This is a genomic window from Plastoroseomonas arctica (genome assembly GCF_018128965.1).
GTDB lineage: Bacteria > Pseudomonadota > Alphaproteobacteria > Acetobacterales > Acetobacteraceae > Plastoroseomonas > Plastoroseomonas arctica.
Window position 1 is genome coordinate 54107 of sequence record NZ_JAAEDH010000008.1, and the last position, 110327, is coordinate 164433.

Annotated in this window: 114 protein-coding genes and 1 tRNA gene (2 of these 115 running past the window's edge); 60 read left to right on the forward strand and 55 right to left on the reverse strand. The window is 69.5% G+C overall.

Annotated elements, in window-relative coordinates; translation table 11 throughout:
* Together GXW79_RS08760 and GXW79_RS08765 are read right to left on the reverse strand one after the other, a co-directional pair.
* Positions 1-420: the 5' end (the start) of an ammonium transporter gene (locus GXW79_RS08760; RefSeq protein WP_211874001.1), read on the reverse strand. The gene continues 909 nt to the left of window position 1, outside the view; only the first 420 of its 1329 coding nucleotides appear in the window; it begins with the start codon at positions 418-420; its stop codon lies beyond the left edge, outside the window.
* A gap of 37 nt (positions 421-457) precedes the next feature.
* A complete protein-coding gene (locus GXW79_RS08765; RefSeq protein ID WP_211874002.1) occupies positions 458-796 on the reverse strand; it encodes a P-II family nitrogen regulator in 339 nt (112 codons plus the stop codon).
* A 173-nt stretch (positions 797-969) separates the two neighbouring features.
* Between GXW79_RS08765 and GXW79_RS08770 the strand changes: the two genes are divergently transcribed.
* Positions 970-2208 carry a UbiH/UbiF/VisC/COQ6 family ubiquinone biosynthesis hydroxylase gene (locus tag GXW79_RS08770; RefSeq protein ID WP_211874003.1) on the forward strand — a complete coding sequence of 413 codons (1239 nt, stop codon included), beginning with the start codon at positions 970-972 and terminating at the stop codon, positions 2206-2208.
* Here the strand turns inward: GXW79_RS08770 and GXW79_RS08775 are convergent.
* The gene (locus GXW79_RS08775; RefSeq protein WP_211874004.1) at positions 2205-2906 is read right to left on the reverse strand and encodes an ArsR/SmtB family transcription factor; all 702 of its coding nucleotides are present in this window, start codon (positions 2904-2906) and stop codon (positions 2205-2207) included. The genes GXW79_RS08770 and GXW79_RS08775 overlap by 4 nt on opposite strands.
* On the opposite strand from GXW79_RS08775, the gene GXW79_RS08780 reads away from it, so the two are divergent.
* Positions 2905-4281 carry an MFS transporter gene (locus GXW79_RS08780; protein ID WP_246503835.1) on the forward strand — a complete coding sequence of 459 codons (1377 nt, stop codon included), beginning with the start codon at positions 2905-2907 and terminating at the stop codon, positions 4279-4281. The genes GXW79_RS08775 and GXW79_RS08780 overlap by 2 nt on opposite strands.
* On the opposite strand, the gene GXW79_RS08785 is transcribed toward GXW79_RS08780, so the two are convergent.
* Positions 4242-4955 (reverse strand): PIG-L deacetylase family protein, encoded by a 714-nt coding sequence (locus GXW79_RS08785; RefSeq protein ID WP_211874006.1) that lies wholly within the window; start codon positions 4953-4955, stop codon positions 4242-4244. The two genes, GXW79_RS08780 and GXW79_RS08785, sit on opposite strands and share 40 nt — an antisense overlap.
* Positions 4956-5077: 122 nt before the next feature.
* On the opposite strand from GXW79_RS08785, the gene GXW79_RS08790 reads away from it, so the two are divergent.
* The 12 genes from GXW79_RS08790 to rsmA all read left to right on the forward strand — a co-directional run bounded on the left by GXW79_RS08790 (position 5078) and on the right by rsmA (position 18298).
* Positions 5078-6868, forward strand: coding sequence for an IlvD/Edd family dehydratase (locus tag GXW79_RS08790; RefSeq protein ID WP_211874007.1), 1791 nt, complete (start codon positions 5078-5080; stop codon positions 6866-6868).
* Between the two features lie 65 nt (positions 6869-6933).
* A complete protein-coding gene (locus GXW79_RS08795) occupies positions 6934-7680 on the forward strand; it encodes an SDR family oxidoreductase (RefSeq protein WP_211874008.1) in 747 nt (248 codons plus the stop codon).
* Positions 7681-7697: 17 nt separating this feature from the next.
* Entirely contained in the window at positions 7698-8549 is an 852-nt protein-coding gene (locus tag GXW79_RS08800; protein WP_211874009.1) for a fumarylacetoacetate hydrolase family protein, read from the forward strand.
* The gene (locus tag GXW79_RS08805) at positions 8546-8860 is read left to right on the forward strand and encodes a YdhR family protein (RefSeq protein ID WP_367614862.1); all 315 of its coding nucleotides are present in this window, start codon (positions 8546-8548) and stop codon (positions 8858-8860) included. Before GXW79_RS08800 ends, GXW79_RS08805 begins: the two co-directional genes overlap by 4 nt.
* Positions 8857-9240, forward strand: a complete 384-nt coding sequence (locus GXW79_RS08810; RefSeq protein ID WP_211874010.1) for a VOC family protein — start codon at positions 8857-8859, stop codon at positions 9238-9240. Before GXW79_RS08805 ends, GXW79_RS08810 begins: the two co-directional genes overlap by 4 nt.
* A gap of 58 nt (positions 9241-9298) precedes the next feature.
* Positions 9299-10741, forward strand: a complete 1443-nt coding sequence (locus GXW79_RS08815; RefSeq protein ID WP_211874011.1) for an FAD-binding oxidoreductase — start codon at positions 9299-9301, stop codon at positions 10739-10741.
* The gene (locus GXW79_RS08820; protein WP_211874012.1) at positions 10738-11412 is read left to right on the forward strand and encodes a hypothetical protein; all 675 of its coding nucleotides are present in this window, start codon (positions 10738-10740) and stop codon (positions 11410-11412) included. The genes GXW79_RS08815 and GXW79_RS08820 overlap by 4 nt, the downstream gene beginning before the upstream one ends.
* 13 nt (positions 11413-11425) lie before the next feature.
* Positions 11426-12571 (forward strand): LPS export ABC transporter permease LptF, encoded by a 1146-nt coding sequence (gene lptF / locus GXW79_RS08825; protein WP_211874013.1) that lies wholly within the window; start codon positions 11426-11428, stop codon positions 12569-12571.
* Positions 12568-13695 (forward strand): LPS export ABC transporter permease LptG, encoded by a 1128-nt coding sequence (gene lptG / locus GXW79_RS08830; RefSeq protein ID WP_367614851.1) that lies wholly within the window; start codon positions 12568-12570, stop codon positions 13693-13695. Before lptF ends, lptG begins: the two co-directional genes overlap by 4 nt.
* A 218-nt stretch (positions 13696-13913) precedes the next feature.
* Positions 13914-16046 carry an LPS-assembly protein LptD gene (locus GXW79_RS08835; RefSeq protein ID WP_211874014.1) on the forward strand — a complete coding sequence of 711 codons (2133 nt, stop codon included), beginning with the start codon at positions 13914-13916 and terminating at the stop codon, positions 16044-16046.
* Positions 16047-16127: 81 nt separating this feature from the next.
* On the forward strand, positions 16128-17459 hold the full coding sequence (locus GXW79_RS08840; protein WP_211874015.1) for a peptidylprolyl isomerase: 1332 nt from the start codon (positions 16128-16130) through the stop codon (positions 17457-17459).
* On the forward strand, positions 17459-18298 hold the full coding sequence (gene rsmA / locus GXW79_RS08845) for a 16S rRNA (adenine(1518)-N(6)/adenine(1519)-N(6))-dimethyltransferase RsmA (protein WP_211874016.1): 840 nt from the start codon (positions 17459-17461) through the stop codon (positions 18296-18298). The genes GXW79_RS08840 and rsmA overlap by 1 nt, the downstream gene beginning before the upstream one ends.
* Here rsmA and GXW79_RS08850 read toward each other — a convergent pair.
* From GXW79_RS08850 to GXW79_RS08860, 3 genes are all read right to left on the reverse strand, one after another.
* A complete protein-coding gene (locus tag GXW79_RS08850) occupies positions 18290-18607 on the reverse strand; it encodes a hypothetical protein (RefSeq protein ID WP_211874017.1) in 318 nt (105 codons plus the stop codon). The genes rsmA and GXW79_RS08850 overlap by 9 nt on opposite strands.
* A 121-nt stretch (positions 18608-18728) precedes the next feature.
* Positions 18729-19373 (reverse strand): guanylate kinase, encoded by a 645-nt coding sequence (gmk, locus tag GXW79_RS08855; RefSeq protein ID WP_211874018.1) that lies wholly within the window; start codon positions 19371-19373, stop codon positions 18729-18731.
* The gene (locus GXW79_RS08860) at positions 19363-20262 is read right to left on the reverse strand and encodes a YicC/YloC family endoribonuclease (RefSeq protein ID WP_211874019.1); all 900 of its coding nucleotides are present in this window, start codon (positions 20260-20262) and stop codon (positions 19363-19365) included. Before GXW79_RS08860 ends, gmk begins: the two co-directional genes overlap by 11 nt.
* Before the next feature lie 38 nt (positions 20263-20300).
* On the opposite strand from GXW79_RS08860, the gene GXW79_RS08865 reads away from it, so the two are divergent.
* Positions 20301-21086: an SDR family NAD(P)-dependent oxidoreductase gene (locus GXW79_RS08865; RefSeq protein ID WP_367614852.1), complete on the forward strand. Its 786-nt coding sequence runs from the start codon at positions 20301-20303 to the stop codon at positions 21084-21086.
* Between the two features lie 7 nt (positions 21087-21093).
* On the opposite strand, the gene mltG is transcribed toward GXW79_RS08865, so the two are convergent.
* The 5 genes from mltG to fabD form a co-directional block, all read right to left on the reverse strand.
* Positions 21094-22059, reverse strand: coding sequence for an endolytic transglycosylase MltG (mltG, locus tag GXW79_RS08870; RefSeq protein ID WP_367614853.1), 966 nt, complete (start codon positions 22057-22059; stop codon positions 21094-21096).
* A 38-nt stretch (positions 22060-22097) separates the two neighbouring features.
* A complete protein-coding gene (fabF, locus tag GXW79_RS08875; RefSeq protein WP_211874022.1) occupies positions 22098-23387 on the reverse strand; it encodes a beta-ketoacyl-ACP synthase II in 1290 nt (429 codons plus the stop codon).
* Between the two features lie 14 nt (positions 23388-23401).
* On the reverse strand, positions 23402-23653 hold the full coding sequence (locus tag GXW79_RS08880; RefSeq protein WP_211874023.1) for an acyl carrier protein: 252 nt from the start codon (positions 23651-23653) through the stop codon (positions 23402-23404).
* Between the two features lie 215 nt (positions 23654-23868).
* The gene (gene fabG / locus GXW79_RS08885; protein WP_211874024.1) at positions 23869-24606 is read right to left on the reverse strand and encodes a 3-oxoacyl-[acyl-carrier-protein] reductase; all 738 of its coding nucleotides are present in this window, start codon (positions 24604-24606) and stop codon (positions 23869-23871) included.
* A 52-nt stretch (positions 24607-24658) separates the two neighbouring features.
* A complete protein-coding gene (gene fabD, locus GXW79_RS08890) occupies positions 24659-25618 on the reverse strand; it encodes an ACP S-malonyltransferase (RefSeq protein ID WP_211874025.1) in 960 nt (319 codons plus the stop codon).
* A gap of 148 nt (positions 25619-25766) precedes the next feature.
* Here fabD and GXW79_RS08895 point away from each other — a divergent pair, with 148 nt between their 5' ends.
* From GXW79_RS08895 to GXW79_RS08970, 16 genes are all read left to right on the forward strand, one after another.
* Positions 25767-26957, forward strand: a complete 1191-nt coding sequence (locus GXW79_RS08895; RefSeq protein WP_211874026.1) for a GAF domain-containing sensor histidine kinase — start codon at positions 25767-25769, stop codon at positions 26955-26957.
* Positions 26958-27160: 203 nt separating this feature from the next.
* Positions 27161-27637 (forward strand): 30S ribosomal protein S6, encoded by a 477-nt coding sequence (gene rpsF / locus GXW79_RS08900; RefSeq protein ID WP_211874027.1) that lies wholly within the window; start codon positions 27161-27163, stop codon positions 27635-27637.
* Positions 27638-27643: 6 nt separating this feature from the next.
* Positions 27644-27922, forward strand: coding sequence for a 30S ribosomal protein S18 (rpsR, locus tag GXW79_RS08905; protein ID WP_211874028.1), 279 nt, complete (start codon positions 27644-27646; stop codon positions 27920-27922).
* A 10-nt stretch (positions 27923-27932) separates the two neighbouring features.
* Positions 27933-28847, forward strand: a complete 915-nt coding sequence (locus tag GXW79_RS08910; RefSeq protein ID WP_211874029.1) for a hypothetical protein — start codon at positions 27933-27935, stop codon at positions 28845-28847.
* Positions 28844-29410 (forward strand): 50S ribosomal protein L9, encoded by a 567-nt coding sequence (gene rplI / locus GXW79_RS08915; RefSeq protein WP_211874030.1) that lies wholly within the window; start codon positions 28844-28846, stop codon positions 29408-29410. The genes GXW79_RS08910 and rplI overlap by 4 nt, the downstream gene beginning before the upstream one ends.
* A 156-nt stretch (positions 29411-29566) precedes the next feature.
* Positions 29567-31072, forward strand: a complete 1506-nt coding sequence (locus GXW79_RS08920; protein WP_211874031.1) for a replicative DNA helicase — start codon at positions 29567-29569, stop codon at positions 31070-31072.
* Entirely contained in the window at positions 31062-32123 is a 1062-nt protein-coding gene (gene alr, locus GXW79_RS08925) for an alanine racemase (protein ID WP_211874032.1), read from the forward strand. Before GXW79_RS08920 ends, alr begins: the two co-directional genes overlap by 11 nt.
* A complete protein-coding gene (locus tag GXW79_RS08930; RefSeq protein WP_211874033.1) occupies positions 32120-32944 on the forward strand; it encodes an MlaE family ABC transporter permease in 825 nt (274 codons plus the stop codon). Before alr ends, GXW79_RS08930 begins: the two co-directional genes overlap by 4 nt.
* Complete coding sequence (locus tag GXW79_RS08935) at positions 32941-33711, forward strand: ABC transporter ATP-binding protein (protein WP_211874034.1); 771 nt, start codon at positions 32941-32943, stop codon at positions 33709-33711. Before GXW79_RS08930 ends, GXW79_RS08935 begins: the two co-directional genes overlap by 4 nt.
* 54 nt (positions 33712-33765) lie before the next feature.
* Positions 33766-34647 (forward strand): TauD/TfdA dioxygenase family protein, encoded by an 882-nt coding sequence (locus GXW79_RS08940; RefSeq protein WP_211874035.1) that lies wholly within the window; start codon positions 33766-33768, stop codon positions 34645-34647.
* Positions 34648-34981: 334 nt separating this feature from the next.
* Complete coding sequence (gene radA / locus GXW79_RS08945) at positions 34982-36388, forward strand: DNA repair protein RadA (protein WP_211874036.1); 1407 nt, start codon at positions 34982-34984, stop codon at positions 36386-36388.
* 33 nt (positions 36389-36421) lie between these two features.
* Positions 36422-36982 (forward strand): CvpA family protein, encoded by a 561-nt coding sequence (locus GXW79_RS08950; RefSeq protein WP_211874037.1) that lies wholly within the window; start codon positions 36422-36424, stop codon positions 36980-36982.
* 13 nt (positions 36983-36995) lie between these two features.
* Complete coding sequence (gene purF, locus GXW79_RS08955; RefSeq protein ID WP_211874038.1) at positions 36996-38474, forward strand: amidophosphoribosyltransferase; 1479 nt, start codon at positions 36996-36998, stop codon at positions 38472-38474.
* Complete coding sequence (locus GXW79_RS08960) at positions 38471-39181, forward strand: SDR family NAD(P)-dependent oxidoreductase (protein WP_211874039.1); 711 nt, start codon at positions 38471-38473, stop codon at positions 39179-39181. Before purF ends, GXW79_RS08960 begins: the two co-directional genes overlap by 4 nt.
* 101 nt (positions 39182-39282) lie before the next feature.
* Positions 39283-39885: a Bug family tripartite tricarboxylate transporter substrate binding protein gene (locus tag GXW79_RS08965; RefSeq protein ID WP_211874040.1), complete on the forward strand. Its 603-nt coding sequence runs from the start codon at positions 39283-39285 to the stop codon at positions 39883-39885.
* Positions 39886-39954: 69 nt separating this feature from the next.
* Positions 39955-40031 (forward strand) — tRNA-Arg (locus GXW79_RS08970).
* 73 nt (positions 40032-40104) lie between these two features.
* Here GXW79_RS08970 and GXW79_RS08975 read toward each other — a convergent pair.
* The 3 genes from GXW79_RS08975 to GXW79_RS08985 all read right to left on the reverse strand — a co-directional run bounded on the left by GXW79_RS08975 (position 40105) and on the right by GXW79_RS08985 (position 45454).
* A complete protein-coding gene (locus GXW79_RS08975) occupies positions 40105-43014 on the reverse strand; it encodes a PAS domain-containing protein (RefSeq protein WP_211874041.1) in 2910 nt (969 codons plus the stop codon).
* A 447-nt stretch (positions 43015-43461) separates the two neighbouring features.
* Positions 43462-43965 carry a hypothetical protein gene (locus tag GXW79_RS08980; RefSeq protein ID WP_211874042.1) on the reverse strand — a complete coding sequence of 168 codons (504 nt, stop codon included), beginning with the start codon at positions 43963-43965 and terminating at the stop codon, positions 43462-43464.
* Between the two features lie 151 nt (positions 43966-44116).
* A complete protein-coding gene (locus GXW79_RS08985) occupies positions 44117-45454 on the reverse strand; it encodes an LLM class flavin-dependent oxidoreductase (RefSeq protein WP_211874043.1) in 1338 nt (445 codons plus the stop codon).
* Between the two features lie 646 nt (positions 45455-46100).
* Here GXW79_RS08985 and GXW79_RS08990 point away from each other — a divergent pair.
* Positions 46101-47453 carry a Gfo/Idh/MocA family protein gene (locus GXW79_RS08990; protein ID WP_246503838.1) on the forward strand — a complete coding sequence of 451 codons (1353 nt, stop codon included), beginning with the start codon at positions 46101-46103 and terminating at the stop codon, positions 47451-47453.
* Between the two features lie 116 nt (positions 47454-47569).
* Here GXW79_RS08990 and GXW79_RS08995 read toward each other — a convergent pair whose 3' ends face one another.
* The 4 genes from GXW79_RS08995 to GXW79_RS09010 all read right to left on the reverse strand — a co-directional run bounded on the left by GXW79_RS08995 (position 47570) and on the right by GXW79_RS09010 (position 51189).
* The gene (locus GXW79_RS08995; RefSeq protein WP_211874044.1) at positions 47570-48472 is read right to left on the reverse strand and encodes a hydroxymethylglutaryl-CoA lyase; all 903 of its coding nucleotides are present in this window, start codon (positions 48470-48472) and stop codon (positions 47570-47572) included.
* 17 nt (positions 48473-48489) lie between these two features.
* Positions 48490-49662, reverse strand: coding sequence for a CaiB/BaiF CoA transferase family protein (locus tag GXW79_RS09000; protein WP_211874045.1), 1173 nt, complete (start codon positions 49660-49662; stop codon positions 48490-48492).
* Between the two features lie 222 nt (positions 49663-49884).
* Entirely contained in the window at positions 49885-50481 is a 597-nt protein-coding gene (locus GXW79_RS09005) for a DUF938 domain-containing protein (RefSeq protein ID WP_211874046.1), read from the reverse strand.
* A 6-nt stretch (positions 50482-50487) separates the two neighbouring features.
* On the reverse strand, positions 50488-51189 hold the full coding sequence (locus tag GXW79_RS09010) for a hypothetical protein (protein ID WP_211874047.1): 702 nt from the start codon (positions 51187-51189) through the stop codon (positions 50488-50490).
* 116 nt (positions 51190-51305) lie between these two features.
* Between GXW79_RS09010 and thrC the strand changes: the two genes are divergently transcribed.
* Positions 51306-52700, forward strand: a complete 1395-nt coding sequence (thrC, locus tag GXW79_RS09015) for a threonine synthase (RefSeq protein ID WP_211874048.1) — start codon at positions 51306-51308, stop codon at positions 52698-52700.
* A 10-nt stretch (positions 52701-52710) separates the two neighbouring features.
* Positions 52711-53976 (forward strand): M16 family metallopeptidase, encoded by a 1266-nt coding sequence (locus GXW79_RS09020; protein ID WP_211874049.1) that lies wholly within the window; start codon positions 52711-52713, stop codon positions 53974-53976.
* 137 nt (positions 53977-54113) lie between these two features.
* Here the strand turns inward: GXW79_RS09020 and GXW79_RS09025 are convergent, their stop codons facing one another.
* From GXW79_RS09025 to GXW79_RS09040, 4 genes are read right to left on the reverse strand one after another with little or no spacing between them, the layout of a single operon-like run.
* Positions 54114-54575, reverse strand: a complete 462-nt coding sequence (locus GXW79_RS09025) for an SRPBCC domain-containing protein (protein WP_211874050.1) — start codon at positions 54573-54575, stop codon at positions 54114-54116.
* Complete coding sequence (locus GXW79_RS09030; protein ID WP_211874051.1) at positions 54572-55063, reverse strand: VOC family protein; 492 nt, start codon at positions 55061-55063, stop codon at positions 54572-54574. Before GXW79_RS09030 ends, GXW79_RS09025 begins: the two co-directional genes overlap by 4 nt.
* 4 nt (positions 55064-55067) lie before the next feature.
* A complete protein-coding gene (locus tag GXW79_RS09035; RefSeq protein WP_211874052.1) occupies positions 55068-55844 on the reverse strand; it encodes a VOC family protein in 777 nt (258 codons plus the stop codon).
* 13 nt (positions 55845-55857) lie between these two features.
* On the reverse strand, positions 55858-56481 hold the full coding sequence (locus GXW79_RS09040; RefSeq protein WP_211874053.1) for a TetR/AcrR family transcriptional regulator: 624 nt from the start codon (positions 56479-56481) through the stop codon (positions 55858-55860).
* 159 nt (positions 56482-56640) lie between these two features.
* On the opposite strand from GXW79_RS09040, the gene GXW79_RS09045 reads away from it, so the two are divergent.
* From GXW79_RS09045 to GXW79_RS09085, 9 genes are all read left to right on the forward strand, one after another.
* A complete protein-coding gene (locus tag GXW79_RS09045; RefSeq protein WP_211874054.1) occupies positions 56641-57966 on the forward strand; it encodes a TldD/PmbA family protein in 1326 nt (441 codons plus the stop codon).
* Positions 57963-58325 carry a hypothetical protein gene (locus GXW79_RS09050; RefSeq protein ID WP_211874055.1) on the forward strand — a complete coding sequence of 121 codons (363 nt, stop codon included), beginning with the start codon at positions 57963-57965 and terminating at the stop codon, positions 58323-58325. Before GXW79_RS09045 ends, GXW79_RS09050 begins: the two co-directional genes overlap by 4 nt.
* Positions 58326-58373: 48 nt before the next feature.
* Positions 58374-59339, forward strand: a complete 966-nt coding sequence (locus tag GXW79_RS09055) for a TIM44-like domain-containing protein (RefSeq protein ID WP_211874056.1) — start codon at positions 58374-58376, stop codon at positions 59337-59339.
* Between the two features lie 140 nt (positions 59340-59479).
* Entirely contained in the window at positions 59480-59662 is a 183-nt protein-coding gene (locus GXW79_RS09060; protein WP_211874057.1) for a hypothetical protein, read from the forward strand.
* Between the two features lie 109 nt (positions 59663-59771).
* On the forward strand, positions 59772-60533 hold the full coding sequence (locus GXW79_RS09065) for a (Fe-S)-binding protein (protein WP_211874058.1): 762 nt from the start codon (positions 59772-59774) through the stop codon (positions 60531-60533).
* Entirely contained in the window at positions 60530-61234 is a 705-nt protein-coding gene (locus GXW79_RS09070; RefSeq protein ID WP_211874059.1) for a 2OG-Fe dioxygenase family protein, read from the forward strand. Before GXW79_RS09065 ends, GXW79_RS09070 begins: the two co-directional genes overlap by 4 nt.
* A 67-nt stretch (positions 61235-61301) precedes the next feature.
* Entirely contained in the window at positions 61302-62120 is an 819-nt protein-coding gene (locus GXW79_RS09075; RefSeq protein ID WP_246503839.1) for a gamma-glutamyl-gamma-aminobutyrate hydrolase family protein, read from the forward strand.
* Positions 62121-62418: 298 nt separating this feature from the next.
* Positions 62419-63105 carry a fumarylacetoacetate hydrolase family protein gene (locus GXW79_RS09080; RefSeq protein ID WP_246503840.1) on the forward strand — a complete coding sequence of 229 codons (687 nt, stop codon included), beginning with the start codon at positions 62419-62421 and terminating at the stop codon, positions 63103-63105.
* Positions 63106-63110: 5 nt separating this feature from the next.
* Complete coding sequence (locus tag GXW79_RS09085; protein ID WP_211874116.1) at positions 63111-63911, forward strand: exodeoxyribonuclease III; 801 nt, start codon at positions 63111-63113, stop codon at positions 63909-63911.
* Positions 63912-63920: 9 nt separating this feature from the next.
* On the opposite strand, the gene GXW79_RS09090 is transcribed toward GXW79_RS09085, so the two are convergent.
* Positions 63921-64835 carry an LCCL domain-containing protein gene (locus GXW79_RS09090; RefSeq protein ID WP_211874060.1) on the reverse strand — a complete coding sequence of 305 codons (915 nt, stop codon included), beginning with the start codon at positions 64833-64835 and terminating at the stop codon, positions 63921-63923.
* Between the two features lie 127 nt (positions 64836-64962).
* Here GXW79_RS09090 and tsaB point away from each other — a divergent pair, with 127 nt between their 5' ends.
* Together tsaB and GXW79_RS09100 are read left to right on the forward strand one after the other, a co-directional pair.
* Positions 64963-65622 carry a tRNA (adenosine(37)-N6)-threonylcarbamoyltransferase complex dimerization subunit type 1 TsaB gene (tsaB, locus tag GXW79_RS09095; protein WP_211874061.1) on the forward strand — a complete coding sequence of 220 codons (660 nt, stop codon included), beginning with the start codon at positions 64963-64965 and terminating at the stop codon, positions 65620-65622.
* Positions 65619-66080: a GNAT family N-acetyltransferase gene (locus GXW79_RS09100; RefSeq protein ID WP_367614855.1), complete on the forward strand. Its 462-nt coding sequence runs from the start codon at positions 65619-65621 to the stop codon at positions 66078-66080. The genes tsaB and GXW79_RS09100 overlap by 4 nt, the downstream gene beginning before the upstream one ends.
* On the opposite strand, the gene GXW79_RS09105 is transcribed toward GXW79_RS09100, so the two are convergent.
* The gene (locus GXW79_RS09105; RefSeq protein WP_367614857.1) at positions 66061-66318 is read right to left on the reverse strand and encodes a sulfurtransferase TusA family protein; all 258 of its coding nucleotides are present in this window, start codon (positions 66316-66318) and stop codon (positions 66061-66063) included. The two genes, GXW79_RS09100 and GXW79_RS09105, sit on opposite strands and share 20 nt — an antisense overlap.
* Before the next feature lie 92 nt (positions 66319-66410).
* Between GXW79_RS09105 and GXW79_RS09110 the strand changes: the two genes are divergently transcribed.
* The 3 genes from GXW79_RS09110 to GXW79_RS09120 all read left to right on the forward strand — a co-directional run bounded on the left by GXW79_RS09110 (position 66411) and on the right by GXW79_RS09120 (position 68275).
* Positions 66411-66860, forward strand: coding sequence for a MucR family transcriptional regulator (locus tag GXW79_RS09110; RefSeq protein ID WP_211874062.1), 450 nt, complete (start codon positions 66411-66413; stop codon positions 66858-66860).
* A gap of 99 nt (positions 66861-66959) precedes the next feature.
* Positions 66960-67475, forward strand: a complete 516-nt coding sequence (locus GXW79_RS09115; protein WP_211874063.1) for a Fur family transcriptional regulator — start codon at positions 66960-66962, stop codon at positions 67473-67475.
* On the forward strand, positions 67475-68275 hold the full coding sequence (locus GXW79_RS09120) for a GNAT family N-acetyltransferase (RefSeq protein ID WP_211874064.1): 801 nt from the start codon (positions 67475-67477) through the stop codon (positions 68273-68275). The genes GXW79_RS09115 and GXW79_RS09120 overlap by 1 nt, the downstream gene beginning before the upstream one ends.
* Before the next feature lie 18 nt (positions 68276-68293).
* Here the strand turns inward: GXW79_RS09120 and GXW79_RS09125 are convergent, their stop codons facing one another.
* Genes GXW79_RS09125 through GXW79_RS09150 form a run of 6 tightly spaced genes read right to left on the reverse strand, consistent with a single transcriptional unit; the run spans position 68294 to position 74073 of the window.
* Positions 68294-69145, reverse strand: coding sequence for a ParB/RepB/Spo0J family partition protein (locus GXW79_RS09125; RefSeq protein WP_211874065.1), 852 nt, complete (start codon positions 69143-69145; stop codon positions 68294-68296).
* On the reverse strand, positions 69142-69936 hold the full coding sequence (locus tag GXW79_RS09130) for a ParA family protein (RefSeq protein WP_246503861.1): 795 nt from the start codon (positions 69934-69936) through the stop codon (positions 69142-69144). Before GXW79_RS09130 ends, GXW79_RS09125 begins: the two co-directional genes overlap by 4 nt.
* On the reverse strand, positions 69917-70498 hold the full coding sequence (gene rsmG / locus GXW79_RS09135; protein WP_367614858.1) for a 16S rRNA (guanine(527)-N(7))-methyltransferase RsmG: 582 nt from the start codon (positions 70496-70498) through the stop codon (positions 69917-69919). Before rsmG ends, GXW79_RS09130 begins: the two co-directional genes overlap by 20 nt.
* Before the next feature lie 28 nt (positions 70499-70526).
* Positions 70527-72392, reverse strand: a complete 1866-nt coding sequence (mnmG, locus tag GXW79_RS09140) for a tRNA uridine-5-carboxymethylaminomethyl(34) synthesis enzyme MnmG (RefSeq protein WP_211874067.1) — start codon at positions 72390-72392, stop codon at positions 70527-70529.
* A 19-nt stretch (positions 72393-72411) separates the two neighbouring features.
* Positions 72412-73707: a tRNA uridine-5-carboxymethylaminomethyl(34) synthesis GTPase MnmE gene (mnmE, locus tag GXW79_RS09145; protein WP_211874068.1), complete on the reverse strand. Its 1296-nt coding sequence runs from the start codon at positions 73705-73707 to the stop codon at positions 72412-72414.
* A 30-nt stretch (positions 73708-73737) separates the two neighbouring features.
* Positions 73738-74073, reverse strand: a complete 336-nt coding sequence (locus GXW79_RS09150) for a (2Fe-2S) ferredoxin domain-containing protein (RefSeq protein ID WP_211874069.1) — start codon at positions 74071-74073, stop codon at positions 73738-73740.
* A 104-nt stretch (positions 74074-74177) separates the two neighbouring features.
* Between GXW79_RS09150 and GXW79_RS09155 the strand changes: the two genes are divergently transcribed.
* Both GXW79_RS09155 and GXW79_RS09160 read left to right on the forward strand, forming a co-directional pair.
* Positions 74178-74648, forward strand: coding sequence for a methylated-DNA--[protein]-cysteine S-methyltransferase (locus GXW79_RS09155; RefSeq protein WP_211874070.1), 471 nt, complete (start codon positions 74178-74180; stop codon positions 74646-74648).
* On the forward strand, positions 74645-75619 hold the full coding sequence (locus GXW79_RS09160; RefSeq protein ID WP_211874071.1) for a quinone oxidoreductase family protein: 975 nt from the start codon (positions 74645-74647) through the stop codon (positions 75617-75619). The genes GXW79_RS09155 and GXW79_RS09160 overlap by 4 nt, the downstream gene beginning before the upstream one ends.
* Before the next feature lie 3 nt (positions 75620-75622).
* Here GXW79_RS09160 and GXW79_RS09165 read toward each other — a convergent pair whose 3' ends face one another.
* A complete protein-coding gene (locus GXW79_RS09165) occupies positions 75623-75913 on the reverse strand; it encodes a 4a-hydroxytetrahydrobiopterin dehydratase (RefSeq protein ID WP_211874072.1) in 291 nt (96 codons plus the stop codon).
* A gap of 47 nt (positions 75914-75960) precedes the next feature.
* Between GXW79_RS09165 and GXW79_RS09170 the strand changes: the two genes are divergently transcribed.
* Positions 75961-76353, forward strand: a complete 393-nt coding sequence (locus tag GXW79_RS09170; protein WP_211874073.1) for a metallopeptidase family protein — start codon at positions 75961-75963, stop codon at positions 76351-76353.
* Here the strand turns inward: GXW79_RS09170 and GXW79_RS09175 are convergent, their stop codons facing one another.
* Both GXW79_RS09175 and GXW79_RS09180 read right to left on the reverse strand, forming a co-directional pair.
* A complete protein-coding gene (locus GXW79_RS09175; RefSeq protein WP_246503842.1) occupies positions 76354-76809 on the reverse strand; it encodes a copper chaperone PCu(A)C in 456 nt (151 codons plus the stop codon).
* Positions 76810-76943: 134 nt separating this feature from the next.
* Positions 76944-77498: a histidine phosphatase family protein gene (locus GXW79_RS09180; RefSeq protein WP_211874075.1), complete on the reverse strand. Its 555-nt coding sequence runs from the start codon at positions 77496-77498 to the stop codon at positions 76944-76946.
* 156 nt (positions 77499-77654) lie between these two features.
* Between GXW79_RS09180 and GXW79_RS09185 the strand changes: the two genes are divergently transcribed.
* Both GXW79_RS09185 and mltA read left to right on the forward strand, forming a co-directional pair.
* Complete coding sequence (locus GXW79_RS09185; RefSeq protein ID WP_211874076.1) at positions 77655-78329, forward strand: Tim44/TimA family putative adaptor protein; 675 nt, start codon at positions 77655-77657, stop codon at positions 78327-78329.
* A gap of 9 nt (positions 78330-78338) precedes the next feature.
* Positions 78339-79535 carry a murein transglycosylase A gene (gene mltA, locus GXW79_RS09190; RefSeq protein ID WP_211874077.1) on the forward strand — a complete coding sequence of 399 codons (1197 nt, stop codon included), beginning with the start codon at positions 78339-78341 and terminating at the stop codon, positions 79533-79535.
* 18 nt (positions 79536-79553) lie between these two features.
* Here the strand turns inward: mltA and GXW79_RS09195 are convergent, their stop codons facing one another.
* The 7 genes from GXW79_RS09195 to GXW79_RS09225 form a co-directional block, all read right to left on the reverse strand.
* The gene (locus GXW79_RS09195; protein ID WP_211874078.1) at positions 79554-80750 is read right to left on the reverse strand and encodes a YbfB/YjiJ family MFS transporter; all 1197 of its coding nucleotides are present in this window, start codon (positions 80748-80750) and stop codon (positions 79554-79556) included.
* Positions 80747-82201: a sensor histidine kinase gene (locus GXW79_RS09200; protein WP_246503843.1), complete on the reverse strand. Its 1455-nt coding sequence runs from the start codon at positions 82199-82201 to the stop codon at positions 80747-80749. The genes GXW79_RS09195 and GXW79_RS09200 overlap by 4 nt, the downstream gene beginning before the upstream one ends.
* 13 nt (positions 82202-82214) lie before the next feature.
* Positions 82215-82895 carry a winged helix-turn-helix domain-containing protein gene (locus GXW79_RS09205; protein WP_211874079.1) on the reverse strand — a complete coding sequence of 227 codons (681 nt, stop codon included), beginning with the start codon at positions 82893-82895 and terminating at the stop codon, positions 82215-82217.
* Positions 82896-82976: 81 nt separating this feature from the next.
* On the reverse strand, positions 82977-84023 hold the full coding sequence (locus tag GXW79_RS09210) for a S1C family serine protease (RefSeq protein ID WP_211874080.1): 1047 nt from the start codon (positions 84021-84023) through the stop codon (positions 82977-82979).
* Positions 84024-84078: 55 nt separating this feature from the next.
* Positions 84079-86508: an ATP-dependent helicase HrpB gene (gene hrpB / locus GXW79_RS09215; protein ID WP_246503844.1), complete on the reverse strand. Its 2430-nt coding sequence runs from the start codon at positions 86506-86508 to the stop codon at positions 84079-84081.
* Between the two features lie 76 nt (positions 86509-86584).
* Positions 86585-87964, reverse strand: coding sequence for an amidase (locus GXW79_RS09220; RefSeq protein ID WP_211874082.1), 1380 nt, complete (start codon positions 87962-87964; stop codon positions 86585-86587).
* Positions 87961-88140, reverse strand: coding sequence for a hypothetical protein (locus tag GXW79_RS09225; protein ID WP_211874083.1), 180 nt, complete (start codon positions 88138-88140; stop codon positions 87961-87963). Before GXW79_RS09225 ends, GXW79_RS09220 begins: the two co-directional genes overlap by 4 nt.
* Positions 88141-88286: 146 nt before the next feature.
* Here GXW79_RS09225 and GXW79_RS09230 point away from each other — a divergent pair, with 146 nt between their 5' ends.
* The 5 genes from GXW79_RS09230 (at position 88287) to GXW79_RS09250 (ending at position 91348) form a co-directional block, all read left to right on the forward strand.
* Positions 88287-88700 (forward strand): hypothetical protein, encoded by a 414-nt coding sequence (locus tag GXW79_RS09230; protein ID WP_211874084.1) that lies wholly within the window; start codon positions 88287-88289, stop codon positions 88698-88700.
* Positions 88697-89827: an OpgC domain-containing protein gene (gene opgC / locus GXW79_RS09235; RefSeq protein WP_211874085.1), complete on the forward strand. Its 1131-nt coding sequence runs from the start codon at positions 88697-88699 to the stop codon at positions 89825-89827. The genes GXW79_RS09230 and opgC overlap by 4 nt, the downstream gene beginning before the upstream one ends.
* A 45-nt stretch (positions 89828-89872) precedes the next feature.
* On the forward strand, positions 89873-90442 hold the full coding sequence (locus tag GXW79_RS09240; RefSeq protein ID WP_246503845.1) for an RNA polymerase sigma factor: 570 nt from the start codon (positions 89873-89875) through the stop codon (positions 90440-90442).
* Positions 90442-91089 (forward strand): NrsF family protein, encoded by a 648-nt coding sequence (locus GXW79_RS09245; RefSeq protein WP_211874087.1) that lies wholly within the window; start codon positions 90442-90444, stop codon positions 91087-91089. The genes GXW79_RS09240 and GXW79_RS09245 overlap by 1 nt, the downstream gene beginning before the upstream one ends.
* A 70-nt stretch (positions 91090-91159) precedes the next feature.
* The gene (locus GXW79_RS09250; protein ID WP_211874088.1) at positions 91160-91348 is read left to right on the forward strand and encodes a hypothetical protein; all 189 of its coding nucleotides are present in this window, start codon (positions 91160-91162) and stop codon (positions 91346-91348) included.
* A 25-nt stretch (positions 91349-91373) separates the two neighbouring features.
* Here GXW79_RS09250 and GXW79_RS09255 read toward each other — a convergent pair whose 3' ends face one another.
* The 8 genes from GXW79_RS09255 to GXW79_RS09290 all read right to left on the reverse strand — a co-directional run bounded on the left by GXW79_RS09255 (position 91374) and on the right by GXW79_RS09290 (position 100679).
* Positions 91374-92345, reverse strand: coding sequence for a Bug family tripartite tricarboxylate transporter substrate binding protein (locus GXW79_RS09255; RefSeq protein ID WP_211874089.1), 972 nt, complete (start codon positions 92343-92345; stop codon positions 91374-91376).
* A 20-nt stretch (positions 92346-92365) separates the two neighbouring features.
* Positions 92366-92962 carry a 3-isopropylmalate dehydratase small subunit gene (leuD, locus tag GXW79_RS09260; protein WP_211874090.1) on the reverse strand — a complete coding sequence of 199 codons (597 nt, stop codon included), beginning with the start codon at positions 92960-92962 and terminating at the stop codon, positions 92366-92368.
* Positions 92963-92965: 3 nt separating this feature from the next.
* Positions 92966-94387, reverse strand: a complete 1422-nt coding sequence (gene leuC, locus GXW79_RS09265) for a 3-isopropylmalate dehydratase large subunit (protein WP_211874091.1) — start codon at positions 94385-94387, stop codon at positions 92966-92968.
* A 160-nt stretch (positions 94388-94547) separates the two neighbouring features.
* Complete coding sequence (locus tag GXW79_RS09270) at positions 94548-95882, reverse strand: cytochrome P450 (RefSeq protein WP_211874092.1); 1335 nt, start codon at positions 95880-95882, stop codon at positions 94548-94550.
* Positions 95879-97498: a Dyp-type peroxidase gene (locus tag GXW79_RS09275; RefSeq protein WP_211874093.1), complete on the reverse strand. Its 1620-nt coding sequence runs from the start codon at positions 97496-97498 to the stop codon at positions 95879-95881. The genes GXW79_RS09270 and GXW79_RS09275 overlap by 4 nt, the downstream gene beginning before the upstream one ends.
* Positions 97495-98457: a hypothetical protein gene (locus GXW79_RS09280; protein ID WP_211874094.1), complete on the reverse strand. Its 963-nt coding sequence runs from the start codon at positions 98455-98457 to the stop codon at positions 97495-97497. The genes GXW79_RS09275 and GXW79_RS09280 overlap by 4 nt, the downstream gene beginning before the upstream one ends.
* Positions 98458-98472: 15 nt before the next feature.
* Positions 98473-99120, reverse strand: coding sequence for a hypothetical protein (locus GXW79_RS09285; protein ID WP_211874095.1), 648 nt, complete (start codon positions 99118-99120; stop codon positions 98473-98475).
* A gap of 221 nt (positions 99121-99341) precedes the next feature.
* Positions 99342-100679: an Nramp family divalent metal transporter gene (locus GXW79_RS09290; protein ID WP_211874096.1), complete on the reverse strand. Its 1338-nt coding sequence runs from the start codon at positions 100677-100679 to the stop codon at positions 99342-99344.
* A gap of 82 nt (positions 100680-100761) precedes the next feature.
* Between GXW79_RS09290 and mntR the strand changes: the two genes are divergently transcribed.
* Complete coding sequence (mntR, locus tag GXW79_RS09295; protein WP_211874097.1) at positions 100762-101214, forward strand: manganese-binding transcriptional regulator MntR; 453 nt, start codon at positions 100762-100764, stop codon at positions 101212-101214.
* 83 nt (positions 101215-101297) lie between these two features.
* On the opposite strand, the gene serA is transcribed toward mntR, so the two are convergent.
* The 4 genes from serA to glmM form a co-directional block, all read right to left on the reverse strand.
* Positions 101298-102884: a phosphoglycerate dehydrogenase gene (gene serA / locus GXW79_RS09300; protein ID WP_211874098.1), complete on the reverse strand. Its 1587-nt coding sequence runs from the start codon at positions 102882-102884 to the stop codon at positions 101298-101300.
* Positions 102885-102887: 3 nt separating this feature from the next.
* A complete protein-coding gene (locus tag GXW79_RS09305) occupies positions 102888-104045 on the reverse strand; it encodes a phosphoserine transaminase (RefSeq protein ID WP_211874099.1) in 1158 nt (385 codons plus the stop codon).
* A 71-nt stretch (positions 104046-104116) separates the two neighbouring features.
* Positions 104117-104914, reverse strand: a complete 798-nt coding sequence (thiD, locus tag GXW79_RS09310; protein ID WP_211874100.1) for a bifunctional hydroxymethylpyrimidine kinase/phosphomethylpyrimidine kinase — start codon at positions 104912-104914, stop codon at positions 104117-104119.
* 286 nt (positions 104915-105200) lie between these two features.
* Positions 105201-106559, reverse strand: a complete 1359-nt coding sequence (gene glmM, locus GXW79_RS09315) for a phosphoglucosamine mutase (protein ID WP_211874101.1) — start codon at positions 106557-106559, stop codon at positions 105201-105203.
* Between the two features lie 93 nt (positions 106560-106652).
* On the opposite strand from glmM, the gene GXW79_RS09320 reads away from it, so the two are divergent.
* Positions 106653-107522, forward strand: coding sequence for an MBL fold metallo-hydrolase (locus tag GXW79_RS09320; RefSeq protein WP_211874102.1), 870 nt, complete (start codon positions 106653-106655; stop codon positions 107520-107522).
* On the opposite strand, the gene folP is transcribed toward GXW79_RS09320, so the two are convergent.
* Together folP and ftsH are read right to left on the reverse strand one after the other, a co-directional pair.
* Positions 107523-108584, reverse strand: coding sequence for a dihydropteroate synthase (gene folP / locus GXW79_RS09325; RefSeq protein ID WP_211874103.1), 1062 nt, complete (start codon positions 108582-108584; stop codon positions 107523-107525).
* 85 nt (positions 108585-108669) lie between these two features.
* Positions 108670-110327 carry the 3' portion of an ATP-dependent zinc metalloprotease FtsH gene (gene ftsH, locus GXW79_RS09330; RefSeq protein WP_211874104.1) on the reverse strand. The gene runs 265 nt beyond the window's last position, so the window shows 1658 of its 1923 coding nt (coding positions 266-1923); the start codon falls outside the window, past its right edge; the stop codon is at positions 108670-108672.

Genomic DNA, 110327 nt, shown 5'->3' on the forward strand with positions numbered 1-110327 from the left:
CATCTGGAACATGACGAACACGGTCTCGGGGATGGTGGTCGCGACGGCGGCGTCGCCCGATCCCAGCGTAAAGGGCTTGTCCCAATTCTCGGCGATGCCGGCGAGCAGCACCTTCGAAAGGTCGCCGATGTAGGCGTTGCCCTCGCCGAAGGCGAGCGAATAGCCGATCACGGCCCAGAGCACGGTCACCAGCGCGGTGATCGCGAAGGACTGCATCATCGTCGCCAGCAGGTTCTTCTTGCGCACCATGCCCGCGTAGAACAGCGCCACGCCCGGCACGGTCATCATCAGGACCAGTGCCGTGGAGGTCAGCATCCAGGCGGTGTCGCCCGTATCGATCTTGGGCGGCTCGGCCTGGGCAAAGGCTGGCCCCGAGGCCAGCACCGCCATGGCGAGCGCACCGCGCGCAAGCATCCTCATGCTCTCATTTCCCCTGTTTTTCATGTCACGAGACGCCTCAGATGGCCGAGGCGTCGGTTTCCCCTGTCCGGATGCGCAGCGCGCGCTCCACATCCATCACGAAAATCTTGCCGTCGCCGATCTTGCCGGTCCGCGCGGTGACGGCGATCGCCTCCACAACGGCATCGACGAGCTCATCAGCGACCACGACTTCGATCTTCACCTTGGGCAGGAAGCTCACCTGGTATTCCGCCCCGCGGTAGATCTCGGTCTGACCCTTCTGCCGACCGAAGCCCTTCACCTCGGTCACGGTGAGGCCCTGGACGCCGAGCGGGGTGAGTGCCTCGCGCACCTCGTCCAGCTTGAAGGGCTTGATGATGGCAGTGACCATCTTCATGGCGCGGTCTTTCCTTTCTTGGCCTTGGAGCCTTGGCTATCCAAGAGCCGTGCCATGCTGCGAGACAGGCTGCGCGGGCGCCCCTCAGCCCGATCCGCCCGGAATACGATCAAACCAACTGCCTGTTTTTTGGGCGAACGCCTACCCCTGCCGCGATAATCGGGCGCTCCCATATGAGCTTGGCCCAGGAGACGCCCGCGATGCCGACCAACGACCACATCTTCGACGTCGCCATCATCGGCGCGGGCCCGGTCGGCGCAACGCTCGCCGCACTGCTCGCCGCCGAGGGCATCGCTGCAGCGATCGTTGACAGCGCGCCGCTGCCGCCCATGGAGCTCCCCGCCTTCGATGGCCGCTGCTACGCCATTGCGCTCGCCTCCCAGCGCATCCTGGTGCGCGCCGGCATCTGGGACCGCTTGCCCGAGCCGCCCTGCCCGATCCGGGATATCCGCATCGCCGATGGCCGGCCGGGCGAGCGCCCCTCGCCACTGTCGCTGCACTTCGCCGGCGAAGAGGTCGGCGAGGACGCCTTCGGCTGGATGGTCGAGGCGCGAGCGTTGCGGGTGGCGCTGAATGCGCGCCTGCCCTCGCTGCCGAGCCTCTCGGTGCATGCGCCGGCGACCGCGAGCGTTGCGCGCGACGAAGCCGGTGCCACGGTGTCACTGTCCGATGGCAGCCGCTTCCGCGCCCGGCTGGTGATCGCGGCCGAGGGCCGCGCCTCGCCGCTGCGCCGCCAGGCCGGCATCCGTGTCTCGACGCTGGATTACGGCTGCACCGGCATGGTCGGCGCCATCGCGCATGAGCGGCCGCACAACAACACCGCACTGGAGAAGTTCCTGCCCAACGGGCCCTTTGCGCAGCTGCCGATCAACGGCACCGCCGAGCACCCGCACGCCAGCGCCATCGTCTGGTCCGATCGCACGGCGATCGCGCAGAGGGCCCTGGCGATGGACGATGCGGGCTATGGGCGTGAGATCGCGCGGCGCATGGGCGACCATCTGGGCGCGATTCGGCCGATCGGGCGGCGCTGGTCCTATCCGCTGAGTGCGCTGCACGCCCATCGCTACACGGCGACGCGGCTCGCGCTGGTGGGCGATGCCGCGCACGGCATCCATCCCATCGCGGGGCAGGGGCTGAACCTCGGCTTCCGCGACGTGGGCGCGCTGGCGGCGTTGATCGCCGAGGCGCACAAGGTCGGGCGCGACCCGGGCAGCCCCGAGCTGCTCGCCCGCTACCAGGCGGCGCGGCGTCCGGATGCGCTGATGATGCTCGGCGCCACGCATGCGCTGGAGCGGCTGTTCGGCAACGACCTGGCCCCGGTGCGGATCGCCCGTCGGCTGGGCATCGCGGCGGTGGGACGCATCCCGCCGCTCAAGCGCTTCTTCATCCGTCGCGCGATGGGGACTGCCTAGTCGCCTGGGGCCAGTCCGAAGGCCTCGGCGAAGCCCGCCTCCCCGGCGCGCGTGACCCGCAGCGCGCGTGATCCGTCGATGCGCGTGACCCAGCCCAACTCGAAGCACCGGGCGCAAAGCGCCGCGCCGACCACGCCCGCGAGGTGCGGCCGCCGCTCGCTCCAATCGAGGCACGGGCGGCAGAACAGCCGGCCTTTCCTCGCATGGTCCGGGTGGGCCTGCACGCCGAGCGTTCCAAGCATGGCCTCGCCGCTCGCGGTGATCGCGCCCCCATCGGCGGAAAGCTCGAGCTCCCCACGCTCCAGCATCCGGTCCGCGATGCCGACGGCGAGGCGGCCGGCCAGATGGTCGTAGCAGGTGCGCGCCGCCCGCAGCGCCGCATCGGCTGGCCCCACGCGCACGGGCTTCGCCTGGCGCAGACCGATCCCGGCGACCGCCATGATCCCCTCGAGCATCCGTGCGACCGCCGGCGATGCCAGACGGTGGTAGCGATGCCGGCCCTGCCGCTCCACCGCCAGCAGGCCGGCTTCGACCATGCGGCCGAGATGCGCGCTCGCGGTCTGCGGCATCACGCCCGCCGCCCTGGCGAGTTCGGTGGCGGTCAGCGCCCGACCATCCATCAGCGCCGAGAGCATCGCCGCGCGGGCGGGTTCGCCGACCATGGCAGCGGTTTCAGCCATCGCAGCGGTGGTGACCATGGCGGAACCTCCTTCGTACCCACGCAAGCCTAGACCAAACCGCAGCCCGAGACTTCGATGCGGGCCGCAGCATCGTCCGCCTCCTTGCCGCAGAGTGCCGCGCATCATGGAGACACGAGACATGGCCGATCTTCCCTTTCGCGGCTGGCGCGTCGCCTGGGCCGCCTTCATCGTCGCGGCATTCGGCTGGGGCGTGGGCTTCTATGGACCGCCGGTCTTCCTGTTTGCCGTGCAGGAGAGCCGGGGCTGGTCCATCGCGCTCGTCTCCGCCGCCGTCACCAGCCATTTCCTGCTGGGCGCGGTGGTGGTCGCGAACCTGCCGAAAATCCATGCGCGGTTCGGCCTGGTGCTGATCACTCGGTTAGGCGGGTGCCTTGCGGGTCTCGGCGTGCTCGGCTGGGCGCTTGCCGCAGAACCTTGGCAGCTGTTTGCCGCGACGTTGGTGAGCGGCGCCGGCTGGGCGATGACCGGCGGGGCCGCCATCAACGCCATGGTCTCCCCCTGGTTCCAGCGGCTGCGGCCGGCCGCGCTCGGCACCGCCTATAATGGCGCGAGCATCGGCGGCGTGGTGTTCTCGCCCCTTTGGGTCGCGCTGATCGGGCTGCTGGGATTTTCCGGCGCCGCCGCGCTGATCGGCGTGGCCATGGCGATGGCGCTGTGGTGGATCGCAGGCCGGTATTTCGCCAAGGGCCCGGCCGCCTTCGGCCAGGTCCCCGATGGCGAGGCGGGCCCGCCCCCCGGCGCCCGCATCGAGCCCATCCATGCCGCGCTGCCTGGCCGCGCGCTGTGGGGCAACCGGCGCTTCGCCACCCTGGCCCTCGCGACCTCGCTGGGGCTGTTCGCGCAGATCGGGCTGATCGCGCATCTGGTCTCGCTGCTCGCGGGGCCGGTGGGCGCACAGAATGCCGGCTTCGGCGCGGGGCTCGCGACGGTCTGCGCCGTGATCGGGCGCACCGGGCTGGGGTGGCTGCTGTCGAAGGGTGGGGACCGGCGCGTCGCGGCGGCGGCGAACAGCCTGGTGCAGGTCGCAGGCTCGCTCGCCTTTCTCGCCTCGGGCGGGACGGATGTGCCGCTGCTGCTGCTCGGCATCGTGCTGTTCGGGCTGGGACTCGGCAATGCCACCTCGCTCGCGCCGATGATCGCGCAGCGCGACTTCTCGGCCGCCGATACGGGGCGCGTCGTGGCGCTGGTGACGGCGTGCAGCCAGGCCGCCTATGCCTTTGCCCCCGCCGCGTTCGGTCTGCTGCGCGGCGTCGAGCCCGGCTGGTTCTTCGGCGCGGCGGCGCTGATCCAGGTCGCCGCCGCGGTGGTCATCCTCGCCGGGCGGCGGGCTTCCTATGCGAGCGCGTCTCTCACGTCCGGGAAGACGCGCTGATAGGCCTCGCCCCACACGATCGGCTTGTCGGAATTGCGCGCGGCCTGGGCGCCGCGCTGCTGGCCGACGCGGGTGTAGTAGTCCCAAAGGTGCCCCTGCCCGGCCATGCATTCGATGGCGGCGCGCTTTCGGTCCCAGACGCTGCCGATATCGAGATAGACCTCCGGCACCCAGGAGCATTGCTCCGGCTGGTGCGGCTCGAACAGGAACACCTGCGGCGCACCCAGCACGGGTTCACCGGGATTGTGGCCGTGCGCCTGGGCGGTGACGCGGGCGTGCAGGGCGAAATCGGTGACCGCGGGGTGGTCGTGATTATAAGGATCGGCCTTGGAATGGGTCAGGATGAAGCCGGGGCGCACGCGGCGGTACACGTCGACCAGGCGGAACAGCGCCTGCTTGTCGAGGCCGATCGGGTAGTCGCCGAGGTCCCAGAACTGGATATCCGCCACGCCCAGCGCCGCCGCGGCGCGTTCCGCCTCACCCTGTCGTTCCGTCTTCACGCGCTCCAGCGTCATGCCTGGCTGGCGCCACAGTTTTGCGCTCTCGCCGCGCTCGCCGTAGCTGAGGCAGACCACCGTCACCGCCCAGCCCGCCGCCGCGTGCAGCGCGATCGCACCGCCGGCGCGCCAGACGAAATCCGCCGAATGGGCGCTCACCACCACTGCCGTCTTCATGCCTGCCGCTCCTCGCTCAGGGGCGCATCTTCCAATGAGGGCCCGCCGCCGTCGAGTGCGGGCGGCACTGGTTGACACGGGCGCCCCCAGGTCGGAGCCTCGCGGAAAATCGGGAGGTCGCGATGGCCGGCTCAGATCAAACCAAGAAGCACTTTCGCCTGCGCAGCCAGCGGTGGTTCGACGACCCCGAAGACCCTGGCATGACCGCGCTCTACATCGAGCGCATGCTGAACTACGGCCTGACGCGCGGCGAGCTGCAATCGGGCAAGCCCGTGATCGGCATCGCGCAGACGGGCTCCGACATCGCGCCGTGCAACCGGCACCACATCGAGCTCGCCGCTCGCACCAAGGCGGGCATCCGCGACGCCGGCGGCATTCCGCTGGAATTTCCAATCCACCCGATCCAGGAAACTGGCAAGCGGCCGACCGCGGCGCTGGACCGCAACCTCGCCTATCTTTCGCTGGTGGAGGTTCTGCACGGCTATCCGCTGGATGGCGTGGTGCTCACGACGGGGTGCGACAAGACCACGCCCGCCTGCCTGATGGGGGCGGCAACGGTGAACATCCCCGCCATCGTGCTCAGCGGCGGGCCGATGCTGGATGGGCACCACAAGGGGCAGTTGACGGGGTCCGGAACCATCGTCTGGGCGGCGCGCAAGCAGTTGGCGCAGGGATTGTTGGACTACAATGGATTCATGGAGCTGGTGGCCAGCAGCGCGCCGAGCGTGGGCCACTGCAACACCATGGGCACAGCGCTGTCGATGAACTCGCTGGCCGAGGCGCTGGGCATGTCCCTGCCCGGCTGCGCCTCAATCCCGGCGCCCTACCGCGAGCGCGGGCAGATGGCCTATGAGACGGGGCGGCGCATCGTCGCGATGGTCGCGGAGAACCTGCGTCCCTCGGACATCATGACGCGCGCGGCGTTCGAAAATACGATCGTCTGCGCTTCGGCCATCGGGGCATCGACCAATTGCCCGCCGCACATCATCGCCATCGCGCGGCACATGGGCGTGGAGCTCGCGATCGAGGATTGGCAGACCATCGGCCACGACATCCCGCTGCTGGTCGATTGCCAGCCCGCCGGGCGCTTCCTCGGCGAGGCCTTCCATCGCGCCGGTGGCGTTCCCGCGGTGATGGCGGAGCTGCTGCGCGCCGGGAAGCTCGACACAAGCGCCATCACCGTGACCGGGAAGAACATCGCGCAGGATCTCGACACGGCGGTGGAAGGCGACCGCGAGGTCATCCGCGCCTACGCCGCGCCGATGAAGGAGCGCGCGGGCTTCGTCATCCTATCCGGTAATCTCTTCGACAATGCGGTGATGAAAGTCTCGGTCATCGACGACGCCTTTCGCCGCCGGTTCCTCACCAACCCGCCCGACGTCTTCGAAGGCAAGGTCGTCGTATTCGAAGGCCCCGAGGATTATCACGACCGCATCGAGGACCCCACCCTCGGCATCGACGCGCAGACCGTGCTGGTGATCCGCAATTGCGGCCCCGTCGGCTACCCCGGCAGCGCGGAGGTGGTGAACATGCAGCCGCCCGCGGCCCTCCTTGCCCAAGGCATCGACGCGCTGCCGACCATGGGCGATGGACGCCAGAGCGGCACCTCCGGCAGCCCCTCCATCCTCAACATCTCGCCCGAGGCGGCCGTCGGCGGTGGCCTGGCGCTGCTGAAATCGGGCGACCCGATCCGCATCGACCTCAACACCCGCAAGGTCGACGTCCTCATCCCCGATGCAGAACTCGCCGCGCGGCGCGCCGCTTGGACGCCACCAAAACTGCTGCACAAGACGCCGTGGGAGGAGATCTACCGCTCCATGGTGGGCCAACTCGGCACCGGCGGCTGCCTGGAACCGGCGACGATGTATCTCGACATCCTCACCACGCGCGGCGAGAGCCGACACAACCATTGATGCGGATCGCAGCTTGAGGGTGGCTGCCCCCATGCTTTGTTCCATTCAACGCTAGGATGCTTGCCATGACCGGACGCCTTGCGGGTAAAACCTGCTTCGTCACTGCCGCCGCCCAGGGCATCGGCCGCGCCACCGCGCTGGCCTTCGCCCAGGAAGGGGCGCGGGTGATCGCGACCGACAAGAACGCGCCGCTGCTCGCGACGCTGGCTGCCGAAAACCTCACGACCCATCCGCTCGATGTGCTGGACGATGCTGCGCTCGCGGCCGCCGTCGCGGCCGCGAACCCGGACGTGCTGTTCAACTGCGCCGGCTTCGTCCACCAGAACACCGCCGAGACCTGCACCGACGCGGATTGGGATTTTGCATACGCGCTGAACGTGCGCAGCCAGTGGAAGGCGATGCAGGCGGTGTTGCCGATCATGCTCGCCAAGGGCGGCGGCTCCATCGTGAACATGGCGAGTGCCGCGAGCAGCATCAAAGGCGTGCCCAACCGCTTCGTCTATGGCGCGACGAAAGCCGCCATCATCGGCATGACCAAATCCGTCGCCGCCGACTACGTCACGCGCGGCATCCGCTGCAACTGCATCTGCCCGGGTACGGTCGATACGCCTAGTCTCGGCGATCGCATCGCTGCCAACGCCGCCGCCGCCGGCGGGCTGGAGGCAGCGCGCGCCGCCTTCGTCGCGCGCCAGGCCATGGGGCGGCTGGCGACCGCCGAGGAGATGGCGGCACTCGCCGTCTATCTCGCCAGCGAGGAAAGCAGTTTCGTCACCGCCCAGGCCGTCGTCATCGACGGCGGCTGGACCAACTGAACAAGGGATCCTGAGAGATGAAACTCCTCCGCTACGGCCCCAAGGGCCAGGAAAAGCCGGGCCTGCTGGATGCCTCCGGCGCCATCCGCAGCCTCACCGGCATCCTCCCCGACCTGGCCGGTGACGCGCTGTCGCCCGGCGTGCTGGCGAAGATCGCAGCCCTGGACCCGATGAGCCTGCCCAAGGTGGAGGGCAATCCGCGCCTCGGCCAATGCGTGACGGGGCTGACCAACTTTGTCTGCATCGGCCTGAACTACGCCGACCACGCGGCGGAGACGGGGGCCGCCATCCCGAAGGAGCCGATCGTGTTCCTGAAGTCGCTCGGGGCCGTGTGCGGGCCCAATGACGACGTCATCATCCCACGCAACAGCGTCAAGACCGACTACGAGTGCGAACTCGCCGTCATTATCGGCACCACCGCGCGCCATGTCAGCGAGGATGACGCACTCGACTACGTCGCCGGCTACGCCATCGCCAATGATGTGAGCGAGCGCGAATGGCAGGCCGAACGCGGCGGCGCCTGGGACAAGGGCAAAGGTTTCGACACCTTCGGCCCGCTCGGCCCCTGGCTCGTGACGAAGGACGAGATCGAGGACCCGCAGAACCTCGCGATGTACACCGACATCGACGGCAAGCGCATGCAGAACGGCTCCACCAAGACGATGATCTTCGGCGTGAAGACGCTGATCGCCTATGTCAGCCAGTGCATCACGCTGCACCCCGGCGACGTGATCAGCACCGGTACGCCGCCTGGCGTGGGCCTGGGCGTGAAGCCGACGCCCGTCTTCCTGCGCGCCGGCCAGACCATGAAGCTCGGCATCGCGGGTCTCGGCGAGCAGACCCAGAAGCTTGTTCCTTGGGCCATGTGATCCTCGCGATGGATTTCGCCACCGCGCCGCCCTGGGGACCGGGGCGGGTGTCGGCGTTGCGCGTCCTGGCGGAGTCCATCGCGCGCGATACGCCCGGACTGCTTTGGAAGATCTGGACCGAGGATGAGGCGGCCGGGCGCGCCGGTGGCCTCTACGCCTTCGGCTCTCGCCCCGAGGCGGATTCCTATCGCGCGATGCACACCGAACGCGCCGCCGCGCGCGGCGCGACCGATATCCGCGCCCATGTCTGGGACGTGAACGCCGAACTCTCCGCCATCACCCGCGCACCCCTGCCAGGAGAATCACCATGAGCTTCGCCTTCGACCACCTTCACCTGCGCAGCCCGGACCCGGTCAAGGCCGCGCAATTCTACATCGACATGCTCGGGGCCGAATTGACCGGCCAGGTGGAGACACCCAACGGCATTCGCATGCTGCTCAAGCTCGGCGGCATGACGACCTTCATCGAGCAGGTGAAGCCAGGCACCCATGCCGCGCCCGAGGCACCCTATGTCGGCGTCGAGCATGTCGGGCTGGTGGTGCCGGACCTGCACGCGGTGGTCGCCGAGCTGAAGGCGAAGGGCTGCCATTTCTCCACCGAGCCGCGCTCGCCGCGGCCCGGGACGACCATCGCTTTCGTCGACGCGCCGGACGGGGTGAAGGTCGAGCTGTTGGAGCGCAAGGCGGCCTGAGAACCGCGCGCGTGGGGGGCGTCTTGACCCCCCGCCCGCATGGCGCCAAGCCTTCCGCATGACGCCCGACACCATGCTGCCGCCCCCGCTTCTCGATGCGCTGCAGGCGCTGCTCGGCCCGCGCGGCCTGCTCACCGAACATGCGGATATCGCCCCCTGGCTCGCTGATTGGCGGGGGCTTTACCAGGGCGCTTCGCCGGCCATACTGCGGCCAGGCTCCACCGAGGAACTCGCCCAGGCGGTGCGCCTCTGCGCAGCGGCGGGCGTGCCGATGGTGCCGATGGGCGGCAATACGTCGATGGTCGGCGGCGCGACGCCCGATGAGAGCGGCCGCCAGGTCATCGTCTCGCTCGCGCGGCTCAACCGCATCCGCGCGCTCGACCCGCTCGACATGACGCTGGTGGCCGAGGCCGGCGTGGTGCTGAAGACCGCCCAGGACGCCGCCGCGGAGGCTGGCTGCCTGTTCCCGCTCAGCCTCGGGGCGGAGGGGACGGCCACCATCGGCGGCGTGCTCTCCACCAATGCCGGCGGCAACACCACCGTCCGCTACGGCAACGCCCGCGAGCTGATGCTGGGCCTCGAGGTGGTGCTGCCGGATGGCGGCGTGATTCACGGCCTGCGCCGGTTGCGTAAGGACAACACCGGCTATGCGCTGCGCCACCTGTTCGTGGGCGCGGAGGGCACGCTGGGCTTCATCACCGCCGCCGCCCTGCGCATGTATCCCCGCGCGCGGGAGCAGGAGGTGGCCTTCTGCGCCGTCGGGTCGGAAGACGCCGCATTGTCCCTGTTCCGCCGCTTCCGCGATCGCGACGAGGGCGCCGTGCGCGCCTTCGAATACATGTCCGGCACCGGCGTCGATCTCGCGGTTCGCCACATCGAGGGCATCGCCTGGCCTCTGGGCGCACGCGCCGACCACTGCGTGCTGCTCGACCTCGCCTCCTCCCGCCCCCAGGGCGGTCTGCGCGCACTCGCCGAATCGGTGCTCGAGGAAGCGCTCGACGCCGGCGAGGTGCTCGACGCGGTCATCGCCGAGAGCGATGCCCAGCGCGCCGCCCTCTGGCGCATTCGCGATGAGCACCCCGAGGCGCAGAAGCGCGAGGGCGCCTCGGTGAAGAACGATGTCTCGGTGCCCGTCAGCCGCGTGCCGGAGTTGATCCGCCGATCGTCCGTTGCCCTCACCGCGCTCATCCCCGGCAGCCGGCCGGTGCCCTTCGGCCACATGGGCGACGGCAATATCCACATGAACCTCGAACAGCCCGAGGCCATGGACCCAGCCGTCTTTCTCGCCCGCGCCCACGACATCATGGATTGCGTGAACGCGATCGTGCGCGACCTCGAAGGCAGCTTCTCCGCCGAGCACGGCATCGGCCGCCTCAAGACCGACATGATGGAGGATTGGCGCGGCGGCGCGGAGCTCGGCGCCATGCGCGCGATCAAATCTGCGCTCGACCCGCTCGGCCTGATGAATCCCGGAAAGGTGCTGCCAGGCCCAGCTTCATGAGGGGGCTCCTCGCCGCCGCGCTGGTGATCCTGACGACTTTATCCGCGCGCGCCGCGCCCGTGGTCGAGCTGCGCGTCGTCTTCGGGCCAGGCTGCACCGGCGTCGGCGTCGCGATCCATCTGGGCGGCGGCCTCTTCGTCACGGCCGGCCACCTGCTGGACCCCGGGCTCGCGCGGCGCGAGGGCTGCCCCGGCGCCGCGCTGGAGCCCGAGCGCCCGCCCACCCTCATCATCGATGGGCTGCCGACGCCGGCGGCGATCCTCCGCCGAGTGCCGGGCGTCGCCACCGGGGACGCCGCGCCGGGCTGGGCCTATCCGGGTTGGGCCGACCTCGCGCTGCTGCGGGTCGCCGTGCCGCCCTCGCTGCCGGCCGCGCGGCCGTGCCCGGGCGATGCCGCCGCCGGCGACCGGCTGCGCGTCGAGAGCCTGATGCGACGCGCCGAAACCCGCCTCGCGGGCCAGGAGCGTACCGGCATGCTGGGACCGGCGCGCATCGACGGCACCCTGTTGGTCCTCGACATCGTGCTCAACCCCGGCGAATCGGGTGGCGCGGTGTTGGGGCCCGCGGAATGTCTCGCCGGCATCGTCAGCGCACGGCAGGACCTGCCGGGCAGTCGTTACAGCTTCGCGGTACCGGCCGGCACCCTCCGTGCCTTTCTCGTCCGGCAGTGATAAAGGCGAGGGCGTGAGCAGGACCGATACCTACATCTTCCGCCAGCTGCTGCTGGCGCTCGTGGCCGTGACGGTGGGCCTCGCCGCGCTCGTGTGGCTCACCCAATCGCTGCGCTTCATCGAGCTGGTGCTGGACCGCGGCCTGTCGCTCATCGTCTTCCTCGAGCTCACCGGCCTGATGCTGCCGAATTTCTTCGCCGTGATCCTGCCGATCACGACGTTCGTGGTGACGCTGTTCGTCTATGTGCGCCTCGCCTCCGACCGCGAGCTCGTCGTGATGCGTGCCGCGGGGTTGTCGCAATGGTCGCTGGCTCGACCGGCGGTGGTGCTGGCGACCTTGACGGCGGCCCTCGTCCTGTGGCTGCAGCTCTACCTCGTCCCGGTCAGCCACACCGCCTTCCGCGCCTGGCAGTTCGAGATCCGCAACCAGATGGCCGGCCTGCTGCTCCAGGAGGGCGTGTTCAGCCAGGTCGGCAGCGACATGACCGTCTACGCGCGCGAGCGGGAGCGCGACGGCACGTTGCGTGGCATCCTCGTCCAGGATGGGCGCGAGGCCGGTGCGCCGGTCACCATCCTCGCCGAGAGCGGCCGCATCATCCAGACGCCAAGCGGGCCGCGCGTCACGCTGGTCAACGGCCAGCGCCAGCAGATCGAGCGCCTGGGCAATCCGCCGGTCGCCCGCCTGTCGGTGCTGAGCTTCGCCGAGAACAGCGTCGACCTCGCCCGCGCGACCCGCAGCGACGAGGTGCGCTCGCGCGACAGCCGCGAGCGCAGCATCGGCGAGCTGCTCGACCCCGATCCCGAGGAGCGCCTCCGCGACCGCGAAATCCGGCGGTTCAAGGCCGAGGCGCATCAGCGGCTCTCGGCACCGCTGACGGTGCTGTCCTTCGCCCTGGTGGCGCTCGCCGTGGCGCTGACCGGGGAGTTCCGTCGCCACGGCGGCGGCTTCCGGCTCGCGGTCGGCGTCGGCATCGCGGTGGCGCTGCTGGCGACGGGCCTGACCACCGGGACCCTGGCTGCGCGCGACAATGACTGGGTGCCGCTGATCTGGGTGCATGCGGGGGTTCCGGGCCTGCTCGCGGCCTTCTGGATCAGCGACCAGGTCCAGGCGATGACGCGGCGCCGCAGCGTGGTGCCGTCCATGACGACCGCGTCGTGATCGCCGCCACCCTCTCGCTCTACGTCGCGCGTCGCTTCGCGGTGATGGTGGTCTCCATGCTGGCCGCGCTCGCCGGCCTGATCGCGCTGTTCGACCTGATCGAGCTGATGCGCCGCGCCGCCACGCGCCAGGATGTAGGCTTCGGCCTCGTCGCGCAGATTGCCGGGCTGCGCGTGCCCTTCGTCGCGCTGCAGATCCTGCCCTTCGCGATCCTGATCGGCGGCATCATCGCCTTCTGGCGCCTGACGCGGTCCTCCGAGCTCATCGTTGCGCGCGCGGCCGGAATCTCCGCCTGGGGCTTTCTCGCCGGCCCGGTGCTCGTCGCGCTGGCCATGGGCGTGATCGCCACCGCCGCGCTGTCGCCGCTCTCCTCGATCCTGCTGGCCCGCGCCGAGCGGCTCGACGCGGCCTATCTGCGCAACACGGCAGGTATCACTGCGATCGCCGGCGGCCGGCTCTGGCTGCGCCAGGCGGATCGTGGGGCGGGCGAGGGCGGCGTCGCAATCATCTCCGGCCTGCCGGCGCCGCGTCGCGCCGGGGCGCTGGTCACCGCCGGCGGGTTCGAGCTGAACACGGTCAGCATCTGGCGCATCTCCGCCGCCGACCAGCCGCTCGAGCGGATCGAGGCGCCGCGCGCACGGCTGATGCCGGGCCATTGGGCGCTCGATGCCGCGATCGTGTTCCCGGCCGATCGGGCGGCGCTGCCCGCGCGCGCGATGGAGCTGCCGACCGAGCTCACCGCCTCGCGCATCGAGGACAGCTTTGCCAGTCCCGATACGCTGGGCTTCTGGAGCCTGCCGGCCTTCATCGGCCTGCTCGAGGAGGCCGGCTTCTCCGCCGTGCGCCACCGGTTGCGGCTGCAGAGCCTGCTGGCGCTGCCGCTGCTGGCCGCAGCCATGGCGCTGCTGGCCGCGGGCTTCTCCATGCGCCACACGCGGCGCGGCGGCGTGGGCGGAATGATCGCGAGCGGCGTCAGCGCCGGCTTCGCGCTGTTCGTGCTGGACCGGATCACCGGCGAATTCGGCCAGGCCGGCACCTTGCCGGTCACGCTGGCCGCCTGGGCGCCGGCCGCGGCCGGGCTGCTGCTCGCACTGGCCTTGCTCGTCCACCTTGAAGATGGTTGATCGCGGTCATGGCTGAGACGCCGGGGAGAGCCAGGGCAATGCGGCGGGATCGGGTGACGATGGCGGCGGCGCTCCTCGGGGCGTCATTCCTGGCAGCGGCGCAAGGCTGGGCACAGGGCCTGGTGCCTGAGATTCGTGGGCCCGAAGAGCTGCAACCGACAGCACCCGGCGCCCCACCCGCCACGCCGGGGACGCCTCCGCCGCCACGTTCGGCCACCATGCCCGGCCTGTCGCGCAGCGGCGCCGGCACGCCCTCCAATGCGCCCGTCACCTTCACCGCCGACGAGGTCGAATACGACCGCGACCGCGCGCTGGTCACCGCCCGCGGCCGCGTCGAGGCCTTTCAGGGCGAACGCATCCTCCGCGCCGATGAATTCACCTATGACCGCAACAGCGGCGTCGCGACCGCGCGCGGCAACGTCCAGCTGCTCGAAGCCGATGGCCAGGTGGTCTTCGCCGAGAGCGCGGTGCTCTCCAACCGCATGCGCGACGGCGTGATCGACGGCCTGCGCGCCCTGCTCGCGCAGAACGGGCGCATGGCCGCGACCGGCGCGCGGCGCACCAATGGCGAGATCATCGACCTCGCCCGCGTCAGCTACTCCTCCTGCAACACCTGCGAGCGGGACCCGCTGGAGCCACCGCTGTGGCAGCTGCGCGCCCGCGTCGCCACCTGGGATCAGCCGGCGCGGCAGATCCGCTACCGCGACGCTCGGCTGGAATTCGCCGGCGTGCCGCTGCTCTATTCGCCGTATTTCCAGCACCCCGACGGGTCCGCGCCAAGGCAATCGGGCTTCCTCAGCCCGACCTTCGGCGTCACCCGCTACCTCGGGGCCTTCGCCGAGATCCCCTACTACTGGGCGATCAACGACAGCGAGGATGTGAAGATCGCGCCGATCATCTCCTCGCGCCAGGCGCCCAACCTGGGCGCCGAATACCGCCGCCGGTTCAATACTGGGCAGATCGCGGTCAATGCCTCGGTGGGCTACCAGGTGCGTGAGGAAAGCGGCTCCGGCACGGGCTTCGCGGGCCACATTTTCGCGCGCGGCCGGTTCTCGATCGACGAGACCTATCGCACCGGCTTCGACCTGAACCGCGCCACTTCGGAAACCTATCTCCGCACTTGGCGCTACGAGCCGCGCCGCGTGCTCACCAGCTCCGCCTTCGTCGAAGGCTTCTGGGGCCAGGAAGGCTACGCGCGCATCGACGGCCGCGCCTACCAGGGGTTGCGCAGCACCGACGACGTCTCCTCCATCCCCTTCGTCCTGCCCAACATCTATGCCGACTACACGGCGCGCGACGGCATCGGTGGCACCTGGACGATCGACACCTCCGACTTCGCCGTCTTCCGCGGCACCGGCACCGATACCCGCCGCGGCGCGACCCGGCTGCGCTATGCGCTGCCCTATACCGAGACCACGACCGGTTCACTGTTCACCCTGCGCGCGCAGGGTGATCTCGCCATCTACTCCTTTGACAAGCTGGACGAGGCGCCGAACCTGGTCACCACCGGCAGCGCGAGTGGCAACTCCACCCAGCAGAACATCCGGGTCGGCCTCGACTGGCGGCTGCCCCTGGTCCGCGATGCCGGCATCTACGGCTCCCAGCTGATCGAGCCGCGGGTTCAGTTCGTGACCGGCCCCGTGACCGGGCTGCAGGCGCGCGTGCCGAATGAGGACAGCATCGACTACGAATTCACCGACGCGACGCTGTTCGAGCTGAATCGCTTCGGCGGCCGCGACCGCCAGGAAGGCGGCAGCCGGGTCGACGCCGCGCTGCGCGCCGCCTGGTTCTTCCCCAATGGCGGGCAGATCGAGGCGCTCGCCGGCCGTTCCTATCGCCTCAACACCGATGGCGGCCCGTTCTATGCCGGCTCCGGTCTCGAGAACCGCGAGAGCGACTGGGTCGGCCGGCTGCGCCTGTCGCCGGTGCCCTGGCTTACCGTGCTCGGCCGCGCGCGAGCGGACGGCGAAACCGGCGAGCGCCGGCTTGTCGATACCTCGGCCACGGTGAGCTATGGCACCGGGTCGTTCACCGCCGGCTACCTCTACTCGACCGCGGTCCCCTACATCACGCCGGTGCGGGAGCGTGAGGAGGTTGCCCTCACCGTCTCCCAGCGCTTCGGGGCGAATTACCGGGCCTCGGTCGGCGGCCGCTACGACCTCGGCATCCATCGCGCCGTGCTGGCCACTGCCTCCGCCGCCTATGAGGATGAGTGTTTCGTCCTCGAAGGCCGGTTTGTGCGCCGCTTCGCCGAGGACCCCGCGACGCGGAACCTCTATCCAGGCAACACGCTGTTCCTGATCCGCCTGACGCTGAAGACGGTGGGCGATTTCGGGTTCCGGGCGATCTGAGGCAGGTCCGGCGCCCGGCCATGCTGCATGGCACGGCTGTGGGCTGGTCGCGGGGCAGCCGGAGGCGCTAAGAACGCCCGCATGGTCCATATCCTCCGCCCGATTGCATTCCTCCTTGCCCTGATGGCACCGCTCGCGGGCTCGATGGCGCAGCCCGGCGGCGCGCAGCCCGGCGGCGGGACGCCCTCCCCCGGCAACACCAACCGCATCCTCGCCGTGGTCAATGGCGACATCATCACCCGCTCCGACGTGCAGAGCCGCCGGCGCCTCTTCGCGCTCAGCGCCGGGCTGCGCACCGACGAGTCCGCGACCGCAGGCCTCGACGCGCAGATCCTCCGCCTGCTGATCGATGAGCGGCTGCGCCTGCAGGAGGTGAACCGCCGCCGCATCGCGACCTCCGACCAGGAGATCGCCGAGGCGCTCTCCGGCATCGAGGAGCGCAACGGAATGACGCGCGGCAAGCTGCTGGAAGACCTCCGCCGCGCCGGGGTCGAGCCGCGGGTGATGTATGACCAGCTGCGCGTCCAGATCGGCTGGGGCCGGCTGCTGCGCGCACTGCTCGGCCCGCAAGGCGAGCCCTCGCCCTCCGAGGTGAACGAGGCGCTGACGGCCGCACGCGCCCGCATCGGCGAGGCCGAGTTCCAGGTCTCGGAAATCTTCATCCCCGTCGACAACCCGGCCCAGATCGCCGAGGCGCAGGCCTTCGTCGACGACGTGATCGGCCGGCTGCGTCGCGGCCTGGCCTTCCCCGTCGCGGCCACGCAGTTCAGCCAGGCGCAGACCGCGCTGCAGGGCGGCGACCTTGGCTGGGTGAAGGCCGACCAGTTGGACCCCGCGGTCGCCCGCATCGTCACCCAGATGCCGCCCGGCGCGGTGAGCAACGCGATCCGCGTGCCCGGTGGATGGCAGATCGTGGCCCTGCGCCAGAAGCGTGAGAGCGGGCGCGACAACGCGACGCTGCTGAGCGTGCGGCAGGTCTACATGCCCTTCACCTCGCCCTTGAACCCACAGGCACCCACGGCGCAGCAGATCGAAGTCGTCGAGCGTGCCCGCGCACTGCAGGCCAGTGCACGCAGCTGCGACGCGATGGAGGCCGCGTCGCGCGGCAGCCCGCGCCCGGCGGACCCCGGCCCGATCCGCCTCGAGCAGGTCAATCCGCCGCAGTTCCGTGAATTGCTCGCCGGGCTCGCGCCCGGTCGCGCATCGGAACCGATCATCGCGCCGGAGGGCATCATCGTGCTGATGGTCTGCGGCCGGGAGACGCGCAACCTCGCCGAGATCACGCCCGAGCAGGTCCGCACCCAGCTCGTGCGCGACCGCGCCGAGCTGCTCTCGCGCCAGGTGCAGCGCGACCTGCGCCGGCGCGCGCAGATCGAGATGCGGGCGACGACGTCGGCGCAGCAACGCGGCTAGTGGCGGCGCCGAGCGGAACACTGCCCTCGATCGCCGAGACGATTGCCCGGCATGGGCTGGACGCAAGAAAATCGCTCGGCCAGCACTTCCTGCTCGACCCGGCAATCTGTGCGCGCATCGCGGCGCAGCCAGGCGACCTCACCGGCCGGCACGTGCTGGAAATCGGCCCCGGCCCGGGCGGGCTGACGCGCGCCCTGCTCGACACCAAGGCAGCGAGCGTCACCGCGGTGGAGATCGACCGCCGCGCGATCGCGGCGCTGGCGGAATTGCAGGCCGCCTATCCAGATCGCCTTCGCGTCATCGAGGCCGACGCTTTGAAGCTCGACACCGCGACCTTGCTGCCGGCCCCGCGCGTCGTGGTGGCGAACCTGCCCTACAATATCGGCTCGCCGCTGCTGGTGCGCTGGATGCAGGAGGCCGCCTGCTTCAAGGCGCTGGTGCTGATGTTCCAGCAGGAGGTTGCGGAGAGGATCACCGCCGCACCCGATAGCGAGGGATACGGAAGGCTCTCCGTGCTCGCGCAATGGCGCTGCCGATGCGCGATGCTGCTGCGCCTGCCGCCTGGTGCCTTCACGCCGCCGCCCAAGGTGCACAGCGCCGTGGTCGGCCTGACGCCGCACCCCGATCCGCCGTCGCCGGCGTTGTTCGCGTCGCTGGAGCGTGTCACCGCTGCCGCCTTCGGGCAGCGGCGCAAGATGCTGCGCGGATCGTTGAAGAGCCTCGGCGAGGCCGATCGCCTGCTGGACGAGGCCGGCATCGCCGGCGACCGCCGCGCCGAGACGCTCAGCGTCGCCGAGTTCGATCGCCTGGCGCAAGGGCTGCTCGCCCGTTCACTGTGACTCCGGCGCCGCCGCAATCGCCGTCGTGTGCCCGAAGGCGGGGCTGACGATACCCGGCGCCGAACGCACGGCCTGCTGGATCAGCTCGGCGCCGACATGCTCGGCGTCCATCCAGGGGCAGATCGCGGGGCCTTCGCTGGGTGCCACGGGCAGGCAGAAGGCGCCAGCTGCCTTGAAGCGCGCGCGGCGTTCCGAACCGGCGACGACCTCGCAAGGTCCGTCGAAACGGCTGCACGCCCAGACCTCTGGATGCGTCGCGAGCGTGCGAGGAATCAGCCGCCACAACTTCAGTTCAGAGCTGGTGGGCATTGGACCTGACCGTCGCGGAAATACGCGCTGGCAGAAACTCTCCGAATTCGGTCGCGAGTTCAAGTGCGACGTCGCAGCGAATGCAACTATCACGAGAAAGACGCTCCAGATCGCCGTTGGCTCAAGCCAGCAGCATAGCCGCGAGCTCGGCGATGCCTTGGCTGCGCGCCGGGACGCTGCGCGCCGCCTGGAGAACGGCACGGGCCGCGGCCGTTGTCGTTTCGAAGTCGTCATTCACCAGCACGTGGTCGAATTCGGACCAGTGGCTGATCTCGGCGCGCGCGCCTTCCATCCGACGCGCCACTTCGGCGGGGCTGTCCTGGCCCCGCGAGGCAAGGCGTCGTTCCAGCTCCGCGAGCGAGGGCGGCAACAGAAACAGGCCCACCACATCACCAGGCAGTGCCGCCCGCAGCTGGCGGTGGCCCTGCCAGTCGATGTCGAACAGCACGTCGCGCCCGTTCGCCAGCGCCTGCTCCACCGGCGCGCGCGGCGTCCCGTAGCGGCGGCCGTAGATCTGTGCGTGCTCCAGCATCTCGCCGCCCGCGACCATGGCAAGGAAGGCGGCCTCGTCGCGGAAGAAATAATCCGTGCCGTCGATCTCGCCGAGGCGCGGCGCACGCGTCGTCGCACTCACCGAGAGCGTCAGCGCCGGCTCGCTGCGCAGCAGCGCGCGCGCGACCGAGGATTTTCCGGCACCCGAAGGTGCTGCGATCACCAGGCAGACCCCGCGACGTGAGTGCGCGGAGCCCGGCGCCTCATTCGACATTGGCGGCCTGCTCCTTCAGCCGCTCGATCGCGGCTTTGAGGTCAAGCCCGATGCGCGTCAGCGCGACGGTCGCCGATTTCGAGCACAGCGTATTGGCCTCGCGCACGAATTCCTGGGTGAGGAAATCGAGCTTTCGCCCAATCGCGACGCCCGAGCCGAGCAGCGCGCGCGCCTGCTCCAGATGCGCCGCGAGACGATCCAGCTCCTCGCGCACGTCGGATTTGCTGGCGAGCAGCGCCACCTCCGCGGCGAGCCGGTCATCGGGCACACGGCGCTCACCGTCGAGCAGCTGCGCGAGCTGTTCGGTGAGGCGGGCGCGCTGCGCCGCGGGCTGCAGCGCGGCCTCACCCGCAGCCGCGGCGCAGAGCTCGGCGATCTCGCCAAGCAGCGTGCCGAGGATGATGGCCAGCTTCGCCCCCTCGGCGCGGCGCGACTCCTCCAGACCCGCGAGTGCCTCGAGGAAGCCCGCCGCGACGACGTGCGCCTTGGCCGCTTCCGCCGCCTCGTCGACGACCGTCTCGGCGCCCTTGAGCACGCCCGGCAGCGTCAGCAGCGCTTCGGCGCGCGGCGGCGCGGCGCCGGGTATGCGCGCGGCGACATCGAGCGCCAGTGCCAGGAACTGGTCGAGCACGGCGACGTCCAGGGCAAGGCGCGGCGCCCGCTCCTCGCGCTTCAGGGTCAGCGTGGCGGAGACATTGCCGCGCTTGAGGCGCTGCTGCACGGCCTCGCGCAGGCTCGCCTCCAGCCCGTCCGAACCGGGCGGCAGGCGTAGCCGCACATCGAGGTTGCGGCCATTGACGCTGCGGATTTCCCAAACGTAGGAGGTGCCGTCGGCAAGCGGGCCCGAAGCGCGCGCGAAGCCGGTCATTGAGGCGAGGGTTTCGGTCATCAGCGGCTTTTCCGACGCCGCGCGGAGGGATGCAAGGCATGGTCTATCCATGGCGCTCGGTCGCCATCACGGGCGCCTCCTCCGGCCTCGGCCGGGCGCTGGCCGAGGCGCTGGCGGCACCGGGCGTGACCCTGCACCTGAGCGCGCGCGACCCGGCAAGGCTGTCCGCGAGCGCGGACGCCTGCCGCGCGTGCGGCGCGACCGTGCAGGAGACCATGCTCGATGTCCGCGACGCCGCGGCGACAGAGACGCATCTGCGCGCGGCCGGGCATCTGGACCTGGTCATCGCCAATGCCGGCATCTCGGCCGGCACCGGAGGCCTCGCCGAGCCGGCGCACCAAGCCCGCGCGATCATCGAGACCAATGTCCAGGGGGCACTCAACACCGCCATCCCCGCCCTCGCCATCATGGCAATGCAGCCGCCTGGCGCCGATGGCGTGCGCGGCCGCGTCGCGGTCATCGCCTCCATCGCCGGCTTCATCGCCGCCCCCGGCGCGCCGGCCTACTGCGCGAGCAAATTCGCCATCCGCGCCTGGGCCGAGGCGGCGGATCCCGGCGCGCGGCGCCAAGGCCTGCGCGTCCACGCCGTCTGCCCGGGCTACATCCGCACGCCGATGACCGCGCGCAACGCCTTCCCGATGCCGTTCCTGATGGAGCCCGCGGATGCCGCGCGCCGCACGCTGAGCGGCATAACGCGCGACCGGGTGCGCATCGCCTATCCCTGGCCTCTCTACGCCGCTGCCCGGCTGCTCGGCGCCCTGCCGCCGCGCTGGATCGGTGCGTTGATGGGGCGCTTCCCGGCCAAGGCGCAGGACGCGCGTTAGGCTTGGCTCAGGGGCGCGGCGGCCGCGCCCGCTCCACCTCGCGCCAGCGCGCCACGTTGCGGTTGTGCTCCTCGAGCGTGCGCGCGAAGACGTGGCCGCCGCTGCCATCGGCCACGAAGTAGAGGAAGTCATGCACCTCGGGCTGCACCGCGGCGCGCAGGCTCTCGCGCCCGGGGCTTGCGACGGGGCCCGGCGGCAGGCCGCGGTTGCGATAGGTGTTGAAGGGGTGGTCGCGGTCGAGGTCGGCGCGGGTCAGTGGCCGATCCAGCACGGCGCCATCGGCCGCGGCATAGGCGACGGTGGGATCGGATTGCAGCGCCATGCCGCGTCGCAGCCGGTTGATGAAAACGCCGGCCACGCGGGCGCGCTCCTCCGGCTTGCCGGTCTCGCGCTCGATGATGCTGGCCAGCACCAGCGCCTCGCGCGGGCTGGCGAGCGGCAGGCCGTCGGCGCGGGACGCCCAGACCTCGGCGAGCGCGCGTGTCATCGCTTCCTCAGCGCGGCGCAGGATCGCGGCGCGCTGATCTCCGTAGGCGAAGGCGTAGGTTTCCGGCAGCACCGAACCCTCCGCGAGGGAGGGCGTCTCGCCGCTGAGCGCCTCGGTGCGCTCGACGAGGGTGGCGATCTGGCGCGCCATCAGCCCCTCGGGGATGGTGAGGCGGCGCTGCACCGGGCGGCCGTCGCGCAGGATCGACAGTACATCCTCCAGGCTCGCGCCCGCGGGGATGGCGAACTCGGCGCTGCGGATCGGACCCTCGGCGCGTGTGACCCAGGCGGCCAGCGTGAAGGCGCGGGCGGATTGCACGACGCCCTCGCGCTCCAGCGCCTCGCCGGCGACCGAAAGCCCTCCGCGCGGTACCACCACCTGCATGGGTGCGGAGAGCGGACCGGCGGTGCGATAGGTGTGCAACGCCGCGCCGGCCGCGATCAGGCCGAGCAGCGCCGGCAGCAACAGCCAGGCCAGGAATTTCACCGGAAAGCGCCTGCGAAGGCCTTCCGCCATGACCGCCGCTACGGCGCCCCGCGGAACACGATGGAGGCGTTGGTCCCGCCGAAGCCGAAGCTGTTCGACAGCGCCACTTCGATCGGGCGTTGCTGCGCCTCGCGCGGCACCCGGTCGATGATGCTCTCGCGCGAGGGCTTGTGCAGGTTCAGCGTCGGCGGGGCAACCTGGTCGCGGATCGCGAGGATCGAGAAGATGCCCTCGACGGCGCCGGCGGCACCGAGCAGGTGGCCGATCGCGGATTTGGTCGACGACATCGCGAGCTTGGAACCCGCATCGCCCCAGAGCCGCTCGACCGCACCGAGCTCAAGGTCGTCGCCGAGTGGTGTCGAGGTGCCGTGGGCGTTCACGTACTGCACGCCCTCGGGCTCGACGCGGGCCGAGCGCAACGCTGCGCGCATGGAGCGGAAGGCGCCATCGCCGGTGTCCGACGGGGCGGTGATGTGGTGCGCATCGCCCGACATGCCGTAGCCAATCACCTCGGCGTAGATCTTCGCGCCGCGCGCCTTCGCGTGCTCGTACTCCTCGAGCACGACGACACCGGCGCCTTCGCCCATGACGAAGCCGTCGCGGTCCTCGTCCCAGGGGCGCGACGCCAGCACGGGGGTGTCGTTGTAGCCGGTCGACAATGCGCGCGCGGCGCAGAAGCCGGCGAGGCCGATATCGTTGACCGCCCCCTCGGCACCGCCGGCGACCATCACGTCGGCATCGCCGAGCGCGATCAGCCGCGCCGCGTCGCCCAGTGCATGCACGCCCGTGGCGCAAGCCGTCACCACCGCATGGTTCGGACCCTTGAAGCCGTACTTGATCGAGACATGCCCCGAGGCGAGATTGATCAGCGCCGAGGGGATGAAGAAGGGCGACAGCCGCCGCGCACGGCCAGCCGCCACGACCTGCGCCGCCTCGTAGATCGATTCGAGGCCGCCGATGCCCGAGCCGATCATCACGCCGGTGGCGCAGCGCGCTTCTTCCTCGTCCTCGCCCGGCATCCAGCCGCTATCCTCGACCGCCTCGGTGGCGGCGACGAGGGCGAGCTGGATGAAGCGGTCCATCTTCTTCTGGTCCTTGAGCGGGATCCACTCGCCGATGTCGAGCTTCCCCTCCGTCTTGGACCCCTGCGGCACCTGGCCCGCGATCTTTGCGGGCAGGGCCGAGACGTCGAAATTCTGGATCGCGGCGATGCCGCTCTCCGCATTCAGCATCCGTTTCCAGACATGCTCGACACCGATCCCGAGCGGCGAAGCGATCCCCATGCCGGTGACCACGACACGACGCGATGACGAACCATGCTGAAACACGCTGACCGAACCCCTTACGCCTTGTCGGCTTCGCCCTGCTGCGCTTCGATGTACTTGATCGCGTCGTTCACCGTGGTGATCTTCTCGGCCGCGTCATCGGGGATCTCGACACCGAAGGCTTCCTCGAAGGCCATCACCAGCTCGACCGTGTCCAGGCTGTCGGCGCCCAGGTCATCGATGAAGGACGCCTCGTTGGTCACCTTCGATTCCTCGACGCCGAGATGCTCGACGACGATCTTCTTCACCTTCTCGGCGGTCTCGCTCATCGGGATCACTCTCTCCATCTCGCGGGCTGGGCCCGCTTGTTCTGATCGGTCTCGCGGGGGGTTCTCGGCACGGCCGACCGATGGTGGAACCATCGGCCCCAGCGCGCATCCCCCCCACAGCGGGCGGCGCTTACCATGGAACGAAGGTGCGGCCTAGGCTGTCAGGGGGTACCGGGTCAAGGGGGGTGCGGGCATGGCGGACCGTCGGCCAGGCTTCAGATCATCGCCATGCCGCCATTGACGTGCAGTGTCTGCCCGGTCACCCAGCCCGCCTCAGCCGAGGCGAGATAGACCACGGCGGCGGCGATGTCCTCGGGCGTGCCCATCCGCCCGGTCGGGATGCGCGCCAGCAACGCCGTGCGCGGGCCTTCCCCCAGGGCATCCGTCATTGCCGTCTTCACGAAGCCGGGGGCGACCACGTTCACCGTCACCCCGCGCGTCGCCACCTCCTGCGCCAGCGACTTGCTCATGCCGATCAGGCCGGCCTTGGCGGCGGCGTAGTTGGCCTGGCCGGCATTGCCGGTGACGCCCACGATGGACGCGATGGACACGATGCGCCCGGACCGCTTCTTCATCATGCCGCGCAGCGCGCTGCGGGCCAGGCGGAACGGCGCCGTCAAATCCACGTCCAGAACCGCCTGCCAATCCGCATCGCCCATGCGGAGTGCGAGCATGTCGCGGGTGAACCCGGCATTGTTCACCAGGATGTCGAGGGCACCGCCCTCCTTCTCCACCTTTTCCACGAGTGCTGCCGGCGCGGCGGGGTCGGCAAGGTCGGCGGGGGCCACGATCACGCGCTCGCCCAGCTCGGCGGCCAGCGCGTCCAGTTCGGCGGCACGACGACCGGTGATGGCGACGGTCGCGCCGGCGCCATGCAAGGCACGGGCGACCGCGGCGCCGATGCCGCCGGTGGCGCCCGTGATGAGGGCCACTTTTCCGTCCAGGCGAAACATTGGCGGCAGCTCCTAAAAAAGCGGCTCCAGGGCGCGGCCCTGGGCCGGATGCCTAAAGCGTCTTGAGGAAGGCTTCGATGTCGGCCGGCGTGCCCAGCGCGCTGGCCGTCGCGTCGGGCGCATTGCGCTTCATCAGCCCGGTCAGCACGCGGCCGGCGCCGAGCTCCACGAAGCGCGTGACGCCCATCGCCACCATCGCGGCGATGCAGTCCCGCCAGCGCACATTGCCGGTGACCTGCTCGACCAGCAGGCGGCGGATCTCGTCGACATCGGTGACCTTCGCCGCGGTCACGTTGGCAACCAGCGGCACCACCGGCGGCGAAATCGTCGCGGCGCCCAGGGCATCGGCCATGGTCGCCGCGGCCGGCGCCATCAGCGCCGAATGGAACGGCGCGGAGACCGGCAGCAGCATGGCGCGGCGGATGCCGGCCGCGGAGGCTGCTGCGATCGCACGGTCGATGGCGCCCTTGTGGCCGGAGATGACGATCTGGCCGCCGCCATTGTCGTTGGCGACCTGGATCACCTCCTCCTGCTCCGTCTCGGGGTCCAGCGCGGCGCTTTCGCACAAGGCCCGCGCCTGCTCCAGATCCGCGCCGAGCAGCGCGGCCATCGCGCCCATGCCTTCGGGTGTCGCGGCCTGCATCGCCTCGCCGCGCGCCCGCAACAGCCGTGCCGCCGTCGCGACACCGAACGAACGCGCGGCGGTGAGCGCGCTATATTCGCCGAGGGAATGTCCCGCAACCAGCGCGACCCGTGCAGCAAGGTCGATCCCGCCCTCGCGCTCCAGCACGCGCAGCACGGCGATCGAGACCGCCATCAGCGCCGGCTGTGCGTTGGCGGTGAGCGTCAGCGCGTCCGGCTCGCCTTCCCACATGAGCTTGGTCAGGTGCTGGCCGAGCGCGTCATCCACTTCCTGGAAGACCTCCCGCGCGGCGGGGAAGGCAAGGGCAAGATCCCGCCCCATGCCGATGGCCTGGCTTCCCTGGCCGGGAAATACGAAGGCGAGGGCCATGACTATTGTGTTTCCGTCCCGATGACTGGCCGGCGGGCGTAGCGGCCCGCGAGCCGGCCTGTCAACGCTTCGCCACGGCGCCGGCACGCCGATACTGGCGCGCGGATCGAATGTCATGCAGGGTATTTCGTCAAGGAATGCTATCGTAATGACGTTGAGCCACGCTATCCAGACCGTGCAGCGGATCGATGTGGTGCCCGCCATCCTCGATACCGTCTGCCGCCTGACCGGGACGGGTTTCGCGACCATCGCGCGCGTCACCGCCGAGCATTGGGTGGCCTGCGCCGTGCATGACCAGGTCGGCTTCGGTCTCAAATCCGGCGGCGAGTTGCAGATCGAGGCGACATTCTGCGACACCGTCCGCCGGCACAACGAACCCGTGGTGATCGACGCCGCCTCGCTCGACCCGGTGTACAAGGACCATCCCATCCCGTCGGCCTATGGCTTCGAGAGCTACATCTCGGTGCCGATCATCCTGCCCGACGGACAGTTCTTCGGAACGCTTTGCGCCCTCGGCCGCGCGCCGGCGCGCCTGCGCAGCCCAGAGATCATCGGCACCTTCACCATGTTCGCCGGCCTCATCGCGATGCATCTCGACGCCATCGGGCGCACGGATGCGGCCGAGGCGCTCCTGGCCGAGCAGCGCGCCGAGGCCGAGGAGCGCGACCGCTTCATCGCCATACTGGGCCACGACCTGCGCAATCCCATCGCCGCCATGGTGTCCGGCACGCGCCTGCTGCAGGGTGCCCGCGACGAAGCCGAGGCGCAGCGCATCGCGGGCATGATGTTCGCCACGCTGGGCCGCATGGCGAAGCTGGTCGAGAACGTGCTCGACTTCGCCCACGCGAGGATGGGCGCCGGCATCGACATTCTGCCCGCGGCGACATCGGGGATGGAGCGTGCGTTGCGCCACGTCATCGACGAGATGCGCGTCATCGAACCGGACCGCGCAATCGAGGCGCGGTTCGACCTTGCCGCGCCCGTGGTGGCCGACGTCGCGCGCGTAACCCAGCTCTTCGCCAACCTGCTCGGCAATGCGCTGGTCCATGGCAAGGCCGACGCGCCGGTCGTCGTCGAGGCGCGCAGCGACGCCGGGGGATTCACGCTCTCGGTCGCCAATGAGGGCGCGTCCATCCCTCCCGCGGTGCGGCAGCGCATGTTCCGTCCGTTTTCGCGCGGCGAGGTCAGGGCCGGGCAACAGGGGCTCGGGCTCGGCCTCTACATCGCGGCGGAAATCGCGCGCGTGCATGGCGGGACGATCGACCTGGTCTCGGACGAGACCGTGACCTGCTTCACCTTCCGGCTGCCCGCATCGGCCGCGGCGCTGCCCGGCGCCTAGGCTCGCTCGAGCCGGCCCCGCCGGGCGCGGCGCGAGGCCGTGGCGTTCCTGCTGCGGCGATGCCGCTTTACTTGCCCGCGCAAAACTGCTCTACGCCCCGCTTCCCTGCCGGGGGCGAAGGCATCGCACCCGGCTATGTCCATTTGCGCCGCGCGGCATGTCGCCACGCGGCCCCAGGGCTGAGACAGCCGGAGGGAGCATCCATGCCGCTCTACGAAACCGTGTTCATCGCACGGAACGACGTCACGCAAGCGCAAGTCGAAGCCATTGCCGAAATGGCGGCCGCCATCGTGGCGGAAGGCGGCGGCGAAGTGAAGAAGCGCGAATATTGGGGCCTTCGCGGCCTCGCCTACCGGATCAAGAAGAACCGCAAGGGCCACTACATGCTGCTCGGCATGGAGACGCCCGCGCCCGCGCTCGCGGAGATGGAGCGCCAGCTCGGCCTCAACGAGGATGTGCTGCGCTCCATGACCATCCGCATCGACGCGATCGACGAGGCCCCCTCGGCGATCCTGTCCAAGCGTGGCGAGGAGCGTGAGCGCGACCGCGGCTTCCGTGGGCCACGTCCGCCCGGCCGCTTCGGCTCCGGCCGCACCGGCGGCGGGCGGGAGCGCGACGACCGCGAGGAATACCGTGCCCGTCCGCGCGAGGATGGCGACAACATGATGGGCGAGGATTGATCCCCAATGTCCGACACCACTGACATGACACCCGCCGCGCGGCGCCCCGCTGTCGGCGCCCGCCGTCCCTTCTATCGCCGCCGCAAGTCCTGCCCGTTCAGCGGGCCCGGCGCCCCGAAGATCGACTACAAGGATGTGCGCCTTCTCAGCCGCTTCCTGTCCGAGCGCGGCAAGATCGTGCCCAGCCGCATCACCGCGGTGTCCGGCAAGAAGCAGCGCGAGCTCGCCCAGGCGATCAAGCGCGCCCGCTTCCTCGCCCTTCTGCCTTACGTCATCAACGACTGAGATGACGGCCATGGCCGCACAACCGTCCGGACCGATCACGGCCGAACCCCGGTGGCTCGCCGCCGGCGCGGGGGGATTCCTCGCGGCCGCGGTGGCGCTGTGGGCGATGCGCGGCCTGCCCGGCGGCACGCTGATGCTCTGGCTGGCGCCCCTGCCGATCCTGGCGGCGGGGCTTTCGGCCGGGCCGCTCGCCGCGATCGGCGCGCTGCTGCTCTCGAGTGTCCTGCTATGGGCCTTCGCGAGCGGTCTTTCGGTGGTGTTCTTCCTCGCGATCATCGGCATACCGGCGGCACTCCTGCCGATTCTGGCGATGCGGCGCGACGGCGTCACGCTCGGCCTGCCGATGGCGGCACTCGGCATCTATCCGCTGGCCCTGCTGATCTGGGCCGCGCTCGCCTTCGCCGAACATCCCGGGGGCTTGGCCGGTGTGATGGAGCGCATGCTGCGCAATGTCATTGCGCTGCTCGACATGCCGGGCGTGGAGCCGATGGTCGAACTGCTCGTGCGCCTCAAGGCGGCGCTCATCGCCTTCTGGATGAGCGCGGTCTGGGTCGCGAATGCGGTGATGGCGCAGCGTCTGCTGACGCGCTTCGGCATGGCGGCACTGCCCGCACCTGGCTGGGGTTCGGCGCGGTTGCCGGGCTGGTACGCGGTCCTGCCGGCGCTGGCCGCCGGCTTCTGGATCGTGGCCCAGGACGACCCGCTGGCCTTCTCCGCCTTCCTCATCCTGCTGCTGCCCTTCTTCTGGCAGGGCCTTGCCGGCGTTCATCGCCGCGCGGCGGCGCTGCAGGGCAGGCGCTTCGTGATCGCCGGCTACTACCTCGCCATGGTGATCTTTCTGCAACTCATGGCCCCCGCCACCGTGGCGCTGGGCCTTTACGACCAGTGGGTGCCGCGCGCACCCCGCGGAGGCAAGCCCACATGATCGAAATTATCCTGATGCAGCGCGTCGAAAAGCTCGGCCAGATGGGCGAGCTGGTGAAGGTGAAGCCCGGCTACGCGCGCAACTTCCTGTTGCCCTCCGGCAAGGCGATCCGCGCGAGCAAGGCGAACATCGCCCGCTTCGAAAGCGAGCGCGTCCAGCTCGAGGCCCAGAACCTCAAGCGTCGCGCCGAAGCCGAGCGCATCGCCGAGCGCGTCTCCGGCCTCTCGGTCGTGCTGATCCGCACGGCCGGTGAGTCCGGCAGCCTCTACGGCTCGGTCACCGCGCGCGATATCGCGGCCGGCTGCACCGAAGGCGGCCTGAAGGTCGACCGCGACCAGGTGCTGCTGGAACAGCCGATCAAGACGCTTGGCGTAACCACGGTGCGCGTCGCACTGCACCCGGAGGTATCGATCCCGGTAACGGTGAACGTCGCGCGCTCGGTCGAAGAGGCCGAGAAGCAGGCGCGCGGCGAAAGCCTCACCGCGGCGGCGGAGGAAGAGGAGCGTTCGCTCGAGGCCGAGCTGGCGGCGGAGCTTGAGATCGGGGCGGCGCTGCAGGATTGAGGAAGACGGGGGAAGAGAATTTCCCCCGGACCCCCAATCTTTTGTTTTGGGTTCTTGGTGCTGGCTGTGCGGTCGGCACCACGCGGTGGCATTCCATCCCCGTGATCCACAGGGGGTGGCGCTCCAACGCCGGGCGCGATGCGCTACAATGCGGCGATGAACAGCATTGAACCTCTGGGGGGCCTCGGTCAGTCCCTCCGCATGCCGCCCACGAATACCCAGGCGGAACAGGCGCTCCTCGGTGCGCTCCTCGCGAACAACAAGGCCTATGAGCGCGTCAGCGAATTCCTCGCCGAGCACCACTTCGCCGATCCCATCCATGGCCGCATCTACCGCGCGATCCAGCGCCGACTCGAGGCCGGGCAGCTCGCCGATGTCGTGACGCTGCGCGCGGAGTTCGAGCATTCGGGCATTCTCGCCGAGGTGGGTGGCGCGGCCTATCTCTCGCAGCTGCTGACGGCCATGGTCGGCATCATCAACGCCGGCGAATATGGCCGCGTGGTGTTCGATGCCTGGCTGCGCCGCCAGCTGATCGACGTGGGCGAGGTCATCGTCAACAATGCCTTCGGTGCCGAGGCCGAGTTGGACGCCAAGGGCCAGCTGGAGAATGCCGAGCAGACGCTGTTCGAACTCGCCAAGGATGGCGGCAACGAGGGCGGCTTCGTCTCCTTCGAGAAGGCGCTGACCAACGCGGTCGAGCTTGCCGAGCGCGCGTTTTCAACGCCGGGCGGGGTCTCGGGATTGCCGACGGGGCTGCGCGACATCGACGCGAAGACCGGCGGGCTTCACCCATCCGACCTCGTCATCATCGCCGGGCGGCCGGGCATGGGGAAGACGGCGCTGGCAACCAAGATCGCCTTCGGCGCCGCGCGCGCGATCATGCGCGAGGCGCGCGACATCGATCCGATGGCGGTCCCCAAGCGCGGTGTGGCGATCTTCTCGCTGGAAATGAGCGCGGACCAGCTCGCCACCCGCCTGCTCTCCGAGGAATCGCGCATCTCCGGCGACCGCATCCGCCGCGGCGAGATCAGCCAGCGCGACTTCGACAAGTTCGTCGAAGTCAGCCGCGAGATCGGCTCGATGCCGCTCTACATCGACGACACGCCGGCGATCAGCATCTCGGCGCTGCGCACGCGCTGCCGCCGCCTGCAACGCACCAAGGGGCTGGACCTGGTGGTGGTGGACTACCTGCAGCTGATGCGCCCGGCCGCCGGCACCCGGCCGGAAAGCCGCGTGCTGGAGATTTCGATGATCACCCAGGGGCTGAAGGCGATCGCGAAGGAGCTGTCGGTTCCGGTCATCGCGCTGTCGCAGCTCTCGCGCGCGGTCGAAAGCCGCGAGGACAAGCGGCCGCAGCTGTCGGACCTGCGCGAATCCGGCTCCATCGAGCAGGATGCCGACATGGTGATGTTCGTCTATCGCGACGACTACTACCTGGCGCAGCGCACACCGAAGCAGATGGCGTTCGATTCCGAGGACAAGTTCCAGGACGCGCTGAACAAATGGCAGCAGGACATGGAGCGCGTGCACAACATCGCCGAGCTCATCATCGCCAAGCAGCGCCACGGCCCGACCGGCATGGTGCCGCTGTATTTCGAGGGTGAGTTCACCCGCTTCGCCAACCTCGACACAGAGCACAACGCGCCCGGCTATGGCGACTGATCCGCGCGGGCGGCTGATCGTCGATCTCGGCGCCATCGTCGCGAATTGGCGGGATCTCTGCGCGCTGCACGCGCCGGGCAAGGTCGCCGGCGTGGTGAAGGCGGATGGCTATGGGCTGGGGGCGGGTCCGGTCGCGCAGGCATTGCGCGCAGCCGGCTGCGACAGCTTCTTTGTCGCGCATCTGCAGGAGGGCATGGCGCTGCGCGACGCCCTTGGCCCTGGCCCGATGATCGCGGTGCTGAACGGATTCAGGCCAGGCGATGACGAGGATGCACACCTCACCCCGGTGCTCAACACGCTCGGCGACGTGCGCGACCATCGTGGCCGACGCGCCATCCTGCACCTGGATACCGGCATGGCGCGCCTCGGCCTCGACGCGCGCGAGCAGGCCGCGCTGGCCGAGGATGCGTCGCTGCGCGCGTCGCTCGACCTCGCTTATGTGATGACGCACCTTGCCTGCGCGGATGAGCCGGCGCACGCACTGAATGACACCCAGCGCGCCCGCTTCACACAGGCCGCCGCGATGTGCCCCGGTGTGCCGCGCAGCCTCGCCAATTCCTCCGGCCTGTTTCTCGGCGCCGGCTTCGTCTCTGACCTCGCGCGGCCCGGCTGCGCGCTTTACGGCGTCAACCCGACTCCGGGCGCACCGAATCCGATGCGCCAGGTGCTGCGCCTTGAGATCCCGGTGCTCCAGATCCGCGACATCGGCGCCGGCGAGACCATCGGTTACAGCGCGACTTGGCGTTCCTCCCGGCCCTCGCGCATCGCCACCATTGCCGCGGGCTACGCGGATGGCTATCTCCGCTCTCTCTCGGGCCGAGCATCCGCCGATCACGGCGGCAGGCCCGTGCCGCTGGTGGGCCGCGTCTCGATGGACCTGATCACGCTCGACGTCACCGACAGGCCCGAGATCACGGACGCCTCGCACATCACGCTGATCGGCGGGTCGGGATGCACGCCAGACGACCTCGCTTCCGCCTGCGGCACTATCGGCTATGAAATTCTGACCTCCCTCGGCGCCCGCTACGTGCGCGTCTACACGCCGGCATGAGCGCCGCCGCCGAGGCCGCGCCGCGCCGCAAGCCGCTCGACATCGTGCTCGACGGGGTGGCCGCGATCGGGCGCTCCGCGATCGGGATGGCGCGCGGCGTCGGTGCTGTCGCGCTATTCGCCGTCGAGGGTGTCTCGCACCTCGCGCGGCCGCCCTTCTATGGGCGCCTGGTGCTGCGCCACTTCATCGAGATTGCGTATTTCAGCCTGCCGGTGGTCGCGCTCACTGCGATCTTCACCGGCATGGTGCTGGCGCTGCAGTCCTACACCGGCTTCGCGCGCTTCAACGCGGAAGGCGCCGTCGCAAACGTCGTGGTGCTCTCCATCACGCGCGAACTTGGTCCGGTCCTCGCCGGCCTCATGGTCGCCGGCCGCATCGGCGCGGCTTTCGCCGCCGAGATCGGCACCATGCGCGTCACCGACCAGATCGACGCGCTGACCACACTCTCCACCAACCCGCAGAAATACCTGGTCACCCCGCGCCTGCTCGCCGGCACGCTCGCGATGCCGCTGCTGGTTATCGTCGCCGATGTGCTCGGCGTGATGGGCGGCTGGATCATCGGTACCGCGAAGCTGGGCTTCTCCTCGCTGACCTACCTCAAGGCGACGATGGACTTTTTGCAGTTCAGCGACGTGATGAGCGGGCTGGTGAAGGCCGCCGTCTTCGGCTTCATCATCGCGCTGATGGGCTGCTGGTGCGGCTACAATAGCCGCGGCGGCGCCCAGGGCGTGGGCGGGGCGACCACCTCCGCCGTCGTCACCTCCTCCATCCTCATCCTCGCACTCGACTATGTCCTGACCGAGCTGTTCTTCGCGCGATGAGCGAGCCCAAGATCCGCATTCGAGGCCTGAAGAAGAATTTCGCGGGCAAGCAGGTTCTCGACGGCGTCGATATCGACGTCCCCGCCCGCAGCTCCATGGTCATTCTCGGCGGCTCGGGCTCGGGCAAGTCCGTGACCATCAAGTGCCTGCTCGGCCTCATCACGCCCGATGCCGGCACGATCGAAATCGATGGTCGCAACATCCTCGCTCTGCCCGCGCGCGAGCGCGAAGCGGTGAATGATCGTATCGGCATGCTGTTCCAGAACGGCGCGCTGTTCGACAGCCTGCCGGTCTGGGAAAACGTCTGCTTCAAGCTGCTCGCGCAGAACCGCATCACACGCGCCAAGGCGCGCGACAAGGCCGCCGAGGTGCTCGCGCAGGTCGGCCTGGCCGCCTCCGTCGGCGACCTCTCACCCGGGGAACTCTCCGGCGGCATGCAGAAGCGCGTGGCGCTGGCCCGCGCCATCGCCGCCACGCCCGACATCATCCTGTTCGACGAACCCACCACCGGCCTCGACCCGATCATGGGCGCCGTAATCGACGGGCTGATCCGCGACTGCGTCCAGAAACTTGGCGCGACCGCCGTCTCCATCACGCACGACATGGCCAGCGCACGGCGCATCGGGGATGAGGCGGCCATGCTGTTCAAGGGCCGCATCATCTGGAACGGCCCGGCCGCGGAGCTCGGCCACACCGGCAACGCCATGGTTGACCAGTTCGCGAATGGCGAGCGCGAAGGCCCCATCCAAATGGAACTCCGCCGCTAGGCTTGACCACGCCGCGCGGGCGGTCGCACCCTCCTTCCAAGGAGGAAAACAACCATGCCCCTTACCCTCACGCCGCTGCACCCGCTATTCGCGGCCCGCGCCGAAGGCCTCGACCTCACCCGCCCACTCACCGCCGGCGAGGCCTCCGAAGTCCACGCGGCAATGGAAAAATACGCGGTCCTCGTCATTCCCGGCCAAGACATCGACGACGACCAGCAGATGGAATTCGGCCGCGCACTCGGCACCATCGAGGCCACCCGCGGCGTCGTGGACGCGCACCGCCACCGCCTCAAGCATGATTCCATGAACGATATCTCGAACATCGACACCGACGGCAAGCTGCTCGCCGCCGATGACCGGCGCCGCATGTTCAACCTCGGCAACCGCCTCTGGCACTCCGACAGCAGTTTTAAGGCCACCCCCGCCAAATACTCGATGCTCCACGCCCGCGTGATCCCGCCCGAAGGCGGAGAAACCGAATTCGCCGACATGCGGTCCGCCTGGGACGCCCTGCCCACGAAAATGCAGACGCGCCTCAAGCCGATGATCACCCACCACTCCCTCATCTACTCGCGCGGCAACCTCGGCTTCACCGACTACACCGACGAAGAACGCGTCAAATTCGCCCCCGTCCCGCAACGCCTGGTCCGTCGACACGCCAACGGACGCGTCTCGCTCTATCTCTCCTCCCACGCCGGCGCGATCGACGGCATGCCCATCCCCGAAGCCCGCGCCCTGCTGCGCGACCTCATCGAACACGCCACCCAACGCGAATTCGTCTACCGCCACAGCTGGACCCAACACGAGCTGGTCATGTGGGACAACCGCACCACCATGCACCGGGCGCGACCCTTCGACGACCAGGCCCACGCCCGCGACATGCGCCGCGTCACCATCGAAGACGACGCGCCCACCCTGGCCCAGCAGGCAGCGTAGAAAGCAAGGCGGGCGGCTCCGCCCCCTCGACCCCCGCAAGGAGCCTGTGGCCCCTTGACCCCCCTTTGTTGGTACTGGTTCTGGGAGGTGGGCTCTGGACTTTTAGCAGGGCCTGTCATCGGGAGAGGGTGGCCGGCATGCGTGTGCCGGCTGGGAACTCACCTCCGGCCACCCTCTCCCGATGACAGGCATACCGGACAAGACCCCAGACCATCCCTCCTAAAATCAAGAACCAAACATGGAGGTCGAGGATCGACACGATCCTCGCGGGGTCCAGGGGCAGAGCCCCTGGCCTTCCTTCACGCCGCCTTCCGGACCGGGTAAGCGCGTCATCATGGCGAAGTCGTCCTTTGTTTGTCAGGCGTGTGGAGCGGTGGCCCCGAAGTGGCAGGGCCGCTGTGATGCCTGTGGTGCCTGGAACACCTTGATCGAGGAGGCGGCGACGCCGCGCGGGCCGGGGCCGGCGTCCAAGGCGGGGGTGGGGCGTCGGCTGGAGTTTGTCGGCTTGAAGGGCACGTCGGACCCGCCGGCGCGGATTTTCACGGGCATTGCGGAGTTGGACCGTGTGCTGGGCGGGGGTCTGGTGGCGGCGAGTGCGGTGTTGGTGGGCGGCGATCCGGGGATCGGGAAGTCCACCATCCTGTTGCAGGCGGCGGCGCGCATTGCGGCGGCGGGACATCGGGCGCTGTACATCAGCGGCGAGGAGGCGGTGGAGCAGGTGCGGCTGCGCGCGGCGCGGCTGGGGCTTTCGGAGAGTCCGATGGCCTTGGCCTCGGCGACAGCGTTGCGCGACATCGTGGCTAGCCTCGAGCGCGAGCCGGATGCGGCGCTGGTGGTGATCGATTCGATCCAGACGGTGTGGCTGGACAGCCTCGATTCCGCGCCGGGCACGGTGGCGCAGGTGCGCGCTTGCGCGGCGGAGCTTGTGCGGCTGGCGAAGGCACGGGGGTTTGCGGTGATTCTGGTGGGGCATGTGACGAAGGAGGGCACGCTGGCGGGGCCGCGCGTGCTGGAGCACATGGTGGATGCCACGCTGTATTTCGAAGGCGATCGCGGGCATCAGTTCCGCATTCTGCGCGCCACCAAGAACCGCTTCGGCGCCACCGACGAGATCGGCGTCTTCGAGATGACCGATGCGGGCCTGGTGGAGGTCGCGAACCCTTCGGCGCTGTTCCTGGCGGAGCGGCGCGGCAATGTCTCCGGCAGCGCGGTGTTTGCGGGCATCGAGGGCACACGGCCGGTGCTGGTGGAGGTTCAGGCGCTGCTCTCGCCGTCTTCGGGCGGGTCGCCGCGGCGGCAGGTGGTGGGGTGGGATTCCGGGCGGCTGTCGATGCTGCTGGCGGTGCTCGAATCGCGCTGCGGGATGAGCCTTGGACAGAACGACGTGTACCTGAACGTCGCCGGCGGGCTGCGCATCCAGGAACCGGCGGCGGATCTGGCCGTCGCGGCGGCGCTGGCCTCCGCCGCGACCGACCGCCCGACCGACCCCGACCGCGTCTATTTCGGGGAGATCGGCCTATCCGGCGAAATCCGGCAGGTGAGCCAGCCGGACCAGCGGCTGCGGGAGGCGCAGAAGCTGGGGTTTGGGCAGGCGACGCTGCCCAAGCGCACCGCGCGGCCAGGCCGCACCAACGCCGCGCCGGAGGGCCTGGCGCTTGAGGAGATCGGCCACCTTGCCGACCTCGTCGCGAAGTTCGCCGAGGCCAGCGTCAAGAAACGGAAAGCGCCGGCGCCAGAGTGACGCCGCCCCGCGCCCCGTCTATACCCCCGGCCCATGACCTGGGTTGATGCCATCCTCCTCGCCGTGATCCTTATCTCGGCGCTGCATGCGTTTTTTCGTGGCCTGGTGCGGGAGGCGCTTGGTGTCGGGGCCTGGATCGGCGCCGCGGTCATGGCGCTGATCGGCCTGCCGCACGTCCGCCCGCTGATCCAGCCCTATGTCGAGCAGCCCTATCTGGTCGACGCGATCGCGGCGGGCGGCATTTTCCTCGCGGTGCTGATCATCCTCAAGATCGTCATCTCCTGGATCGCCGGGCTGGTGCAGGCCTCGATTTTGTCGGGTCTGGACCGCGTGCTGGGACTGGTCTTCGGCATCGTCCGGGGTGCTTTCGTCATCGTTCTTGCCTATATCGTGGGAACGCTGGCGCTCCCCGCCCCGGAGCGTTGGCCAACCCCGGTGCGGGAGGCACGTGCCCTGCCTTACGTCGCTGACGCGGCCGCACGGCTCGCGGCACTTACGCCACCGGCCTATCGCCCCTCCCTGCCGGAGCTCGCCGGCCCGCCGACACCGAGGGTCGAGGATTTGCTGCGCCCCCCCGCGCGCCCCCGCCAGTGAGGACCGCCTCGCCATGATGCCCAATGCCGATCCGCTGCTCCATGACGACGACAAGCCGCACGAGGAATGCGGGGTCTTCGGCGTCTGGAACACCACCGACGCCTCGGCGCTGACCGCGCTCGGGCTGCACGCGTTGCAGCATCGCGGTCAGGAGGCCGCAGGCATCGTCAGTCTGGACGAGAAAGGCATCTTCCACGCGCATAAGGGCCTGGGCCTGGTCGGCGAGAACTTTGGCGACGCGAAGGTGATGGCGGGGCTGCCGGGGCGCGCCTCGATCGGCCACAACCGGTACGCCACGACCGGCGAGACGGCGCTGCGCAACGTCCAGCCGCTGTATGCCGATTTCGAGTTCGGCGGCTTTGCAGTCGCACATAACGGCAACCTCACCAACGCCTTCGTGCTCAAGCGCGCGCTGGTCCGCCGCGGCTGCCTGTTCCAGAGCACGACCGACAGCGAGGTCTTCGTCCACCTCATCGCAATCAGCCTCTACACCACGGTGCTGGACAGATTGATCGACGCGCTGAAGCAGGTGCAGGGCGCCTATTCGCTGGTGGCCCTACACAACGGCGCACTGATCGGCGCGCGCGATCCGCTGGGCGTCCGCCCGCTGGTCCTCGGCCGCCTGCCCGCGAAGATGGGCGGCGGCTACGTGCTTGCGTCCGAGACCTGCGCGCTCGACATCGTCGGCGCCGATTTCCAGCGCGACATCGAGCCGGGCGAGATTGTCGTCATCGACGACACGGGCCTGCATTCCACAAAGCCCTTCGGCAAGGTCGCCAGCCGCTTCTGCATCTTCGAGTATATCTATTTTGCCCGCCCCGATTCCGTGACCGAGGGCACGCCCGTCTATGCCACGCGCAAGAGCATCGGCGCCGAGCTGGCGCGCGAGAGCCATGTCGAGGCGGATGTCGTCGTGCCTGTGCCCGACAGCGGCGTGCCGGCGGCGATGGGCTATGCAAGCGAGGCGGGCATTCCATTCGAGCTCGGCATCATCCGCAACCATTATGTCGGCCGCACCTTCATCGAGCCGACCGACCAGATCCGCAACCTTGGCGTGAAGCTGAAGCACAGTGCGAATCGCCCGATCCTGGCCGGCAAGCGGGTGATCCTGGTCGATGATTCGATCGTGCGCGGCACCACCTCGCGCAAGATCGTGGAGATGGTGCGCCAGGCGGGGGCGACGGAGGTGCATATGCGCATCTCCTCGCCGCCCACGACGCACAGCTGCTACTACGGCATCGACACGCCGGAGCGCTCGCAGCTGATGGCCGCACAGCACGACGTGGCCGAGATGGCGCGCATCATTGGTGTGGATAGCCTGGCCTTCATCTCGCTCGACGGGCTGTACCGGGCGCTCGGCAAGGAAGGGCGCGATCCGAAGAAGCCCGCCTATTGCGATGCCTGCTTCACCGGCGAGTACGCGATCCCGCTGACCGACTGGCAGGCCAATGAGGAGAAGCAGCTCTCACTTCTCCAGCCCGCGGCCCAATGACCTTGCTGGCTGGCCGCGTCGCGCTGGTCACCGGCGCTTCGCGGGGCATCGGCGCGGCGGTCGCAATCGAGCTTGCGCGGCGTGGCGCGCATCTGGTGCTGACGGCGCGCACCCAGGGCGGGCTGGAGGAGACGGATGACGCAATCCGCGCGACGGGCGGCACCGCGACGCTGCTGCCGCTCGACCTGGTCAAACAGCAGGACCAGATCGATGCGATCGGGCCTTCGCTGTATGAGCGGTTCGGACGCCTCGATATCGTCGTGCACGCGGCGGGTGCCATCAACCGGCTGACGCCGGTCGCGCATATCGAGCCGGGGGATTGGAACCAGGTGCTCGGCGTGACGCTATCGGCGGCCTGGCGGCTGATCCGCAGCTGCGACCCGCCGCTGCGCGCCTCGGATGCAGGGCGCGCGGTGTTCCTAACCGATGCGCGGGCGCGAACCCCCACTGCCTATTGGGGCATGTACGGCGCGGCGAAGGCCGGACTGGACCACCTGGTGCTCAGCTGGGCCGCCGAGACCACCGGGACGCGGCTGCGCGTGAACCTGTTCGCACCGCCGCCGACGGCGACCAAGCTGCACGCTCTCGCCTTCCCGGGCATCCCGCCGGAGAGCCTGGCGCAGCCGGCGGATGTGGCGGTGGCGGTCGCGGACCTCTGCGGGCCGGGCGAGACGCGGACGGGACTGACACTCTCGGGTCACGCCTGAGGCGGATCGCCGCGTCAATGAGAACGCGGCGTTCGCGGCTCACCGCTATGATTTCATCTGCGACATCGCTCCTGTCGCGAGCCTAACGACGCAAGCCGCTGGTGCTGCAGGTCAATCCCACGATGCCGGTGCACAGCGTTGCGGAATTCATCGCCTATGCCCGGGAAATCCGGTTCGTCTCAGCATCGGCAATTCCGGCACAGGCTCGGTCGCGCACCTGGCCGCCGAACTGCTCCGCCAGGCCGCCGGCATCGAGTTTTGTCAGCGTGCCCTATCGCGGCTCGGCGCCCATGTTCACGGACCTGATTGCCGGGCGCATCCAGGGCGCCTTCGAGAACATCCCGGCGTCGATCGAGCAGATCCGGTCGGGCACTGCGCGCGCGCTTGCGGTCACCACCGCCGCCGCATCGGAAAGCCTGCCGGAACTGCCGGCACTCAGTGCCGGTCTGCCTGGCGTCGAGGCCTTCGCCGTCGCGGACATCGGCGCGCCGAGGGACACGCCCGCTGAGATCATCGCCACGATCAACGCGACGATCAACGCGACGATCAACGCCGGGTTCGCGGATCCCCGGCTGCGGGCGAGGCTCGAGGATCTGGGTGCGACGATCCTCGCCGGGTCGCCCGAGGACTTCGCCCTGCTCATCGCGCGGGAGACGGTGAAATGGACGCGGGTGATCCGCAGTGCCGGGATTAGGATCACCTAGGGACTGGGCACAAGGGGTGGCACGAGGCCTTCCAAGGCGCCGGGGGTTCCGCTACTGAAGCACTGGCGTGGACCCGTAGCTCAGCTGGATAGAGCGCTGCCCTCCGAAGGCAGAGGTCGAAGGTTCGAATCCTTTCGGGTCCGCCAGTTCCCTCATTTCGACGGTTTACCGCGTGATGACCGCGGCTGCTTCCCCATCAACAAAGCCGCAGTTTCTCCCTTAGCTCCCAAACTCCAACTCGACGGCGCCCTTGAGCGGGACCACCAACTCGCACACCAGGCCGGCCTTCTCCCAATGGCAGTGAACGTTGCCGCCCAGTTGGTGCTTGATGGTCCCTTCAAGCACGCGCGTTCCGAACCCACTCCGCAACGGCGGCGCGACCGGTGGCCCGCAACGCTCCTCCCACCGCAGCAGCAGCAGGCCGGCGCCATGGTCGACCGACCATCCGACAGTCAGGCGGCCGCCCGGAACCGAAAGTGCCCCGTGCTTCGTCGCGTTCGTCGCCAGCTCGTGCAGCGCCATCGACAGCCCCTGCGCCGCAGCGGAGGAGACCTTTACGGCGGGGCCATCGATGACGATCGTCGGCACCGCCACGTCGCCAACCGGCACCATGAACGGCGCCAATTCACCGCGTGTCAGCGTCAGCAGGTCAGCCCCGGTCCAGCGGCCTTCGGCGAGCAGCGTATGGGCCCGTGCCAGAGCCTCAACCCGACCCTCGATCGCCTGCACATAGCCCGCCATGTCGGTGCTGGGTGTCAGCCGCAGAGCCGCCTTCACGACAGCAAGTACGTTTTTCGCCCGATGATCGATTTCTTGGATTAGCAGGTTCTGCAACTCTTCGGCCGCCTTCTGCGACGTCACGTCCAAGGCGATGCCGCGGAATCGGAGCGCCCGTCCCGACACCGGCTCCCGCTCGACGGTGCCGCGTCCGCGGATCCAGCGCACCGCGCCGTCGGACTGACGCGTGAAGCGGAACTCCGTGGCCCAATCCGTCGCCTGGCTGCCGAGCGTTGCCTCGATCGTCGCGTTCAATCCCGCCAGGTCGTCCGGATGGATGCCGCTGCGCCAGGACTCGAGGCTGGGCGCGATGGCCGGATCGGTTCCGTGCAGTCGGTGGCAGCTCTCGGACCAGTAAAGCTCGCCGGTGTCGATGGTCCATTCCCAGGAGCCGACGCCACCGGCATCCTGCGCCAGGCGCAGGCGTTCTTCACTGGCCCACAGCGCCGTGTCGGCGGCGTGGCGCGCGGTTAAATCCTGCACCACGCCGGCGAGGCGCAGGCCCTGCTCAGTGACCGGGTCGCGCTCGACCACCGTGCCGTGCACGGAGATCCGATTCCAACCGCCATCGTCGCGGAGGAAGCGGAACTCCGCGTCGTAGCTGTCGGGCCCGCCGGCCGCGATGGCGCCTTCGACGGCCGTGGTCCGGGCAACACGGTCGTCGGGATGGACACGCTCGCGCCACTCGGCGAGGTCGGGCGAGCAGCGATCCGGCGTCAGCCCGCCGTAGATCTCCGCGGCACGCGCGTCCCAATGCCCGCTCGCCGTCGGCAGGTGCCGTTCCCAGGTGCCCAGACGTGCGCCTTGCAAGGCGGCACGCAGCCGCGCCTCACCCGCCATCAGGGCCGCTTCCACCGCCTTCAAGGCGGTGACGTCGACATGGGCACCCACCATGCGCAGGGGGCGCCCGGCGGGGTCCCGCTCGATCTCGGCACGCGCGGCGATCCAGCGTGTCTCTCCCGTCGGCGTGACGACCCTGTATTCCTGCTCGTAGGTCATGTCGGCCGCATCTTCGGCGATGGCTTCGAGAAAGCGGCGTTCGGCGCGCACGCGGTCTTCCGGATGCAGGCGCGCGACCCAGTCGCCATGCTGCTCCGTGCGGGCCACGGCGCCGACACCCTGAACGTCCATGTATTCAGGCGATCGGAAGTTCTCGCCACTTCGCAGATCGATCTCGAACCCGCCGACCCGCCCGATCTGTTGCACCCGGCGCAATCGCGCCGCGCTTTCCGCCAGTTCCCCCGTTCGCTCCGCCACGCGGTTCTCGAGCAACGCGTTGGCCGCTGCCAGGTCGCGCTGACGGTGGCGGACCATCAGCGCAAGCCCCAGCATGACCAGCGTGGCCACGCCTCCGGTCACCGACAGAGGCAGCATCACCGTCATCCATCGCTGAACGATGGCGGCGCTCGGCCGAGCCGCGGAGGCGTAGACCGGATAGCCCGCGACACGCTGGTAGGCCGCGAAGCGCTCCTCACCATCCAGAGTAGACCGCGCAACCAAGGGCGCCGATGGCTGTTCGCGTCGCATGGCCGCAAGCAGGGGGCTGTCCTCGCCCAGCCGAGCCCCAGGCAGCACAGGGAGCGACCTTGCCAGTACCGCGCCGTCCACGCGTACCAGGCTGAGCACGGTGCCCTGCCGTGTCGGCGCCAGGCGACGCAGGGCGGCCTCCGCCTCGCTCACATAGATGGACGCGTTGATCACGCCATCATAGGCGCTCGGGGGCAGGCCATTGCCGGTGCGTTCGCGCCGGCGCGAAATGGCAAAGAAGGCCTCGCCGGTGCCACGGCCCACATAGACCTGGCTGACATGCAGGGATGGCGACGCCGGATCCCGCAGCGCTTGATTGAACTCGCGCTGCGTAAAGGATTGATCACGCGGCACAGGCATCTGGTTGCCCGACACGAGCGGATGGGCATCGCGGTCGAAGACGAAGATGAAAGGCTCGCGTTGGCCATCCTCCAGCGGACCCGCGATCGCGGCGCGCCGGAGCATCTCATGCAGCCGCGGTTCTTCGGCCCTGATCTGCTCGTCGCTGAGCCCGGCCAGCACGTCGCCTGCACGTTCGATGCGCAGCATCAATCCATCGAACACCCGCCGCGCATATTCGGCGGTGGTCTCCGCGGCCTGAGTGGTTTCCAGCTCCACCTCGCGCCAAGCCTGGCGCCAGGACAACCAGCCCGCGGCGGCCGTCATCAGGATGGGCAGCAGGAGTGCTGCGGGCAGTACCAGGCGGATCGAGATCGGCAGGCGCGCTGGCCTCATCGGATTGGCCTGGCCAGCCCGCACGTCGCACTCCCGCGAAATACCCGGACGTGGATCGGGAGGCGAAACGGTTTCGGGGACAATCAGCATCGTCGGCGGTTTGAGGCTCGCTGCACCAGGAGACACAAGGTGGGTGAAACCGCAGTATCTATAACGGCTCTATACGGCAACATAGGTTCTGGTGCGCGGCAAGGCCTGGGACACCGCCGGGCGACTGTCCAGGGTAACGATGGCTTCGTGGCGGCGACATAGTGCCAGCGGATCGCCGAGACAATTTGACGATGATCGATCCTAAGTACCGGATCGGAGGAGAGGGCGCAGCGAGGCGGAGCCCGGCGCGATGCGCCGGGCCTACACGCGCCAGGTCGGCGTAGCCTTGGCCGGACGGCTGATCAGCAATTCAGCCGGGGCGTTACGTCGACGACCGCTGCTTCTCGATCGCGTTGACGCGCCGCGCTTTCTGCTTCGGTCTGGCTCTATACCGAGCCAAACCGAAGCGCACGGGTTCCGCGATCGGACCCCGCCGCAAGTAAGCGCTTACCGGTTCGGCGCCACGGTCTGGCCGGGCTGCACCAACGAGTTCCCGCTGCCGGATTCAGACTGTGGCGACGGATTGCGACCAGGCGCCGGCGAGAAGCCCGACGCGGGATCCTGCGAGGCCGGCGTACCGCTTCTCGAAACGACGCGCGTGTTGCGCGGGTAGGCACCCGACGTATTGGTCCCCATCCGGCGATCATAGGCACGCTGCGCGGCAGTGCCCGGCAGATTGCGGGTTGGCCGGGCACCCTGACGGGGATATGCGCCGGATGTGTTGGTTCCCGCGACACGGTCGGCAGCCCGCTCAACGGCGGTTCCAGGGGGGTTGCCCGGCATGCCGTCGGACTGCGCGGGATAGGCGCCCGAGGTATTGGTGCCGGCGACGCGGTCGACCGCGCGCCCGGCCGCAGTGCCGGGAGGATCGTTTTGCGGGCTTGCGCAGGCAGTCACAAGCCCGAGGCTCGCGAAAGCAAGGGGTGCCAACAGGCGAAGGGTTTTGTTCATCTGGGTTTCCTTTCGGCCTGCAATGATCTCCGGCCATCAGAAAAACGCGAGATTCAGGACGATGGTTTCACTCGATCTTGCAATCATTGTGTCGACATCGCGTTCGGGCTCGACACCGATGCTCTAGCGCCAGAGCCCACGGACGCGCGTGCTACCCCGCCGCGCCCTGCATCGCCGTGGCGTAGCGGCTCGAAGGCCGCGCAAGACCGAGATTGTCGCGCAGCATCGTCCCCTCGTACTCACGCCGGAACAGGCCGCGTGCCTGCAGGATCGGGACCACCTGGTCCACAAAGGCGTCGAACTGGCCCGGGAAGAAGGGCGGCATGAGGTTGAAGCCGTCGGCCGCGCCCTCGCGGAACCAGGTCTCCATCGTGTCCGCCACCTGCGTGGGGGAGCCCACCACCATCAGGTGGCCGCGCGCGGCGGCGACGCGGTAGCACAGCTCGCGCAGCGTCAGCCCCTCGCGCCGCGCGGTCGCCAGCAGAAGGGCGGAGCGGCTCTTCAGGTGGTCGCTCTCCGGCAGCACGGGGACCGGCCCATCGAGGTCGTAGCCCGACATGTCCGTGCCCAGCCGGTCGGACAGCACGGTGTTGGCCTGTTTCATGTCCAGGTTGCGGTTGAGCTCGTCGAACAGCGCCCTGGCTTCGGCCTCGTCGCGGCCGATGATCGGCATGAGGCCGGGCATGATCTTCAGCGCATCCTCGCCACGGCCATGCTGCGCGAGTTGTGCCTTCAGGCCTCGGTGGAACTCCCGCGCATCGTCAAAACTGTTCTGCGCGGTGAAGACGACGTCGGCGGTCTTCGCGGCGAGCGCCTGGCCAGGCGCCGAGCTGCCGGCCTGGATGATCACCGGCTGGCCCTGCGGGCAACGCGGCAGGTTCAGCCCGCCGCGCACCGTGAAATACGTCCCTTCGAACTCCGGCACGTGCAGCGTGCCGGGGCGGACGAAGGTGCCGGCCGCCTTGTCCATCACGAAGGCGCCGTCATCCCAGGAATCCCACAGCAGCTTGCACGCCTCGACGAACTCGGCGGCCATGGCGTAGCGCTCGGCGTGCGGCGGGTGCTGCTTGCCGAAGACGGCGCCGTTCTTCGGGTAGGAGGTCGTCACCACGTTCCACGCGGCGCGCCCCGCGGAAAGATGGTCCAGCGAGGCGAAGGCGCGGGCGGTGTGGTACGGCTCGGCATAGGTCGTCGAAGCCGTGGCGGCGAGGCCCAGATGTGTGGTGTGGGCCGACAGCACCGAGAGCAGCGTCAGCGGCTCGAACTTGCCGATCGAGGAGGGGTGTTCGGCATAGCCCGTGGTGAAGTTGTCGGCGAGGAAGAACAGGTCGAACTTCCCGCGCTCGGCGGTGGTCGCTATGTGACGCATGAGCGCGAGGTCGGGCCCGCCCGGGATGGCGTCGGGGTGGCGCCAGCCGGCGACGTGGTGCCCCGCGGCCTGGACGAAGACGCCGAGCCGCATCCGCCCGTCTGAATTACCTGCGGCCATGAAGGCGGCTCCCTGTGATTGGGAGAAAAGGAGGGCGCGCGGCGCTGCGTCGCGTCAAGACGCGCCGATGCGGGCCAGACGAGAGGATCCTTCGGGGCGCCGCCGCTCCCGAACTCAGCGGTGGCACTGGTGCCGTGCGGGTCGGGGGCGTGCCGTGCATGCCATAGCTGTAGCCATCAGGGCCGCGATACTTCCGGTCGGCATAGGCCTGCGCATCGGGGAAGACGATGGTCGATGCACGGTGCGTCGGCACGGCCAGGCTTGCATAGCCAGCCTTCGACACGGCGGGGTGATGGACGCAGCGTGTGAGGTCGCGCATGGGAAGCCTTCCTTGATGCGCGGCATTTGGGCCGGGACGAGGAAGGAAAACAATGCGGGTGGCGGTTCACTCCATCCGGTGCGCTTATGACCTCGGCGCTATCCGGCGTCGCCAGGCTCTCGCCGATGTCCCACGAGATGCCCGCCATCAGCGCAAGCGCCTGGTGCAGCCGATTTCCCAGGACCCGTATTCGTCGCTCAACCCGCGCCGGCAGATCGCTGCGACGGTGGGACAGCGCGCGGTGCGATCGCGCACTGGCGATCGGACGCCGAGCAACCATTCGCCGAGGAGGGGAATTAGTCGCCCATACATCATCGGATGGCGAGCATGGCGGCCGCAGAAAACCCAAAGATCCCGGTCGACATCGGCATGGCCGATGACGCGGGAGGCCCCGGTTACCGCACTCCCGATCCCGGACAAGCAACCCGCCGCGACGTGATCAAAGTCGGCGGCCTGGCGGGCGCCGCGTTGGCAGCGGGTGCGGCGGGCGTTCCAGGTTTCCCACCGCCGTCGCCGCTGGATGTCGGCGGCGTCGAGGGTGACGCGGTCAATTTTCCGAATTGGCGCTCGTCCGCGGAACCTCCGAGCGGGCCGCTGCGCCGCCCCACGTCGCCGAGCGAACGCATCGGATTTGCCATCGTCGCGCTTGGACGCATCACGCTCGAAGAGGTTCTTCCCGCCCTTGCCGAGTGCCTCCATGCGCGCCCCGTCGCACTCGTCAGTGGCAGTCCCGAGAAGGCCAGGCTTGTCGCGGCGCAATACGGAATTCCCCCCGAAGCGGTGCACAGCTACGAGGAGTTCGAGCGGCTGGCCGACAATGCGACCGTCCGCGCGGTCTACATTGCGCTGCCCAACGCGATGCACCGGGAGTTCACCCTGCGTGCAGCCGCGATCGGCAAGCATGTGCTGACCGAAAAGCCGATGGCGAACAGCGCCGAGGAATGCCGCGACATGATCGGTGCCTGCGCGCGCGCGGGCGTGCGACTGATGGTGGCGTATCGCTGTCAATACGAGCCCGTGAACCGCGCGGCGATTGCGCTGGTGCGCGAGCAGGCAATCGGCCGGCTGCGCTTCATCGAGGCGACCAATACACAGGCCAATGGGCCGGGGCCGCAGTGGCGATACAGCAAGCGCCTGGCGGGCGGCGGCGCCCTGCCCGACATCGGTCTCTACTGCCTCAACGCCAGCCGCGCCGTCACCGGCGAGGAGCCGATCGAGGTGAGTGCGTGCAGCTTCAGTCCGCCCGGGGACGACCGGTTCCGCGAGGTCGAAGAAAGCATCGCCTTCACGCTGCGCTTCCCCTCCGGCGTGCTCGCGAGGTGCCTGTCGAGCTACGGTGCATTCCAGAACCGCTCGCTGCGACTGCTCGGTGATGCCGGCAACATCGAGCTGGCGCAGGCATTCGAATACCGCGGGCAGAGGTTGTTTCTGGAACGTCGCGTCGAGCAATCACCAGGTCGGGAGGAACGCCGCATCCGGCCGCGCAATCAATTCGCGCTTGAGATCGACCATTTCGCCCAATGCGTGCGTGACAATCTTCAGCCGCACACGCCGGGCGAGGAGGGGCTGCAGGACCAGGTCGTCATGGAAGCGATCTACAGGGCGTCGTCGGATCGTCGACCCGTGGCGATCCCTGCGCCGGCAGCGTCCACACGCGGCGTCGAGCCTACGGACAACTGAGCGGTCCTTTGATCGTCGATCAACGATCGATCCGCCGGGCCATTTCGGCGCAGGGGTGATGGGCGCGTGGCCCGCAACACATTCAGCGCGCTAGTGTTGGGCCAGAGCGCGTCAGCTCACGCTGCCTTGCGCAAGGCCGGCACCGCGCGCAGCCGCCCGCCCGGCACCGCACCCGGGACGGCGGCCGCCATGTCCGCAGCGCGCAGAAGTTCCGGCATGGCGATGCCCGTTTCCACCTGCATGCGCGCGAACAGCCAGGCGACGTCCTCGGTCGCGACATTGCCGGTCGCTCCCGGTGCGAAGGGACAGCCGCCGATGCCGCCCGCCGCGCTGTCGAACACCCGACAGCCCGCGGCGTAGGCAGCGGCGACGTTGGCCACGCCCATGCCGTAGGTGTCGTGCCCGTGAAAGGCGAAGCGCTGGCCCCAGGAGGCGAGCGCATGGGCGAAGACACGTCCCACTTGGTCCGGTGCGGCGTTGCCGGTGGTGTCGCAGATGGCGATCTCGATGCGCTCATCCAGCGCCATCGCGCGTTCGACCCATTCGAGGGTGTCGCGCTCCGGCACCACGCCCTCGAAGGGGCAGTGGAAGCAGCAGGACAGGTTGAAGCGCACCGCAAAACCTTCGGCGAGGGCTTCGCGAGTGATGGCCGAAAGATCGGCGAAGCTATCGGCGCGGGAGCGGTTCACGTTCGCCTGGTTGTGGCTTTCGGTGACCGACATGAACAGCCCGATACGGTGGGGGCGGTGCTGGAGCGCCGCCTCGAACCCACGCCGATTCGGCACCAGCGTTGTGCATTCGAGGCCGTCCAGCGTCTTGGCGGCGGCGAGCACCTCGGCCGTGTCGGCCATCTGCGGGATGGCCTTGGGCGAGACGAAGGAGCCGATCTCCATCCGCCGCAGCCCGGCCGCGTGCAGCGCGGCGACGAGCGCGATCTTGGCGTCGGTGGGCAGGAAGGGGCCGACGGATTGCAGGCCGTCACGGGGGGCCACTTCGCTGATGGTGATGGACGGGCGCATGGCGGCTCCTGTGGTGGTCAAGGCGTGTCGCCGAAGACCTGCGCATTGTGCGCTCCGGCCTTGGGGCCGGTCCAGCGCACCATGGCCTCGGGCGGGATGCCGTCGAAGCGGAAGGGTGCCGCCGGGTGCAGCACGCGGCCGAGCAGCGGGTCCTCCACCTCCATGACCAGTGAGCGGGCGCGGAAATGCGGGTCGGCCGCGCAATCGGCGATGTCGTAAAGGCGCGAGCAGGGGACCTCGGCGGCTTCCAGCACGGCTTCGGCCTGGGCGGCCGGCCGCGTGCGGGTCCAGGCGGCGATGGCGGCGTCGAGCTCGGCCACGTTCTCGCAGCGCAGCGTGTTGGTGGCGAAGCGCGGCTCGGCGGCCATGGCCGGCGCGCCGATGGCGGTCATCAGCCGGCGGAAGATCAGATCCGAATTGCCCGCGATGCACAGCCATTTGCCATCCGCGCAGGGGTAGGTGTTGGTCGGCGCGGCGGTCTTGATGGCCGCGCCCTGCGGCTGCCGCACCCAGCCGAACAGCCCGTATTCCGGCAGCATCCCTTCGCTGAGCGAAAACACCGAAGATACCAAGTCCACATCGATGATCCGCCCGCGCGCATCCGGGTCGCCCTTGATGCCCCAGCAGGCCGAGACCAGCGCGAGGGCGGCATACATGCCGGCCAGATCATCGCTGATCGAGACCCCGCATCGGGGCGGAGGGAAATCCACCTGGCCGGGGTTGGCGGTCAGGTGGCGCAGCCCGCCCATCGCCTCGCCGATCGCACCAAAGGCCGGCTTGTCGCGATACGGGCCGTCCTGCCCGTAGCCGGAGATGCGCGCGATCACCAGGCGTGTATTGGCCGCGTGCAGCACCGCGGGCCCCAGCCCGATGCGCTCGAGGTAGCCGGGGCGGAAATTCTCGACCAGGCCGTCGGCGCGGGCGCACAGCGTCGCGAGTTTCTCCCGGTCGGCCGGCGCCTTCAGGTCGAGCGTGACGGAGAGCTTGTTGCGGCCATGGACGCTGAACCAGACGGCATTGCCATCCACCGCGCTGCCCCAGCCGCGCACCGGGTCGCCTTCGGGCGGCTCCACCTTGATGACCTCGGCGCCGAGATCGGCGAGCAGCCGCGTGGCGAAGGGCGCCGCGATGTAGTGGCCGAGCTCGACGATGCGCAGCCCGGCAAGGGGCAGTCCTGGGGTTTCCACCATGGGGCAGGGATAGCGCCGCTGGCGCCGGCGCGGAAGCGCCGGAATCCCCGGCCTCCGGAAACCGGCTGGCAACCTTTGCGGCGCAATCTCGTTGATGACGGACGATCCGTCTCTCCCCGGATGCGGCTTCCTCCCTCACCGCATCCCTCGCCAGCCCCCTCCCCCCCTCGCGGGGCTGGCGTTCAACTTGGCCGGAACCGCCCCCTCGGTTCCGGCCATTTTTTATGCGCGGCGGAACGCGACCATCAGGTTGTTGGCTGGCATCGGGATGACGGCCTCGCGCATGAACCCCTTCGCGGAAGCGGTCACGGCGTCGAGGTCACGCAGGCCCCAGGACGGGTCGCGGGCGCGGAGGCTGGCGTCGAAATCCTCGTTGCTCGGCGCGGTCGGCACGCCGGTCTGGCGAAATGGCCCGTAGAGCAGCAGTGGCGCCCCCGGTCCGAGAACCCGCGCCGCACCCGCCATCAGCCCCAAGGTCGCCGCCCAAGGCGCTATGTGGATCATGTTGCAGCACAGGACGGCATCGGCGCGCGCGATGGCCCAAGCGGGCGCGGTCACGTCCAGGGCGAGCGCGGGACGCAGGTTCGGAAGCGCCGCGTCGGCGGCATGGGCGTCGATGCTGGCGCGCTCGGCGGCACCCGGGTCGCTCGGTTGCCAGGCGACGCTTGGCAGGCGGGCGGCGAAGAACACCGCGTGCTCGCCGGTGCCGGAGGCGATCTCCAGCACCGTGCCCGATGCCGGAAGCAGGCGCCGCAGCGCGGCCAGGATCGGGTCGCGGTTGCGCAAGGTCGCCGGCGCGTACCGGCGCGGGTCATCCACGCGGCGTCACGGGATGATGCCGGTGCCGGTCGCGCTGATGAAGCGCGGGGGCTTGTTGCGGTTGATCGACATGGATGGGCGCATCCGGCTCATGCTGATTGCCCCCTGGACCTGCGGCTGGGTGACGCCCACCCATTTGGTGCCGTCGTAGAAGAAGAAGCTCGCGGCGTTCGGGTTCCCCTCCTCGCCATACATGTCGTAGTCGATGGCGAGCAGGATGTCGGACGCGGTCTTGTTCACCTGGCTGAGCAGCGGGTAGCCCTTCTTCTTGCCGTCCGAGTTCGGGTAGTGGACGAAGCTGACCGTGTCCGCCCCACCGCCCTTCAGCATCAGCAGGCTGCACCCGTTCTGCCCGCCGGTGAACACCACCGTATAGGCGGGCAGCGCCTTTGGCACGCCATCCAGCAGCACCATGTCGATATGGTCGAGGTTGGTGGACGCCACGGACTGGTAGGAGATGTAGGGCACGTAGTACCCCTGCAGCAGCCCCGCCCCCATCGTGGTGGTCGGCTTGAGGACGACCTGGGAAGCGCCGCCGAACAGGCTTGAGGACCAGGGCTCCAGGTCGAACCAGCATGGCGCGTAGGCCTTGTTCGCATCGAAGCCGCCGGCGGTGACCATGCCGCCCGCCCCCTGGAGGTTGATGCAGACGTCGCGGGCATATTTCAGCGGGTTGGTCTTGAAGCGGGTGCATTCATGGGCGGACATGGCGGTTTGGCTCCGAAACGAAGCCGGCACCCTAGTATACGGATCGGGGACGCAACAAGGGCTTCCCCGATCGCGGTTTTTACGCCGTGCAGGCTTCTGCGCTAGAAGCTCGCCACATGCGCTACATCAGCACCCGCGGCCAGGCCGCGCCCCGTGATTTCGAATCCGTCCTCCTCGCCGGCTTGGCCGAGGATGGCGGTCTGTTCGTCCCCGATGCCTGGCCGGAGTTCACCATGGCCGAGTGGCGTGCGCTGCGGGGCCTGCCCTATCCGGAGCTCGCCGCGCGCGTGATCCATCCCTTCATCGGCGAAGGCATCCCCCTGGACGCGCTGCGGGAGATGACCGCGCGCGCCTATTCCGGCTTCGGGCACCCCGCCATCGCGCCGCTGGTGCAGCTCGACACCAGCGCCTTCGCGCTGGAGCTGTTCCACGGCCCGACGCTCGCCTTCAAGGACATGGCCATGCAGCTGCTCGGGCTGCTGTTCGACCATGTCCTGGCCAAGCGCGGGCAGCGGGTGACGATCGTGGGCGCGACCTCCGGCGACACCGGTTCGGCAGCCATCGAGGCCTGTCGCGACCGTGCGGCCATCGACATGGTCATCCTACACCCCGAGGGCCGCACCTCCGACGTGCAGCGCCGCCAGATGACAACGGTGCGCGCCGAGAACGTGCGTAACATCGCAGTCCAGGGCAGCTTCGATGATTGCCAGGACCTGGTGAAGGCGATGTTCGCCGACGCGCCCTTCCGCGAGGAGATGCACCTCTCCGCCGTCAACTCGATCAACTGGGCGCGGATCGCGGCGCAGATCCCCTACTACGCCTATGCGGCGCTGGCTCTCGGCGCACCGGACCGCGAGGTGGCGGTCGCCGTCCCCACCGGCAATTTCGGCAACGTCCTGGCGGCCTGGGCGGCGCGGCGCATGGGCCTGCCGATCGCGCGCTTCATCGTCGCGGCCAACCGCAACGACATCCTCGCGCGCTTCCTGGCCGCCAACGACATGAGCGCGCGGGAGGTCGAGCCCTCGCTCTCGCCTTCGATGGACATCCAGGTCAGCTCCAATTTCGAGCGCCTCCTGTTCGAGCTGCTCGGCCGCGACGCGCATGCGACCGCCGAGACGATGCAGCGCTTCCGCGCGGAGGGCCGCATGCCCGTCCCCGACGCCGCCTGGCGCGAGGCCACCGCGTTCTTCACCGGCTTCACGCTGGATGACCCCGGCACGCTGGGCGAGATCCGGCGGCTCTGGGTGGAATGCGGCTACCTGGCCGACCCGCACACCGCGATCGGGACGGCGGCCGCGCGATCGCTGGCACCTCCGGGCATGCCCACCATCATCGCGGCCACGGCGCACCCCGCGAAATTCCCCGATGCGGTGGAGCGCGCGACAGGCATCCGCCCCCCTCTGCCCGCGCGCCTCGCCGACCTATATGAGCGGGAGGAGCGCTACACCGTTCTCCCGAACGATTTGGCCTCCATCGAAGCCGCTGTGCGCGCCCATGCGCGCCGCAACTGAGAGTCCCCGCATGTCCGACACGATCCGCCTGACCACCCTGCCCAATGGCCTGACCGTGGTCAGCGAGACCATGCCGCGCGTGGAGACCATCTCCTTTGGCGCCTATGTCGGCGCCGGCACGCGCAACGAGGACGCGCCGGAGAACGGCGTATCCCACTTCCTCGAACACATGGCCTTCAAGGGCACGACGAAGCGCGACGCCTCGGCCATCGCGCGCGAGATCGAGAATGTCGGCGGCCACCTCAACGCCTACACAGCGCGCGAAAGCACCGCCTACTACTGCAAGGTGCTGAAGGAAGACCTCGGCCTCGCCGCCGACATCATCGGCGACATTCTCACCCACTCCACCTTCGCCCCCGAGGAGATCGAGCGCGAGCGCGGCGTGATCCTGCAGGAGATCGGCCAGGCGAACGACACGCCCGACGACATCGTCTTCGATCATTTCCAGGACACCGCCTACCCGTCCCAGCCGATGGGCCGCCCTGTGCTCGGCACCGAGGAGAGCGTGGGCGCGATGTCACGCGAGACGCTCACCGCCTACATGACGCGGCACTACGGCCCGCACCGCATGGTGGTCTCAGCCGCCGGCGCGCTGGAGCACGAGCCGCTGGTCGATCTCGTGCGAATGCATTTCGCAGACCTGCCCGCGGTCGCCCCGCCGCTGCCCGAAGCGGCGCGCTACGAAGGCGGCGAGTTCCGCGAGGAGCGCGACCTCGACCAGGTGCATATCGTCCTGGGATTTCCCTCCGTCGCCTACGGCCACGACCTCTACTATCCCACGCAACTGCTCTCTACCCTGCTTGGCGGCGGGATGTCGTCTCGCCTGTTCCAGGAAATCCGCGAGAAGCGCGGGCTGGTCTACTCGGTCTATTCCTTCGCCACGCCCTTCCGCGATTCCGGCATGATCCAGATCTACGCCGGCACCGGCGAGAAGGAAGCCGCCGAACTCATGCCGGTGACGCTGGAGGAACTGCTGCGCGTCCAGAAGGACGTCACCGACGACGAGCTCCAGCGAGCCAAGGCGCAGCTCCGCGCCTCGCTCCTCATGTCGCTCGAATCCACCGGCAGCCGCGCCGAACAGATGGCGCGCCAGCTCCAGATCCACGGCCGCATCATCCCCACCGGCGAAACCACGGCGAAGATCGCGGCCGTCACAATCGCGCAAGTCCAGGAAGCCGCAGCCCTGGCCTTCCGCGGCCGCCCGACGCTCGCCACCATGGGACCGGCCGACAAGGTGCCCGGACTGGCAGCGATCGCGGAAACATTGGCGGCGTGAAGGGACTCTCGGGGAGGGCGCTGTCCTCCCCGGACCCCACCCGTCAGGATCGTGTCGATCCTGGGCGTCCATGAGTTGGTTCTTGGGTTTGGGAACGGGTTCTCGCCGAAGGGGGGCAGCGCCCCCCGGGGCGTCCCTCACCCCTCGGCTTCGGCCAGCGCAGCCAGCTGTGCCACCACCGTCCCCCATCCTTCCCGGAAGCCCATTGCTTCGTGCTTCTTCATGCTTTCCTCGTCCCAATGGCGCGCACCGGCACGGTAGAAGGTGCCGCCATCTTTCGGCGTGAGGGTGGCAAAGCCGACCATGAAGGCCGGCGATTGCGGGATCCAGCCCACGGTGAAGGCATCGGTGAAGACGATGCTGCGGTTCGGGATCACTTCGAGGAACACGCCGTCCATCGGCGATGTCTCGGTGCCGTCGGGCCCGCTCATCACCAGGCAGGAGCGGCCGCCCGGCCGGAAGTCCTGCTCGATGATGCGGGTTTTCCAGGGTTTCGGGGCGAACCATTCCTCGGTGCGTTGCGTCCACACCTTGAAGACGCTTTCCGGCGAGGCGTTGATCTGGCGCTCGATGGCGAGTTCGAATTGCGGCTGGGTCATGCGTCGTCTCCGTCTGCCGCCGCGCGGATTGCGGCGAGGTTGAGCTTGGTCTGCGTCATCATGGTCCGCATCGCGCGCGCGGCGCGGGCCGGGTCGGGGTCGGCGATGAGCGCACCGAGCCCGTCGGGGACCACCTGCCAGGAGACGCCGAAGCGGTCCTTCAGCCAGCCGCACTGCACGGGCTTGCCGCCCATGGCAGTCAGCGCGGACCAGTAGTGGTCCACTTCGCTTGCATCTCTGCAGGCGATGGACAGCGAGATGGCCTCGCTGTGCGGATACTGCGGCCCGCCATTGAGCGCCTGGAAGCGCTGCCCGGCGAGGCTGAACTCCACCATCAGCGCGGTGCCCTCGGGGAACGGCGCGCCGGCGCCGTAGCGCGAGATGGCGGTGATGGCGGCGTCGGGAAACACCGAAACGTAGAAGCCCGCCGCGGCTTCCGCCTCGCCGTTGAACCACAGGCAGGGGGCGATGGTCGGGACCTGTGCCACCGCCTCAGCCCTGCGGCCCGACCAGGGCGAACATTGCGCCCTGGGGGTCGCGTGCCTGGATGATCCATTGCCCGCCGGGCACCTCGTGCGGCCCCATGAGCACGCTCCCGCCGGCGGTCTCCAGGCGGGTCTTCGCGGCGGCGATGCTGTCCACGTGGAAGTAGTAGAGCCAGGCCGGGCGCGGCAGGCTGGGGTTGTTGAACATGGCGCCCATCGCCTCGTTCTCGCCCTCGTCGCGGACCAGCTGGTAGGTGCCCATCGGTCCCATGTCGAGCGCCTGGTCCTCGGTCCAGCCGAAGTTGGTGCGGTAGAATTCGAACGCCGATTTCCAGTCGGTGGAGTGCAGCTCGTTCCAGCCGCCATGGCCGACCTGGCCGCGGGCGAAGGGCGGGACGGCACCGGGGGGCATTTCGCCCTCGGGCGCCATCACGTAGAGGACGGCGCCCTGCGGATCCGCGACGAGCGCCATGCGGCCGACACCGGGCAGCGTTACAGCGGGCATCACCTCGGCGCCACCCATGCTGGTCATCCTGGCGATCGTGGCGTCGACATCGGCGACCCGGACATAGCCGAGCCAGCCGGGCTTCATGCCTGGGCCATCCTTGCCGGGGGGCGTCGCCATCAGCCCGCCGACGGCGTTCTCGCCAGCCTTCCAGAACCGGTAATCCATGCCGGGCTGGCCGCTGGGCTGCACCGTCCAGCCGACGACCTCGCCATAGAAGCGGCCGGCAGCGTCGACGTCGTCGGTGAGCAATTCGTACCAGATGAAGGGGCTTGCCATGGATGTCCTCCTGTCAGCGTTGCGCCGCTCCGAACAGCAGCGTGATGTAGCGCCGCAGATGCGCGACGCTCTCGGCCGCGACGGCGACATCGTCGCGCGCCTTGGCAAGGATGAAGGCGCCCTGCAGCACCGCCTGGGTGTGGCGCGCGAGCGAGGCCGCGGAGACGCCGGCGACGCCATGCTGCGCCATCGCGAGTGCGATATCGGCTTCCAGCGTCTCGGCATGGCCGAAGATGGAGCGCGCGCAGGCGTCGCGGATGGCCGGGCTGGAGGCGTAGTTCTCCTGCACCATGGTGCCGACCAGGCAGGTGTAGTCCTCAAGCTTGCCGGCCAGGAGTTCGCCGCGGAAATCGATGTAGGCGAGCACGCGGGGGAGCGGGTCGGCGTGGTCGTGGTAGGGCGCGGTGGCGAACAGCGCGCCGGTCAGCGCGGACCAATGCTCGGCGGCGGCGACGCCCAGCGCCTCCTTGGACGCGAAGTGATGGAAGAAGGCGCCCTTGGTCACGCCCGCCGCGGCGCAGAGCGCATCGACCGAGGTCGCGGAAAATCCCTGCTGCCGGATGAGACCGAGCGCGGCCTGCAGCAGCCGGGCCTTGGCGCTGGGGAGGCTGGTGGCGGGGCTCGGCGTCTGATCCATGGGCTAACATTAGACCGACCGGTTGGTATGGTCAACCCTGGACATCGTGCCGCGGCGGCACATCTTCGTGCTAGCCTTCCGCGCGTGCCGCGGTGAGGCCACGCCGACAGGAGCGTTTCTGGTGAGTATGAATACGCGTGACGACGGGGAGTGCGGCCGATGAGCCATCTCGAAACGCTGGACAGCCTCATCGCAGCCGCGCGCCGGGCGGGCGCGGACAGTGCCGATGCGTTGCTGGTGAAGAACGCCTCGCTCTCCGTCTCCCGCCGCCTGGGCAAGATCGAGCAGCTGGAGCGCGCCGAGGGGTTCGACATCGGCCTGCGCGTCTTCATCGGCCAGCGCCAGGCGGTGATCTCCTCGACCGACGCCGATCCGCGCGGCTTCGAGAAGCTCGCCGAGCGCGCCGTCGCCATGGCGCGGGTGGTGCCGGAGGATAACTTCGCGGGCCTCGCGGACACCGCCAGCTTCACCTTCCCCGATCTCGACCTCGCCGATGCCGAGGAGCCCGCCGCCGAGGCGCTGCTCGCCCGCGCCGCGCTGATCGAGGAAGCCGCACTCTCCGTCCCGGGCATTACCAACAGCGAGGGCGGCGAGGCGAGCTGGTCGCGCACCGAGATCGCACTCGTCGCCTCGAACGGTTTTGCCGGCGGCTACACCCGATCCTCGCACAGCACCGGCATCTCGGTCGTGGCCGGGCAGGGCACCGCGATGGAGCGCGACTGGGAACATTCCTTCACCGTCCACCTCGCGGACCTCGAGGACGCGGCCACGCTGGGCCGGCGCGCTGCCGAGCAGGCCGTGGCCCGCCTCAACCCGCGCCGGCCGGCGACCGCGCGCATCCCGGTGATCTTCGCCCCGCGCGTGTCCGGCTCCCTGCTCGGGCACCTCGCTGGCGCGATCAACGGTGCCTCGGTCGCCCGTGGCACCTCCTTCCTCAAGGACAGCATGGGCAAGGCGGTCGTCGCGCGCGGCCTGACCGTGCGCGACGACCCGCACCGACCGCGCGGCCTCCGCTCCCGCCCCTTCGATGGCGAGGGCCAGCCGGGTGCGGCCCGAGCGGTGGTCGAGGATGGCGTGCTCACCACCTGGGTGTTGGACGCGCGCAGCGCCCGCCAACTGGGCCTCGCCAGCACCGGCCATGCGAGCCGCGGCACCGGCGGGCCGCCGGGGCCATCGACCACCAATTTCTGGCTCGAGCCTGGCCATGTGACGCCGGCGGAACTCATGGGCGACATCGTCGAGGGGCTCTATGTCACCGACCTGATCGGCATGGGGGTCAACGGCGTGACTGGCGACTACAGCCGCGGCGCCGCCGGCTTCATGATCCGCCATGGCGAGCTGGCGGAGCCGGTCAGCGAGATCACCATCGCCGGCCGCCTGCAGGACATCTTCCTGCACATGGCGCCGGCCAACGACCTCACCTTCCGCCGCGGCACCGACGCGCCCACCATCCGCGTCGACGGCCTGACCCTGGCGGGCTCGTGAAGGCCATCCTCGCCGAGGCGGTGGCCGCGCTCGCCGCCCTCGCCGAAGGCCGCGCCGGCGATGCCAAGGCGACGGCGCAACTCGCCATTGCCACCGCGATCCAGATCCCCGACCTGCTCGATGCCGGGCTGCTGCGCCCCGGCGACCTCGACGACGAGGCGCTGGCCGCGATGGCCGTCGTCATCGACGCCGCCGGCGCCTTCGAGGAGGAGGAAGAAACGCTTGTCGAATTCGTGGCCGAGCTGGAGGCGGACGACGTGAAGAACATCGCCGCCGCCGCGCGCCCGTGGGCCGCCGCCGTCTATGCCGATATGGTCCCGCCGGGTGCCAAGACAGGACACTCGCAATCGGGCGCGTGATAACCTATATTCTCCGTAATGTTTTCCCGAACCGGAGAAACCGCTTCCATGCCCCGCAACCGCCCCGCACTTCTCGCTGCCGCCCTGGCCGCAGGCCTGATGGCGCTGGCCCCGACCCTGGCTGACGCCCGTGTCGGAGGCGGCTCCTCCTCCGGCAGCCGCGGCAGCCGCACGCAATCGGCACCCGCCCCGACACAGACCGCGCCCAGCGCGGCACAGCCGATGCAGCGCACGCAGCAGCCGAGCAACCCCTCGGTCGGCTCCACCGCGCCGGCTGCCGCCGGTGCCGCCGCAGCGGCGCGTCCTTCCGCCTCGCGCGGCTTCATGGGAGGGCTGATGGGCGGCCTGCTCGGTGCGGGCCTGATCGGCGTGCTGTTCGGCGCCGGTCTCATGGGTGGCCTGGGTGGCTTCGCCTCCATCCTGGGCCTGCTCTTCCAGGTCGCGCTGGTCGTCGGCGTGATCTGGCTGGTGATGCGGCTGTTCCGCGGCCGCCGCCAGCAGCCGGCCTATGCCGCGGCCGGCGTCGGTGACGGTGCCACCGGCTATGCCCGCCAGGCCCAGATGCCGATGAGCGGCTCGGCCGGCCCGGCCACGGTTGCGACCATGCCGTTCAACCCGACGCCTGCCGATTTTCAGGCCTTCGAGCAGCTGCTCAAGGGCGTGAACGCGGCCTGGAGCGCGCGCGACATGGCCTCGCTCAACCGCCTCGCCACGCCGGAGATGGTCGGCTACTTCAACGATGACTACGCCGCGCTCGACGCGCGCGGCTGGCGCAACGAGACACGCGACCTGACCTTCGACCAGGGCGACCTGTCCGAGGCCTGGAACGAGGGTGGCCGCGACTACGCGTCCGTCGCGATGAAGTTCTCCATGGTCGATGTCACCCGCCGCGTCGCCGACAATGCGGTCGTCGAGGGCGACCCGAACCGCCGCACGACGGCGACCGAGATCTGGACCTTCGTGCGCCCGCGTGGCGCGGCCTGGCAGCTCTCGGCGATCCAGCAGGCCGCCTGATCCGCACCACACCGGCGGAGGAATCGAGGGCCTCACAGCAATGTGGGGCCCTTTTTACGTGCGGCGTCCCCAAATATGGCGCAACCATGGCGATGCGATGGCGTCTCTGCCGTATTCGCCCCAAGTTCGGGAGTGCACACATGACCTCCGTTTCCACCCTGGCCGCCATAGCCGCCAGCACCGCCGTCGCAGGTTTCGCGACGGTCGGGTCCGTGCTGTTCGGCCTTCAGGCGGCGCCGGCAATGCTTGCTGCGCCGGTCCTGGGGCTGCTGTCTCTCGGTACCGGGCTCGGTGCAGCGACGCTGGCGATGCGCGGCCATTGATCGGCTGATCTGCCGCGGCGCAGGCCATGCGCCGCGGGTAGCACTGGCGCGCGGTCGCTCGGGCCGACACGCACTGGTAACGGTGCCGCCCGGGCCCTAATCTCCACGCATGGCCCAGCCGCGCGTCGCCCTCTTCGTCACCTGCCTGGTCGATCTGTACCGCCCCAGCGTCGGCTTCGCGGCAATCCGCCTGCTCGAGCGCGCCGGCTGCGTGGTGAGCGTGCCCGAGGTGCAGACCTGCTGCGGCCAGCCCGCCTACAACGCTGGTGACCGGGGCACGGCGCGCGAGATCGCCCGCTCCGTGGTGGACGCCTTCACCGGCTACGACCACGTCGTGGTGCCGTCTGGCTCCTGCGGTGCGATGATCAGCCACCACTACCCTTCGCTGTTCGAGGACGACCCGGAGTACCGCGGCCGCGCCGAGGCGCTGGCCGCCCGTACGCACGAGCTGGTCGCCTTCCTCACCGACGTCATGGGCGTCGCTGCGGTCGAGGGCGACCATGCCGGCATCGTCACCTACCACGACAGCTGCTCGGGCCTGCGCGAGCTGGGCGTGAAGGCGCAGCCGCGCGCCCTGCTTGCCTCCATGCCCGGCGTGACGCTGAAGGAAATGGCCGAACCCGAGATCTGCTGCGGCTTCGGCGGCACCTTCTGCGTGAAGTACCCTGACATCTCGACGCGCATGGTCTCCGACAAGACGCGCGACATCGCCGCAACCGGCGCGCAGACGCTGCTCGCCGGCGACCTCGGCTGCCTGCTCAACATGGCCGGGCGCCTCAAGCGCGAGGGCTCGCCCATCAAGGTGCGCCACGTGGCCGAGGTGCTGGCGGGGATGGATGCCGACCTGCCCGCGATCGGCGACGCGCCATGAGCCAGAGCCTCACCGCCGCCATCGCCGACCACGGCTTCCTGCACGTCGAGGGCAGCCGGATGGCGGCACTGCTCGGCGACGCCGTCGCCGCCTTGCCCGAATTCGTGGCGAGCTGGGAACGGCTCGAGACCGACACCCACATGCGCGACGGCGGCCGCTACCGCCAGCGTCGCATCGCCAATTTCGCCGCAGAGCCCGGCATTCCCGGCCACAGCCGCGGCGAGCACCGGCCGCATTTCCAGGCCGTGGTCCACAACACGCTCAATGGCGGCGTCGATCGCTGGTTCGCGCCTATCGAGGACGCGATCGGCACCAACGCCGCGCTGCAGGCGCTGCTCGATCTCGGCCGCGACCTGGCCGACAGCCTGGCCGGCGCGCAGCGCTGGTTCGTTGAGGCGCATCAGTTCCGCATTGAGGCGGCGCCCGGCGCGCCCGGCTACCCGACGCCGGAGGGCGTGCACCAGGACGGCGTGGACCTGGTCATCATCGCCATGCTGCGCAGGATCAACCTCGCCGGCGGCGAGACGCTGGTCGAATCGCTCGACGGCCGACCGCTCGCGCACTTCACGCTCCGCGACGCGCTGGACAGCGCCATCCTCGATGACCGGCGGGTCCGCCATGGCGTGAGCCCGATCGAGCCGGTTGATCCGCGGCTGCCCTCGGCGCGGGATGTCCTCGTCCTGACCTGGAAGCGGCGCTGAATGCCTGCCCTGCAGGCAACGCGGCACGGAAAGCCCATTTAAACCCGCCTCATGCCTTGATTGCGCCATGGCGAAGTTCCACGATCCCACCATCATGCGGCCCCTCATCGGCATTTCCTGCTGCGTCAAGGCATTCGGCACTTTCGGCACGCCAAACCACGCGGCATCCAACAGCTACGTCCATGTCGTGCTCGGCCCGGTGGGCGGGTTGCCGGTGCTGTTGCCGGCTGCCGGTCCCGAGGTGGTCGAGGACTTGCTGCCGCGACTCGACGGGCTGATCCTGACCGGCAGCCGCAGCAATGTATGGCCGGGACATTACGAGGGGCCGGACCATGCGCCGGGCACCCCTGAGGACCAGCAGCGCGATTCGACCACGCTGCCGCTGATCCGCGCCGCCGTGCAGGCCGGCCTGCCGCTTCTCGCGATCTGTCGCGGCATGCAGGAGCTGAATGTCGCGTTGGGCGGCAGCCTCGACCAGCGCATCCAGGATCTCGAGGGTCGCATGGACCACTCGACGCCGTCCGAGCAGCCGTTGCCGGCCGTGCGCGTCGGCAAGGCCCACGCCGTGCGGCTCGCCGGCAACGGGCGCCTGGCGGCGATGCTGGGCGGGGCCGCCACGCTGCCGGTGAATTCGCTGCACAACCAGGGTGTCCAGCGCCTGGCCCCGCGACTGAATGCCGAGGCCTGGGCGCCGGACGGCACTGTCGAGGCGGTGACCTGCCCCGATGGCTGCGGCTACCTGCTCGGCGTGCAGTGGCATCCGGAATATGATTGGGAGCGCGACCGCATGAGCCGCCGCATCTTCGAGGTGTTCGGCGATGCCTGCCGCGCCTGGGCCGCGCGCCGCGTCGACCCTGCCGCTCCGGTTCCGCTCGCCGCCGAGTAGCCCGATACCTGCGCCTGTGGAATGGCAGGGTTGCGGGCACATGGTGCTGTGGCGGATTCGGCGCGTGAATTTGTGGCGCCGGCTTGCTAATATGCGTCTGCCGGTTGCTGCAAGCCGGCGGTCGAGACCCGGACTCCCCTTCCGGCTCGCCCGACCAAATCCGATCGGATCATTGCGTATGGCGCCCGGTGACCCCCCTCACCGGGCGCTTTTTTGCGCGCCCCGCGACCGCCTTGGGGATTGCGCCGGCGGGGCGCGCCGCTATCGTCCCGCGCGCACAAGCCCCGGAGATCCCCCCTTGCCCTCCTATGTCGTCTCGCCACCTGCCGTCGCCGCCCTGCCGATCGTCGGCAGCGATTCCATGTTCCCCGTCCGCCGCATCTTCTGCGTCGGGCGCAACTACGCCGAGCACGCCATCGAGATGGGCTCCGACCCGACCCGCGAGCCGCCCTTCTATTTCACGAAACCGGCCGACGCGCTGGTCATCAACGATGCCGACATGCCCTACCCGCCGGCGTCCAAGCAGCTGCACCATGAGATGGAGCTGGTCGTCGCCATCGGCGTCGGCGGCGCCAACATCGCGGTCGAGGACGCGCTGAAGCACGTCTGGGGCTATTGCGCCGGCCTCGACATGACGCGGCGCGATCTGCAGAACGAGGCCAAGAAGACCGGACGCCCATGGGACATGGGCAAGGGTTTTGACCATTCCGCCCCGATGGGCGCGCTGGTGCCGGCCGCGGGCGTCGATGTGTCCAAGGGCCTGATCGAGCTGAAGGTCAACGGCAAGGTTCGGCAGACCTCGGACCTGTCCAAGCTGATCTGGTCGGTGCCGGAGGTGATCTCCAACCTCTCGCATCTGGTGACCCTCGCACCCGGCGACCTCATCATGACCGGCACGCCGGAGAACGTGGCCGCCGTCGAGCGCGGCGACCTGCTCGAGGGCGTGGTCGAGGGCGTGGGCACCGTGGTGGTCAAGATCGTTTGACCACGCTGCGCGTCGCGACCTGGAACATCAACTCGGTCCGGCTGCGGCTGCCGCTGGTCGGCGATGTCGTGCGCGACCTCGCGCCCGACGTTCTCTGCCTGCAGGAGACGAAATGCCCCGACGATCTGTTCCCCGTCGAGGGCCTGAGAGCCTTCGGGTTCGAACACATCGCGCATCGCGGGATGAAGGGCTACAACGGGGTGGCGATCCTTTCGCGCATCCCGTTCACGGTGCGCGCCGATGACCCGAACTGGTGCGAGAAGGGCGATTGCCGGCACTTGGGCGTCACCCTTGCCACACCCTCGGGACCGGTAGACCTGCATGACTTCTACGTGCCCGCCGGCGGCGACATCGCCGACCGGAACGTGAACGTGAAGTTTGCCCACAAGCTGGATTTCGTCGCCGAATGCACCGCCTGGAACGCCGCGCGCGGCCCGGCCCGGCGCAGCGTGCTGGTGGGCGACCTCAACATCGCCCCCCTCGAACACGACGTCTGGTCGCACAAGCAGCTGCTCGACGTGGTCTCCCACACGCCCGTCGAAGTCGAGGCGATCGCCGCCTGGCAGCGCGCCGGGTCATGGCATGACGCGCTGCGCCACTTCGTGCCGGCCGACCAGAAGCTCTACACGTGGTGGTCCTACCGGGCGCGGGATTGGGAGGCGACCGATCGCGGTCGGCGGCTCGACCACGTCTGGGTCAGCCCGGACCTCGCCGCCGGGCTACACTCCCACACCATCCTTAAGGCGGCTCGCGGCTGGGAACGCGCCTCGGACCATGTGCCGGTGCTGGTCGAGCTCGCCGTCTAGCCGAGCCGCCTACTTCACCACCGGGACGCGCGGATTGTTCACGCCGGGCGACTGCACGGCGGCAGCCGCGGCGGTGACGCGAAAACTCTGCTGCCAGGGGCCGTAGCTGTTCGAGACGATGCCGTTGCGGGCGCCGCCGGGGTAGCTCTGCTGGCCCTGCGCGCGGGAGACGGTGACGCTGCCCCCGCCCGGCCCGATGGCGCCGGCATGCACCGCCGCCACGCACACCGCGCTGTCGTCGGTATAGACGTCGATGCCCCAGATCGGTGCCGCGGTAGTGGCCGCCGAAGCCGAGCAGGCGCAGGTGAAGCGCGCCGGCGCGTTCGGCATCGCGTTGAGCGGCCCCGGGCACGCCATCGGCGCGGCGTTGGCGGCCCCGATGGCGCGGCCAAGGCCCTGCACGGTGGTCAGGATCGAGCGGCGGACGGCGTCGGGGATGGTGGCGGCGTCGCTGAGCTGCGCCGCGTCGTCGATCCACACGGCCACTTCGCCGTCAAAGCGGTTGCCGGTCGCGGTGATGGAGACGCCGGTGCCGCTTGCGCGCAGCACGAAGCCGATCGCGGCGGCGCAGATCGGCGCCGTGCCGGGGCTGATGCTCAGCGTCCCAGCGGTGATGGCGAGCGTCGGACGGCCCGGCGTGAAGCCGGGGCTGCGCACCAGCATGCCGTCGTTCATCGGCACGCGCTCCGCGCCCGGCGCCATGGTCACACCGGCCTGCGCCAGCTCGCGCGCGACGCTGGCCATGAGCTCGGTGGTGTAGGGCTCGGTGAAGCCGCATTCGGCGATCGCCGCGGTGCGGCCGATGAAGCCGATATAGGCCTGGAGCGTGCCGAGACCGCGCAGGCCGGGAAATTCGGGCGCGGGCTGCCCCTGGGCGGCCAGGGGAGCCATCAGCATCGCCAACATCGCTGCAAATCTGAGCATCGAGACGTCTCTTTCCTTCGCACGGTCGCTGAACCCGCTGAGCATGGCGCGGTCCCCCGGTGACCGCATCTGAAAGTTTCGCGTTCATCCCTTTGCCGCCGCCGCCGCGCCAGGGTAGGAGCGAAGCATGCTGATCCTTGCCCTCGACGGCGCCTTGTCGCGCTGCTCGGCCGCGCTGTGGTGCGATGGCGCCATCCTGGCCGAAGCGACGCGCGACGCGGCGCGGGGCCAAGCCGCATTGCTGCCGCCGATGGTGGCGGACCTGCTGGAAAGGTCAGGGTTGGCGGCTGCGGCGCTCGACGCGGTGGCTGTGGGCGTGGGCCCGGGTGGCTTCACCGGCTTGCGCGCCGCCCTCTCGCTTGCCGAAGGCATCGCCGCGGGCGCGGGCGTCTCCCTCATCGGCGTCACTACCGGGGAGGCGATGGTGGCCGCGCTGCCGCAATGGCAGCGCCGCGGTCGTGCGGTGTGGTCGGCGATCGACAACAAGCGGGGCAGCATCGTGCTGGAGCGCTTCGCGGTCGACAGCGCGACGCCCTCGGGGCCGCCGGAGGTTTTCGCGCTCGATGCGTTGCCGCGACCGGATGGCGCTGCCGCGATCACGGGCGATGCCGCCGCACCGGTCGCGGCGCGCCTGGCGGCGCGGGAGCTCGATGTCATGCTGACCGATTCGCGGCTGCCCGAGGCGAGCGCCCTGGCCGCCGTTGCCGCTGCGCGCCTTTCGGGCGCCTTGCCGCCGCGCGCCGCCGTGCCGCTCTATGCCGAGCCGCCAGCCGTGCGCGGCGCGTGATCCTGCGCGCCGCCCTCGCCGCAGAGTCGGCGGTTCTCGCCGCTATCCACGCCGAGGCCTTCGATCCGCCGGAACGCTGGGGAGCGGCGGCCCTCGCCCTCATGCTGGAGGCAGAGGGCGGCCTCGGGGTCCTGGCACTCTCGGGTGCGCCGCCGTTCGGCGAGGAGCCGCTGGGGTTCGTGCTGGCGCGGGTGGCGGCCGGCGAGGCAGAGATCCTGACGCTCGCCGTCCGCCCCGGAACGCGACGCGCCGGTGTGGGCCGTGCCCTGCTCGCGGCCGCCCGGGGCGCCGTGGGCATGCGCGGCGCTGCCGCGCTGTTTCTCGAAGTGGCGGAGGGCAACCATGCCGCACGCGAACTCTACCGCACGGCCGGCGCCGTGGAGGTCGGCCGCCGGCGCGGCTACTACGCCGGCGGTGCCGACGCGCTGGTTCTGCGCATCACCCCTTCTTCTGAATAACCAGCAGGGTAGTGCCGTCGGAATGATCTTCTCTCGACAATAGTTGGTGACCCTGTTCAATCGCCGTGCGCGGTACATTGCGCCTTGCTTCATCGCCGCGCAGCAGCACGGCGAGTTTCGCCGCCGCAGGCAAGCGATCAAGTGCCAGGCGCACATGGACGAAGGTCATGGGGCAGATCTCGGCGGTGACGTCGATGCTCTGGTCTGGTACGGCCCCGGCGATCGCTTGTGAATTCACGGAAACTTTCCTTAATTCAGAACCGGGCTATTGCGGGATTATGATATAAATGCGTATACACCGCAATCGATCCGAAAAGTGGACAAGCAATCATGGCCGACAATGGCGCCAACCCTGATATCCTAGGACTGACCGCCGAAATCGTGGCGGCGCACGTGTCCAACAATGCAGTTTCACTGCCCGATCTTCCCGGCCTTATTCAGGACGTCTACCGGACCCTCGCCAATGTGGGCGCGCCGCCGGCGCCCGCAGCGGAGAAGCCGCAGCCTGCGGTACCGGTCAAGAAATCGATCACGCCTGAGTATCTGATCTGCCTGGAAGACGGCAAGAAATTGAAGATGCTGAAGCGCCATCTCAAGACCGCCTATAATCTTTCGCCCGAACAGTACCGTGATCGCTGGGGCCTGGGCTCCGACTATCCCATGGTAGCGCCGAATTACGCGAAGCATCGCTCGAACCTCGCCAAAAAGATCGGGCTTGGCACCAAGCCGCGTGGCCGCCCGCCGCGTGCCGGTCGCCAGCCCGCCACGAAGGCGATCTGACGGCGCCGCCGACCACGGAGGTTTGCCGGGACGCGCCACACGGCTATGGTCCGTGGGCCGCATCCCGCGTGAACGCTCCGAGGACACCGCGCTTTTTCTATGGACACGCGTCCGACATCCCGCCGCCAGGATCAGAGCGCCAAAGCGCCGCCCGCCAAGACGTCGCGGGCTGAGCCTTCGCGGATCGAACGGCTCTGCATCGAGCGCGGCCTGAAGATGACCGGGCAGCGCCGGCTGATTGCGCGCGTGCTATCGGATGCCGAGGATCACCCCGACGTCGAGGAGCTTTACCGGCGTGCGCTGGCGCTCGACAACAAGGTCTCGGTCGCTACCGTGTACCGCACGGTGCGGCTGCTCGAGGAAAAAGGCATCCTCGACCGGCGCGATTTCGGCGGCGGACGGGCCCGTTACGAGCCGACCGAGCATGGCCAGCACCACCACCTGATCGACGTCGAGACCGGCCGCGTCATCGAGTTCGTCGATGAGGCTTTTGAGCGCCTCGCACAGGCGATCGCGGCGCGGCTGGGGTTTTCCATGGTGCAGTTTCGCCTCGAGATCTTCGGCCAGCGCGACGCGGAAGAATCCAACCCCGCGCCGCCTGAGGCTCCGCGCTGATGCCATTGCGCGATGCGGCCGGCTTTGGGGAATTGCGCGCGCTCAATCTGGGCGTGCGCCTCGCGGAGACCGAGGCCGAGATCGATGCGGCGCAGGCGCTGCGCTACCAGGTGTTCTACGACGAGATGGGTGCGGTGGCGGACCCCGCGACCGCGGCTGCGCGGCGCGACGTCGATGATTTCGACACGGTGGCTGACCACCTTCTCGTCCTCGACCATGATCGCGGCGAGGGTCCAAAGGCGGTGGTCGGCACCTACCGGCTGATCCAGAAGGCCGGAGCCGAGGCGATTGGGCGGTTCTATTCGGAATCGGAGTATGACCTGGCGCCGCTGATGGCGCTGCCAGGTAAAGTCATGGAGCTCGGCCGCTCCTGCGTCGACGAGGCGTATCGCACGCGGGCCGCGCTGCAGCTGCTGTGGCGAGGCATCGCTGCCTATGTCTGGAAGCACGACATCGAGATCATGTTCGGCTGCGCGTCGCTGCATGGCACCGACCTCACGATGCTCGCGCCGCAACTCACCTACCTGTACACGAACCATCTCGCGCCGGAGCACATCCGCCCGCGGGCGATCGCCGAGCGCTACGTGGACATGCGCCGGATGGATCCGGCCGACGTCAATGCCCGAGCTGCCGCTCTGGCCCTTCCGCCCCTGGTCAAAGGCTACCTTCGGCTTGGTGGCTTCGTGGGTGATGGCGCGGTGCTCGACCAACAGTTCAACACGACCGATGTCTGCATCGTGGTGAAGACCGACCAGGTCACCAAGAAATACTTCGACCATTACGATCGACACCGCGACTGACCGTCGTCGTTGCCGTGGCTACGTGTCCGGCTGCAGCAGCCGGACAAGCCCGTCGAGCTGGTCCAGCGTTCTGTAGCTGATCGTGAGGCTGCCGCCGGCGCCGCTGGCGGCGAGCCTGACCTTGAGGCCGAGCGCCTCCGTCAGGGTGCGTTCCAGCGCCGCGGCGTCCGCATCCTGGCGCTGCATCGTGTGGTTAGCGACCGAGGGTCCACGGCCGGCGGCGAGGGCTTCGGCCTGGCGCACGTTCAGGCCGCGCGCGATGATCTGGTTGGCGAGCTTTTCCGGCTCGGCGGCGGTGAGCAGCGCGCGTGCGTGTCCTGCGGTGAGGTGGCCGTCACGCAGCAGGTCGCGCACATGGCTCGAGAGATTGAGCAGGCGCAGGGTGTTCGCGACGTGGCTGCGCGACTTGCCTACCGCCTTGCCCAGGCTTTCCTGCGTCAGGCCGAACTGCTCGGTGAGCCGGGAATAGCCCTCCGCCTCCTCGATGGCATTGAGATCCTCGCGCTGGAGGTTCTCCACCAGGGCGGCAGCCATGGCCGTGCGATCGTCGAAGTCGCGGATGAGGACCGGCACCTCGTGCAAGCGTGCCAGCTGTGCTGCTCGCCAGCGGCGTTCGCCACCGATGATCTGGTAGATCGTGGCATCGCCGGGCTTCGGCCTGACGAGGATGGGTTGGAGGATGCCGTGCTCGCGGATCGAGCCGGTGAGCTCCTCGAGGTCGGCCGGGTCGATCGGGCCGCGCGGCTGGAACGGACCAGGTTCCAGAGCCTCGATCGGCAGGCTGCGGGTGGCGGTCGGCGTGCTGGCGACGGCTTCGCCCATCAGAGCCGAGAGGCCCATGCCGAGGCGGGGGGGCTTCTTGCCGCTCATCGCGCCATCTTCCGGCGGGCAAGAAACTCGACCGCCAGTGCCTCGTACGCCGCGGTTCCGGGCGATCGCGGGTCATACAACGCGATCGGCAGGCCGTGGGACGGGGCCTCGCTGAGCCGGATATTGCGGGGGATCACCGTCGCGAACACCTTCGCGCCGAAGAAGGCCCTGACGTCGGCGGCCACGAGCTCGGATAGATTGTTACGGCGATCAAACATGGTTAGCAGGATACCCTCGAGCGCCAGGCGCGGATTGAGCGAGCGTGCGACGCGATCGATGGTGCGGGTGATCTGGCTCACCCCTTCGAGCGCGAAGAACTCGCATTGCAGTGGAACGAGCACGCTATCCGCCGCGACAAGGGCGTTGAGCGTGAGAAGGCCAAGGGAGGGCGGGCAATCGATGAAGATGTCATCGAAGCCGGCCATGTCGGGCACCGCCAACGCATCGGCCAGCCGATGCTCACGTCGCTCCGTGGCGGCGAGTTCCACCTCCGCACCGGCGAGGTCCGGGTCTGCGGGAAGGATGGTGAGCTTGTCCAGCATGGTCGGGCGCGTGAGCGCGGCGAGCGATTGACCGCCGGCGAGTGCCGCATAGCTGCCGGCGCCGCGTTCGTGGCGCGGGATGCCCAGGCCCGTGGAGGCGTTGCCCTGCGGGTCGAGGTCGATGAGCAGAACGCGGCGGCTCTGCGCAAGTGCCGCTGCGAGGTTGATGGCCGAGGTGGTCTTCCCGACGCCGCCCTTCTGATTGGCGAAGGCGGTGATGCGTGGAGGCTTATGCGCCGGCACGGGCAATCTCACTGAGACGGAGGATGGTGGCGGCAGGATCGGTGGCGCTGGGGTGCCGCTCGACGCGCAATCTCCAGCCATGCAGCGCCTCGGTCAACTCGGCTTCGGCGTTCCGGCCCTTCGGGAACAGCGCGACACCGTCTCGGCCGAGGAAGCGCTCCGCATAGACAAGCAGCTGGGTGAGCGGTGCGAGCGCGCGGGCTGTAAGGACGGCGAGTGGCGGCAGGCTCGTGGATTCGATGCGTGCCGTATGGATGGTGACATTCCGAAGATCCATGGCGCGTGTCGCCTCCACCAGGAAGGCCGCCTTGCGACGATCGGACTCGACCAGGTGCCAGGCACGCTGCGGCTCCGCGGCGGCGAGGATGAGCCCGGGCAAGCCGGCGCCTGAACCGAGGTCCGCGGCGACGCCGGCTGGAGGCAGGAGTGGCAACAGCTGCAGGCTGTCCGATAGGTGGCGCCGGTCAAGGCTCGCCAGGTCCCCGGGCGCGACCAGGTTGATGCGGGCATTCCAGGTCGTGAGCAGCGCCTTGTATGTGTCAAGACGCGCCGCGAGATCTGGACTCACGATGACCGAGGGGCGGGGTGCGGCGTCATCACGCCGCGTTTGCCCGGCGAAGATGAACGGCCAGCGCCGCTATAGCGGCCGGCGTGATACCGGGCACACGACCTGCGCCGCCCAGTGTCCCGGGGCGCGCCCTCGCGAGCCGCTGGCGCATCTCGTTGGAGAGGCCGGGGACAACCGCGAAATCGACCTCCTCCGGGATGCGGGTCTTCTCTTCGCGCGCCAGCAGGCGGAGCTCGGCCTCCTGCCGTTCAAGGTACGGGGCGTAGAGTGCTTCGGCCTCCAACTGGGTTCGGATGCCGGGCGGCAGGTCGAGAAGCCATGGGAAGGCGCGCGCAGCATCGATCACCGGCACATCCGGCAGAGCCAGGGTGTCGAGCGCCGTCCGTCGCTTGCCATCCTGGTTAACGGGAATGCCGAGCGAGGCGAGATGCGAAGGTGTGACGCTTTCGGCGCGTGCGCGCGCCAGGGCCGCGGTGACCGCGGACGCGAACTCCGCGTGGCGACGGGCCCGTTCGGGACCGACGCAGCCCCAGGCGATGCCGATATCCGTCAGGCGTAGGCCGGCATTGTCCGCGCGCAGCGAGAGACGGTGCTCGGCCCGCGCCGTCAGCATGCGATAGGGTTCGGAGACACCCTGGAGGGTGAGGTCGTCGATGAGCACGCCGGCATAGGCTTCGGCCCGGCTCAGCAGGCGGTCTGGCGCCGCGCCCCCGGCGCGTTGCGCGGCGTTCACTCCCGCGAGCAGCCCCTGGATAGCTGCCTCCTCGTAGCCGGTGGTTCCATTGATCTGGCCGGCCAGGAACAGGCCCCGTATGGCGCGGAGTTCCAGGGTCGGGTGCAAGGCGCGCGGGTCGACATAGTCATATTCGATCGCGTAGCCGGGCCGCAGGATCACCGCGCGCTCCAGCCCTGGGATGGAGGCGATCATCGCGGCCTGCACCGGTTCGGGGAGCGAGGTCGATATCCCGTTCGGATAGACGGTGTCGTCGTCGAGGCCTTCGGGTTCGAGGAAGATCTGGTGGCGCTCTCGATCGGCGAAGCGCGTGACCTTGTCCTCGATCGATGGGCAATAGCGCGGACCGGCGCCTTGGATGCGGCCGGAATAGACGGCCGTCCTGTGCAGGTTCTCGCGGATCAGGGCGTGGGTCGCGGGCGTGGTGCTCGTGATGCCGCAGGCGATCTGCCGGTTGGTGATGCGGCTGGTGAGCCAGGAGAGCGGTTCGGGCGTGGCATCGCCCCATTGGCGCTCGGTCGCGTCCCAGTCGATCGTGCGGCCATCGAGGCGCGGTGGGGTGCCGGTCTTCAATCGCCCCAGCGGCAGGCCGGCTCGTTCAAAGGTCAGGGCAAGGGCAGTTGCCGGCGCATCGCCGACGCGACCGGCGGGGATGCGGCGTTCTCCGATATGGATCTCGCCGCGCAGGAAAGTGCCGGTCGTGACGACGAGCGCACGGCAAGCGATGGCGTCGCCAGACCCCGTGACGAGGCCGGTGATGGCGCCGTCCGGTGACCGCTGGATGTCGGTCGCCATGCCTTCGATCAGGGTGAGGTTGGGTGTGGCGTCCAGCAGCGCCCGCATGGCCTGTGCGTAGAGGCGTCGATCGGCCTGGGCTCGCGGCCCGCGGACGGCCGGGCCTTTTGACGCGTTGAGCATCTTGACGTGGATGGCCGCGGCATCGGCGGCGCGGGCCATCAAACCGTCCAGTGCGTCAATCTCCCGCACGAGATGGCCCTTGCCGACCCCGCCGATGGCGGGGTTGCAGGACATGGCCCCGATGCTGGCCAGCGACTGCGTGACCAGGGCCGTGCGCGCGCCGCATCGTGCAGCGGCGGCAGCTGCCTCGCACCCGGCGTGGCCGCCGCCGATGACGACGACATCGAAGCTGGAGGAAATCATGGTGGGCGTTATACGCGCCTCACTTGCCGATACAAAAATCTTTGAAAACGATGTCGAGGATCGATTCCACGTCGACGCGCCCCGATAGCCGCCCCAGCGACCTCAGGGTGGCGCGCAATGCCTCGGCGACCAGTTCCGGATGACGCGCACCAGCGGCCTGGTCGAGCCACTCGGCGGCCTCGTTGAGTGCGGCGCGGTGGCGAGGGCGCGTTAACAAGCCCTCGCCGCCTGCTCGTGTTGCGGCCGCGCGTGTCAGGGTATCGCGTAGGGCCGCAATGCCGGCGCCGGTGCGTGTCGAGATCGCAAGCGCCCCTGAGATCGTGGGCGGCCCAAGATCGCTTTTGGTCGCGATTGTGACCGTGTCAGGCCCAAGCAGAGCAAGGGTCCACGGGTCAGGCTCCACATCGGCGGCAAAGAGCGCCAGGCAAAGATCGGCCCGCTCAGCGCGTGCCAAAGCGCGACGGACGCCCTCGCCTTCGATAGCTTCGGCGGTTTCGCGAAGCCCAGCCGTGTCGCACAGCGTCACGGGCACCCCACCGAGATCCAGGCGGATCTCGACGATATCTCGCGTGGTGCCAGCGATCGGAGAGACGATTGCGGCTTCCCTCTCTGCGAGAACGTTCAGCAGCGACGACTTGCCGGCGTTTGGCGCTCCGAGAATGGCGATGACCAGACCGTCCCGAAGGCGTTCGCCGCGGGGCGCCTCGGCAAGATCGGCGCGGATCTCGGCGCCAAGCGCCTTCGATCCGGTCCTGGCGCGGTCGCCAAGATCATTGGGCAGGTCATCATCGGCGAACTCAATTGCGGCTTCCTGGTGTGCCAGGAGCCGCGCGCATTGGGCAGTCCAGTCGGCCGAACGCCGCGCCAGCGCGCCACCAGCCTGGGCCAAGGCCTGCCGTCGCTGTTGCGAGGTTTCCGCTGCGATGAGATCAGCAATGCCTTCCGCCTCGGTGAGGTCGAGGCGGCCATGCAGAAAGGCGCGGCGCGTGAACTCGCCCGGCTCGGCCGGGCGCGCCCCGAGGGCCGTTAGCGCGTCGGCCACACCGGAGAGGACAGCAGGGCCGCCGTGGAGATGCAGTTCGGCCGCATCCTCTCCGGTGTAGGATCCGGGAGCCGGAAACCAGACGATGATGGCTTGATCCAGAACCTCGCCGGTGGCGTCGCGAAGGTAGCGCAGGCTCGCCCTTCGCGGAGGCGGCAACTTGCCCGCCAGGCTATGAAGGATGCGCGCGGAGTCCACACCCGAGATCCTCAAAACGGCCAATGCCGCCCTGCCTGCGCCGGAGGCAAGCGCGAAGATTGTCGATGTCGTCACAGTCCACAGCTTTGCTTCACGTGAAACACATTAGGTTTCGGGTAGCATCAAATGCCGCACACGCTCTCCACGCACGAGGTGCGCTTCCAGCACCGCATCGACATCCGCGGTGGTTCTGATCGTGTACCAAACGCCGTCGGGATAAATGACCATCGTCGGGCCGTACTCACAGCGATCCAGGCACCCAGCCATGTTCACCCGAATGTCTCTCAGGCCGAGCTCCTTGACACGAACCTTCATGTAGTCGCGCAGCGTCTCGCTCCCGGACGCCGCACAGCTGCCGCGCTTGTGGCCGTCCGGCCGGCGGTTGCAGCAGACAAAAAGATGCGCACGGAAATAAGGCGCCGGATCAGCGGAACGGGTCACGTTGAGGCCTCGGACATGGGTTCGGATCGCATGTGGCAACGCTTCCGCCGGGCCACCAGGGGCATGGCTTGACGCATGCCGCGCGAGGGCGTTCCCATCCCGCCATGCCGCAACTCTCCTTCCTTACGCCACTGGGCGATATCACCGTTTCCGAGGAAGCCGGCGCGATCATCGCGCTCGATTGGGGCCGTGGTCGCGACCAGGATGAGACACCGCTGCTCAGCGTCGCGCGCTCCCAACTGCAGGATTACTTTGACGGCAGTCGCATGGTCTTCGACCTGCCGCTGGCACCAGAAGGCACGGCGTTCCGAAAGCGCGTCTGGGCCACGATGTGCACCATCCCCGCGGGCGAGACGCGCAGCTACGGCGCCGTCGCCCGCAAGCTTGGTTCGGCGGCACGCGCGGTCGGCGGCGCCTGTGGCGCGAACCCCATACCCATCCTCATTCCCTGCCACCGGATCGTGGGTGAACAGGGCGGGATCGGTGGCTATTCGGGCGGCGAAGGCCCGGCTACGAAGCGTATACTTCTGGCGCTGGAAGCAGCGGCCGTCAGCAAAGGGGTTGCCTCGCGATGAACCATGCCATCCGCGTCCATGAGAATGGCGGCCCCGAAAAGATGCTTTGGGAAGAGGTGCCGATGCCAGCCCCCAAGGCCGGGGAGGCACTGATCCGCCACAAGGCCGTGGGCCTGAACTACATCGACGTCTACTTCCGCACAGGCCTGTACAAGTCACCCTCCATGCCCGCCACGATCGGCATGGAAGCCGCCGGCGTCGTCGAGGCGATCGGCGATGGGGTCACCGAGGTGGCCGTCGGCGACCGCGTTGCCTACGCGACCGGTCCCATCGGCGCTTACGCCGAAGCGCGTACGCTCAAGGCGGACCGCCTGGTGAAGCTGCCTGACGCGCTCAGCTTCGAGCAGGGTGCGGCGATGATGCTCCAGGGCATGACCGCGCAATACCTGCTCAAGCGCACCTACCCGGTGAAACGGGGCGACACCATCCTCGTCCACGCCGCAGCCGGCGGGGTCGGCCTCATCCTCTGCCAATGGGCGAAATCGCTGGGCGTGACGGTCATCGGCGTCGTCGGCAACTCCGCCAAGGCGGAGCTTGCCACGGCCAATGGCGCCGCCCACACCATCCTCTCCAGCGAGGATATTCCTGCCCGGGTGAAGGCGATCACCGCTGGGGCCATGGTCCCGGTTTCCTACGACAGCGTCGGCAAGGACACCTTCACGGCTTCGCTCGACAGCCTCGCCCCGCTCGGAACCATGGTCAGCTACGGCAATGCGTCGGGCCCCGTGCCGCCTTTCGATGTCGGTGTCCTCGCTGCCAAGGGCTCGCTCTATCTCACGCGTCCCTCTCTCAACACCTACACCGCGAAGCGCGAAGACCTGGTGGCCTCGGCAAAGGACCTGTTCGAGGCGGTGGTCTCGGGTGCCGTCAAGCTCAGCATCAACCAGCACTTTGCGTTGAAGGACGCCGCGGAGGCGCACCGCGCCCTCGAAGCGCGGCAGACAACCGGCAGCACCGTCCTCATCCCCTGAGCGTCAGCCCAGGGCGTCGATCGCCTGCGCGAGGCGGATGTCCCTCGAAGACAGCCCACCCGCGTCATGGGTGGTCAGCGTGATGGTTACCTTGTTGTAGACATTCGACCATTCAGGATGATGGTCCTGCGCCTGGGCGAGCAGGGCCACCCGGCTCATGAATCCCCAGGCTTCGGAAAAATCACCAAACTGAAAAGCACGGGTCAGCGCATCCCGCGCCGGGGTCAGGTCCCAGCGCGGCAGCGCCGTCGCCAGCCCGGCACGCGCGCCGTCGTCAAGCGGTTCGACAGACATGGGTCTCTCCCTTGACCCCGGCGCGGCAGCGTCGCCATCTGCACCCCATGCGCCATGGCACCCCGCCCACCACCGAAGACATCCTCGACATGGCGGAGACCGCGCTCGATGCAATCCCCGTCAGCCTGCGCGAAAAGGTGCGCGGCACCGCCATCCTCGTCGAGGAGGTGCCCGACGACGAGACCCTGGCCGAACTCGGCCTCGAAAATGTCTGGGATCTGACCGGTCTGTACCGCGGCGTGCCGCTCACCCAGAAATCCAGCGCCGACACGGCAATGGAGCCGGACACCATCCTGCTCTACCGCGAACCCATCCTGCTTGAGTGGATCGAGACCGGTGAGGACCTCTTCGCCCTCGTCCGCAACGTGCTCATCCATGAAATCGGCCATCATTTCGGCCTGTCGGACGCCGATATCGAGCGCCTCGAACGCGACGACTGATCAATGGGCGGGCTGGCGCGCCCCGGCAGCCTGCACGGCAAGGCGCACCGTCACCTCACCCGCGCGTTCAAAGCGCAGCGTCAGCGGGACCTCGCCGCCCACCGCGAGCGGCGCGGTCAATCCGATCAGCATGATGTGCAGCCCGCCGGGCGCCAGCGTCACCGTCTGCCCGGACGGCAGCGCGATATCGGTCACCGGCCGCATCCGCATCACCTCGCCCTCCCGCGACATGGTGTGCAGCTCGACCGTGCGCGCCGCCGGCGTGCTGGCGCCGAGCAGCCGGTCGGCCGCCGCTCCGCCATTGCGGATGCTGAGATAGCCTGCTCCCGTGCCATTCGCCCCGGCCGCGCGCGTCCAGGGATGTCCGATGACAAGGTCTCCCTGGCGGAGATCCTGCGCGGCAGCGGGAAGGCTCGCGAGAAGCCCGGTCAGCAGGATGCGGCGATTGAGGCCCATGGACATGCTCCGTGAATAGCGAAGGCGGATCCGGCTCTTGGCGACATTGCCCCGAACAAGCGATCGCAGCCGCCGCTCGCGCCATCTAGCGCGTTGCGCCAGGCCGGGCCAGTTGCCGCCACGGGACAGCCTGATCAGGGCTTCCAGATTATCTTTTCCGGCGCCGGCTGCGTCGGGTCATACCGCAGCCAGGTGCCGTTTTGCGCACTTGTCCCGGTCAGCGCGAGAATGAAGCCCCAATGCGAGACCACCAGCGTGTGCGGCCAATCCGGATGCACCGCCATGGATCCCCGGAACTCGGCGGCGCGCGCGATGACGCCCTCCGCCCCTTCCTCGGCCTGCGGCCACCAGATCTCCTCGACGTGATCGAGCGTGAGATCCGGCCACGCCCCGGCGAGCTGGCTGATCGGCGTGCCGATGTCGCAGCTGAAGGCATAGCGTTCACGAACCACCGGCGTGATCGTCACCGGCAGCCCGAGCTTCCGCGCGACCGGCGCGGCCGTCTGGAGCGCACGCGTATAGGGGCTCGCGATGATGCGCCGGATGTCTTCGCCCGCCAGCGCCTCCGCCGCCGCCTCCGCCTGTTCATGGCCGAGCGGGGTGAGCTTCGGGTCCACGATGCCGGGATCCTTCCGGGTCGCGGTAAAGTGCAGGTTGAATTCGCTCTGGCCGTGGCGGAGCAGGATCATGGGCGAGGGTTCCGGCAGGGGTCCGGCCGATGGCGTAGCCGCGCCGCGCCGTCCAGGCAATGCGCATGTACCGCGGCGCCCACGCGCCCCAGCCGCCTCACCCTGTTGCAGCGGCGGCCGCGCGTGCTTATGTGACGGCGCTGCAAGGAGCATATTATGCAAGGCGGGTTCCCGATCGACCTGATCCTCTTCGCGATGGTGGCGGCCTTCCTCGTGCTGCGCCTGCGCAGCGTACTCGGCCGCCGTCAGGGCTTCGAGCGCCCGCCGCAGGCGGAGCCCGGCACACCGGCCTATGATCCGCGCGGTGCGCGACCCGCCGAGCTCGACCCGAACCTGCCGCCGCCGCCTTCGGACACGCGCCGCGGTCTGCCCGACGCGACCTCTGCCGCCGGCCAGGCGCTGTCGCGCATCCGCTCTGCCGACCCCAGCTTTGATCCGCAAGGCTTCCTCTCCGGGGCCGAGGGCGCCTTCCGCATGATCGTGACCGCCTTCGCCGCTGGTGACCGCGAGACGCTGCGCAACCTGCTCTCGACGGATACCTATGCCGGTTTCGAATCCGCCATCACCGCGCGCGAGGCCGCCGGCGAAACCCAGCGCACCGAAATCCGCGGCCTGCACGAACTCGCGATCGACAATGCCGAGCTGCGTGGCAACATCGCCTCCGTCACCGTCCGCTTCATCTCGGACCAGGTGAACCTGACCACGGCGAAGGACGGCTCCATCGCCAGCGGCGCCGAGGCCGTGGTCGAACTCAACGACGTCTGGACGTTCCAGCGCGAAATCGGCTCCACCGACCCGACCTGGAAGCTAGTGGCGACCGGCGCCGCCTGACCCAAAGCCATGCGGCGGCTCGCCATCGCGTTGCTGCTGCTACCGCTGTCTGCTTTCGCGGCCGATCCGCCGGGCCCAGCCTTCCCACCGGAAATTCCCTACGCCACCTTGCCGAACTGGCGTGCCGATGCGCTCGTCGAGGCCTTGCCACCGCTGATCGCGAGTTGCGAGGCCAACGCTCGGGCCGGTGCGCCGCAGCGTGGTCTCGCCGCTCTGCCTGCCGAGACCTGGGCAGCCGCCTGTGCCGAACTCGTCGATCTCAGCGCCCGGCTGCGCCGCCTGCCGCCGCGTCAGCGCAACAACGCGGTCCGCTCCACGATCGAGGCGCAGTTCACCGCGCACGCGATGGGCGAGGGGCTCCTGACCGGCTATTTCGAACCAGTGCTACACGGTCGCCGCGCGCCCGACGAGCGGTTCCGCACGCCACTGCACGCCGCGCCGCCTGACCTCCCTGCCGCCGGCGCCCCAACCCGCGCCGCCATCGAGGCCGGCGCCCTGTTCGGGCGCAACCTCGAACTCGCCTGGCTCGCCGAACCGTGGGAGGCGTTTTTCCTGCAGATCCAAGGCTCCGGCCGCATCCTGCTCGACGATGGCGGCGTGCTCCGCCTCGGCTATGCCAGCCAGAACGGCCACCCCTACGTCGCTGTGGGCCGCCTGCTGATTGCCTCCGGCGCCATTGCGCGTGAGGCGATGTCGATGCAGGCGATCCTCGGTTGGATGCGCCAGGAAGGCCCGGAGGCGGCCAGCGCCCTGATGCGCGCCAATCCGAGCTACGTGTTCTTCCGCGTGGTCGAGGGCCTGCGGCCCAGCCAGGGTCCGCTCGGCGCACAGGGGGTGCCGCTGACGCCGCGCCGCTCCGTCGCGGTGGACCCGGATTTCATCCCTCTCGGCGCCCCGGTCTACATCGCCACGCGCGATGGTGCGCAGCGCCGCCTCACCGTCGCGCAGGATATCGGTGGCGCCATCCGCGGCCCCGCCCGCGCCGACCTCTTCCATGGTTGGGAGGAGGGTGCCGCCGAGGCCGCCGGCCGCCAGCGCGATACCGCGCTCATCTTCGTGTTGTTGCCGCGCCGCGCCGCCGTCATCGCGCCGCATCATGTCCCACCCGACCTGTCCGCCACGCGCCTCCGCGTGCCCGGCGCAGGGATCACTCCCGTGAGGCAGGCCGCCAGGCGTGATCCCCGCCGAGTGCGGGCCGAAGAATGACCCAGCCGTCATCCTTCATCACCGCGGCCCACGATCGAGCAGCGCCACCACCAGCCCCGCCACCGACAGCGCAAACCCCGCCGCGAAGATAGCCAGGTGGCTTTCCCCGGTTGCCGCGAACAGCGCCGCCATCGCGAAGCCGCTGACGCTCTGGGTCACCGCGAAGCCGATCGTCACCCGCACGAACAGCACCCCGGCCAGCATGCCTGCCCGCTCCCGCGCCGAGGTCAGCGCGACCGCCGTGATCCCCATCGCAGCGAACCCCGAGAACAGCGCCGCCGCGATGATCGCCGACTGTCCGGGGATCAACGTCAGCCCCAGCGCCGCCACCTGGAACCCCAGCCAAAGCGCATTGGCGCGCCGCCCGCCGATGGCGCCCGCCACGCGCCCGCCGATGAGCGTGCCCGTCATGCCGCCCAGCCCGAACAGCAGCCAGATCAGCGACCCTGCCGTGAGATCGAAGCCCCGCCCCCGCACCGCGAGATCCGCCAGGTAGACCATCACCGGCACCAGCCCCGCCCCGGACAGCGCGTAGGACACCACCAGCGCGCGCGCCGCCGGTACCTCGCCGCGCAAGGGGATGGCACTCGCCGCCGCCGGCGGGTCAGGCCAGCGCCGATGCGCGAAGGCGAGCAGCGCGAAGACCAGCGCCGACAAGGCGAGCCACGTCGCCGACAATCCCAGCGGCAGCGCCGCCGGCACCACCAGCGCCGACAGCGAGACCCCCGCACCAACCCCGCCGATCACCACGCCGGAGGCCGCACCGCGGCGCTCCGGTGCCACCACCGCCTGCACCGCAGGCCCGGCGTTGGCCATCAGCACGCCCCCGGCAAAGCCCGCCACGCCGCGCCACAGGGCGAGCCAGACGAGGCCGCCATTCCAGGCGCAGGTGGCGAAGGCGAGCGCCACGAACGCCAGGCCGACACTCAAGGTGCGCGGCACGCCGTAGCGCCGGGCGAAACCACGCCCCGACAAAGTGCCGGCCAGGTACCCGGCGAGGTTCACGGCACCGATCAGGCCGGCGCCGGCGCCGTCTACCCAGCCGGCGGCGACCATCGCGGGAAACAGGGGGACGTAGGCGAAGCGGCCCAAGCCGATGCCGGAGCAGGTGGCGGCGGCGCCGGCGAGGGCGGTTGCGAAAAAGGCGGGGGCGCTGCCCCCGGACCCCCGCCCGGGTATGGAGGCATACCCCGGACCCCACCGGAACAATTTCACGCCGGGGCGATGCTCAGGACCGCGCGCAGGCCGCGTCGGCCAGGCACCACCAGCGCATCGGTCAGTGTCAGTCGGCCGCCATGCAGGTGCGCGACGGCTTGCACCAGCGACAGGCCGAGGCCCGAACCGGGGCTGCTGCGCGCGGCGTCGGCGCGGAAGAAGCGCTCGCCGGCGCGAACACGGTCCGCAAGGTCGATGCCCGGGCCATCATCGGTCACCGTGATCTCGGCGCCACCATCCGACAGTGCCCGCGCGCTCAGCAGCACATGGCCATCCTCGGGCGCGAATTTCACCGCGTTGTCGAGCAGGTTGGCCACCGCCTGGAACAGTAGGTCGCGGTCACCCACGATGTCGATCCGGGCCGGAATGCGCGTCTCCAGCACCTGGCCGTCCGCCTCAGCCGTGGCGCCATAGATATCGGCCGCATCCGCCAGCAGCGGCGCCAGGTCGAGCGGCGCGAAGGCCCGCCGCCGCGCACCCGCCTCCGCCTCGGCAATCCGCAGCAGGGCCTGGAACACCCGGCTGATCGCATCCAGGTCCGCGATCCCCTGCTCCACGCCCTGGCGCAGCGCTGCCTCGTCCGGAGCCGTCGCCAGCGCATCCTCGAGCTGCGCGCGGGCGCGCGCGATCGGCGTGCGCAGGTCGTGCGCGATGGCGTCCGATACCCCGCGCACGCCGGTCATCAGCCGGTCGATCCGCTCCAGCATGGTGTTCATCGTCCGCGCCAGGCGGTCGAACTCGTCGCCATGGCGCGAGATCGGCACCCGGTGCGACAGGTCGCCGCCCGCAATCGCCATGGCGGTCGCGAAGGTCGGTCGCAGCCGCCGCGCGATCAACCCGCGCATCGCGGAGGCTCCCAGGACACCGAAGGCGACCGCGGCGCCGAGCGACCAGACCAGCCCCTCGCTCAGCAATTGCCGCAGGCGCAGCTTCTCGTCGATATCGCGCCCGACCAGCAGGCGATGGCCGCCGGGCAGGTCGATGTCATGCAGCCGGGCCTCGGCCGATGCGCCCTCGCGCATCACCGTCGCCGTGCTCCAGGCGCCGGGGGCATCGACCACGCTCGGCCAGGCCTCGAGGTTGCCGGCCAGCACCCGGCCATCCGGAGCGCGCAACATGTAGATTGCGTGGTTCTCGACATCGACGGCCAGGCGGTCGCTGATCGCGTCCACCACGGCGCTGATCCCGCCCTCGCGCCCGCGTTCGGACAGGGCCAGCCCATCGGCCCGCACCGTCGCATCCGTCTGCCGGTCGAGCGCGCCGGCGGTGCCCCACCACAGCACAGCGGTAAAGGCGACAGCGGCGGCGATGAAGGTGATGGCGAAGATCAGCGCGATGCGCGTGCCTGCGCTGCGCATAAGCCCCGGCGGGCCGACGGGCAGCATCGGCGGCAGCGAATGTCCTGCCGCGGGCGTGCTCTCGGGCGGCGCGATGGGCTTGATCCGGGCCATCACGCGGGGCCGGTCACGGCTCGGCGCGAATGAGGTAGCCGGCGTTGCGCACCGTATGGATCAGCGGACGGTCGAACCCCTTGTCGAGCTTTTGCCGCAGCCGGCTGACATGCACGTCGATCACGTTGGTCTGCGGGTCGAAGTGATAATCCCACACCTTCTCCAGCAGCATGGTGCGCGTCACCACCTGGCCGGCATGGCGCATCAGGTGCTCCAGCAGGCGGAACTCGCGCGGCTGCACGTCGATGCGCTTGCCCGCCCGCGTGACCGTTCGCGACAGCAGGTCCAGCTCCAGGTCGGCGACCTTCAGCCGCGTCGCCGGCGTGTCCGAGGCCGGGCGGCGGCCCAGCGCCTCGACGCGCGCGAGCAGCTCGGCAAAGGCGAAGGGTTTGACGAGATAGTCGTCGCCGCCCGCCTTCAGCCCCTTCACCCGCTCATCCACGGCCGAGAGTGCGGAGAGGAACAGCACCGGCGTCTTGTTCGATTGCGCGCGCAGCGTCTCGACCAGCCGCACCCCATCGACGCCGCCGGGCAGCATGCGGTCCAGCACGAGGATGTCGAACTGCTCCGAGGCGGCGAGGAACAGCCCGTCGCGGCCATTCGGCGCGTGCTCCACATTGTGCCCGGCCTCCTGGAGGCCCTTGCGGACGAAACGGGCGACTTCGGCGTCGTCTTCGACGAGGAGGATGCGCAAAGTTCTGGTTCCTAAACAAACCTCGCCAGTCTTAGCGCCGCCATGCCGCGCCGCGCTAGACCGGCCACCGAAGTAGCGCCCCTACCCGTTATTCGCCGGCCGACGCCCGATCTGCACCGCGACCTCCTGCGGCCGCCCGTCGCGGGTCAGCGTCAGGCGCACCGTCTGCCCCGGCGGAAGCAGCGCTACGCCGCGAACCAGCGCGCGCGAGGTCTCCAGCGGCTCCCCGTTCAGCAGCGTCACGACATCGCCCTGCCGCAGCCCGGCGCGCGCGGCGGGGCTGTTGCGCTCGACGCCCATGACGATGGCCCCGCGCGTGCCGCGCCCCGCCTCCGAGGCATCCTGCACGGCCACGCCCAGCCAGCCGCGCTCCACCCGCCCGCCGCGGATGAGCTGCTCCACCACGGGGCGCGCAAGGTCCGAGGGCACCGCGAAGCCGATCCCCGCCGAGGCGCCCGAGGGCGAATAGATCGCCGTGTTGATCCCGATCACCTCGCCGGCCGTGTTAAACAGCGGGCCGCCCGAATTGCCCGGGTTGATCGGCGCATCGGTCTGCAGGAAGTCATCGAAGGGCCCGGCGCCGATGTCGCGGCCGCGGGCCGAGATGATGCCCACCGTGATCGACCCGCCGAGCGCGAAGGGGTTCCCGGCCGCGACCACCCAATTGCCGACCCGCATGGACGACGACACCCCCCAAGGCACCACCGGAAGCGGCCGCCGGCTGTCGACCTTGAGCAGCGCGAGGTCGCTCAGCTCATCCATCGCGACCAGCCGCGCGACCAGCTCCGTCCCGTCCTGCAGGCCCACCACAACGCGGCTCGCGGTGCCGACGACGTGGCTGTTGGTCACGACGAAGCCGCTGGCCTCGATGATGAAGCCCGACCCCGCGCCGCGGATCTGTGGCGCCGCCCCCGGCCCGCGCGGCCGGTCCTGTGGGGCGCGGCGCCCGGCGCTGCCGACATTGCTGCCGCTGACGTTGATGTTCACCACTGCCGGCAGCACGCGCTCGGCAAGATCGGCGAAATCGGGCAGCGCGGCGCCACGCTGGGCGAAGGCGGGCAGGGCAGGCGAGGCGGCCACGGCGGCAATCCCCGCGAGCAGGCCGCGGCGCAACGGCAGATCGGTCATGATGAAGCCTTGGTGGTGAAATCCAGGCGGTATGTGCGTCCGCGCGGGCCAGCCTTCAACCGGGTGCGCCCGGGTCTTCCGGCCAGGGGTGGCGCGGGTAGCGGCCGCGCATCTCCTTGCGCACCTCCGCCCAACCAGCCTTCCAGAAGGCGGCCAGGTCGCCGGTGACCGCGATCGGCCGCCCGGCCGGCGACAGCAACGACACCTGCAGCCCGACCTGCCCCTCGGCCAGCCTCGGAAGCCTGGCCAGGCCAAACAGGTGCTGGGCGCGCGCCTCCAGCGTCGGCGTTTCGCGCGCATAATCGATCGCGGCGCTGCGCCCGCCAGGCAATTCGACGCGCACCGGCAACGCCGCATCCAGCGCGCGCCTCTGGCCATGCTCAAGCCGCGCGCCCAGCACCGCGTGCAGGTCGATGCCCGCAAGCTCCGTCAGCTTCGTTCGCCCGGCGCAGTACGGCGCGAGCCATGCCGCCGCCGTCGCCGCGAGCGTGGCGTCCGACACATCAGGCCACGCCTCGCCGGCCACGCGCCGCATCCAGCCGATCCGCGCCTGCAGCTGCCGCGCCGCATCGCTCCAGCGCAGGTCGCGCAAGCCCCGCTCGGCCGCAGCCACCGCCAGCGCCTCAGCAATCACCGAGGGATCAACCCGATCGAGCGGCGTCTCCTCCAGCACCAGCGGCCCGAACATCAGCCGCCGCCGTGCCAGCACCGCGCCGGCCCGGGCATCGAAGGCTGCCCCCTCCTCGCGCCTCAACCGCCCCGGAAACCGCGCTTCCAGCAAGGCGCGGTCCAACGGTGCGGCCATGCGGATCCGCGCCTCCGTCCCTTGCAGTTCCAGGTCGGCGACTGCCAGCAGCGGCGCCTTGCGCAGCGGGTCCGTCCCCGCAAGCCGCGCCCCCTGGCCCGAGGCCAGACGGAACGCCCCCTCCATGGTCCCGCGCCTGGCAGCGATCCGGTCGGGAAACCCCGCGGCCAGCAGTGCCGCCGGGTCACCCTCCGCCCGCGTGCCGGCCGAGACCCCCAGCCGCCGCCGATGCAGCCCGCTCGCTCGCCGGATGCGCGCCAGGGTCGCCCGGTCCACCGCCGGATCATCGCCCCCCTGCATCAAGGCTAGCCGCAGCCCGATATCCGCCGGCGCCTCCCGCCCGCGGATCGGGTCCCGCTCCTCCAGCAGCGCGGCGAGGTCGGCGGCCAGCGCCGCCTCGCCCTGGTCCCGCGCCTCCAGCATCAGCCGAGCCAGGCGCGGATGCGTCCCCAGCCGCGCCATGCGCTTCCCGGTCTCGGTGATCCGGTCCTCCGCATCCAGCGCATCGAGGTCCCGCAACAAGGCCCGCGCCGCCGCGAGCGCGCCCGCCGGCGGCGCGTCAAGCCAGGACAGCATCGCCGGCAAAGCGCCCCAGGCCGCGCAATCCAGGGCGAGGCCCGACAGCTCCTCCTCCAGAATCTCCGGCCGATCCGCCGCCGGCAGGCCGCGATGCAGCGCCTCCGTCCACAGCCGATACGCCACGCCCGGCGCCTCCCGCCCGGCCCGACCCGCCCGCTGTTCCGCCGCCGCGCGCGAAATCCGCAGCGTCGCCAGGCGCGACAAACCCGTCGCCGGATCCAGCCGAGGCGCCCGCCGGAACCCGCCATCCACCACGATCCGCACTCCAGGCACCGTCAGCGAGGTCTCCGCGATCGAGGTCGCCAGCACCACCCGCCGCCGAGCCCCCTGCGTCAGCGCCCGATCCTGCTCCGCGACAGGTAACTCCCCGTGCAAGGGCAACACATCCGCATCCAGCCCCGCGAGCTTCTCCGCCGTGCGCCGGATCTCCCCCCACCCCGGCAGGAAAGCCAGCACGTCCCCCGGATTGTCCCGCATGGCCTCGCGGATGGTCCCGGACATCGCCTCGGGCAGATCGCGCGCCTCGGCCAGTTCCCGCGCGCGATGCACCACCCGCACAGGATGCGCCCGCCCCAGGCTCTCGATGACCGGCGCTCCGCCCAGCAACCCCGCAAACGCGGCACCATCGATCGTCGCCGACATCACCAGCAGCCGCAGCTCCGGCCGCAACCCGCGCTGGATGTCGAGGCACAGCGCCAGCGCCAAATCCGTATCCAGGTTCCGCTCATGCGCCTCGTCGAAGATCACGCACGCCACGCCCTCCAGTCCAGGGTCGGATTGCATGCGCCGCACCAGCAGGCCCTCGGTCAACACCTCGATCCGCGTGGCGGCCGACACCGACCGATCCAGCCGCGTCGACAGCCCCACGACCCCACCCACCGCCTCGCCCAGCGTGTCGGCCATGCGCCGCGCCGCGGCCCGCGCGGCGACGCGACGCGGCTCCAGCAGCAAAAGCTTGCCACCCGTCATCCAAGGCGCGTCGCGCAGGACCAGAGGGACGAGCGTGGTCTTGCCTGCGCCAGGGGGGGCGATCAGCACCGCATTCGAGCCTGCGGCCAGAGCCTCCAGCAGCGCGGGCAGCGCGTCGGAAACAGGGAGCAAGGCCGGGAGAAGGAATTCTCCCGGACCCTCTTCTTTTATTTTTGCCACTTGGGACCCGGCGAAAGAACGGGCCTCCTTACGACGCCACCTTCTGCCAGGGAACTGCACGCTCCCAGCCGGCCGCGGCGCCCAGCAGCGCGGCATCACCGAAATAGCGGCCCACCAGCTGGATCGCCATCGGCAGACCTGCCGAGGACAACCCCGCCGGCAAACTCACCGCCGGATGACCCGTCACGTTGAACGGCGTGCGCGCCTGCCGCGGATATGTCCGCTCCACCGCCTCCGGATCGTCGATCCGGCACGCCGTCTCCATGGAGCTCGCGGTCAACAACACATCAACCTCGGCGAACGCCGACTCCACCGCCGCAATCAGCTCCCGACGGCGCCGCTGCGCCTGCACATAGTCAGGCCCGCTCACGAAGGCGCTCGGCAACAAGCGCCGCCGCGTGATCCGCGCATAATCTCCCGGCCGCTCCCGCAGCCACGGCTCATGGATCGCGCCCGCCTCGCTCAACAGGATGGTGCGGTTGACCCCCGCGAACTCCCCAAGGCTCGGCAACACCACGTCGCGCACCACTGCGCCCTCCGACGCGAACACCCGCGCCGCCGCATGGATTGCCGCCCCCATCTCCGCCTCGGCGGGCTGATCCTCCTCGAAGAAGTGTCGCACGAACCCCACGCGCAGGCCCCTCAGGCCCGCCCCGAGCAGCCGCGAAAAATCCTCCGCCGGATGATCGGCGCTGCCCGGGTCGCCCGCATCGTGGCCCGCGATCGCGCTCAGCAGCAGCGCGCAATCCTCCACGCTCCGCGTCATCGGGCCGACATGGTCGAGCGTGAAGGCCAGCGGAAACACTCCCCGCCGCGACACAAGCCCATAGGTCGGCTTCAACCCCACGATCCCGCAATGGCTGGCCGGATGCCGCACAGACCCGCCAGTATCCGTGCCCAAAGCGACCGGCAGCATCCCCGACGCCACCGCCGCCCCCGAACCGGATGACGACCCGCCTGGATGATGCGCCGTGTTCCAGGGGTTCCGCGCCGGCGGAAACGGCAGGTCGAAGGCCGGCCCGCCGATGGCGAACTCATGCGTCGCGAGCTTCGCCGGGAAAATCGCCCCCGCCGCCCGCAGCTTCGCCACCGCCGCCGCATCTTCCGCCCTGCGATTCTCCAGCAGGATCTTCGAATGGCACGTCGTCACCTCCCCTGCGAGGTCGATGATGTCCTTCAGCCCCACCGGCACCCCGTGCAGCGGGCTGCGCGGCCCGCTCGCGGCGATCTCCGCCTCCGCGGCCTTCGCAGCCACGGCGGCCTTGTCCCACAGCGGCAGCAGGATGGCGTTGATGGTCGGCTGCAGCGCGTCGCAGCGCGCCTTGCAATCTGCCAGCAACTCCACCGGCGAGAGCTGCTTCGCGGCGATCGCGCGCGCCGCCTCGGCAAGACCCAGCGGCGCGCTCATCGCCTGGCCACCGCATAAGGCGGGATCGGCTCGGCCGCCGTAGCGGCGACGCGGGTGAAGCCACGGGCCAAGCGCGCCGCACTGTCGATCGCTTCGACCACGTCGGCCTTGTGGTCGCGCCAGGCGACCCCCAGTCCGCGCGCCTTGGCCAGCGCCTCCATCTCCGCATCCGTCATCGCGCCAATCTCCGGGAATGAATCACTCCACGAGCCTAGCAAGCGTCGAGCCGCCGCCAACCCCGGGCGCGATCCTGCGTAACCGGCGCGTAACCGGCAGCCCCTCGCCGGCGAAGCATCATCAAACCCGCTGGAGACCGGCTGCTGTGACTGACCGCGACACCGCGCCGCGAACGCTGACCTGGCTCGCCTGGCTGGCCACCGCCTGGATCGCGTGGGAGCTGCTGCACGACGCGCAGTCCAAGCTGACGGGCAATGAAGGGTCGGTGTATCTGTTCACCGTGTTGACCGACGGGCTGGGATTTCCGGGCTATGAGAGGGCGATACAGCTCGGCGTCGCCGTGGCGGCGATGACCACCGCCATCTTCGTGCTCATCTCGCGCAGCCGGGGGTTTGCCGGCTTGATGGCGGAAGGGATCATGGGCGGCGTGGTCGTCTTCCATCGGGCCAGCCCGCTCTGCGTCGACCCCTATGGCGATGGCGGCGCACTGTTCCGCGATGACCAAATCGCCCACACGCTCGCGCGCCACGCCGGCCCGCGCCGCGCCGTGACACCGTGACATCGCCGGTCGTCGAGCCGCGCCTGCCCGCGCGCCCGCCGCGCGACCTGCGCCTCGATATCCTGCGCGGCTGGATGCAGATCTCCATCTTTGTCGCCCATTGCGTGGGCTCGGTGATGGCCTGGGGAATCCATGCCGCCTGGGGCATTTCCGACAGCTCGGAGCAGTTCGTCCTGCTCTCCGGCATGCTGCTCGGCTCGGTCTTCACGCTCAAGCAGGCGCGTGGCGATGGGGGCGCGGCGCGGCGCGACATTCTCGCCCGCACCCTGCGGCTGTGGCGAACGCACCTCATCGTCTTCCTGCTGATGGCCGGCTTCCTGCTGCTGCTCGAACGCGCCCTCGGCCTGCCCGGCCTGGCGCTCCGCCAGGGCTGGGGCTGGCTGTTCGAGACGCCGCATTTCGCCCTGCCCGCCGCCGCCGCTATGCTCTACCAGCCCGAGAAGATGGGCATCCTGCCGATCTTCGTGGCCTGCATGGCGGGTCTGGCGCCCTTCCTCTGGCTCGCCGCGCGAATAGGCGCCTGGGCGCTGCTGGTGCCGCTCGCGCTCTATGCCGCGACCAATCTCGGCTGGATCGCGACGCCGGGCATCCACAGCGGGATTGCCTTCGACCCGCTCGCCTGGCAGCTCATCTTCTTTCTCGGGGCGTGGTGCGGCCGCCGCAGCCTGCTGACAGGGCGCGCACTGCCGCATCGCGCGATCTACCTGGCCCTCGCAGCGCTCATCGTCCTGGTGGGCTTCTACGCCCGCATCGTCGACGAGGAGATCCTCACCGGCCCCGCCATCCCGGGCTTCGATGTCCAGGGCAAGGAGATCCTCGCGCCGGGCCGGCTGCTGCACGCGCTCGCGCTCGCCTATCTCTGCGCCACGCTGCTGCCGCGCAGCGCGGGCTGGATGGAGAATGCCGCCGGCCGCGCGCTCGCCGCCATCGGCCGCAGCAGCCTCACCGTGTTCTGCCTCGGGCTGTTCCTCGCTCAGGCCGTCTCCGCCCTGCTCGAGCGCTTTCCCCGGCAGGCGCCCTGGCTAGACCCCGTGCTCATCGTCGCCGGGGCCGCCATCCTGGCGCTGTTCGCACGCATCCTCGACCTTCGCCGAACCCCGCTCGCGCATCCCGTCCAGGCAGGGTAGAACACGATGTCGGCATTCAGGCTGCAGCTGTTTTCGGGATGGGCCATGACGGCGGAGGCCGTGGAGTCTCGCAGCGACCGCGACATGCGCTGGTCGGCCCTGATGGCCGCGGCGCAGATGGGCGATGCGCGCGCCTATGACCGGCTGCTGCGCGAATGCCTGCCGCTGCTGCGCAGCATCTGCCGCGCCCGGCTGCGCGATGCCACCGAGACCGAGGACGCCGTGCAGGACGCCCTGCTGACCCTGCACCGCGTGCGCGCCACCTACGACCCCGCGCGCCCCTTCACGCCCTGGATTTCCGCCATCGCCGAGCGCCGCGCGCTGGACCGTGGCCGCGCGCGCGGCCGACGCACCGGGCGCGAGATCGAGCTCGATCATGCCGGCCCGATCATCGACCCATCGCTGCCCCCGGCCGAACGCGGGCTTGAACGCGCCGAGCTGCGTGCCGCCCTGCGCGACCTGCCGCCATCCCAGGCCAAGGCGCTCCAGCTCGCCAAGATCGAGGAACTGTCGCTGGCCGAGGCCAGCGCCCGGTCCGGCCTCAGCGTCGGCGCGCTGAAGGTCGCGACGCACCGCGCCCTGCATACGCTGCGCAAAAGGCTGGGCGCGCCCTGATGCTCACCGAGGACCTCATCTCCCGCATGTCGCACGGCCTCGCGCCGGTGCGCCGTCTGCCGAGCCCCACCGCGCTCACGCTGCGCTGGCTGGGCATCGCTGTCATCGTGGTCGCGGGCGCCGTCGCGCTGGTCGGGTTGCGCCACGACCTGCAGGCGCGCATCGACGCCGGGCTTGACCTGCGGCAGATGGCTGCGGCCGGCCTTACCGGCGTACTCGCAGCACTCGCCGCTTTCCAGCTCTCCTTCCCCGACCGTGATCCCCGCTGGGCGCTGCTGCCGCTGCCGGCCTTCGCGTTGTGGCTCGCCAATCTCGGCTGGGGCTGCCTGCAGGATTTCGCGCGCCTGGGGCCGGAGGGGCTGCACCTGACCACCAGCTTCCCCTGCCTCGCCTTCATCCTGGGCTTCGGACTGCCGCTGTCGCTCGCCATGGCCTGGCTCGGCCGCCATGCGGTGCTGATCCGCCCCGGTCCGGTCGCCGCCCTCGGCGGGCTGGCGGCGGCGAGCATCACCAATATCGGGCTGACCCTGACCCACCACCTGGACGCGGCCGCGATGGTGCTCGCCTGGCACGGGCTGGCCATCGCGGTGACGACTGGCGCGGCGGCGCTGCTCGGGCCCAGGGTGATGCGCGCCGCGGAGGCGTGAGGGAGGCCGCGTGCGGCAACCGGGCCCGTCCGGCGGGGTTTGCCATCCAGCCAACCCGAAGGAATCCGCCATGACGACCAAGCCCTCGAACCCCGGCAGTTCCCGCAAGGGCGACATCGACACGCGCAGCACCGACGCGAACGGGAAGCAGGCGGACGAGGTGGAAACCCACGCCGAGCGCGCGGGGAAAAAGCCGGACGGCGCCAAGAAGCCCGATGGCGAGACGAGCGGTGCGCTCAAGGACCAGGTCGGGCACTAGGTCACCCCTGCCCGGCGCCTGACCGTCAGCCGAGCGTGATCCCCGAAGACCGGATCACATCCGCAGCGACCCGCCGCTGCCCATCCAGCCAGGCTGCGAATTCTTCGGGCGTGTTGCCCACCATGATCGCGCCCGCCGGATCCATCCGCGCCCGTACGGAGGCCGCGCGCGTCGCATTCGCCACCGCCGTCGCCATGCGCATGATGATCGCCCGAGGCACCCCAGCCGAAGCGAACAGCCCGTTCCAGTCGTTCATGTCGTAGCCGGGAAACCCCTGTTCCGCGACGGTGGGCACATCCGGCATGGTGGCAATCCGCTCGAGGCTGGTCACCGCCAGGGCGCGCGCACGGCCCGTCTGGATCGGCGCCCGCACCGAGGAGGAGGTGATCAGCACCGCATCGATGCTTCCGGCCAGGATGTCCCGCGCCGCGTCTGCACCCCCGCGATACGGCGCATGCACCAGCCGGATTCCCGCCGCATTCTCGAACGCCGCCAAGGCAAGGTGCCCCATCCCGGCCGCAGGTGGCGTCCCCACACTGATCGTCGCCGGCCGGGCCTTCGCCAGCGCGATGAACTCGGCGAGCGTGCGCGCCGGAAAATCCTGCTTCACCGCGATGACCTGCGGGAAGGAACAGAACTGGCTGATCGGCACGAAGGCCGTGCGGTAGTCGAAGGCCAGGTCGCGCATAAGCACCGGGTTGGTCAGCTGGTTCGCGGCATCGACAAGGAAGGTGTAGCCATCCGCCGGCGCGCCCAGCGTGGCGTTCGCCGCGATCACCGCGTTCCCGCCGGTGCGGTTCTCGATGATCACGGACTGGCCCAGCTCCTCGGCCACCGCCGGCGCGATGGAGCGCGCGGCGGTGTCGGCGGCACCGCCCGCCGCGAAGGCAACGACCCATCGGATGGAGCGGTTCGGCCAGTCGGATTGCGCGTCGGCGCGCCGCGCCAGCAGCGGCGCGGCGAGGAAGGGGGAGGCGAGCAGGGCGCGGCGTTGCATGGAACGGTGTTCCCCGGTTCTTATCGGTTGTCGCGACCCATGCGGTGTTCGAAAGCGGCGATGTCGGACTCGTGGGTCAGGGTAAAGGCGAGTTCGTCGAGGCCCTCCAGCAGGCTTTTCTTTGCATAGGGGTCGATATCGAAGGACCAGGTGCCGGCTGCGGACGTCACCGTCTGCTCCGGCAGGTCGATCTCAATCTCCGAACCCGGAGACGCCTCCGCCTCCGCCATCAGCGCTTCCACCGCCTCGCGCGGCAGCACAACCGCGAGCACACCATTCTTCACGCAGTTATTGGCGAAGATGTCGCCGTAGGACGGCGCGATCACCGCGCGGATGCCATGGTCGAACAAGGCCCACACCGCACTCTCGCGCGAGGAGCCGCACGCGAAGTTCCGCCCGCCCAGGGCGATCCGCGCATCGCGCCAATGCAGGCGGTTGAGCGGGAAGTCCGGCCGCTGCTCGCCATCGGGCGCCTGGCGCAGATCATGGAACAGGAACTGCCCATGATCGACGGCGCGCGGCCGCGACAGGAAGCGCGCGGGAATGATCTGGTCGGTGTCGATATTGGCCCGCGCGAAGGGCACTGCGCCGGAACGCAAGCGAATGAACGGCTCCATCGCTCAGCCCTCCGCCATCAGGGCGCGCACATCGGCGAGGTGACCCGTCACCGCCGCCGCCGCCGCCATCGCGGGACTCATCAGATGCGTCCGCGCGCCCGGCCCCTGCCGGCCACGGAAATTCCGGTTCGACGTGGAGGCCACACGCTCGCCCGGTGCGGCGATCTCGCCATTCGTGCCCAGGCACATCGAGCAGCCGGCCTCGCGCCAGGCGAAGCCGGCCTCGACGAAGATGCGGTCCAGCCCCTCCTCGATCGCCTGCTTACGCACCGGCGCGGAGCCCGGCACCACCCAGGCCACCACGCCCTCGGCCACACGCCGGCCGCGCGCGACCTCGGCGGCGGCGCGCAGATCCTCGATGCGGCCATTGGTGCAGGACCCGATGAAGACGCGATCCACCGTCACGCTCTCAAGCGCCGCACCGGGCGTGAGACCCATATAGGCGAAGGCATCCTCCATCGCCGCGCGGCGCTCGGAATCGGGCTCCGCCGCGGGGTCGGGCAGGTGCGCGGTGATCGGCAGCGCGTCCTCGGGGCTGTTGCCCCAGGTCACCATCGGCGCGATGGCGTCGCCATCCACGCTCACCTCGCGGTCGAACACCGCGCCGGGGTCCGACGGCAGGCGCTGCCACCGCGCCAGCTCGCGGTCCCAATCATGCCCTGAGGGAGCGTAGGGACGGCCCGCGAGATAGGCGTAGGTCGTCTCGTCGGGGGCCACCATGCCGGCGCGGCCACCGGCCTCGATCGACATGTTGCACAGGGTCAGCCGGCCCTCCATCGACAGGCCGCGAATGGCGCTGCCGGCATATTCAATGACATGCCCCGTGGCCCCCGCCGCGCCGATCTGCGCGATGATGGCGAGGATCACGTCCTTCGCCGTGACACCCAGGCCGAGCGTGCCATCCACCTTGATGCGCAGCGTCTTCGGCCGCCGCTGCCACAGCGTCTGACTCCCCAGCACATGCGCGACCTCGGTCGACCCGATCCCGAAGGCGAGCGCGCCCATCGCGCCATGCGTCGAGGTGTGGCTGTCGCCGCACACGATCAGCATGCCCGGCTGGCTCAGCCCCGTCTCCGGGCCCACCACGTGCACGATGCCCTGGTTCGCGTCCCTCAGGCCGAACATGCGGATGCCGGCCGCAGCGGTGTTCGCCTCCAGCGCATCGACCATGCCGCGATGGCGGTCATCGGTGATGGCGGCGCGGTCGCGCGTGTCGGTCGGCACGTAGTGGTCCGGGGTGGCGAAGATGCGGTCGGGCGCACGCGGCGCGATGCCGCGCTGGCGGAGCAATTCGAAGGCGGGCGCGGAGCCGTCATGGACCAGGTGCCGGTCAACGTAGAGCAGCGTCTGGCCATCCTCGCGGTCCAGCACGCGATGGCTGTCCCAGATCTTTTCGAACAAGGTGCGAGGGGCGGGTTCGCTCATGCGGCGTGGTCCTTGGTGCGGCGCGGAACGGCGGCGCGACGCACGCGCGATGACCCGGGGTCGATGCGCGGCAAACCGTTCCTCCGTCGGGGTTCATCCCCGTGCTTGGCGGCGACGCTGCGGCGAATGCGCGGCAGCGTCAAGCTTCGGCGGGCTGTCTTCAGCCGGGGTCGAATTGCACCGGGAAATGGGCGGGGAAGGGCGTGCCGGCGCGGTCCACCAGACCGGCGGCCCGCAGGTTCTTATGCCGCAGCAGCGGCTTGAGCATCTGCGGGATCACCGCGCGGTTGATCTGCGCGCCGAAGCACAGATGCATCCCGTACCCCCACAGCATGTAGTCGCCCCAGGGACGGTCCGTGCGGAAGCTGTCGGGATCCTCCACCGCCACCGGGTCGAACATGGCGGACAGGTTCGCCGCCAGCACCATGGTGCCCGCTGGGATGGTGCGCGCGCGCAGCGTGCCGCGCGCGATGACGCTGGTACGCGTCGCACGGCGATAGATGATGGGGTTCACCGGGTCGAAGCGCAGCGCCTCGAACACGTGCGCGGCGACCAGCGCATCGTCATCCGCGCGCGCCGCCGCGTGCGCGCCAGCGAGCGCGGCCGGCCGGTTCAGCAACTCGTTCAGCGCCAGCACTGCCGCCTTGGACAGCGTCGGCACCAGCCCGATCAGCAGCCCGATGAGATTGTCGCGTATGGCGCCATCGCTCATACCCGGCGTCCCGCTCGCCTGCAGCGCGAGGCAGCGGTTGAGGATGTCGTCATCCCCTGTAGGGGTGGCGTGCCGCGCGGCGATCGCGTCCTCCAGCATCGCGCGACAATCTGCGGCGGCGGCGATGGCGCGCGCCTCGATGGCGGGGTCCGCGGCGAGGTCCGCGAAGAGCCACCAGAACATGATGGTGGTCTGTTCGATCAGCGCCTGCTCGGACGGCCCAGGCGTGCCGAAATAGCTGGCCACGATGCGCGCCGCGACCGGCAGCGTCAGAGCTGCGGGCACATCGAGGGCACCGCCGGACGCCGCCACGATCGCGCTCGCCTCGCGCGCGGTGAACGCCACCAGCCGCTCGCTGACATCCGCACGCCGCACCACCAGGCGCATGTTGGACACGTCGCGTGTGTACTCGGCGCTGTCCTGCATGCCGAGAAAGAAGTTCTCGCCCGCCGTGATGCGGCGCATGCGCGGTTCATAGACGACGGCGAAATCCGCCTCCCGGTCCAGCACCTCCACCACGTCGCGCTGGCGCGTGACGATGGCGGTGCCGGTGTTGTCATAGGCGGTGATGACGCGGCGCGAGAGCATCAGGTTCGGCCAGAATGCGCGCAGCAGCGCGAAGGCGTGGCGCTGCCCCTCAGTGGGCGCGACGATCGCCGCGATGCGCGCGCCCCGGTCGGCGGCCGGCAGCGCGCGGAGCAGCGGCAGGGCTAGGGCAGCGATCGCGCGCAACGCCCCGCCCAGCAATGCGAGGCGGATGCGCAGCGTCGCGAGCAGGATCACGTCGGATCGACCACGCCGGTCGCGATCATCCGCAGCGCGGTCATGCTGGGCGTGAAGAAATACTCGCCGCCGCGCGTCTCCACGAATTGCGGCAGGCCCCCGCAGAAGAAGGGCGGCTTGCCGGATTTCGGATCGGCGGGGATCACGAATTTCGCATCCGCGCCGTGATTGCCCACGACGGGGCAGGTGTCGTTGCCGGCGTTGAAATCCAGCCCGTATTGCATCCATTGCTGCTGCACGAACTCGAATTGCCGGAACAGGTTTGCGCAGGTGGCCAGCAGCACGATGCCATGCTCGCCGCTGTCATCCGCGCCACCGTCATGCGTTCCATAGGGCAGGCCGCGGCGGAGGATGCGGCGGCGGTTGTTCAGCACCGACCCGTTGCGCTCGCCCTTGTCCGCGCTGGTGAGGTGCGGGTCGAGCATGTCGCGCGTATTGGCGCGGCGCAGATGCGCGCCGATCGGGCACTTCGCGCCGCCCTGGTCCTCGGCGAAGGTGAAATCGACCAGTGCGCGGTTGAGCGCATCGAGCGTGGCCTGGTCACCCGCCTGTTCCGCCGCGAGACGCTTCGCGCGCACCGCCTGCCATTCCGAAAAACTAGGTGCCGCGATCAGCGTCGTGCCGTCGCGCCAGCGGCCGGCCATCTTGGCCTTCAGCGTCTCCTCCGCCTCGGGCTCCGGCACCTCCATCACCGCGGCGAACTGCTTCGCGAGCTTCGCCATCGCCGCGTTCCACGCCGCGACGTTCTGGTGCAGCTTGCGGTACGCGACGAAGGTGCCATTGCGGCTGAAATCGAGCGGCATGGCCGCCCCCGCGATCTCCTGCGACTCATCGGGATGCCCGAGAAGAAATTCCCCCGTGGCGAGCGGCACCCAGCTCTGGTCCGCGAGCAGCTTGCCCTGACCGATGGCGGCCTCGGGCTCATCGGGCTTCTGGCCCTCAAACACGGGGTCGCCGATGGCGTCGACGAAACCGAAATGCTCGATCGGCAGTGGCTGCCTGGAGCCGTCCTCCTGCACTGCCATAAGCGCCGAGAGGTCCTGCCAGCGCGCATCCGTGCCGCGATGCCCCTCAAGCAGGCGCACGCCCCCTTCCGTCGCGTCGCACAACGCCGCGATCTCGCGCGTGATGTGATCAAGCGCCGCGACGGGGCTGCCGTCGGGGTTCATCTGCGCGTTGAGCGTCACCAGCATGTGGACCGCGCCGTCGCTCTTCCCGCCGACGTTCCACACAGCGTCCCAGCTTTCCTTGATCGCGTGCGGAAAATTGTCGCACAGGATGTCGGCGCGTGCGGCCATGCCGTCGATGAACTCGTCCGGCAGGCCGCGCAGGGTACGGATCGGGACCTGCAAGGCGAGCAAGCCCCAGAAGGTGAAGGCGATGTTGATCGCCACCTCCGGCCGCCGCTGATAGATTTTTCCGGGCGGGTTGGGCTTGCGCTCGGAGGGCCAGCGCAGCGCCGTCGTCACGCGCCGGCGCAGCATCTCCACGACCGTGCGCCCAGCCTGCGGCTTGGCCACATGCAGCAGCAGGAAGCGCCCATGGGGAAAGCCCAGCTTGCCATAGGCCGTGAGGATGTTGCCCTGGATATCCGCAAGGTCGAGCAGCTGCGTCATGACCGCACCACCCCGCGCGGCTGCGTTGGCATCGCCGGATTGCCGGGCTGATGGGTGGCGAGGAACGTCGCGAAGGCGGCGTGCAGCGTCGCCGGCCCTGCGCCCTGCTGCGCGATGGCGAAACGCGTAAAATGCTGCTGCAGGTACAGCGCCTTCAGCACCGATTGCAGATCGCTCCGCGGCGCCGTCGGGAAGGGCTTCTTCCCCGCGCGCGTCACCGCGTACCAGGCCCAGACCAGCCCCGCCGGCAGAACCACCAGGCCGATCTGCGTCAGGTAGCGCCAGAACGGGGCCCCGTTGAACGCCCACAGCAGCCCGCCCAACACCAGCATCACCAGCCCCGCCAGCGACGGCGCCAGCGTTTCCAGAAGGTTCACCGTCTTCAGCTTCGGCGCCACGCTCCAGTAGTCGTTGAACGGCATCGTCGTCTCGACCTGGCAGGCGCGCAGCAGCCGCGCGAAGCCCGCCGCGCCCGTCACCCGCTCATAGCCGTGGCAATGTTGGAGGATGGCGCGCAGCTCCGGCTCAATCATCTCGAACAGGTCGCGCGCCCAGCTCTCCATCGTCTCCGGCTCGCCGTCGGGCGCGTCGAAATCGGCGACGAAGATCAGGTAGGGGCAGGGCAGGGAGTCCACCGTGTCGCTCGGCGCGTAGGGGCGCTTGATCGCGGCCCGCAGCGTCGCCCAGATCGGGTCCCGCTGAGCGCGGCCGTTGAAGGCCACGTCGTCGAGCACCGCGAAGCGCGCGAAATGCGTCCGCCCGCAGCGCGCGAAGGGGCTGTTGACGCCGATCTTCTCGGTCGCCGGTGTCTGCAGCGCGGTCGGCAGCGACGCCAGCACCTCGCGCAGCGCATGGGCGTGGGAGGTGATGCTGACGCTGCTGCGCGGGTCCTCGCAGGGGTCGGTGCGCACCGGGATCAGGGCGGTCAGGAAGTAGTGGCCGCCGTCGAAATTGGGCATCGCCGGTTTCCCCCCTCAGGTCCAGGCGCGCTTGACCAGCGCGTCGCGGTTGATGTCGGCGTTCTGGGTGTCGTTGCTGGCCACCGGTGCATAGCCCGGGGAGGGCAGGTCTTTCTGCACCGCCACCAGCGCCTTCCGATATTCCTCGGCGAATTCCGCCGGCGACATCGTCGCGTGCTTGGCCGCCAAGCCATCCAGCACGGTCCAGAAGCGCAGCGCCGCCTTGATGTCGCGCTGCGCGGCACCGGGCGTGGCGTTGTAGTAGTAATCCGTGTCGACCTGGTTGGCGCGGATGTAGTTCTTGAAGGCGGTGATCGGGATCGACCCCGGATATTGCATCGAGGAATACCAGAACAGGTCCAGCCCGTTCGGGATGCCGTCCGAAAACGCGTCGATGTACTGGTCCCAGGTGCCGTTGAAATTGCTGACGAACAGCATGTAGTCGCGCGCGAGCTTGGGCTTGCCCTGCCCCAGATCCGGCCAATCCTGGCGGCGGATCATCACCCAGCGCGCGAAATGGATGATCGACAATCCCAGCAGCCCGGCCAGCTGTTGCGGCTGGCAGCGCGCCACCATGAACAGCAGTGTGTTGATCCAGGTCTTCCACACCGGCATGGGCGTGACGACGTTCATGCCATAGGCCTTGCCGGCGACGTTGGACATGAAGCCCCCTCCGCATGGCCCGGCGCCTTGGCGCGCAGGCATCATCGACACTCACCCGATCCGAACCGCGGCCTGCGGCCGCTCCCCGCACATCGAGCTCTGCGACCGGCGGGGAGGTCGCTCAGCGATGGAGGGAGCCTAGCGGGACGCCCTCACGGAAGGGAATGCTTCGTTGCGGGCCACGTCCAAATTTGGCGCTGAATTAACGCGCCCGCGGTCGCTCAATCCCCGAAGGCCACGTCGAACAGCAGCTTCAGGTTCAGCGCCACGATCACCGCCGCACACCCCCAGCCGAGCACCAGCTGCCAGGCCGGCGCCACCAGCGCCCCCAGCCGCGCCCGGTCCTGCGCGAACAGCATCAGCGGGATGACCGCGAACGGCAGCTGGATGGACAGCACCACCTGGCTCAACACCAGCAGCTTCGCCGTCCCGCTCGCGCCATAGATCCAGGTGACGATGACAGCGGGGATAATCGCGATCAGCCGCGTCACCAGCCGGCGGACGACCGGCGGCAGGCGGAAGCGCAAAAACCCCTCCATCACCACCTGGCCCGCGAGGGTCGCGGTCACCGTCGCGGCGATGCCGCACAGCAGCAGGGCCACGCCGAACAGCGTCGCCGCCAGCTCGCTGCCCAGCAGCGGCGCCATCAGCCGGTAGGCGTCGCCGATCTCGGCCACCTCGGTATTGCCCGAGGCGTGGAAGGTGGACGCCGCGGTGATCAGGATCGCGGAGTTGATGAACAGCGCCAGCGTGAGCGCAATGGAGCTGTCGATGGTGGCGAAGCGGATCGCTTCCTTCTTGCCGGCCGTATCGAGGTTCCAGGCGCGCGACTGCACCACCGCGGTGTGCAGGTACAGATTGTGCGGCATCACCGTGGCCCCGAGGATGCCCATCGCGATGTAAAGCTGCGTCTCGTTCGTCACGATCGACACGGCCGGGATGTAGCCGTTCAGCACCTCCGCCCAGACCGGGTTCGACAGCGCGATCTGCACCGCGAAGCAGCCGAAGATCAGCACGATGAAGCCGAAGATCAGCGCCTCCAGCCAGCGCATGCCCTTGTTCTGCAGCCACAGGATCAGGAAGGCGTCCAGCGCGGTCAGGATCACGCCATACAGCAGCGGAATGCCGAACAGCAGCTCGAGCGCGATGGCCGTGCCGATCAGCTCCGCGAGGTCCGTCGCGCAGATCGCGATCTCCGCGCCCAACCACAGCGGATAGGCAACCGCCTTAGGAAACCGCTCCCGGCACAGCTGCGCCAGGTCCCGCCCCGTCGCCACGCCGATGCGCGCACACAAAGCCTGCAGCAGGATCGCCATCAGCGACGAGGTGAGTGCGACCGCCAGCAGCGTGTAACCAAACGCCGACCCACCCGCGAGCGACGTCGCCCAATTCCCCGGGTCCATATACCCGACCGCGACCAGGTAGCCGGGCCCCATGAAGGCGAACAGCTTGCGCAAAAATCCGCCCGCATTCGGCACACGGACGGAGCGATGCACCTCCGGCAGGCTGGGAGGCGCACTCGGTGATTGAGGGGCGCCGATATCGAGCGGTGGGGTCATGCGCCTGCTCCGAAGTTTAGCCGCGACTAAATTATCGTATGCCTCCTATATTGCAAGGGCGAAGCGCTGTAGCATCGGCCCCATGCCCACCACGCCACGCAACCGTGTCCTGCCATCCGCCGACGACCAAGCGGCCCGCTTCAGCCGCCAGCGGGAGGCGGACCGCGCCGCCATCGCCGAGGACTACGTCGAACTCATCGCGGACCTGCTGCGGGAGGAAGGCGAAGCCCGCGCCGTGGACGTCGCGCGGCGCATGGGCGTCTCCCAGGCCACTGTCACCGCCACCATCGCGCGCCTGGCCAAGGCCGGGCTGGTGGAAACCAAGCCCTACCGCGGCCTGCACCTGACGCGCGAAGGCGGCACGATGGCCGAGGCCGCCAAGCAGCGGCACGAGCTGATGGTGCGCTTCCTGCTCGCGGTCGGCTGCGACGCGGAGACGGCGGAAGCGGATGCGGAAGGGCTGGAACACCACGCGAGCGAAAAGGCGCTCGCGGCGTTTGCGCGCTTTTTGGAGGGGCGGGAGAAAGGGAAGTAGAAGCAAGGCTGGGGAAAGGAATTTCCCCAGACCCCATTCTTTTATATTTGTCTATTGGTCTGGCTGTGGGGTCGGCCGACTAGCTAAAAGCTCAGATCCTTTGCCTGCACCACCAGCGGCAGCGTGCGGACCGTAGCCAGCACCCCCTCCGGCAGCGGGGCGTCGAGTGAGACCAGGCAGATCGCGTCCCCGCCCTCCGAAGCGCGGCCCAAGTGGAAGGTCGCGATGTTCACCCCCGCATCGGCGAGTGCGGTGCCGAACCGGCCGATGAAGCCCGGCTTGTCGTGATTGGTGACGTAGAGCATGTGCGGCGCGAAATCCGCCTCCACGGCAATGCCCTTGATCGAGACCAGCCGAGGCTTGTCGGCGGCGACCAGCGTGCCCTCCACGCTGCGGGTCTGCGCATCGGTGACGACGGTGAGGCGGATCAGCGTGTGGTATTCGCCGGTGCGCTCATGGATGGTCTCGGCCACGTCGATGCCGCGTTCGCGCGCCACCACCGGCGCGTTGACCATGTTCACCGCGCCCATCAGCGGCGTCAGCACGCCGGCCAGTGCGGCCGCCGTCAGCGGCTTGCGGTTCAGCTCGGCGGCATGGCCCTCATACTCGATGCGGATAACGCGGATGGCGTCATCGCCGGAGGCGGTGAGCTGCCCCACCAATGCGCCGAGATGGCGCGCGAGCTCCATGTACGGCTTCAGGCGCGGCGCTTCCTCAGCACTCACACTGGGCATGTTGATCGCGTTGGACACAGCGCCCGACAGCAGGAAATCCGCCATCTGGTCGGCGACCTGCAAGGCCACGTTCTCCTGTGCCTCGGCCGTCGCCGCACCCAGATGCGGCGTGCAGACCACGTTCTCCAGCGCGAACAGCGGGTTCGCGGTGGCGGGCTCCTCCTCGAATACATCGAGTGCGGCGCCCGCGATTTGCCCGGACACCAGCGCCTCATGGAGGGCGACCTCATCCACCAGCCCGCCGCGCGCGCAGTTGATGATGCGCGCGCCGCGACGCAGCTTTGCGATGGTCTCGCGGTTGAGGATGTTGCGTGTCTGCTCGATCAGCGGCGTGTGCAGCGTGACGAAATCCGCGCGCACGAGAAGCTCCTCCAGCTCCACCTTCTCCACGCCCAGTTCCAGCGCGCGCTTCTCCGACAGGAAGGGATCGAAGGCGACCACCTTCATCTTCAGCCCCACCGCGCGATCGGCAACGATCGACCCGATATTGCCACACCCGATCAGGCCGAGCGTCTTGGCGAAGAGCTCCACGCCCATGAAGCGGTTCTTCTCCCACTTCCCGGCCTTGGTGCTGGCACTCGCCTCGGGGATCTGACGCGCGAGCGCGAACATCATCGCGATGGCATGCTCGGCCGTGGTGATGGCGTTGCCGTAGGGCGTGTTCATCACGACCACGCCGCGCGCCGTCGCACTCGTCACATCGACATTGTCCACGCCAATGCCCGCACGCCCCACCACGCGCAGGCGCGGCGCGACCTCCAGCACCTCCCGCGTCACCTTCGTGGCACTTCGGATCGCGAGGCCATCGTATTCACCTATGATCGCGCGCAGCTCGGCCGGCGCCAGTCCCGGCTTGAAGTCCACCTCGATGCCCCGCCGCTCGAAGATGGCGATGGCGGCGGGCGAAAGCTTGTCGGAGATCAGGACCCTGGGCATCGCTCAGCGCCCCTCCGCCACCTGAGCAAACGCCCAGTCGAGCCAGGGCAGCAGCGCCTCGATGTCGCTGGTCTCGACCGTGGCGCCGCCCCAGACGCGCAGCCCCGGCGGCGCATCGCGATAGGAAGCGGCGTCGAGAGCCACGCCTTCCTTCTCCAGCATGCCGGCGAGCTTCTTCGCCACGGCCGCCTGCGCCTCGGCATCCAGTGCCGTGAACCACGCCGCCTTGATCGACAGGCAGATCGACGTGCAGGACCGCGTCGCCGCATCCTCCGCGAGGAAGCCGGCCCAGTCGCTCGCCTCCACCCAGCGCGCGATGGCGGCGAGGTTGCGCTCCGACCGCGCGATCAGCCCTTCCAGGCCGCCGACGCTCTCCGCCCAGCGCAGCCCGTCCAGCGCATCCTCGACGCACAGCATCGACGGCGTGTTGATCGTCTCGCCCTTGAAGATGCCCTCGATCAACTTGCCGCCCTTGGAAAGCCGGAAAATCTTCGGCAGCGGCCAGGCCGGCTTGTGCGATTCAAGCCGCGCAACCGCGCGCGGCGACAGCGCCAGCATCCCGTGCCCGGCCTCGCCGCCGAGCACCTTCTGCCAGGACCAGGTGACGATATCGAGCCGGTCGAACGGCACATCCATCGCGAAGGCCGCCGAGGTCGCGTCGCAGATCGCGAGCCCCTCGCGGTCAGCGGGGATCCAGTTGGCGTAAGGCACGCGCACGCCGCTGGTGGTGCCGTTCCAGACGAACACCACGTCGCGCTCCCAATCCACCGCGCCGAGATCCGGCAGCCGGCCATAGGGCGCGTCGAGAATGCGCAGGTCGTTGAGCTTGAGTTCCTTGCGGATATCCTCCGCCCATTCCTTGGAAAAGCTCTCCCACACCAGCACGTCGACGCCGCGCGCGCCGAGCACCGACCACAGCGCCATCTCCACCGCGCCGGTATCGGACGCCGGCACGATGCCGAGCTTCCAATCGCTCGGCATGCGCAGCACCGCCTTGGACCGGTCGATCACCTCTGCCAGCCGCGCCTTGGGCCCGCTCGCGCGATGGCTGCGGCCGAGCAGCGCGCCCTCGAGTGCTGCCAGCGACCAACCAGGTCGCTTGGCGCAGGGGCCGGAGGAGAATTGAGGATTCTTCGGACGCAGGTCCGGCTTGATGGTCATGGCGAAAGCTCCCTCTCAGAAGCAGATGCGCCCCGTTGGGGGGGCGTGGCCCACCCTCTTCCTAGCCGCGCTCAGCCGAACCGCAAAGGATCGACCGTCACCCCATGCCCGAGCGGCCCATGCCCCGCACCCAGGCCCGGCGCCGCCAAAATCGCCGCGCGCACGTAGCGCCTGGCACGCGCCACCGCCACCACCAACCCCATCCCCTGCGCCACCCCACACGCGATGGCTGAGGCCAGCGTGCACCCCGTGCCATGCGTGTGCCGCGTCGCAATGCGCGTGTCCTCGAACCGCACCACCCCGCCCCGCGTCATCAGCAGATCCACCAGCGCATCCCCCTCCAGATGCCCGCCCTTCACCAGCACCGCGCCCGCCCCCAACCCCAAGATCGCCTCCCCCGCCCGCAGCATCGACGCCTCATCCGTCACCGCGAACCCCGCCAGGATAGCCGCCTCCGGCAAGTTTGGCGTCACCAGCGCCGCCGCCGGCACCAGCAGCGCCCGCAACGCCGCCACCGCCTCCTCCTGCAACAAAGGATGCCCCCCCTTTGCCACCATCACCGGGTCCGCCACCACCGGCACCCCCACCGGCAACCCCCCCACCACCGCCTCAATCGTCGCGCTGTCATGCAACATCCCGGTCTTCACCGCGTCCGCACCGATATCCTCCAACACCGCCCGCATCTGCGCGCGAATGAAATCCACCCCCACCGGCACCACCCCATGCACACCCAACGTATTTTGCGCCGTCAACGCCGTGATCGCCGTCGCCGCATACCCCCCCAATGCCATGACAGCCTTGATATCGGCCTGCACCCCGGCACCGCCCCCGGAATCCGAACCGGCACAGATGAGGACGCGCGCTAGCACAGGCGGAGGGCTCTGCCCCCTCGACCCCCGCCGGGGATCGCGCCGATCCCCGGGCCCCTGCGTGTGTTGGTCCTGGGCTGGGGAGGGGGAGTGCTTGCTGAATGGGGCTTGTTTGGGAGGGGGCGCATCGAGGGATGTCCCGTGGGGTAGGACTGCGCTGCGCCCCCTCCCAAACAAGCCTCGCCTCCGGCGAGAACACCCTCACCAGACTCAAGAACCAACAGATGGAGGTCGAGGATCGACACGATCCTCGCGGGGTCCAGGGGCAGAGCCCCTGGCCTTGCTGTCACGCCGCCCTCGCCAGCGCCCGGATCGCGTCGGCGAGGCGGGTGACGGTGCCGGCGACGATGGTTTCGTCTTCAGCTTCGGCCATGACGCGGATGACGGGTTCGGTACCGCTGGCGCGGATCAGCACGCGGCCGTGGTCGCCCAGGGCTTTCTCTTCCGCGGCGATGGCGGCTTGGACGGTGTGGTCGTTCAGCGGGCTGGTGCCGTCGTAGCGGACGTTGACCAGGCGTTGGGGCAGAGGGGTGAAGCAGCGGCAGATTTCGCTGGCGGGGCGGCCTTCCTCGACGAGCACGGCGAGCACTTGCAGTGCCGCGACCAAACCGTCGCCGGTGGTGGCGAAGTCGGGCATCAGCACGTGGCCGGATTGTTCGCCGCCGAGGTTGCAGCCGGCTTCGCGCATGCGTTCGGCGACGTAGCGGTCGCCGACGGCGGTGCGCAGCAGGTCGAGGTTGCGGGCCTTGAGGAAGCGCGCGAGGCCCATGTTGGACATCACGGTCGCGACCACCGCGCCGCCGGTGAGACGTCCTTGTGCGGCCCAGCTTCGCGCGATGAGGGCGAGGATCTGGTCGCCATCGACCAGGCGGCCTTCTTCGTCGACGAGCACCAGGCGGTCGGCGTCACCGTCGAGTGCGATGCCGAGGTCGGCGCGCCGTTCGCGCACGACTTCGGCGAGTTGCCCGGGCGCGGTGCTGCCGCAGCCCTTGTTGATGTTCATCCCGTCCGGGCTGACGCCGAGCGGGACCACTTCGGCGCCGAGTTCCCACAGCACGGTCGGCGCGACCTTGTAGGCGGCACCGTGCGCGCAATCGACGACGATGCGCAGACCGTCGAGGCTGAGGCGTTTGGGGAAGCTGGCCTTCGCGGCTTCGATGTAGCGGCCGGGCGCGTCTTCAAGCCGCGACGCGCGCCCAAGGCGCGAAGGCGCTGCCAGCGCGCCGCTAAGGTCTCCATCCATCAGCGCCTCAATGGCACATTCCTGCTGGTCGGACAGCTTCAGGCCATCCGGGCCAAACAGCTTGATGCCGTTATCCTCGTACGGGTTGTGCGAGGCGCTGATCATCACGCCCAGGTCCGCCCGCAGGCTGCGCGTCAGCAGCGCGATGGCCGGCGTCGGCAGCGGCCCCACCAGGATCACATCCATCCCCGCCCCGATGAAGCCGGCGGTCAGCGCCGGTTCCAGCATGTAGCCGGACAAGCGCGTATCCTTGCCGATGACGACGCGGTGGCGGTGGCTGCCGCGGTTGAAGAATTGCCCCGCGGCCTGGCCGAGGCGGAGTGCGGTGGCGGCATCCATGGGCGCGCGGTTGGCGGTGCCGCGGATGCCATCGGTGCCGAACAGGTGGCGGGTGCTGGACATGCGCCTATCCCTACAACCCCGCACCGCGCCGCGTCCATTCCGCCCCGCCGCCAGCCGTGCTGTGCTGGGGCGACCCATCGAGAGGCCTCCGCCATGACGCCGCTGCCCGACGCCCAGGTGCCCGCCATCCATCACCGCCGCATCGGCGACGTGCTGGTCACGTCGGTGAGCGACGGCTTCCTCGACGGCTCCATGGCCGTGATCCAGAACATCGATCCTGGTGATGCGGCCGCGATGCTCCGCGCCGCCTTCCGCCCGGTGCCGCGCCGCACGGCGCTGAATTGCTTCCTAATCCGCTCGGGCGGCCGCACGGCGCTTCTCGACACCGGCGCGGGGGTGCACATGCAGGCCTCGGCAGGGCGGCTGATGGCGAACCTAGCCGCCGCCGGTGTGGCGCCGGGCACGATCGACACGGTGCTCCTCACCCACATGCACCCCGACCATTCCAATGGCCTTGCCGATGCGCACGGTGCGGCGTTCTTCCCTAACGCCGAGCTCGCCATGCACCAGGCCGAGCATGCCTACTGGATGCAGGAGAACCCACCCGCGAGCACCCAGGGCGTGCCCTATTTCGCCATGGCCCGCACCCAGGCCGCGCCCTACGCGGACCGCCTGCGCCTGTTCGACGGCGGCGAGGTCTTCCCCGGAGTCAGCGCGGTGCACCTGCCCGGCCACACCCCGGGGCATTGCGGATACCGCATCGCCTCCGGCGACGAGTCCCTGCTCATCTGGGGCGACATCGTCCATGTCCCCGAAATCCAGGTGCCGCGTCCCGAGGTGACGATGACCTTCGACGTGGATCCTGCCCAGGCAGCCGCCACCCGGGCGCGCGTCTTCGACATGGTCGCAGCCGATGGCGTGCTCATCGCCGGCATGCACCTGCACTTCCCCGGCGTGGCGAACCTCGCGCGCGAGGCCGGCGGCTTCCGCCTCTACCCGGAAGCCTGGCGCCAGACCCTCTGATCAATCAGACGCGGCGGGCTCGGGAGGCGCTTCGCCGGCCACGCACGCGCGCCAGACGGCGAGCGCCTGCACCGTCTCCGCCACGTCATGCACGCGCAGGATCGAGGCACCCCGCTCCGCTGCCGCCAGCGCCGCCGCGAGGCTCCCGGCCAGACGCTCCTCCGCCGCCTCCACCCCCGACAGCCAGCCGATGAACCGCTTGCGCGAGGCGCCGAACACCACCCTGCAGCCGATACCGGCGAGGATCGGCAAGCGCTCGATCAGCGCCAGGTTGTGCGCCATCGTCTTGCCGAAGCCGATGCCGGGATCAATCGCGATGCGCCCGCGCGGGATGCCCAGCGCCTCCAGCGTCGCGACGCGATCGCGCAGGAAGCGCGCGACCTCCAGCACCACATCCCCGTACTGCGCCAGCTCCTGCATGCGGCGCGGATCGTCGCCTGGCATGTGCATGAGGATGACGGGCGCCTCGGTGCGCATGAGCACGCGCAGCGAGGCGGGGTCGTGGCGCAGCGCCGAGATGTCGTTCACCACCTCCGCCCCGGCATCGAGCACCGCATCCATCACCGCGGCGTGGCGCGTGTCGACCGAGACAGGAGCCGCCTTGGCGAGGTCCCGCACCACCGGGAGAATTCGGGCCAGTTCCTCCTCGGGCACAACGGGCGTGGCGCCGGGGCGCGTCGACTCACCGCCGATGTCGAGGATGTCCGCGCCGGCCTCCAGCATGGCGTGCCCGGCGGCGATGGCGGCGTCGGCTACGTCGAAGCGGCCGCCATCGGAAAAACTGTCCGGCGTGATGTTGAGGATGCCCATGACCAAAGGGCGGTCTGCGGGCAGGCCGGCAAAAGCGGGGACGCGCAGGGACAGGGCGTCCACGGCGTCACGCCACGCCTCCGGCACCTCAGAGAGTGGGCCGATGCCGAGGCTTTCCCCGTTCTCGATCAGGCGAACCAGGGTGAAGGCGGCGGCGCCGCCGGCAAGTGGCATGGCGATGCCAAGCTTGACCGCGTGGAAGGCAGCGGGGCCGTGCAGAAGGCCGAGAGGCTCGACCCAGCGGTCGGACATGAAGGGGCTCCGAAAAAAGAAAGGCCGGGGAAAGGAATTTCCCCGGACCCCATTCTTTTATTTTTGCGACTTAAGAAGCGCGACCTCAGGTAGCAGGGGCGGCACCCGGATTGAGGCCGCCGGGGCGCGGGGCGGGGCGTCCGCTGGTCGGAACGCTGCCGCGGCTCTGGTTGATGGGGTCGTCCGGGCGGACGCGAACGACCGGCTCGCCCTTGATCACCAGGCGGATTTCATCGCCCGACAGCGTCTCGTGCTCCAGCAGGCCCTTGGCCAGCAGGTGCAGCTCCTCGACATTGTCGGACAGGATCTGAGTCGCGCGGGCATAGGCGCCGTCGATGATCGAGCGGATCTCGCCGTCGATCTGCCGAGCGGTCTCCTCCGACAGGTTCTTCGACTGCGTCACCGAATGGCCCAGGAACACCTCCTGGTCGTTCGAGCCATAGGCGATCATGCCGAGCTTCTCGGACATGCCCCACTCCGTCACCATCCGGCGCGCCTGGTCGGTCGCCATCTTGATGTCACCTGAGGCGCCGTTGCTGACCTTGTCAGCGCCGAAGATAACTTCCTCGGCGACGCGGCCGCCCATCGCCATGGCGAGCTCCGCCTTCAGCTTGGACTTGTGCTTCGAATAGCGGTCACCCGCGGGCAAGGACATCACCAGGCCCAGGGCACGCCCGCGCGGAATGATCGTCGCCTTGTGCACCGGGTCGCACTCCGCCTCATGCATCGCGACCAGCGCGTGGCCAGCCTCGTGATAGGCGGTCATACGCTTCTCATCCTCGGACATGACGAGGCTGCGGCGCTCCGCACCCATCATCACCTTGTCCTTGGCCTGCTCGAACTCGTGCATGCCGACAGTACGGCGGCCGGTGCGCGCGGCCAGCAAAGCGGCCTCGTTCACTAGGTTCGCAAGATCCGCGCCGGAGAAGCCCGGCGTGCCGCGCGCAATCGTCTTCGGCTCGACGTCGGACGCCAACGGCACCTTGCGCATGTGCACACGAAGGATCTTCTCGCGGCCCATCACATCGGGGTTCGGCACCACCACCTGGCGATCGAAGCGGCCGGGACGCAGCAAGGCGGGGTCGAGCACATCGGGGCGGTTCGTCGCCGCGATGATGATGACTCCCTCATTGCTCTCGAACCCGTCCATCTCGACGAGCATCTGATTGAGCGTCTGCTCGCGCTCGTCATTGCCGCCGCCAAGACCAGCGCCACGATGGCGGCCCACCGCGTCGATCTCGTCGATGAAGATGATGCAGGGCGCGTTCTTCTTGCCCTGTTCGAACATGTCGCGCACACGGGATGCACCCACGCCCACGAACATTTCGACGAAGTCCGAGCCGGAAATGGTGAAGAAGGGCACGTTCGCCTCGCCGGCGATCGAGCGGGCGAGCAGCGTCTTGCCGGTACCCGGGGGCCCGACGAGCAGCACACCCTTGGGGATCTTGCCGCCGAGCCGCTGGAACTTCTGCGGATCACGCAGGAATTCGACGATCTCCTCGAGCTCGGCCTTGGCCTCCTCGATGCCGGCGACGTCCTCGAACGTAACGCGGCCCTGCTTCTCGGTCAGCAGCTTCGCCTTGGACTTCCCGAAGCCCATCGCGCGGCCACCGCCACCCTGCATCTGGCGCATGAAGAAAATCCACACGCCGATCAGCAGCAGCATCGGGAACCAGGACATCAGGTAGTGGAGCAGAGGATTGACGTCGCTGTCCTCGGGCCGCGCGACGACGCGCACACCCT

What these genes read in the sequence shown, in the direction of transcription:
- GXW79_RS08765 (WP_211874002.1), bottom strand. Translation starts at nt 796, where the DNA reads ATGAAGATGGTCACTGCCATCATCAAGCCCTTCAAGCTGGACGAGGTG.
- GXW79_RS08770 (WP_211874003.1), top strand. Translation starts at nt 970, where the DNA reads ATGAGCTTGGCCCAGGAGACGCCCGCGATGCCGACCAACGACCACATC.
- GXW79_RS08780 (WP_246503835.1), top strand. Translation starts at nt 2,905, where the DNA reads ATGGCGGAACCTCCTTCGTACCCACGCAAGCCTAGACCAAACCGCAGC.
- GXW79_RS08775 (WP_211874004.1), bottom strand. Translation starts at nt 2,906, where the DNA reads ATGGTCACCACCGCTGCGATGGCTGAAACCGCTGCCATGGTCGGCGAA.
- GXW79_RS08785 (WP_211874006.1), bottom strand. Translation starts at nt 4,955, where the DNA reads ATGAAGACGGCAGTGGTGGTGAGCGCCCATTCGGCGGATTTCGTCTGG.
- GXW79_RS08790 (WP_211874007.1), top strand. Translation starts at nt 5,078, where the DNA reads ATGGCCGGCTCAGATCAAACCAAGAAGCACTTTCGCCTGCGCAGCCAG.
- GXW79_RS08795 (WP_211874008.1), top strand. Translation starts at nt 6,934, where the DNA reads ATGACCGGACGCCTTGCGGGTAAAACCTGCTTCGTCACTGCCGCCGCC.
- GXW79_RS08800 (WP_211874009.1), top strand. Translation starts at nt 7,698, where the DNA reads ATGAAACTCCTCCGCTACGGCCCCAAGGGCCAGGAAAAGCCGGGCCTG.
- GXW79_RS08810 (WP_211874010.1), top strand. Translation starts at nt 8,857, where the DNA reads ATGAGCTTCGCCTTCGACCACCTTCACCTGCGCAGCCCGGACCCGGTC.
- GXW79_RS08815 (WP_211874011.1), top strand. Translation starts at nt 9,299, where the DNA reads ATGACGCCCGACACCATGCTGCCGCCCCCGCTTCTCGATGCGCTGCAG.
- GXW79_RS08820 (WP_211874012.1), top strand. Translation starts at nt 10,738, where the DNA reads ATGAGGGGGCTCCTCGCCGCCGCGCTGGTGATCCTGACGACTTTATCC.
- GXW79_RS08835 (WP_211874014.1), top strand. Translation starts at nt 13,914, where the DNA reads ATGCCCGGCCTGTCGCGCAGCGGCGCCGGCACGCCCTCCAATGCGCCC.
- GXW79_RS08840 (WP_211874015.1), top strand. Translation starts at nt 16,128, where the DNA reads ATGGTCCATATCCTCCGCCCGATTGCATTCCTCCTTGCCCTGATGGCA.
- GXW79_RS08850 (WP_211874017.1), bottom strand. Translation starts at nt 18,607, where the DNA reads ATGCCCACCAGCTCTGAACTGAAGTTGTGGCGGCTGATTCCTCGCACG.
- gmk (WP_211874018.1), bottom strand. Translation starts at nt 19,373, where the DNA reads ATGTCGAATGAGGCGCCGGGCTCCGCGCACTCACGTCGCGGGGTCTGC.
- GXW79_RS08860 (WP_211874019.1), bottom strand. Translation starts at nt 20,262, where the DNA reads ATGACCGAAACCCTCGCCTCAATGACCGGCTTCGCGCGCGCTTCGGGC.
- GXW79_RS08865 (WP_367614852.1), top strand. Translation starts at nt 20,301, where the DNA reads ATGGTCTATCCATGGCGCTCGGTCGCCATCACGGGCGCCTCCTCCGGC.
- GXW79_RS08880 (WP_211874023.1), bottom strand. Translation starts at nt 23,653, where the DNA reads ATGAGCGAGACCGCCGAGAAGGTGAAGAAGATCGTCGTCGAGCATCTC.
- fabG (WP_211874024.1), bottom strand. Translation starts at nt 24,606, where the DNA reads ATGTTTCGCCTGGACGGAAAAGTGGCCCTCATCACGGGCGCCACCGGC.
- fabD (WP_211874025.1), bottom strand. Translation starts at nt 25,618, where the DNA reads ATGGCCCTCGCCTTCGTATTTCCCGGCCAGGGAAGCCAGGCCATCGGC.
- GXW79_RS08895 (WP_211874026.1), top strand. Translation starts at nt 25,767, where the DNA reads ATGACGTTGAGCCACGCTATCCAGACCGTGCAGCGGATCGATGTGGTG.
- rpsF (WP_211874027.1), top strand. Translation starts at nt 27,161, where the DNA reads ATGCCGCTCTACGAAACCGTGTTCATCGCACGGAACGACGTCACGCAA.
- rpsR (WP_211874028.1), top strand. Translation starts at nt 27,644, where the DNA reads ATGTCCGACACCACTGACATGACACCCGCCGCGCGGCGCCCCGCTGTC.
- GXW79_RS08910 (WP_211874029.1), top strand. Translation starts at nt 27,933, where the DNA reads ATGGCCGCACAACCGTCCGGACCGATCACGGCCGAACCCCGGTGGCTC.
- rplI (WP_211874030.1), top strand. Translation starts at nt 28,844, where the DNA reads ATGATCGAAATTATCCTGATGCAGCGCGTCGAAAAGCTCGGCCAGATG.
- GXW79_RS08920 (WP_211874031.1), top strand. Translation starts at nt 29,567, where the DNA reads ATGAACAGCATTGAACCTCTGGGGGGCCTCGGTCAGTCCCTCCGCATG.
- alr (WP_211874032.1), top strand. Translation starts at nt 31,062, where the DNA reads ATGGCGACTGATCCGCGCGGGCGGCTGATCGTCGATCTCGGCGCCATC.
- GXW79_RS08930 (WP_211874033.1), top strand. Translation starts at nt 32,120, where the DNA reads ATGAGCGCCGCCGCCGAGGCCGCGCCGCGCCGCAAGCCGCTCGACATC.
- GXW79_RS08935 (WP_211874034.1), top strand. Translation starts at nt 32,941, where the DNA reads ATGAGCGAGCCCAAGATCCGCATTCGAGGCCTGAAGAAGAATTTCGCG.
- GXW79_RS08940 (WP_211874035.1), top strand. Translation starts at nt 33,766, where the DNA reads ATGCCCCTTACCCTCACGCCGCTGCACCCGCTATTCGCGGCCCGCGCC.
- radA (WP_211874036.1), top strand. Translation starts at nt 34,982, where the DNA reads ATGGCGAAGTCGTCCTTTGTTTGTCAGGCGTGTGGAGCGGTGGCCCCG.
- GXW79_RS08950 (WP_211874037.1), top strand. Translation starts at nt 36,422, where the DNA reads ATGACCTGGGTTGATGCCATCCTCCTCGCCGTGATCCTTATCTCGGCG.
- purF (WP_211874038.1), top strand. Translation starts at nt 36,996, where the DNA reads ATGATGCCCAATGCCGATCCGCTGCTCCATGACGACGACAAGCCGCAC.
- GXW79_RS08960 (WP_211874039.1), top strand. Translation starts at nt 38,471, where the DNA reads ATGACCTTGCTGGCTGGCCGCGTCGCGCTGGTCACCGGCGCTTCGCGG.
- GXW79_RS08975 (WP_211874041.1), bottom strand. Translation starts at nt 43,014, where the DNA reads ATGCTGATTGTCCCCGAAACCGTTTCGCCTCCCGATCCACGTCCGGGT.
- GXW79_RS08980 (WP_211874042.1), bottom strand. Translation starts at nt 43,965, where the DNA reads ATGAACAAAACCCTTCGCCTGTTGGCACCCCTTGCTTTCGCGAGCCTC.
- GXW79_RS08985 (WP_211874043.1), bottom strand. Translation starts at nt 45,454, where the DNA reads ATGGCCGCAGGTAATTCAGACGGGCGGATGCGGCTCGGCGTCTTCGTC.
- GXW79_RS08990 (WP_246503838.1), top strand. Translation starts at nt 46,101, where the DNA reads ATGGCGGCCGCAGAAAACCCAAAGATCCCGGTCGACATCGGCATGGCC.
- GXW79_RS08995 (WP_211874044.1), bottom strand. Translation starts at nt 48,472, where the DNA reads ATGCGCCCGTCCATCACCATCAGCGAAGTGGCCCCCCGTGACGGCCTG.
- GXW79_RS09000 (WP_211874045.1), bottom strand. Translation starts at nt 49,662, where the DNA reads ATGGTGGAAACCCCAGGACTGCCCCTTGCCGGGCTGCGCATCGTCGAG.
- GXW79_RS09010 (WP_211874047.1), bottom strand. Translation starts at nt 51,189, where the DNA reads ATGTCCGCCCATGAATGCACCCGCTTCAAGACCAACCCGCTGAAATAT.
- thrC (WP_211874048.1), top strand. Translation starts at nt 51,306, where the DNA reads ATGCGCTACATCAGCACCCGCGGCCAGGCCGCGCCCCGTGATTTCGAA.
- GXW79_RS09020 (WP_211874049.1), top strand. Translation starts at nt 52,711, where the DNA reads ATGTCCGACACGATCCGCCTGACCACCCTGCCCAATGGCCTGACCGTG.
- GXW79_RS09025 (WP_211874050.1), bottom strand. Translation starts at nt 54,575, where the DNA reads ATGACCCAGCCGCAATTCGAACTCGCCATCGAGCGCCAGATCAACGCC.
- GXW79_RS09035 (WP_211874052.1), bottom strand. Translation starts at nt 55,844, where the DNA reads ATGGCAAGCCCCTTCATCTGGTACGAATTGCTCACCGACGACGTCGAC.
- GXW79_RS09040 (WP_211874053.1), bottom strand. Translation starts at nt 56,481, where the DNA reads ATGGATCAGACGCCGAGCCCCGCCACCAGCCTCCCCAGCGCCAAGGCC.
- GXW79_RS09045 (WP_211874054.1), top strand. Translation starts at nt 56,641, where the DNA reads ATGAGCCATCTCGAAACGCTGGACAGCCTCATCGCAGCCGCGCGCCGG.
- GXW79_RS09055 (WP_211874056.1), top strand. Translation starts at nt 58,374, where the DNA reads ATGCCCCGCAACCGCCCCGCACTTCTCGCTGCCGCCCTGGCCGCAGGC.
- GXW79_RS09060 (WP_211874057.1), top strand. Translation starts at nt 59,480, where the DNA reads ATGACCTCCGTTTCCACCCTGGCCGCCATAGCCGCCAGCACCGCCGTC.
- GXW79_RS09065 (WP_211874058.1), top strand. Translation starts at nt 59,772, where the DNA reads ATGGCCCAGCCGCGCGTCGCCCTCTTCGTCACCTGCCTGGTCGATCTG.
- GXW79_RS09070 (WP_211874059.1), top strand. Translation starts at nt 60,530, where the DNA reads ATGAGCCAGAGCCTCACCGCCGCCATCGCCGACCACGGCTTCCTGCAC.
- GXW79_RS09075 (WP_246503839.1), top strand. Translation starts at nt 61,302, where the DNA reads ATGGCGAAGTTCCACGATCCCACCATCATGCGGCCCCTCATCGGCATT.
- GXW79_RS09090 (WP_211874060.1), bottom strand. Translation starts at nt 64,835, where the DNA reads ATGCTCAGATTTGCAGCGATGTTGGCGATGCTGATGGCTCCCCTGGCC.
- tsaB (WP_211874061.1), top strand. Translation starts at nt 64,963, where the DNA reads ATGCTGATCCTTGCCCTCGACGGCGCCTTGTCGCGCTGCTCGGCCGCG.
- GXW79_RS09110 (WP_211874062.1), top strand. Translation starts at nt 66,411, where the DNA reads ATGGCCGACAATGGCGCCAACCCTGATATCCTAGGACTGACCGCCGAA.
- GXW79_RS09115 (WP_211874063.1), top strand. Translation starts at nt 66,960, where the DNA reads ATGGACACGCGTCCGACATCCCGCCGCCAGGATCAGAGCGCCAAAGCG.
- GXW79_RS09120 (WP_211874064.1), top strand. Translation starts at nt 67,475, where the DNA reads ATGCCATTGCGCGATGCGGCCGGCTTTGGGGAATTGCGCGCGCTCAAT.
- GXW79_RS09125 (WP_211874065.1), bottom strand. Translation starts at nt 69,145, where the DNA reads ATGAGCGGCAAGAAGCCCCCCCGCCTCGGCATGGGCCTCTCGGCTCTG.
- mnmG (WP_211874067.1), bottom strand. Translation starts at nt 72,392, where the DNA reads ATGATTTCCTCCAGCTTCGATGTCGTCGTCATCGGCGGCGGCCACGCC.
- GXW79_RS09155 (WP_211874070.1), top strand. Translation starts at nt 74,178, where the DNA reads ATGCCGCAACTCTCCTTCCTTACGCCACTGGGCGATATCACCGTTTCC.
- GXW79_RS09160 (WP_211874071.1), top strand. Translation starts at nt 74,645, where the DNA reads ATGAACCATGCCATCCGCGTCCATGAGAATGGCGGCCCCGAAAAGATG.
- GXW79_RS09165 (WP_211874072.1), bottom strand. Translation starts at nt 75,913, where the DNA reads ATGTCTGTCGAACCGCTTGACGACGGCGCGCGTGCCGGGCTGGCGACG.
- GXW79_RS09170 (WP_211874073.1), top strand. Translation starts at nt 75,961, where the DNA reads ATGCGCCATGGCACCCCGCCCACCACCGAAGACATCCTCGACATGGCG.
- GXW79_RS09175 (WP_246503842.1), bottom strand. Translation starts at nt 76,809, where the DNA reads ATGGGCCTCAATCGCCGCATCCTGCTGACCGGGCTTCTCGCGAGCCTT.
- GXW79_RS09180 (WP_211874075.1), bottom strand. Translation starts at nt 77,498, where the DNA reads ATGATCCTGCTCCGCCACGGCCAGAGCGAATTCAACCTGCACTTTACC.
- GXW79_RS09185 (WP_211874076.1), top strand. Translation starts at nt 77,655, where the DNA reads ATGCAAGGCGGGTTCCCGATCGACCTGATCCTCTTCGCGATGGTGGCG.
- mltA (WP_211874077.1), top strand. Translation starts at nt 78,339, where the DNA reads ATGCGGCGGCTCGCCATCGCGTTGCTGCTGCTACCGCTGTCTGCTTTC.
- GXW79_RS09200 (WP_246503843.1), bottom strand. Translation starts at nt 82,201, where the DNA reads ATGGCCCGGATCAAGCCCATCGCGCCGCCCGAGAGCACGCCCGCGGCA.
- GXW79_RS09210 (WP_211874080.1), bottom strand. Translation starts at nt 84,023, where the DNA reads ATGACCGATCTGCCGTTGCGCCGCGGCCTGCTCGCGGGGATTGCCGCC.
- GXW79_RS09220 (WP_211874082.1), bottom strand. Translation starts at nt 87,964, where the DNA reads ATGAGCGCGCCGCTGGGTCTTGCCGAGGCGGCGCGCGCGATCGCCGCG.
- GXW79_RS09225 (WP_211874083.1), bottom strand. Translation starts at nt 88,140, where the DNA reads ATGACGGATGCGGAGATGGAGGCGCTGGCCAAGGCGCGCGGACTGGGG.
- GXW79_RS09240 (WP_246503845.1), top strand. Translation starts at nt 89,873, where the DNA reads ATGACGGCGGAGGCCGTGGAGTCTCGCAGCGACCGCGACATGCGCTGG.
- GXW79_RS09245 (WP_211874087.1), top strand. Translation starts at nt 90,442, where the DNA reads ATGCTCACCGAGGACCTCATCTCCCGCATGTCGCACGGCCTCGCGCCG.
- GXW79_RS09250 (WP_211874088.1), top strand. Translation starts at nt 91,160, where the DNA reads ATGACGACCAAGCCCTCGAACCCCGGCAGTTCCCGCAAGGGCGACATC.
- GXW79_RS09255 (WP_211874089.1), bottom strand. Translation starts at nt 92,345, where the DNA reads ATGCAACGCCGCGCCCTGCTCGCCTCCCCCTTCCTCGCCGCGCCGCTG.
- leuD (WP_211874090.1), bottom strand. Translation starts at nt 92,962, where the DNA reads ATGGAGCCGTTCATTCGCTTGCGTTCCGGCGCAGTGCCCTTCGCGCGG.
- leuC (WP_211874091.1), bottom strand. Translation starts at nt 94,387, where the DNA reads ATGAGCGAACCCGCCCCTCGCACCTTGTTCGAAAAGATCTGGGACAGC.
- GXW79_RS09275 (WP_211874093.1), bottom strand. Translation starts at nt 97,498, where the DNA reads ATGACGCAGCTGCTCGACCTTGCGGATATCCAGGGCAACATCCTCACG.
- GXW79_RS09280 (WP_211874094.1), bottom strand. Translation starts at nt 98,457, where the DNA reads ATGCCCAATTTCGACGGCGGCCACTACTTCCTGACCGCCCTGATCCCG.
- GXW79_RS09285 (WP_211874095.1), bottom strand. Translation starts at nt 99,120, where the DNA reads ATGTCCAACGTCGCCGGCAAGGCCTATGGCATGAACGTCGTCACGCCC.
- GXW79_RS09290 (WP_211874096.1), bottom strand. Translation starts at nt 100,679, where the DNA reads ATGACCCCACCGCTCGATATCGGCGCCCCTCAATCACCGAGTGCGCCT.
- mntR (WP_211874097.1), top strand. Translation starts at nt 100,762, where the DNA reads ATGCCCACCACGCCACGCAACCGTGTCCTGCCATCCGCCGACGACCAA.
- serA (WP_211874098.1), bottom strand. Translation starts at nt 102,884, where the DNA reads ATGCCCAGGGTCCTGATCTCCGACAAGCTTTCGCCCGCCGCCATCGCC.
- GXW79_RS09305 (WP_211874099.1), bottom strand. Translation starts at nt 104,045, where the DNA reads ATGACCATCAAGCCGGACCTGCGTCCGAAGAATCCTCAATTCTCCTCC.
- glmM (WP_211874101.1), bottom strand. Translation starts at nt 106,559, where the DNA reads ATGTCCAGCACCCGCCACCTGTTCGGCACCGATGGCATCCGCGGCACC.
- GXW79_RS09320 (WP_211874102.1), top strand. Translation starts at nt 106,653, where the DNA reads ATGACGCCGCTGCCCGACGCCCAGGTGCCCGCCATCCATCACCGCCGC.
- folP (WP_211874103.1), bottom strand. Translation starts at nt 108,584, where the DNA reads ATGTCCGACCGCTGGGTCGAGCCTCTCGGCCTTCTGCACGGCCCCGCT.